We start from the raw sequence: 115,343 nt of genomic DNA, 5'->3' as shown, positions 1-115,343 counted from the left end.
CAGCCTGATACAAAGGCAAGGCTTGAATACATGCAAGCTTTAGCTACTTCAAGAGAAACTGGTGATTTGCGACCTTTTGAAGAACTGGTAGCTAGCTATGTAAAAGGAGCACTTGAAGAAAGAATTGCAATTCTCAAGTTACATGAAAAAAATATGGCTGAGGCAAAGAAACAGACTAATTTATCTGATTACTTTAAGAAAAAGAGTGAGCGAAAGTATTAGGAGATAGCGATTATGAAGTCTTACAATATAAGGTTAGATGAAAATGATAAGGACGCAGCGACAGCAATTTTTGCTGATTTAGGAATGGACTTTTCGACTGGGATTAGAATCTATTTACAACAGGTGATCCAAAATAATGGCATTCCTTTTCCTTTGGTAAAGCAAGACAATAACTACGATGTTAAAAATGGTTAAAAGAGGATATTCGTGTTTCTCTTGTTACGCTTTAAGTAAAATTTGAGTAAGGAGTAATGATCATGGCAGAAACACGAGATACAGTTGTTAATCCGTTAGCAACTTTGATGAAAGCAAAATATGGCATTGATCGTCAAGGAAGTTTAACACTTTCATCTAATGAAACAATGCCCGCTAAAATCAGAAAAATTGCCAATTATATCTATAAGAATGGTGATTGGACACAAGAAGATTTTGAAGCAGCAGTTAAAACGTATGGTGAGATCGCATTACAATTATATGAACCCGGAATAATGGTTACAGGTGGATCCTTTAACCTTAAATTAGAGGGACGAGGTTCATTTTCGGGTGAAGTGTACGATTTACAGGCCCGAAAAGAAAACAATAAAAAAGAGTATCTTGTTAATGTGATTTTAGACCCAAATAATAAGATGTGGTCAAAACATGGTTCGATGTATAGTTTACGCAGCCATGAAGAAACAGATTTGGGTTACATTATTGGAAACAAAAGTACTGTTTTAGGATACGGAAAATTGTTTGATGACATACTTAAATCTTGGGAAGAACAGAAAGATAATTTTCCAGGCGTTTCAACCCAAGCGTTGATTCGAAAATTGTCGATGCTAGGAAATCATTCATATAGCCAAAAGAAAAAACGGCATATTTTTAACGTTTCTCCAAAGATTTTAAAGATTAGCAAAGAGGATTGGCAGAGATATACGATTGCTGATAGTAGATGGACTACTTCTGCAACCGATGATGCGCCAGATAGCATAAAAGAATTTTTGAGTAAAAGTATGATTGCCAAAGGTGGCTTCTCAGATCTACTTGATAACGCCTTGGTTAATAACTTCATATTTTAACCATTTAAAAAATATTGTCTTGGACTTTAGAAATGGACGTTATAGTTCATTTGGACATGAATACGGTCATTATCTGGACGAATTATAGGGTAAGCCCCTAATGGTAGATCAAAAAGAAGTTCCAATGGAATATTCTTTAAATAAAGCCTTTCGTCCTATTCTGGATAAATATGTCCAAAATTTGCATAAATTAGGGGTAGAAAGAAAGTATTATTCAATTCCTTCAGAAGTGTTTGCTCGTGGATTTGAGCTATGGTTGAGTGAACACCTACATGTCCGTTCAAATGGATTGGCTCCTGCTGTTGACTATAATTTAGAAACTGGTAAGGCAGAATATCGTGCATTTGATGTCGAATTAAGAAAGGAACTTTATCAACAATTTGATAATATTCCTGAATTGTCATTAGCCAAAGAAAGGCTGCAAAATCAGGATTTTTCTTTAGTGCCTGAGAAACAACTTTTACAGCCTACCAATATCGAAGAACCTGAGTTACGAGAAAATGCTGACAAATTGTCAAAATTTGCAACAAGTATCCTAAATAAATGGCTGAGCGATGTTGATCGGTTTGAAGCATTAATTTCAGGGACTGGGTATCAGTTGGATCAACCTAATCCTAACCGAGTCATTGCTTTTGATCAGCTTCAAACTAAAGCATTACCACAGATTATTAGCGAGCCTAAGCTGTGGAGTGTTGGAATTGATCCACGTAATTTCCGTAAGGGATCGCTACCAATTTTTGAAAAAGATAGAGAAAATTCACGTTGGATCGCTACAAATGCCTACAGTGTTGATAGTCTAAGACAGGAATTGCAACTCAATGGACGATCCGAGGACTTGGGTCGTTTAGAAAAAGTAATTAACAAACCTGAACGAGTGACTAATTTGAAAAAGGTTTTAGAACCATATCTCGAGAAGGGAATAGCAACTGAAGCTCCGAGCGAATATCGAAAACTTGTCGAAAAGATGGAAAAGCGTTATTTAATAGATGCCCTTGCTAACAGAGATGTTGTAACCCAAACACAAATGGAAGCATTCAAGTTTTCAGACGCTGAACGAGGAACCATTAAAGCTATGGATACAAAGACACTAAGAGAGTTGTATTCATATTCGATGAAAGATGCGAAGAAAATTTATCAGCAGATTCAAAAAGATTTGGTAAAACAAAAGGCAAGAAATAGGCAAACGATAGTACAAGGGAGGACTACACATGACAGATAAGAGTTGGATAGATGAATCAGATGAGCTAGCAAGAATTGAAGAAGTATTTGAACAATGGGGAGTGGCAAAGGTAACGTTGATTCCTTCTGGAGTAGAACGTAATGTAACTTTGCCAGATCACGAACCAGGCAAGTTTTATAAAGGTATGATCTGTTCGTTTTCACTGGATCAAGAAAGTATCTTGCCCTGAGAAAGCTTCTGCAAAATAGTAAGTTTCCACCTCAGTTGTTCCAATCCTATATACGGAATTATTATACCGTTAGTGGCATAATATAAATAAAGAAGATAACGAGGGGTACTATGACAATGATTAGTGCGGTAGAAAAATATATGTCCAATAAAGGAATTTCAATAACCGATGTTTCAAAGGCGTCTGGCATTAGTATGTTAACTTTAAGCAATGCTTTTAGTAAACCGATAACGACTTGGAGCATTCGAATTTTGAATGGTTTAGCAGCAACAACGTTTGATGATCCTGCTAAAGTTCTATCGGAACTGCAACCTAGACCATTTAAATATGTTGTAGATAATGAAAATCAAACCATTCAAGGTTTTCATATTGAGAACACTGATATATTCTGGGCAGTAGAATCGGCAGTGCATAGCTCGGTAATGGAAGGCTGGCAACCAACTAAAGCTGATGTAAGCGATGCTTACCGAGTTGCCACTAAGTACCAACCAGAGATGGAAAGCAACTTTAGACGGATTTTTGGTGAAAAAGATGAATAAAGATGAGGAAGTAAGTCTACAATTCAAATATGCGAACGGAACACTCAAGAATAAACTTAATGAAACGGATCCAGAGCGCTTGAAAACGTTTGAGTACCAGTTAGTTGATAAACGTCTTGTGTGGTTATTGACACATAACAAAAATACAGTTATTAATCCAGTTGATGAGTTAATTAAAATCCATCGTTTTTTATTCAAGCTTTGAAAGAAGAATTACCAAGTAATTCAGATAGTCAACTAGGTAAGCAACTAATGGCAGAGTTCAAAGAACTTAAAGGCAATACAGAAAGGCGGGCAGAATTTATGATTTTTACCGAAGAAGAGCAAAAGGCAATCAGACAAAAAGAAAAAATTGAGATTGCTACTAAGTTTTTGAAGAATTTAGGCGAAGAACAAGCGTTCACTTCGTTAAAGATTATTCTAGGTGATGAAAATAAAGCAAGAGCGTTTATTGCTCAGCATGGCAAAGAAGCAGTTCACTAAAAACAATTTCAGGCGTTGCACGAAAGTGTAGCGCCTTTTTTCGTGTCTAAAATTAACCACCAACCGTGATAGCGTCCAGGCTTGCACTTGTTTGGCCAAGCCGAAACTTTGGTCGCAATGCTTCTTGTATCCCCTTTTGCCGATGGAACAGGTAAAGAAGCGAGCAGGTAAGCAAGAGGGTAAAGAAAACAACTCATAAAAAATTTGAATTTATTGTATGTATTTAGGTAGGTAATAAGTTAAAAAGGAGGATTTCTGGACAGGTTTATTTTATTGACGATGATACAGCTACTTTAAAAGGTGGAATTAGCTCATTTGTTCATGAATACGCTCATTACTTGGATTATAGATATAAGAATGAGGGACTACCTCTCAGCATGAGTGATAACTTCAAACCAATTGTTGCTGAATATCGTAATAAAGTGATTGCTTTAGAAGAAAAACCAAAGAATTTACCTAATGAAAAAAATTTGGTTAAAGCAATAGATTATTACGGCGTATCAACAGAGATTTTTGCACGAGCATTTGAACTTTACGTAAAAAATCAAGGGTTCGATACTTCGTTATTAGCGCCTGACGAGAGATTTAAGGGCGCAGAGTACGCAATTTTTGACGAGGATTTACAAGACAAAATCAATACGTTTTTCCAGGGAGAGTTCCCTGAGTTAGCGGGAAAAATTCGAGAATTCCAGAAAGAACAAGCTGAAAATCAGCAAGAAGTTCAAGCAAGCGAAAAACAAATTGAAAGCAAAGAACAAGAGAAAGAAGAAGGGATTGCTGTTCAAGAGGAATTGTCGTTAGATAACGAAACTGAGCAACAGGATAGTAGTCCAAAAGAAGCAAATAGAGAGAACGAAAAACAAAATGAAATGTCTGCAGAAGATGAGGGCACACAAAAAGAGGAATCCAAGTATGCGCCCTCTTCGCAGTCCGAAACTGCAGGCAACAGGCTACCCGACCAGGAGAACCTAGCCCATGAATTTGCGGATCCCTCTTTACTACATTTTACCGTAACCAACGAGAGAACGCAAAGAATACCGACTAACCATCATTCAATTACCGAGCATGAGTTGGATAATCTTAATAAGTTAGCTAGCGAGCTGGCCGAAACAGCGAAATTTTATAATGATGAGTTGAGTTCAGGAATCATTAATTACATTTATGTCGAGGATCAACAGGTAAAGACACTCCGTGTAAGGTTTGGCAAATAGAACTTTGCTCATTTGACAGTACTTATTTTTGAGGATAAATCGCCAAGAGACTTGTTTGATCTGGCTTCTCGGCGAGCAGGTGAGATGAGGAAGCAATACCAAAAGTTAGCTAAGTTACAAGAAAAAGCTCTCCAAAGAAATGTCCCTCGTAGCGTAATTTTTATATTGCAATTGAGGAATGCTTGCCATATAATAGACGATGTTATGGGTTAAGTTCCAAATGTAGATGAGGTGCTTACTATGGATAAAGTTAAACTTTCACCTAAAGCTATTGTTAGCAAACGGTTTAAGTCAAAAGTGCGCGGGTATGATCCTGCCGAAGTTGACGAATTTTTAGACATTGTGATTCAGGATTATGGATTGTATGCTAAGAATACTCAGCAATTAGAGATGGAAAATGATCGTTTGCGGAGCAAGGTTGATGAGTTAACCAAGCAAGTTGCTGTTGGAAAGTCAGGACAAGCATCTAGACCTGCTAATAACATGACCAATATGGATATTTTAAAGCGTTTATCTAATTTGGAGCGACATGTGTTTGGTACGCAACTCAACAATGATGACGATCAAAGTAATCGTTTTTAATTTAAGTTAATATTATGTGTAATTTTCTGGTAATCGCGGGCTATTTTTATAGTCTGAGGAAAGTCCAAGCTTGCACAGGCTGCGATGCCTGTAGTGATCGTACTTGCTGAAAAAATAAGGCAAGGCACCATTATGGTGACGGCAGACAAAAGAGCTAAGGTTTTTACTATGCTTAAGTAGTCTTGAAAAGTGCCACAGAGACGAGGAGGAGTGGAAACATTCCTAAGTGGAACGAGGTAAACCCTGCGAGCAGGTAACCCAAACTTTGGTAGGGGCGCTTCATGACGGAAATGAACTAATCATGGGGGCGAATATCCTAGTGGTATTCGGAGATAGATGATTACCACCGATTCTAGCTTCCTGGGCTGGATGACGTACGGAACGTGGCTTATAGAGGATTACATAACAGGGAACTAGGATTGTAGGTTACTCTCATCCTAGTTTTTTTATTTTTAAGAAACAATTCAAGGAGAATAAGATGAAAACATATAATTTGATTGCAACCGCAGCTGCGGGAATCGAATCAATCGTTGGCAATGAGTTACGCCACTTAGGCTATGATGTTCAGGTTGAGAATAGTCGTGTTCGTTACCACGGCACAATTGAAGACATTATCTGGACTAACCTGTGGCTTCGGACAGCTGACCGGGTCAAAATAGTGATAGCAGAGTTTGAAGCCCGCTCGTTTGAGGAATTATTCAATAAAACCGAACAGGTAGCATGGGAAGACTATTTGCCAATGAATGCTGCTTTTCCAGTTGAAGGGAAGTCACAAAAATCTATTTTGCACCATGTGCCATCAGTTCAATCAATTGTAAAAAAGGCAATTGTAGCGAAATTAAGTGCAGTTTACCATCGTCGGACCCGTTTTCCAGAAACAGGGGCTAAATACCCGCTTGAAATCAGCATCAATAAAAACCACGTGATGTTGACTTTAGATACTTCTGGAACCAGCTTATTTAAGCGGGGCTATCGGGTAGCGAAGGGGGAAGCTCCCCTGAAAGAAAACATGGCGGCAGCTCTGATTTTATTGGCACACTGGTACCCAGAACGGCCATTTGTTGATCCGGTATGTGGTTCAGGAACATTGCCAATTGAAGCAGCGATGATTGGACGTAACATTGCCCCAGGCTTTAACCGGGACTTTATCTGTGAAACATGGGATTGGATTCCAGCAAATATTAGCGAAAAAATGCGGGCTAAGGCCGATGAATTGGCCGACTATGACCGGACGTTGGATATAACTGGTTATGATATTGATGGGCGCATGATTGAAATTGCCCGACAAAACGCAGCTGAAGTGGGTTTAGCTGATGATATCGCCTTCAAACAGATGGCAGCTAAGGATTTTAAGACTGACAAGACTTATGGAACAATTGTCGCCAACCCACCATATGGGGAACGGTTAAGCGACCAAGAGCAAGTTCGCCAGCTCTACCACCAAATGGGGACAACGTATAGACCATTGAAGACCTGGGGCAAATACATTTTGACTAGTGACCTGGAATTTGAGAAGTTCTATGGCCAAAAAGCTGACAAGCGCCGCAAGCTCTATAATGGTTCACTACGGACTGACTTGTTCCAGTACTGGGCACCTCGAAAGCAAAAATAGTTTTACCAAGCGAAATGGGACTGCGAGCGGAGTTTAATTTGTTAAATTATTGATTAATACTCTTGTTTGATTACAGAATTCCGTTAAAATTAATACATGAAAACTTTGGATAGAGGAATTGAGTAATGCAAAGACAAAAAAGAAATAGGATATACCGTCTTACCGGGACAATCACCCTGGTTGTAGTGATTGCTTTGGTAGTTGTAGGGTGGATATTTTATATGCGGGCGCAGGCGCCAGTACGGGAAGCCCGCAGTGAAGCGGTTGCCTTGGCTAAGAAGAAAACGGCTCTGGTACACCCCCAAGATTTTTATTGGTTCAACCGCAAGGCAACGTACTACACTGTCGCAGGAACTGATAAAAAAGGCCGCCACATGTATGTCATCATCTCTCCTAAAGGGCAGATTTTAGTTACTAATGCCAAGGATGGAATCAGTGCGAGTCGGGCTCAAGCCATCGTGAAAAAAGACCGCCAAGCGCGGGCTATCAAGCATGTCGCTCTGGGAGTATACGACAAAAAGATCGCCTGGGAAGTAACATATACCAACAAAAATGGTCGCCTGGCATACGACTTGCTAACGTTTAAAAATGGTAGTTTAATTAAATCAATTCAAAATATTTAAAAAGAGGTAATTGGTATGGGAATTAACATTACTGACAAGATCAACGCTATCGCACCATCAGCCACCCTGGCTTTGTCAACCAAAGCTAAGGAGATGCAGGCGCAAGGAATTGACGTGATCAATTTATCAATCGGTGAACCTGATTTCAATACACCTGAGCACATTAAGCAAACAGCTATTGCGGCTATCACTGCTGGTAAGTCGGACTTTTACACACCGGCTTTGGGAATCAAAGAACTCCGGTCAGCAATCGCCACTAAGGTGACCAAGATGTTAGGAGTTCCAACTTCAGCTGACCAAGTAGCCGTCACAGCAGGGGGGAAGTTTTCCCTTTATGCCGTAACTCAAGCGGTAATTAGCGCTGGTGATGAAGTGCTAATTCCTTTGCCATACTGGGTGAGCTATGGCGAACAAGTAAAATTAGCTGCAGGAAAGCCTGTGTTCGTTCGTCCAACTGCTGCCACCGGTCGGGTTAGTGTGGCGGACTTAGAGGCTAACCGGACTGACCGGACCAAGCTACTGATCATCAATAGTCCCCAAAACCCAGCTGGGTTAGTTTATACTCGGGAAGAGTTGCAAGCGATTGGTGACTGGGCCGTTGAACATGATATTGTGATTATTGCTGACGATATGTACAGTGAGTTGATTTACAATGGCAACCAATTCACATCCATTTGGCAACTTTCAGCGGCTATTCGTGAACAAACTATTTTAGTCAGTGGTTTTTCCAAGACTTATGCGATGACTGGCTGGCGGGTGGGTTACACCGTTGCGCCCCAGTGGTTCATCAAGAAACTAGGAAGCTTTATCGGGCATACTACCAGCAATATTGCAGCAGTTAGTCAATATGCAGCCTTAGCAGCCGCTACTGGACCACAAACCTGCGTGGAAGAAATGCGCCTTCAGTACGAGCAACGGCTCAATACTATTTATCCGTTGTTAAGTGCGATCCCTGGGGTAGATCTCCAAAAGCCCGCCGGTGCATTTTATATGTTCCCTAATGTCAAAAAGACCGCCACAATGTGTGGTTATTCGACCGTGAGTGATTTCTGTACGGCATTGCTCGAACAAGCCCACGTAGCAGTTGTTCCTGGGGTTGCCTTCGGGATGGATGAACATATTCGCTTGAGCTATGCAACTAGCATGGAAAACCTCATGGAAGCAGTTAAACGTTTAGATAAATTTGTTCAGCAACACCTACAATAGAAAGTAATAAACACGTTCAGTGACGATGCTGGGCGTGTTTATTTATTTTATCCAAAAACAACAATAGAATGTTACCTTAACTATAATGTAAAAAAACATGTTTACAGCAGGGTTTAGGTTGACGTAATTTCTCTAAGAGTCGATACTTAATTAAGAGAGAGTAGTAAAGGAATGAAGCAAATGGATGCGCAATTAAGACAATATTTAGCAGCAGGGACAGTCACAGTTTCCCGCTTACTAGTCAATAATTATCGCAAAATAGGGTTAAGTGAGACGGAGTTAGTCCTCTTTTTGCAGCTCCAAGAACAATTTCAATTTGGACAACAAGAAGTTGATATCGATAAGATCGCGCAAAATATGGAAATCCCCTCAGAAAAAGTCTTTACGTTGTTATACGGAATGGTGGAAAAAAAGTTGTTAACTATTGCACCAGTTGAAGATGCAGAGGGAAAAAAGCATGATCAATATGATTTTAGTCAGCTATATACAGAACTGTTTAAGGTGCTTACGGCAGCTGAACGTCCGGAACTAACGACTGTCAAAGATGACCGCCGTTTATCAAAAGTCGATGTCTTTAACCGGTTTGAAGTTGAATTTGGCCGTGATTTTAGCCCAATGGAGATTCAAACTATTGATGGGTGGTTGACAGAAGACCACTATCAACCCGACTTGATTTTGGCGGCTTTGAAGGAAGCGGTCATTAATAGTGCCTTGAGCTTACGCTATATTGACCAAATTTTAATGAATTGGGAAAAGAAAAATATCAAAACTGCTAAAGCGGCGGCTGACTATCTTAAAAAGAGGCACCAAGCGCAGAGCTTTGTGCAGCCAGCATCGCCACAAAGCAGTGCAGAAAAACTGCCACCAATTCCACTAATCCACTGGTCAGATGATCAAGGTGATAAAAATGCTAAGTAAAGATCAAATTGAATTAGCTATTGCGACCATGCGGGAGAAGTATCCCCAAGCTCGGACATCGTTGGTTGCCGATACAGATTTTCACTTTCTTCTCGCTGTGATTTTGAGTGCCCAGGCAACAGATAAGTCGGTAAACTTAGTTACTCCGGCCTTATTTGCCCGTTTTCCTACGCCCAATGACTTAGCCCAGGTCACAGCGACTGATGTCGAACCATACATCAAGACAATCGGTTTATACCGAAACAAGGCCCGGTACCTAGTGGCTTGTGCGCAAAAACTGGTTACTGACTACGGAGGAGTAGTACCGGCACAGCGAGAGGAGCTAGTAAAGTTGCCCGGTGTAGGGCGGAAAACCGCAAATGTAGTCTTATCTGAACGGTTTGGTGTCCCGGCATTTGCGGTTGATACTCACGTTAGTCGGATTGCCAAACGCCTGCAGATCGTTGCAGCAGACGCTTCAGTGACCCAGATAGAAAGAAAATTTATGGATAGCCTGCCCCCAGAAAAGTGGCTTGATGCGCACCATGCGTTGATCTTTTGGGGACGGTACTGGTGTACTGCACGACAGCCACATTGTGCAACTTGTCCCTTGCTCAATATTTGCGCGTATGGGCAAGAACAAGCGAAATAATACAGTTAGCAGGCTTAAAATTCCTAGTTCAGCAAAATTAATGTAGCCAAAGAAAACCCCCATAATTGGAATTGATCCAACTATGGGGGTTTATTTTATGCTAGTTTAACAATTTGCTGATGAGCATCATGAGTGGCCGTTATTCCCATTGTTGCTTGGGGTTGTCGGCGGGGTTGAATTTGATGCCGGGGCAGAACTACTGCTGGACTGGGTACTTGAAGCAGTAGTAGCTGCTGAAGATGATGACGAACTCGAACTATCTGATGAACTTGAACTGCTGTCATCAGATGAACTAGAGGACTTGTCAGAGCTTGATGAACTCGATGAACTGGAGGATTCTTTCTTCTTATCATCGTTATCAATAGATAAGACAGGTCCTGATCCAGCCAAGTACAATTCGCGGTTACCGCGAACGTATTTAACATAAACATCACTCGGCTTAGTCCAGTCCGTGCTTTCTTTGTCTTGCATCATATAAGCCATCATCTGCTGGTAGAATTGACTAGCAAGTCGCGACGCAGAAGGGCTGAGATAATTTCCTGGTTCATATGGATGATCATACCCAGTCCAAATGGACATTGAGTACTGTTTAGTATAGCCATTAAACCATGAATCCATATCAGCACTAGCAGGAAATTGGCTTGCGACATCATCTGGGTAAGCGTTAGTCCCCGTTTTACCGGCTTGGTAGATTCCGGCAATCCGGGCACCAGTCCCGGTCCCTTTGGTGATAACTTGCTTAAGCATGTCTGTGATCATGTAAGCTGTGGAACTCTTCATTGCCCGTGTTCCGGAACTAGAATAATTCTTAACATCACCATCAGCAGTAACAATTGTTCTAATGTAAGAAGGCTTGTAGTATGTTCCTCCATTAGCAAAAGCAGCGTAGGCAGCAGCATTTTGCAATGTAGAAGAAGGCATCCCAATCCCGTTTTGGAATTCCAGATCTTTTTTATAAGAAAAACCAAGTTTCTGGATAAAATCTTGAGATCGGGTGATCCCGACTGATTGCAAAGCTCTAATAGCCGGGATATTACGGGATTCGATCAATGCTTGGCGCATAGTCATCTTCCCTTTATAAGAGTGATCAAAGTCGTTCAGTTGGATATTAGTCCCTGGGTAAACGTACTTACTATCGTCCAAAACATGGTATGTTGCCCAGTCAAGGTATTCGATAGCTGGTCCATAATCCATCAGCGGTTTTGCAGTCGAACCATTAGTTCGATCCGTCTGGACAGCCCGGTTCAAACCATAAGTTACATTACCGGTCTTTCGTCCCCCCAACATAGCAATAACTGCACCGTTACGTGGGTTGACAACCGTTGCTGCAATTTGGAACTTGTTATCCGGGAAAATGAAGCTCGTATCATCATTAGCTAAATTATAAAGCTTCTTTTGGTAGTCCATATTGAGGTTAGTATAAATCCGTAAACTTCCTGAGTATGGATCATATCCCTTAGCCTTAGCATCAGCAATAACTTGTTTGAGGTAAGGATCGGCGATCTTTGCCTTTTTAGAAACCTGCGATGCAGGGCGTTGTTTCTTCAAGCCATAGGTAATACTTTCCTGCTTGGCTTGGGCAGCTTGCGCGGCAGTGATTTTGCCATTATTTGCCATTGCATCTAGAACTTCATTCCGCCGTTGGGTAGCCAGCTGCTTGTTGGAGTATGGGTTATAGTCAGTTGGTGCATTAGGGATACCAGCGATCAGGGCTGTTTGAGCTAAATCGAGATTCTTCAAGCTCTTACCATAGTAATAGCGCGAAGCTGTCTGCATCCCGTAACATCCGTTTCCCATAAAGACCTTGTTGACATAGAATGTCAAGATTTGATCTTTGTCATACATACGGTCAAGTTGCAAAGCTAGCCAAGCTTCTTGAGATTTACGTTTTAATGTTTGATCAGACCGCTTAGTTGAGAAATATGATAGCTTGATTAGCTGTTGTTCTAACGTACTACCACCTTGGAGACCATCGGAGCCCCCAGTGAGGTTGGCCCAGGCAGCTCCAGCAATTCGGAAAGGATCAACCCCGTGGCTCTTGTAGAAACGTTTGTCTTCGATAGAAACCACAGCGTTTTTAAGTTGTTGTGGGATCTCATTACTATGAGCATAATCCCGGTTTTCCGTACCTAGTGAAGTGATCTTGTGATTGCTAGCGTCATAAATAATAGTTGAACCCGAACTTTCAAGACGGGTTGCAGTTAACCGGGGGGCTTGTGATGCGTAAACAAAAAACAATGTCGCTCCTCCGACTACCATTAAGAGTATGAAAGCTAAAACACCTAGGATTATCTTTTTGGCGAGGCTCTTATTTGCCGGTTTTTTTGCGCCTCGTCGGCTTTTTTCCTCTTCGTGTCGCCGTGCAACACGCGAATACTTAGGATCGTTATCTGCCATATTGATTAAATCTCCTTATTATTATTGGATCGTTGCCATAAATTTATCCACTGCATCCAGGTAGGGCACCGTAGGGTTGATATGATATTGAATCGCATAGCCTGCCTGGATAATGGCTTGCTTAGGGATAGATTTTCTACCTGTGGCTTGTTGTTGCCAATAGTCAAATAAAACCCGCGCTGGAAGTAAGAAAATCTCTTGAGTTTGCGTGAATTTAATTATAGTGAAACAAATTCCCCCCTGGGCCACACATGCCCGCATGTGCTGCACTTGGTGTTCGTGAAAGTTTTTTAGCGGAAATGAAGTTTTGTTTTTGGTCTCTTTAGCTTCAAAGTCAATATACTTTCCTTTATATACACCATTGTAATCGGTCGTCGATGGCGTCTTAAAATATGCCTCTTTGATTACTGCCGCGCTTCGCTTGGGGTAATTAACATCAACTATTTGGACGGGTATTGGTTTTTTATGGACAACAGCAATACCGTGAGTCAGGTAGTATTGATTACTAGCGTTGATCTCTTGTTCCAGTGACATCCCCCGGTTACCATAAATAACCTGTGATGAAACTGATTTTTTCTTTGCGGAATGATCAAACTCATGAAAGAGCCTTCCGCCAGGATATCGGATTGCCACTCGCATCCCTCCCTATCGATTGGAATTATACCACAATTAACCGTGAGAACGCCTAAATTGTTTTAGTTGCGCGCACTGTGCTAATGTTTGCAAAATTCTTTTGCTTAGAAAGTCTTTTATAAAAGTTGATTTTTGTTATGATGAGAACAATGCTTTTGAAATGTATATAATTAATAGTATTCAAAGGAGGAACCTTGATGCGGTTATGGATTACTGGTTATCGAAGTTATGAGCTGGGAGTCTTTCAGGAAAAAGACGAAAAAATTGCAGTGATTAAACATGTTTTGTGCAACGCTCTGGTTGATCAGTTAGATGAGGGCTTGGAATGGGTTCTTACAGGAGGACAGTTAGGAGTTGAACAGTGGGCTGTTGAAACTGCCTTAGCAATGAAAAAAGAGTATTCGGAGTTAAAGGTGGCCCTAATGGAACCATTTTTAGATTTTGGGAATAGGTGGCAGGAGAATAAGCAACTCCACCTGGCAGATTTACGGCGTCAAGTAGACTTCAATGAAGTGGTAGTTCAGGCTCCCTATAATAACCCCCAGCAACTACGGCAGTACCAGCAATTTATGGTGGAGCATACTGATCGGTGTCTGCTGATTTATGATCCCCAGTATCCGGGCAAATCGCAGTATGATTTTAAGTATGTCAAACGTTACATTGAACAGGAAAAGACGGACTATCAACTGACTCTCATAAGTATGGACGAGCTGCAAGATCAGGCCAACGAGTATCTGGAATTTGGGCGCCAGCGCGAAGAAAACTAACATATAATTGAGAGGGCATGCTTGACAAAAGACGGGTAAATCCATACGATATATATCGATTTGAACATTGATTAAAATTATTAAAGAAAGAAAAGGAGTTGGGTTAATGCCAACGACCCAAAAGAAACGTAAAAAACCTCGGAAGAATCTAGTTATTGTTGAATCACCTTCTAAAGCTAAGACAATCGGCAAGTATCTAGGTTCACGCTACAAAGTAATGGCTAGTTTAGGCCATATTCGCGACCTTCCTAAGAGCAAGATGGGGGTCGATATTGAAAATAATTACGAACCACATTATATTTCTATTCGTGGCAAGGGTGACGTAATTAAAGAGCTACGCAAGGAAGCCAAAAAAGCAGCCCATGTATACTTGGCATCTGACCCGGACCGTGAAGGGGAAGCTATCGCATGGCACTTGTCTTACCTTTTAGGCTTGGATCCAAACGGAAAAAACCGGGTTGTCTTTAACGAAATCACGAAAGACACCGTTAAAAATGCCTTTAAGAATCCCCGCTCAATCGATATGAACTTGGTTGATGCCCAACAAGCACGGCGGGTTTTGGACCGCTTGGTGGGTTATTCTATCTCGCCATTATTATGGGCTAAAATCAAAAAAGGCTTGTCAGCTGGGCGAGTGCAATCTATCGCTTTAAACTTGATTATCAAGCGGGAACGCGAAATCAAAGAATTTAAACCAGAAGAATACTGGAAGATTGATAGTGAATTTAAGAAGGGAAAAACTAAGTTTGCGGCCGATTATCATGATCTGGATGGTGCCCTGAAGAAACTTCACACCAATGAGGATGTTCAAACAGTTTTACAACGGATTGATAAGCAACAGCCATTTACCGTTGCCACCGTCAAGCGCAAGGAACGCAAACGGCAAGCTCCCTTACCGTTTACTACTTCCACCATGCAACAAGCGGCTAACAATATCTTGAAGTTTAGAACAGCCAAGACGATGATGGTTGCCCAACAGCTGTATGAAGGTATCAATATCGGGTCTGGAACAGTAGGGTTGATTACTTATATGCGGACGGATTCAACACGGATTGCCTCTGTGGCTAAGCATGAGGCGGCCACCTATATTCATGAAAACTTAGGGGCAGAGTATGCAGCTAATAGTCCACGCAAAGGGAAGTTACCTGAAGGGGCTCAGGATGCCCACGAAGCTATTCGGCCTTCTTCAGTGATGCGGACACCACAGGAACTTGAAAAGTACCTAAGCAAAGACCAGATGAAGCTTTATTCATTGATATGGTCGCGTTTTGTTGCTTCACAGATGACGCCAGCGGTCTACGATACGATGACGGTTGATATTACTCAAAATGGCGTTACTTTCCGGGCTAATGGGTCAAAACTCAAGTTTTCGGGCTTTAGTAAGGTATACACTGTTTCAAAGCACAAAGATAATATTCTCCCTGAACTCAATGAAGGCGACGAAGTAGAGTTGGTTAAAACTAGTCCCAACCAATTGTTCACAACGCCGCCAGCCCGCTATACTGAAGCAACTTTGATTAAGACTCTGGAAAGCAATGGGGTTGGGCGCCCTTCGACTTATGCGCCGACCTTGAGCACTATTCAAAAACGTTATTATGTGCGGTTAGTTACCCGTAAGTTTGAACCAACTGAATTAGGGGAAATTGTCAACAAAATGATCGAAGATTGTTTCCCTGATATCTTGAATGTTGCGTTTACAGCTGACTTGGAAAGTAAGTTAGATGAAATTGAAGATGGTAAACAAGAATGGGTTAAAGTCATTGATAGCTTCTACCAACCGTTTGCTAAGGAAGTCGCAACAGCAGAGAAAAAGCTCGAAAAAGTTAAGATTAAAGATGAGCCAGCCCACATTGATTGCGACATCTGTGGTGCACCGATGGTAATTAAATTAGGACGTTTTGGAAAGTTCTATGCTTGCAGTCGGTTCCCAGACTGTCGGAATACTAAACCAATTATTAAAAAGATTGGAATTACTTGTCCAAAATGTCAAAAAGGTGATGTCGTTGAACGCAAGTCCAAGAAGAATCGAACTTTCTATGGTTGTTCGCGCTATCCTGACTGTGACTTTGTTTCATGGGATAAGCCAGTTGGACGCGACTGTCCACGGTGTCAGCATTTCTTGATCTACAAAAAGACCAAGAAAGGAATGCAAGTTAAATGTCCTAATGGTGACTACGAAGAAGCATTGCAGGAAAATTAAATAATGGCTAAAAACATGGAAGTGAAGCCACTCCATGTTTTTTAATTTGTAATCTGGATATGTTATAATTGTTTGCGAACAAACGTTTGTTAAGTGGTGTTTAAAAAAGTTAAAAGGGCTTATTATTTTCTTGACTAACCTTGACCAAAGTTAGAAAATGACTAGAAAGTGGGTGAATTCATGGAAAAAGAGTGGCTTAATGAGTTTAAACGTTATCTATTGGTTGAGCGCCAATACTCAGACAATACTGCTACGGCTTATCTGAAGGATATTAAACACTTCAGTGATTTTTTGCAGGCTAATGGTGGTAGTAGTTCTTTTGCTGATGTTGGTAAGTTTGATGTCCATGTTTATATGAGTTATTTATATGACCAGAATTATCGAATAACGACCGTTTCACGAATGGTATCAAGTTTACGATCCTTTTACCATTTTCTGGATAAAAATGGCTACTGCCAGGATAATCCGTTTGCCTATGTCCAATTAAAGCGCCAACCACGGAGTCTGCCACGTTTCTTTTATATGCAAGAGATGCAGGCACTTTTCGATGCTACTACTGGGGATGATCCAATATTGACTCGCGACCGTGCTTTGTTAGAAACCTTGTATGGGACTGGGATGCGGGTTAGTGAGTGTACTGGTCTGACCCTAGCAGCAATTGACTTTAATACTCATTCTATGCTGTTGCACGGGAAAGGAAATAAAGAGCGGTACGTTCCGTTTGGTAGCTATTGTGCGGAAGCATTGCAGAAGTATTTTCAAACTTACCGTACACCAGTGATGCAGAAGTATCACAAGGAACATGACTATGTTTTCATCAACCACTATGGGGATCCAATAACAGCTGCAGGAGTAACATATGTTTTGCAGAAGATTATTGAACGTAGTTCGTTGACAACAAGTATTCACCCCCATGAACTACGCCACACTTTTGCAACCCATATGATGAACAACGGGGCTGATCTGCGTAGTGTACAGGAGCTACTGGGTCACAGTAGCTTATCGACTACTCAGATATACACTCACATCACAACCGAACACTTGCAACGTGATTATCAGAAATACTTTAAACGAAAGTAACCAGAAAGGGGAATATATATGAGCGTATCATTTCATGCAACCACTATTTGTGCGGTAAAGCATGCCGGACACACGGCTATGGCTGGAGACGGTCAAGTAACGATGGGTGAAAAAGTAATTATGAAGGGGACCGCCAAAAAGGTTAGACGAATTTACAATGGCAATGTAGTAGTAGGCTTTGCTGGTAGTGTTGCTGACGCTTTTAATTTAGAAGAACGTTTTGAAAAAAAGCTCAGTGAGTATAGTGGTAACCTTCAACGGGCAGCGGTCGAGTTAGCTCAAGAATGGCGAAGTGACCAAACATTACAGAAGCTAGAGGCGTTACTAATTGTGATGGATAAAGATAACTTACTATTGGTTTCTGGATCAGGGGAGGTTATCGAACCAGACGATGGCATTCTGGCCATTGGGTCAGGAGGTAATTATGCTTTAGCGGCCGCTAAAGCCATGGTCCGCCATGCTGCTACTATGTCCGCCGAAGACATTGCTCGAGAAGCTATTGGGATAGCAGGCGATATTGATATCTTCACTAACCACAACATTATTAGTGAGACGCTATAAACAGACAAAGGATGGGATACGATGAATCCAATTGATAAAACGCCAAAGCAAATTGTTGCTGAATTAGATCAGTTTATTGTTGGACAAACGGCAGCTAAAAAAGCCATTGCTGTGGCCTTACGCAACCGGTATCGGCGGTTACAGTTAGCTAAAGACTTGCAAGATGAGATCACGCCTAAGAACCTTTTGATGATTGGACCTACTGGGGTAGGGAAGACAGAAATTGCACGTCGCTTAGCTAAAATTGTTAACGCACCGTTTGTTAAGGTAGAAGCAACTAAGTTTACTGAAGTAGGCTATGTGGGCCGGGATGTTGAATCAATGGTTAGGGACTTGGTTGAAGTTGCATACGGTTTGGTTGAGAAGTCTATGTACAAGGAAGTTCGGGGGCAAGCTCTCAAGAAAGCCAATAACCGCCTAGTCAAGCTTTTGGTTCCGGCACAAAAGCAAAATACAAATAGTAATTCAACCAATGATTTCTTCAAGATGATGCAAGAAATGCAGCAAAGTATCCAGAATGGACAAAATCCCTGGATGGGAGCAAAAAATCAAGAAGATGAAGGAACTGTAACGGATGAAATCAAGAATCAACGAATGTCCGTGGCTGAGCAGTTACGAAATGGCTTACTAGAACAGCAAGAAGTGACATTATTGGTTGATGATCCTAGTCAAAAGTTTAAAAATGAGGCTGGAATGCTAGGACAGATGGGGATAGATTTATCCGATACTTTGGGCGCTATGATGCCCCAAAAGAAAGTCGAACGGACTATGACAGTAGCTGAAGCCCGCGAATATTTAATTCGAGAAGAATCAGCTAAATTAGTCAACAGTGCCGATTTGGCGGATGCAGCTATCAAGAAAGCTGAAAATACAGGCATTATTTTTATCGATGAAATTGATAAGATCACTTCTAAGAACAGTAATAATAACGGAAGTGTCTCCCGCGAAGGGGTTCAACGAGACATTTTGCCGATTGTGGAAGGATCACAGATCAAGACAAAGTATGGCCTAGTTAATACCGACCATATCTTATTTATTGCTTCAGGGGCTTTCCATGAGTCTAAGCCAAGTGATTTGATCGCAGAATTGCAAGGGCGGTTCCCAATTCGAGTTGAATTAGATGATTTAACCGAAGAAGATTTCGTAAAGATTCTTACAGAACCAAATAATGCATTGATTAAGCAATATATAGCTATGATTGGTACAGATAACATCAAAGTGACGTTTACTATCGAGTCAATCCACAAGATGGCACAAATTGCCTACCAAGTAAATCACGAAACTGAAAATATCGGTGCCCGGCGTTTGCATACGATTCTTGAAAAGTTATTAGAAGATATTCTGTATGAGGGACCAGATATGGAAATGGGCGAGATCACGGTAACTGAAGCATATGTTACTGAGAAGATCGGCAATATTGTTAAAGATAAGGATCTTAGCCGTTATATTTTATAAACATTACAGAGTCAGCCGGAGGGGTTGACTCTTTTTGTATACACAGGTTAGCCTTATTTTGAACTAAATTCATAATAAAAAGTTACTTTAACCTATAACAAAATATATTAAGAAACAGGGAATTCCCTGCGGTCCTACTAATATTGCTGGTAACCTCGTTCATTTTAGTTTATAGTAGATTCGAATAGGCAAATAGCTATCACTATTGTAAGGAGAGATTTCCGTGTTTGATAAAATTGATGAATTAAGCGTTAATGCTATTAGAACACTTAGTATCGATGCAATTCAAAAGGCTAACTCTGGTCACCCAGGGTTACCATTAGGGGCTGCCCCTATGGCTTATGTCCTCTGGGCTAAGCAAATGAATATTAATCCTGCAACCCATCTGAATTGGGTTAACCGCGACCGTTTTATCCTGTCTGCTGGTCACGGTTCATCTATGCTTTATAGTTTGTTACACCTGGCTGGCTATGAAGTTTCAATTGATGATCTCAAGAATTTCAGACAATGGCAAAGCAAGACCCCTGGTCACCCAGAATATGGTCACACTGATGGGGTCGAAGCTACTACTGGTCCTTTAGGTCAAGGGATTTCCATGGCAGTTGGGATGGCAATGGCTGAAGCTCATTTAGCTGCTAAGTTTAATAAGCCAAACTTCCCTGTAATGGACCACTATACTTTCACTTTATGCGGTGATGGCGACTTAATGGAAGGTGTTTCTCATGAAGCAGCTTCATTGGCAGGGCACCTTAAATTAGGGAAGTTGATCGCTCTTTACGACTCAAATGATATCTCTCTTGATGGCCCAACATCTGCTGCTTTCACTGAAAACGTGGGGCAACGCTTTGAAGCTTATGGTTGGCAACACATTGTGGTTAAGGATGGCAATGATCTCGCTGCAATTAATGCTGCTATTGAAGAAGCTAAGCAAGAAACAAGCAAGCCTACTTTAATTGAAGTTAAGACTGTTATTGGCTTTGGGGCTCCTAAAGCGGGGACTAATGCTGTCCACGGTGCACCATTGGGCGCTGAAGGTGTCAAGGAAACTAAAGCCGCTTTAAACTGGGATTATCCAGAATTTACAGTTCCTGATGAAGTATATGCACGTTTCAAACGTGATATTGCTGAAGCCGGCGCTCAACAAGAAGCTGCTTGGAACGAAATGTTTGCTAAATATGCTGCTGAGTATCCAGAATTGGCCCAAGCATTCAAGGCATCCTTTACAAACGAATTACCAGCTAACTTAGCTAGCGCTGTGCCAACCTATACTACTGAAAGTATTGCTTCACGGGCTGCAAGTGCAAATGCAATCAATGCTATTGCTCAAGAGATGGATAATCTTTGGGGTGGGGCAGCTGATCTTTCAAGTTCTAACAAGACTATGATCTCTGGTAGTGCTGACTTCCAACCAGATTCATATGCTGGCCGAAACATCTGGTTCGGGGTACGTGAATTTGGAATGGCTTGCGCTATGAACGGGATCTTACTTCATGGTGGAACACGGGTCTTTGGCGGAACTTTCTTCGTATTTACGGATTACTTGCGGGCAGCAATTCGCTTATCAGCCCTGCAACACATCCCAGCTATCTATGTTTTGACTCACGATTCTGTTGCTGTCGGTGAAGACGGACCAACTCATGAACCAATTGAACAATTAGCAAGCTTGCGGGCAATGCCAAATGTGCAAGTCCTTCGCCCAGCTGACGGAAATGAAACATCAGCAGCTTGGTTAACTGCACTTGAAACAACTGACAAGCCAACTGTTCTTGTTTTAAGTCGGCAAAACTTAGCAACATTACCACAAAACTTTGCTAATGCTTTGGCGGGAATGCGCATGGGTGGTTATATTGTTTCGCCTGCTCAAGGTACCCAAGAAGGGATCTTGTTGGCAACTGGATCAGAAGTTAACTTGGCTTTAGCTGCTCAAAAGGAATTAGCTGCTCAAGGTCACGCGGTTTCCGTTGTGTCACTGCCAAGTTTCGATCGCTTCAAAGCCCAAAGTGCAGAATATCGTAATAGTGTATTGCCAGCTACTATTACTAAACGTTTGAGCATCGAAGCAGGCTCCACATTTGGTTGGGGTGAATTTGTTGGCACTGCCGGCAAATCCCTAGGAATTGACGAATTTGGCGCATCCGCACCAGGTGAAAAGGTCTTAGCTGAATATGGCTTCACAGTTGAAAACGTTGTGGCTGCATATTTATCAATGGATTAAAACCCAGCTCCTAGGCTGATAGTTAAATTTTTACAGGAAACTAGCATTGGTTAGTTTCCTGTTTTTTTATTCTATGAAAAAATCCCTCTAATAATTAGCAGGTTTTTCTGAGCGTCTTATTAGAATCATTGTTATGTGGGCAAGTTTTTGATAGATTAAAATGGAAAAGCATATATTCGGAGGACTAGAAATGGCGCAAATTAAGTTAGTAGCTAGTGATATTGACGGTACTTTGTTGAATAGTGATAAAAAAATCTCATACCGGACAATCGAAACAGTTGAAAAGCTCAAACAAATGGGTGTGCATGTGGTTTTATGTTCAGGCCGTCCTGTTAGTGGGGTGATGCCTCACCTGAAGAAATTAGGCTTAACAGACCACGACAACTACGTGATCACGTTCAATGGGGCTAAATCATCCAACGTCACTAACACTAAAGTGATCAAGACGCATCCGTTGGGCTATGATGATTTTGTTAAGTTTCATGACTTAGCTCAAAAACTCGGTTTTGGGATGCAAGTTGTAACGTTAAAATCTGAAATTTTCACAACTTCAGCTAATATCAGCAAGTATACAGTGCGTGATGCTTTTAATACCAACATGCAAATTAAGTATCGTCCCGCAGATCTGATTAGTCCTGATATTGAAATTGCTAAGATCATGTTTGTTGACGATCCTACTCGCATTAGTAAGTTAGGCGGTCAACTTCCTAAAGAAATCTTAACCGACTACTATGCTGTGCGAACAGGATCATGGTCATTTGAATTCATGAATAAAGATGCTTCCAAGGGGAATGCCCTAATGGATTTATGTGAGTATTTAGGCATTGACCCCGCTGAAACCATGGCCATTGGCGACCAGAACAATGATTTAACTATGCTAGAAAAAGCCGGTATCGGCGTGGCAATGGCTAACGGGAATGACCTGGTCAAAAAGACTGCTGATGTTTTGACACCATCCAACGATGATGATGGTGTTGCTCAGGCTATGGAGCGCTATATTTTGAAGTAGAATTAAGCGAATAAAAAAGATCATTCAGTGATACAAATTCACTAAATGATCTTTTTTTTAGTTATGCCTTTTTTTGTAACCTAACCCAAACGGTACCATGTTTTCGGTCCCATTCTTTATTCGCTCGATGTTGCTCCAATGACGAATAAAAACAAAAATAGTTAATACCACTGCAACTGTTGTTAGCAGACCGTCTTGGAAGAAAAAGGATACGATACTTAGTAATGTGAAACCTACCATGCTAGCTACACTAACCATGCTTGTCAAATAAAGGGTAGTTAAAAAGAATGCCCATGCAATGACAAAGAAGAGGGGATTATAGACGAGTAAAACCCCAACACTAGTTGCTACGGCTTTACCCCCTTTAAACCCTGCAAAAATTGGGAAAGCATGACCTAAGATCGCAGATAAACCGATTAACAGAGCATTGACATGAACGCCGAAGAAAAAGGGAAGTAAGGCGGTCAAACTACCCTTTAACATATCCAAAAGCAAAACAGTAATACCAGCTTTTTTGCCTAAGACACGAAAAGTGTTGGTTGTTCCCATATTCCCACTACCGTAGTTACGGATATCTTTATTAAAAAAATACTTTCCGATCCATACTCCTGAAGGGATTGATCCCAGTAGATATCCAATAATAATCATAATGATTATTTTTAGATCGATACTCATAAAGTGAGTAGCCTCCTTTAATAAGTTACGTACAGAGCCAGTAACTTTTACTAATTAAATAGAATGTTAACAGTGCTATTAATTTCTCCTTTGAAAAAACACCACGAGCCCGGCTTTTTCTGACATCAGGCAATCAGTCACTATCAGTGTTCTTATTGATAAAAACACCAATAGTACAATTCTATCACAAGATGACCTAAGCGGTTGGCAAATATCGATTTCAGAACATATATTCGCTATGTTATAATAAACATTAAGACTTTACGAATTAATCTTTTTTATATACTATTGATTAGTTCTCAAAATTAATAATAAAGGGGCTTCAATTTATGACTACACCAAATTATGATGATAATTCAATTCAAGTTCTAAAGGGACTTGAAGCTGTTCGTAAGCGCCCCGGAATGTACATAGGTTCCACTGACTCTAAGGGGCTTCATCATTTGGTCTATGAAATAGTTGATAACGCAATTGATGAGGCATTATCAGGATATGGTAAAGAAATCAATGTTGTAATTCACAAAGATGATGCGATTACCGTAGTTGATAACGGTCGGGGAATGCCTGTTGGGATGCACGAAACAGGGATTCCTACTGTTGAAGTGATTTTTACTGTTCTCCATGCAGGGGGAAAGTTTGGTCAAGGAGACTATAAAACTTCTGGTGGCCTCCACGGTGTAGGGGCATCGGTAGTAAATGCTTTGTCGACTAAACTAACTGTTAATACTGTCCGTGACGGTGTGGAATACGAAGAAGATTTCGTCAATGGTGGGCAACCAGTTGGTACATTACGGCGGATCGGAAAGACGAAAAAAAAGAGCGGCACAACCGTAACCTTCAAACCTGACCCAGCAATCTTCTCGACTACCCATTACAAATTCTCTGTTCTAGCTGAACGCTTGCGGGAATCAGCTTTTCTACTTAAAGGGATAAAAATCACCCTTACTGATGAGCGAACAGGGCAAGCAGAGATCTTCCAATTTGATGAAGGCATCAAAGAATTCATTACCTACTTAAATGAAGATAAGGATACTATCGGCAGTATCATGTATTTCGAAGGCAAAAAAGACGGAATCGAAGTTGAAGTTGCTGCCCAATATAATGACCGTTACACCGAGACCATACTCTCCTTTGTCAACAATGTCCGAACTAAGGATGGCGGTACGCATGAAGTGGGTATGAAAACTGCGTGGACTAAAGCTTTCAACGAATACGCACGGAAGGTAAAACTGCTTAAAGAAAGTGACAAGAATCTCGAAGGTTCTGATGTCCGTGAAGGACTGTCAGCAGTAGTTTCGGTCCGTGTTCCTGAAAAACTCCTTCAATTTGAAGGCCAAATAAAGGGAAAACTAGGTACAGCCGAGGCGCGCCAAGTGGTTGACAATATCGTCAACAAGCAGTTAACTTACTACCTGATGGAAAATGGCGAATTTGCTCAAGACTTAGTCCGCAAAGCTATAAAAGCCCGCGAGGCGCGGGAAGCAGCTCGGAAAGCTCGCGATGCCAGCCGAAGTGGTAAGAAACACAAAAAGAAAGAACGTCTTCTTTCCGGTAAGTTAACTCCCGCACAATCTAAAAATGCTAAGAAAAATGAACTTTTCCTTGTCGAAGGCGATTCAGCGGGTGGTTCTGCAAAGCAGGGACGTGACCGAAAGTTCCAAGCAATCTTACCATTGCGGGGCAAGGTGTTAAACACTGAAAAGGCAAGTCTTGAAGACATCAGCAAGAATGAAGAAATTAATACCATGATTTATACCATTGGTGCTGGTGTTGGACCCGACTTTAATATTGCGGACGCTAACTATGACAAGATTATTATCATGACGGATGCTGATAATGACGGGGCACATATTCAAACTCTTTTGCTAACCTTTTTCTACAAATATATGCGACCAATGCTGACGAGCGGTAAGGTTTATATTGCATTGCCGCCTTTGTATAAATTGCAAAAAAATACCCGCGGGAAACAGTCTGTACGCTATGCTTGGACCGATGGTGAACTCGAACAAACAATTAATAAGTTAGGTACAGGCTATCAACTCCAACGCTTCAAGGGATTAGGTGAAATGAATGCCGATCAACTTTGGGAAACAACGATGAATCCTGCCACTCGGACCTTAGTACGGGTGACCATCGATGATGCTGCCTTAGCTGAAAAGCGGGTAACCACTTTGATGGGAGACAAGGTTGAACCCCGGCGTAAATGGATCGAACAAAACGTTAAGTTTACTTTAGAAGAAGAAGGTAGCCTTTTGGATAATGCTATCGCTGAAGAAGCACATGGCTTGACGGATAGTGCTGCCATTGATGAAAAATTACGTCAAAATAAAAATTATTAATTTTATAGAAAGAGTGAGCATAGATGACTAACAACCAAGAGAAGATTCAAGAACTCTCTTTGGAAATGGTTATGGGCGAACGCTTTAGCCGTTATTCTAAATACATCATCCAAGAGCGGGCTTTACCCGACATCCGTGATGGTTTAAAGCCTGTGCAACGCCGGATCTTATTTGCGATGAACGAGGACCGCAATACGTTTGATAAGCCATTTCGTAAATCCGCTAAGTCAGTAGGGAATGTCATGGGGAACTACCATCCGCATGGTGATAGTTCCATCTACGAAGCAATGGTTCGTCTGAGTCAACATTGGAAACTGCGCGAACCGCTGATTGAAATGCATGGTAACAATGGGTCTATGGATGGTGATCCACCGGCTGCTATGCGGTATACAGAAGCCCGCTTGTCTAAGATTGCTACCGAAATGCTCCGCGATATCGACAAAAAAACCGTCGATATGGTGCTAAATTTCGATGATACTGAGTATGAACCTACCGTTTTGCCGGCAGGTTTCCCCAACTTATTGGTCAACGGGGCCACGGGGATCTCGGCTGGTTATGCGACTGCGATCCCAACCCATAATCTGAGTGAAACAATTGATGCCGCTATCCACTTATTGAAACATCCAGCAGCATCTTTAGATGAGCTGATGACTTTTGTTAAGGGACCTGATTTTCCAACCGGGGGCATCATGCAGGGACTTGACGGAATCAAGAAAGCTTACCAGACAGGACGGGGACGTGCTGTTCTCCGATCGAAAACAACCATCGAGCCTATTAAGGGTGGTAAGCAACAAATCGTGATTACTGAAATCCCCTATGAAGTCAATAAAGCTGGCTTAGTCAAAAAGATCGATGAAATTCGTCTCCTCAAAAAGGTCGAAGGTTTGGCTGAAGTCCGTGATGAATCTGACCGTGAAGGCTTGCGAATTGTTGTTGAACTCAAGCGGAATGCCGACGCACAGGGGATTTTAAACTACTTATACAAAAATACAGACTTACAAGTTTCTTATAACTTCAACATGGTGGCAATCAACAATAAGCGACCTGAACATGTTGGCTTAAAACAAATTTTGCAGGCTTATATTGACCATCGCCGGATTGTAACTACCAAGCGAATTCAGTTTGATTTAAAACGAGCGCAGGAACGGGAACATATTGTTAGTGGGTTGATTAAAGCTTTGTCGATCCTTGATGATGTAATTCGTGTTATTCGGGCTTCTGAAAATAAAAAAGATGCTCAAAATAACTTAGTAGCGGAATTTGGCTTTACCAATAAGCAGGCTGAAGCCATCGTTTCGCTCCAACTCTATCGTTTAACCAACACTGACATTACTGCTTTACAACAGGAAGCAGCTGACTTGCAGGCTAAAATTCAACGCTTCCAAAGCATCCTGGGTGATGCTAACAAGTTGGATCAGGTCATCCAAACGGAACTCCTGGCTGTCAAAAAACAGTACGGGACGCCCCGAAAAACTGAGATTCAAGCAGAAGTACAGTCACTCAAGATCGCAACGAGCGTTACGGTGGCTGACGAAGAGGTCAAAGTGTTAATTTCACATGATGGCTATATCAAACGTTCCTCTCTTCGTTCTTATAAGGCCTCGGACCCGGCTGAAAATGGCTTAAAAGAAGTTGACTACCCAATTTTTGAGGAAACCGTTAATACACTCCAACACTTACTGATCTTTACTAACAAAGGTAATATGATTTATCGCCCTGTCCATGAATTAGTTGAAACTAAGTGGAAGGATACTGGAGAACACCTTTCACAAACAGTTGGACTAGATAGTGACGAAAGCATTCTGACAGCCTTTTGCTTTGCTGACTTACAACAAAAAGGACGGTTTGTTTTTGCAAGTAAACAAGGCAACATTAAGCAAACCGACTTTACTGATATGAAACCAGGAAAAACCTACCGTTCTCGCGCTAGCAAGTACATTAACTTGAAAGGTAAAGACAATGAAGTTATCTTGGCAACATATGTTCCTGAAGCAGATTTAGCTACAAAGCAGGTCTTTGTTGTGACGCATGCAGGTTATGGTTTACGGTATCAGTTGATGGATGTTCCTGTTAGTGGTGCCAAAGCCACCGGGGTCAAGGCAGTAAATCTTAAAGATGATGATTTTGTTGCTGGGGCAGCTCTCGTCCAAGAGGATGATCAAGTTGCTATGGTGACCCAACGCGGTGCCTTCAAACGAATGAAAGTTAGCGAGGTTGAGCTAAAGAACCGCGCCATTCGTGGCATTAAAGTACTCCGTCCACTCAAGACGCGCCCGCACAAGGTGATCTTTATGGACAGTATCACTAGTCATGATCAAGTGCTCATTCAGACTGTCGATGGAGCCCATGTAAACGTAATTGTTGCTGATTATTCTATTTCTGATAAACATTCCAATGGTTCATTCGTGTTGGATGAAGAAACACAGGGAGCTATTGCTACTGTTCGCAAATTGGTAATGACCCCTTAACAGTAGAAAAACGTGCTAAGTAACTGGATTAAATCCAATACTTAGCACGTTTTTTTAATTTTGTAGCGCTAAAACTTCTTTTTCTTCTGGAGTAACAAATAAAGTCTTTTGTCCCGTATAGATTACAAAGCCTGGTTTGGCACCATTAGGTTTGTGAATATTTTTAACTCTTACATAATCAACCGGTACATTCGCTGATAGGCGAGCCTTGGAATAATAAGCAGCAATGGTAGCTGCTTCCACTAACGTTGCTTCACTTGGCTCTGCACTCTCTACAATCACATGAGACCCTGGCAAATCCTTCACGTGGAGCCAGTAGTGGTTTTTCCGTGCAGTTTTGAGAGTTAATCGATCATTTTGAAGATTATTTTTTCCGACCAAGATTGGCGTCCCATCACTAGCATGGAAACGTTCCGGTTTACTGAGTTTGTGGGGACGTTTGCGTTTGGCTTGCTTATCCTTTTGAATATAGCCTTGCTCTTGCAACTCAACCTTAATATCTGGCAAATCCCCAGGAGTTGCTAGTTCGATTTGAGCCAGGATACGGTCCAGATACGCGATTTCTTCCTGAGTAAGTCTGATCTGTTCCGTAAGATGCTGAACAGCATTTTTGAGTTTCTGATATTTTTTAAAATAGCGTTGCGCATTTTGGGAGGGGGAGAGTCGCTTGGAGAGGGCGATTTGTAGTGGCGCGTTATTTGCATAGTAATTAGGGAGCGTGATTGTATCGCTACCAGCTTTCACTTGATACAAATACGTGGTTAGTACTTCGCCTTTGATCTTGAAATTCTCTGCATTCTCGGTTGCTTGAAACTCCTTTTGAAGCTTCTTGAGTTTACGCTTATTTTTCTTGAGCTCATTTTTTACCGTGTGAATCAGGTAAGCTCCTTGCTGTTGGACCCGATCTAACGTGGCTTTATGCCGATAATATTCATCCAATAAGGCGCTTAAACTAGCAAATTTTTGCCAATAATGCTCTTGTTTAAACAAGGTGAAATTGATTTTGCTGCCTTCCTTACAGAGCAGCGGGGTGGGATGATTGACTTGGTTGATAAACTCAGCAACTGCTTGTTGTGGATCAGCCACAGAGTGAAAAAGATCTGCCAAATACAAGGCTGTATCTTTACCCAACCCTTGATATGTCTGGCTTAATGCTTGGCCAAGCATTTCTCGATTGGGATACATCTGAACTAATTGGCGGTATGTTTCTGCCGTCGTTGTAAATAAATTTTCTTTACCTTGGGCAGGAGGTTGCTTGTATGCAGCCCCTGGTAAAAGAGTCCGGTACCGGTTTTGGTCCATCCCGATTCGCTTGATAACGTCAATAACACGTTGGCGATTAACATCAATTAGGATTACATTACTATGTCGTCCCATAATTTCGATGCTTAAGCACAAAGGCATCTGGTCCCCCAGGTCATTTCGAGTACTAAAAGTCAAGTTAACAACACGGTCATTGGCTAGTTGCGCAACCTCTACTAATTTTGCTCCTTCCAAATACTTGCGGAGCGTCATTGTAAAGTTGGTTGGTACAGGAGGGTTGGTAAATGGGATCTGGGTGACCTGGATCCGTGCATAACTAGGGTTAGCAGATAAAAGTAAAGGATAGTTTTGACGGTTAGATCGAATCGTCAAAATCACTTCGTTCGGATAGGGTTGTGAGATCTTAGTTACCCGGCCTCCAGTTAATTGTTCGGCCAATTCATTGACCATTGCATGGGTAAAAACACCATCAAATATCATGCTTAACCTCCTTAAATTATAATGTCATGAATATATTCTACCAAAAAACAGTTCTTTCAGGTGGTTAGACCACTTAATCATGGTAAAAATTGGGTTGAATCGTAGAATAATCGCATAAATTAGTAGCTTCTCAAGTTATCCTAATATTCATTGTTCATTATAAAAATGCCACATCTTTGTTCGAATTATGCTAGCAATGTCAGCCTGTGTATTTCACAAGCATAGTATAATAAAATGGTAAAGAGGTGTGACTTTTACATCTTACCTCAACTAATTATTTATGCTTTAGAAGAATTACGGTAATACCATGTACCAGTATATGAATTGCGAAAAGTTCTAAGCGAGCACTTATAGTTAATCTAGCGCACCTGCCAGAGTTAAATGGCGAATTAAAAGATTAAATGGACAGAGTGAACAACTTGTTAAACAAAGTAGGAATGTTATTTTTGGTGTTGTTGGAGTAATCATAATTGCATATTTCGCTGTGCAGTGTTTTATGGGGTGAAGCAATGAATAGCAAAGTAAAAGAAACGCAGATAAATTCCTTAGAAGCATTAGAAGAATTATTTGCTGGATTTGATACCGATAGATATTTTGAAGAAAATAAAAACGAGTACGATTGGGGCAAGCCACAAGGACGAGAAATTTGGTAACTAAAGACCGTGTATTTGGGGTTATTTGCATGGTGAAAGAAACCCTTGTTGCCAAATCAAAAAAGTGGTAATGATTGACTTCGTCAATTAAGGTATGGGAAGATATGAAGTAAGGAATGTAGCTTAGGAGGAAAGCACAGCTTTTAGCTGATGGACTCGGGTGCAACTCCCGTCATTTCTGTAGAAGACATCCATTATGGGTGTCTTTTTTATGCTTAAATATTAGTTTGGGTAAGAAAAAACTTGTTTTGATAGTTTATTGCCTATTGCAAATACCAACAAGCCAGAGCATAATGAATAATGTAAATTGTATTATACATATAACTCCATAGGAGGGTAGATTACAATGCTAGAGCCTTTGGATAGTTTAGTTGAAGTGGAGCGATTCCTTCACCGTAAATTACAGAGCCTTTCACGGGCTAATAATTTAACCATTTCTGAATGGCAATTGTTGAAAAGAATTGTTGGGGGCGAAAACACCCAAAGTGTGTTATCCTCCAATACAAGTTTGGATGTTTCGACGTTAAGCCGGCAATTGGCGCGTCTAACTGCTAAAAACTTTCTTAAAAAAGAAAAGATTCCGTCAGCTAATGCCCAAACCCGTAAGACGATTAGTTATTCAATCAGCGAAACAGGTAAACGTGCTTTTGAACAGATGAATCATGATTACCAAGTTTTAACTCAAAAGATTTTTTCACCCTGGACAGAAGAAGAATACAATCTATTAAAAATTCTCCTGAACAGGCTTGATACCAGCCTCCAACGGACCCTTTAAGTTTTAACGAGGTTATTAGTTTACTATGTAGGGCTCCAGTGAGTATGGTATAGTATTTTATATAATTTTTAGAAGTGGGTGTAACCAATGAAAATTGCTGTTGTAACAGACAGTACTTCCTATTTACCAGAAGAACTTATTCAAAAATATGATATTCGGGTCGTTCCGATTCCTTTTATCTTGAACGAAAAAACTTATGAAGAAGGCGTCGACATCACTACTGAGGAATTTTATTCCTTATTAGCCCAATCACCTGAGTTACCGTCAACATCACAACCACCTTTGGGTGAAATGATTTCATTGTATGAAGATTTACGGGATGAAGGTTATGAAGCCGTCATTAGCATTCATTTAGCTGCAACCATCTCTGGATTAGTGGGTAATTTGCAAAACATTGCTAGCCAGATTGAAGGAATTAAGGTGATTCCATATGATTCAGGTATTACTGTTCGCCTGATGGGTGAATTAGCCGTGGCAGCAGCACAAGATGCAGCCAAGGGCATGGATATTGATAGTATTGTTGCCCATCTTGATGAACTTCGGAGTACTGTTGACGAATACTTCTTAGTGGATGACTTGCAAAATTTAGTTAAGGGTGGCCGTCTTTCCAACGCCTCTGCCTTTATCGGAACTATGCTCAAAATCAAGCCGATTTTGACATTTGATGATGATACCAATAAAATTGTCGCTTTTGATAAAGTTAGATCGATGAAACGGGCTAAAAAACGGGTAGAAAGTTTATTCATTGAACAGTTAGAAAAGACTGACTATCCCGTGCATTTGTTTGTAATTCATGCCAATAACGAAAAAGCTGCCAATGAGTGGCGGGATAGCTTGCAAGAGCAATTCCCTAATTTGCGGATCTCAGTAACATATTTTGGTCCTGTTATTGGTTGTCACTTAGGAGAAAAAGCCATGGCCTTAGGTTGGATGCGCGATATCGAAGAATAAGCATTCTCGCATCGATAAAGAGGTGGAAAGTTCAATGAACAAAACAAAAGAAATCTTAAGTTGGGTGATTCCCATCCTAATAGGTTTTGCGATCGCAATGGTCATCAAAACTTTTTGGATTACTACGGTACGTGTTGATGGTAGTTCAATGTATCCTAACTTACAAAATAACGAACGCATTGTTGAACTCAAAACAGCATCAATTAAGCGTAATTCAGTAGTTATTTTCAACGCTTATGGTGTTGATAAACGCCCTGGAGTAGCTAAGTCGACCCAGTACGTAAAGCGGGTGATTGGGATGCCGGGAGACCAGATCGAGTACAAGAGTAATGGTCAACTTTACGTTAACGGGCACCGCCAATCACAAAGCTATATTTCTAAAAAGGAACAAACCAGTGGCACCCTCGACTTGCAACTACCAGCTGCTAAAGATGTTACTTTGGGTACAGGGCACATTTTTACCGTTCCTAAGGGTGAGTACTTTGTTTTGGGGGATCACCGGAGTGTTTCTAACGACAGTCGCTACTATGGTTTTGTCAAAAGGTCCAAGATCACTGGAGTAGCAAAAGTCTTTTTCTGGAATAAGAAGAAGTCTGTGATCAACTCATATCCACAATAAGATTAAAACTAGGAGCGCTGTTGAGGGCTCCTGTTTTTGTATATTTATTAATTATGCAAGGATGCTTTAAATACTGTAATAAAAAAGACATCCCTGAAAACTATCAGTGACGTCACCGTTAATTACAAATGTTTGATAAATCTTGCAGGATTCCCAGCATATAGAGTTTGCGGTGGAACATCAGTGGTAACCACACTCCCCGCTGCAATAATAGCATTCTTTCCTAAGGTTACTCCCGCAGTAATTGTTGTATTTGCTCCAATCCAGACACCATCTTCAACCGTAATAGGTTTGGCAGTAACTAGACCTTGGTTACGTTCAGCTACTGCTTGTGGATAGACCAGTGTTTCAAAAATTGTTCGCGGAGCAATATTTATTTGATTACCAAATGTAACTGGAGCATAATCGTTGACGATTACATCGTGATTGAAGAAGACTTCATCGCCAAAAGTAATATTGAAGCCACACGCACACCAAAAATTGGATTCTACAAATGGATCCGTCCCTACGGTGGCTAATAACTGACGGAGTAAAGCATAATCATACTTACGGTTTAAGTTGATTTGTTGGTTATACTGTGCGCAAGCCTGATCAACTACCGCTTGCCACTGTAAGAGCTCTGGCGCCTGGCGCTTAAATTCTTTTTGATGTAAGATTTTTTGGGCAGCGTTCATTAATTTATTATCGAACTTCATGTGAAAACACCTCATTCATTATTTTACGCTTTTAGTGGAGGGATTTAAATGCAGAGATTAACAACAGCAGAAATTGAACATGTTAAAGCTATTACTAATACTGGGGAACTGTACTACGATTACGATCCGTTGATTGAACAGGCACGAAACTATGCATATGCTGCCTGTCGGCAATTCAACCAAGCCTACTTGACCCAAGAACCCCATTATGAATGGTTACAGGCTTTATTTGCTACATGTGGCACTAATTTTACAGTTGGTTATGGGTTTATCACTGAATTTGGTTTTAATCTTCATATTGGCAACAATTTCCACGCCGGGAAAAATTTGAAGATTATTGATTGTAACCGCGTAGTAATCGGCGATAATGTTACTTTAGGTGATAATGTAGGGATTTATACTTCTAATCATGCTTTTGATGCGGAAAAGCGTGCCCAACATTGGTGCAGTGAGTTGCCTATTACTATTGGTGACAACACCATCGTTGAAACGGGATGTACCATTGTTCCAGGAACAGCGATTGGGTCAAACTGTTTAATAAAAGCTGGAAGTGTTGTGCGCGCTACTATTGCGGATAATACAATCGTTAGTGGAGTGCCGGCTCATTAATCTAATAAACTTTGTGAAATCCCTCCGTAATTAAGAACAAAACAGGAGACGACATTGTAATCGTCTCCTGTTTTTATATCAAATATTTAATTAACCTATGCTTCCTTTTTCATTTCTAATTTTCGTAAATATGGTAACAGGAAGCCTAGTATAATTAAGAAGCCAACAGTTAAGAAATTCATCAATAATTGGTGGTTAAAGGCATGGGTTCCCACGGCTGCGTCTTGGGGGATGAAGCCCATCGTTGCACAGATGAATGTAAAGATGAAGCACCACCAGCCAACAGCCAATGCTCCGCGCCGATTGCTGATATATACATAATCTGAATTGAACTCACCTTCATGCCAACGAATAGCTAAAAAGGCAACGAAAACTAACGCAGTTTTATACGGCGAAACAATCCCGTTTAAGTTGAGTAACCAGTTATAAATAGCGTTGATATTTGGCAGTGTCCCACTCAAAAGTAACAATAACAAACTAATGCCTGCAGTTAAAGTATAACTATGCACTGGACGACCATCTTTGTTTTTCTTGGTCAACCATGTCGGCATATATTTAGTTGCGGTATCGGATGCAAAAACACGCGAAGCAGCATCAATTAAGATCGCTAACTGTGCCAGCATGAAGAAAAGTTGCACAAACGCAAACAGATACATCAAAGACTTACCTAGGCCAACTTGTTCGCCTAAAAGGTGGAACGCACGGTATGGTCCGTTCATCTTAAAGTCACTAGGGATATGGTTAGCATCAAAGAAAACTGACAAAGCCAAAGTCCCAAAGATAGTAATAAAACCTGTCATAATGGCCAAAAGCCACATTGCTTTAGGAAATTCTCGTTTAGGATTGCGCATCTTACTGATGTATGGTGCGGCCAATTCAGCACCAGACATAGCAAAGATTAGCAGGCCTGTGGTTGAAAAGTAGTGAAGGCTAAAGCTGGGCTTGAGGGCATGCAGGCTGAGATGTGTAGCTGGATGTGCTCCATGTGTCAATGCCCAAACGGTCATGAATACAAACAAGACCGAAATCAAGAACATAGCCCCGCCCCCGATAATCGAGAGAACTTCAAGTGAGTCTCGAAACAGATTTTCAAAAATAATAAAGAATAAAATGATCGCAAAAGTTAGCATCCCGAAGGTGAAAGTCGACATCCGCTGTCCCAAGCTATCATTACCCAAAATGATCCAGGATAGAGAAACAATTACCGAGTTGGATACATCAACAAGGTAGGGGATGGTTTGCGTCCAGTACATCCATGAAGTAATGTAACCAAAAAGATCACTATGTGTTCCCCGTCTAATCCAGGATGCTAACCCACCATCTTGATTTTGAAAGGTTAATCCTAATTGCGTTGCGATCAGGGCGTAGGGGATGACATAAGTAAACAGTAAGAAAATCCACGAAATAACTACTGATAATCCCTGATTTTGGAACGGATAAAAAATGTTTTCGAAACTAATAATCGTCACAAAATCAAGTAATGCAATAACAATCCAGTTCATGTAATGAGTATTTTGTTTTTCGTCTAACATAAACAATCTCCCTTAAGTTTTTTATTTAATTGGCATAGTAACTGCCAATCGGAGATTTGTTATGAAGTTTCCGACAAATTGGAAACACAGTACCACCTGCCTTTAATTACAGAATAACTTATTTATTTTACCGTAAGACTGGCGTCCACGCCACATGTGGTAACGTTTTAAAAAATTAGTTATTGTCATCCAAGAAAGCGTTTGCATATATTTCTATGAAAATATATAATAATATCGTTAACAAAAAGGGGGGATGAAAATGAAATACCTAGTAGCAACACACGGAAAGCTAGCATCTGGTTTTCGTAGTTCCATCGACATCCTGACGGGGAAGGGTGCAAACTTGGCCACGATTGATGCTTATGTCGATGACTCAGACTATACGGAAAAGATCCAAGCTTTCATCGCCAATGTTGCTGACGATGAACAAGCTTTGATTTTCACTGATTTATTTGGGGGCAGTGTTAATCAAAAAGTCGTTACGCAACTTGTGCCATTGGAGAAAGATAATATCTTTGTTATCTCTAACTCCAACCTAGCAATTATTTTGTCATTGATGATGCTTCCTGAAGGAATGAAGCTGACACCGACAGTAATCAATAATACGATTGCAGAGTGTCAAGTTCAGCTTGTTGAAACAAGCCTTCCTGAAGACGAGCAAGATGATGACTTTTTTGCTTAATATATAGTAGTTATAGGGGGACTAAATATGTTAGCACAATTAAGAGTTGATGATCGTTTAATTCACGGTCAAGTCGCTGTTGTATGGACAAAAGAGTTAAATACACCATTACTGGTTGTTGCCAATGACAACGCCGCTAAAAATAAAGTTATGCAAATGACTTTAAAGATGGCTGTTCCAACAGGAACGAAACTGTTAATTCGTTCTGTTGATGATGCAATCAAGATCTTTAATGATCCGCGGGGAAAGGACAAACGGATCTTTGGTATCGTAAACAGTGTTTCTGACGCCAACAAGATTGCTCAAAATGTTCAAGACATCGAAGCAGTCAATGTTGCTAATGCTGGTCGTTTTGATAAATCTGATCCTAAGACTAAGACGATGGTCTTTTCTAGCGTTCAGCTAAATCCGGACGAACTGCAAGCAGCTAAGGAACTAGCTGCTCTGACTCGGGTAGAAACATATAACCAAGTTCTACCTAGCAACCAAAAGCAGAGTTTGGCATCAGCTTTAAAGAACAAATAAATCGCTATTAACTTTTAGGGGAGGTTAAAGTGTATGTTAACTAACGCACTATTGGCTGCCTTGGCAGTCTTTATTTGTTTTGCCGGAAATTATCTGACAGGACAAAGTATGATGGAACGTCCATTAGTAGTTGGACTTGTAACCGGACTTTTAATGGGGGACATGCGTACCGGGATATTAATGGGGGCTTCTCTAGAAGCCATCTTCCTGGGTAATGTCAACATTGGTGGTGTCATTGCGGCTGAACCAGTTACCGCATCCGTTATCTCAACAACGTTTGCAATTACATCTGGGGTCAGCACTAGCGCTGCCTTGACATTGGCTATTCCTGTTGGGATGTTAGCCGCATTCGTGGTTATGTTCTTGAAAAACGTCTTCATGAACATCTTCGCACCAGTTTTAGATAAAATTGCTCGTGAAGGGAAAGAAAAGCAAATTGTTGCTCTTCACTATGGCACATGGATTATCTACTACGTAATCATTTCTTCAATTTCATTTATTGGTATTTATGCTGGAAGTGGTCCTGTTAACGAATTCGTTAAGACAATTCCACAAAACGTAATGAATGGTTTAAATGCCGCTGGGGGCTTATTGCCAGCCGTTGGGTTTGCAATGCTGATGAAGCTCTTGTGGGATAACAAACTTGCTGTTTATTATCTTTTAGGTTTTATCTTAACTGCATATGTGAAATTACCAGCTGTTGCAGTAGCTGCCTTAGGGATTATTATTTGTGTAGCTGTTGCACAAAGCGAAATTCGTTTCAACAAAATGGCTTCTGAAGGGGTAGCGGGTTCTGCTAATAAGACTGCTATGACTGCAGAAGAGGAAGAGGAGGACTTTTTCTCATGAAATACACACAGAATTTAAGCCCAGATGAAAGAAAAATGATGCGGTCTGTCTTTTGGCGCTCATGGACAATGAATGCCAGCAGAACTGGGGCCACACAATACCACGCATTGGGAGTTATTTATACCTTACTTCCAGTAATTAACAAATTCTATAAGACAAAAGAAGATCGTGCTGAAGCAATCGTACGGCACACTACCTGGTTTAACGCCACCATGCACATTAACAACTTCATTATGGGGTTAGTGGCATCGATGGAAAAAAAGAACAGTGAAGATCCAGATTTTGATACTAGTTCTATTACTGCTGTTAAGGCTTCACTGATGGGACCATTGTCTGGGATTGGTGACTCATTCTTCTGGGGAATTCTTAGAGTTGTTGCTGCCGGAATTGGGATTTCATTAGCAAGCACTGGTTCACCGTTAGGTGCCATTGTATTCTTACTGTTATACAATATTCCAGCCTTTATTATTCATTATTATGCTTTATATGGTGGTTATTCAGTTGGTGCCAACTTCATTGAACGGATGTATGAATCTGGTGGGATGAAGATCTTGACCAAAGTTTCTAGTATCCTTGGTTTGATGATGATGGGAAGTATGACAGCTTCTAATGTTAAGTTCCAAACTATCTTACAAGTATCCGTCAAAGGTAGCAAAGAAGCTATGAAGATTCAAACATACTTGGATCAGTTATTTATTGGCATTGTGCCTCTGGCAGTAACCTTAGTATCTTTCTGGTTAATTAGAAACAAGAAAGTCAACGTTAACTGGGTAATGCTAGGTATCATGGTACTGGGGATTATCCTTGGGATGTGCGGAATCTGCTAATTGTATATACTTAATGTAGCAAGTGTTAATGCACTTGCTATTTTTGTTTTTTAATTCTACTTTGGATAATACATATTATGTAAACTAGAGTGAAGAAAAATCACGTTCTCATTTTTTCTTGCTCTTCCCTGATACCTATTCCTGATAAAAGCAATTCTTTTTTATCGCTCCATATAAAAAGAACTTTACTTAGATCTGCACAAGCTAAGTAAAGTTCTTTGATTATTTTTTCAACTGCGCCCGATATTTGTGAACATCATCTAAATATCCACGCTCATGGTTGATCTTGCGGAGCAAGTCATGATCATGGGTATGAACCACACCATTGTCCATCAAGTCCTGGTACAAATCCAGATATGGCAGATCAATCAACTGAGCTTGGTGCAATTCTGCTTGACGATCGTACCCAATCTTTCTAAAGGAAATATCATGCAGTCCCATTTCGTCAACTTCAATAAGTAAATATTGAGCTCTTAAGTCGCGCTTTAATGCACGCCAACTGTTAAATGGTTCTCCAACAGAACCCGGATTCAATACTAGCTGTTCGCCCATCCCATAACGCATAATTGGGTGATGAACATGCGCATAAATTGCAACATCAATCATTCGCTCTTTAAATAAGCTGTCAAAGCCCTTCTGATCAGCTGTGGGATATAGCGTCTGGTCGAAGTTCTTCCAGGGCAAATTGTGACTTAAACCGAACCGTAGCGATTCAATCGCAACATCCCGAGTCAAAGGCCAGTTTGCTATCGCAGCAAGTGCTCGCTTGGGAAGCCGTGGCGCAATAAATTGCGCCAGACGAGCCATGTAAACGTGTGATTCCCGGTCGATAGAAAGCTCGCCTTGGAACCCGCGCAATAACAAATCATCCCAATTGCCACGAACGCAAACCTGCGGATCGAGGTCTTCAAAAAGCTCCCATAGGTCCTTGGTTCCAGGTCCAGGCATAAAAATATCCCCCAGAGACCAGCATTCATCAACATTTTGCTGCAAAATATCGTGATGGATGGCTTTGAATGCCGTCAGATTCCCATGCACATCTGCAAAAACGGCAATTCGTTTCATTAGTAGCCAACCCCCTTAGCTAAATTAGTCTTGATAGCCGTTTGGGTGCTTGGAATGCCATGTCCATGCAGTTTGAATAATATCATGAACATTGTCATATTTTGGCTTCCAGCCTAATACTTCCCGTGCTTTACTACTATCAGCCACTAAGATATCCGGATCGCCTGCCCGCCGTGCCGAAACATCAGCAGGAATTTCTTTTCCAGTAACCTTTCGCGCTTCCTCAAGAATTTGCTTGACAGAAAAACCGGTACTAGATCCTAAATTGAAAACATCGCTTGGATTACCAGCATCCAGATACTTCATTGCTAAAATATGGGCATCCGCCAGATCCAAGATATGAACATAATCACGAACGTTAGTTCCGTCAGGAGTGTTATAATCATCACCAAAGATATGGAAAGTATCACTTTGACCCAGAGCTACCCGTAAGATATTAGGGATCAAGTGTGTTTCATGAGTATGAGCTTCACCAATCAACCCTTCTGGATGAGCACCACAGGCATTAAAATACCGGAGAGCAACAAATTTAATCCCATAAGCTTGGTCAACCCACCGCATAATTTTTTCCATCATTAGCTTGCTTTCGCCATATGGATTGATAGGATCCTTACGATCTGCTTCTTCGATTGGTGTCTTTTCTGGATTACCATATGTAGCGGCCGTTGATGAAAAGACGATCTTGTTGACGTTAAATTCCTTCATCACTTCCAGTAAAGCAATCACACCAATCACGTTGTTGTCAAAATACTTGAGTGGATCAGCCACTGATTCTGGCACGATTGAAAAAGCATCCATATGGATTACTGTATCGACATTTGGTTCTTGGGTAAATACTTGTCGCATAAATTCACGGTCACGAGTATCACCTTCATAGAACCGGGCTGGTTCCATTACGGCTTGTCTGTGGCCCGTTGAAAGGTTATCGACAACTACAACATCATAACCCTGTTGAATCAAATCATATACCATGTGGGAACCGATATAGCCGGCTCCACCAGCAACCATAATTGTTTTCTTTGTCATAGAGACAATCCTCCCCAACTAAGTGGTTAATTTTAATTAATTCTATTTAAGTATAGCATGGAATGTAGCTATGATTACGCTTTATTTAGTCCTGATGGCGTAACTTACCTCTAAAATCAGCTAAAGTAGTGTAGCCTTTAGCTGCCATGATATCCTGCAACTCTCTAGTTAACCGTTCAAAGACCTGTGGGCCCTCCTTAGCCAATTCTGTTCCCACTTGAACCAGCGAAGCACCACATAAAATGTGTTCAAAAATATCCCGTCCAGAAGTGATCCCACCGGTACCGATAATTTGAATTTCAGGCTTGAGTCGTTGATAAAAGGCATGGACGTTTGCCAAGGCTGTTGGCTTGACGTATTCGCCCCCAATTCCACCGAACCCATTTTTAGGTTTAATAACAACTTCTTCTTTTTCATCATCGATATACAAACCGTTACCAATACTATTGATACTATTGATATAAGCTAGCGGATACTTGTTTAAGATAGCTGCCATTTGGTCAAAGTGCACCAAGTCAAAGTATGGTGGCAACTTAACTCCTAATGGACCATCATATTCAGCAAATACAGCCGCTAAGATTTGGTCGACAGTTTCGAAATCATATCCAATTTGTGGCTTCCCTGGAACGTTAGGGCAAGACAAGTTAAGTTCAACAATTCCGTTAAACTCAGAGTCTTTAATCTTACGTAATAACGTTTGATCTTGTTCAATGCTAAACCCAGTACACGATAAGAAATATGTTTTGCCAGGGTTTTTCTTTTGAAAAGCCGCTACTACATCTAGGTAATAATCAATCCCATGGTTGGGTAACCCCATAGAGTTGATACTTCCCAGAGCCGTCTCATAATAGCGCGGTTCAGGGTTGCCGGGACGGGGTACCAGTGTCCCCGACTTAGTGACAAAAGTCCCAGCAGCAGAGTCATCAATCGCTGTCAGTTCTGCTTCATCCATACACCAGACACCAGCAGCATTCATCATACAATTAGAAAAGGAACGGTTAGCTAATTTAGTTGCAGTAGAAATCATCACAAACTCTCCTTTGAAATGGTCTTTCATCATTATAGCAGAAGACTTCGACAATACCATGGAATATAGCAGATAACATTAGATAAATGGTCCGCGATCAAACATAGCCACTCCAAGGTCATCGACAAAGATGTATCCTGGCCAGCCGATGATCATACCATAATTTTCCGGATTTTCTGCATGCCAACGGTAAGCGTTGTCGTGTTTACCTCTACCAGCATAACTTCCCAACTCAAGCCCATTCTCACGAGCAAATTTTTTAGCAATCTTTCTCGCTTGCTTGTAGTCAATGTCCATATATAAAGGCTCTTTTTCCATATGTCTCCCTACCTTTTAAAACAATGCTATCTAAAACGTTTTCACTCAAATATTATCACACCCCAAAAGGCACTTAGGACTATTATTTGCCCTCAATACAAAAAGAGTAACTCGGCATGAAACCAAGTTACTCTTAGAATAATGATAATTATGATTTAAACAAGCGTTTACTAAGTTCAATTTCCCGTGGATCAGGGTTGCTATTAGCAAAAGTAACCTGCCCTTTGCGCCACGGATTGACTTGCTGCAGACCTTTTCGATGCAAGCGCCGTTGTAGCTGGTGGGCTGCTCCCGGACCGCCATCAATAATGAAAGTGTCTTGCCCAACAACATCCCTAATAGCTGGGGCAACAAAAGGAAAATGCGTACATCCCAACACCACTGCGTCAACTTCCTGATATGGAAGTAAGATCTTTTCCAAATAGTGATAAAGTGCAGGTGAATCCAGCTCACCTCGTTCTACAAATTCTACTAAATTTGGAGCAGGAACTTTGATAATCTGTTTAGCTTCTAAACGATATTTATCAGCCATCTGGTTAAACATTGGTTCACGCAGAGTTAATGGCGTTGCCATTACCACTATTCGCCCGTTCCGCTTGTGAGCAACGGCCGGCTTAACAGCAGGTTCAAGTCCTACAACGATCAAGTCCGGATACTTAGCCCGAATTCTCGTAATGGCCGCACTAGTTGCAGTATTACAAGCAACCACAACAGCCTTAACTCCCTGATCAACAAAGCGATCAACAATATCCATACTTAGTTGTTGCACTTGGGCAACTGATTTAGTTCCATAAGGAGCATTTTTAGAATCACCAAAGAAAAGATAATCTTCATTGGGCATCAACTCAACCAGTGAGCGCAAAACGCTAATTCCGCCAACTCCCGAGTCAAATACCCCAATCGGAAGACTGCTTTTTTCCTTAATCATCAAAATACTTCCCTTCCATATAATCTTTGATCCGGCTAGCAGCCAGTTTAATGTTTTCCATGCTTGCAGCATAGCTTAAGCGAATATACCCTTCGCCTCCAGGGCCGAATGATAAACCAGGAATAACTGCTACCCGGGCCTTTTGAGCTAAGTCACGTACAAAGTCCCAATCCTGTAACTTTCCATCTGGAATCTTAGCAAAAAGATAGAAAGCCCCCCGAGGATCAGCTAAAGTAAAGCCAGCATCTTCTAAAGCAGTTTTTAGGTATTCTCGCCGCCGTGCATACTCTGCTTTCATAACAGCAGCATCATTCTGTCCGTGTGAAACTGCCTCTAAAGCCGCATACTGTGCATTAGTTGTTGGAGCTGTCACCATGTATTGGTGCGACTTGATAGCTTGATCAATGAAAGCCTGTGGTCCCAAAATGAACCCAATCCGCCAGCCTGTCATTGCATGTGACTTGGATAAGCCTGATAAAAGCACTGTCTTCTCTGGTAAAATCTCAGCCATCGAAATATGGTCCCCAGAATAAGTTAATTCTGCATAGATCTCATCACTAAGGATCCATAAGTCATGCTTCCGAGCAACCGCAGCAATTGCTTCAAGCTGTTCCCGTGAATATGTCACTCCAGTTGGGTTGCAAGGATAGTTGAACACGACAACTTTAGTCGTTGGATGGGCCGCGATTGCTTCTTCCAAACGGTTAGGCGTTAAAATAAAGTCGTCGGCACTAGTATCCAGCGTTACAAACTGACCACCATTGATCTCAGTATCAACCATATAAATTGGGAAAACAGGCGTTGGCACTAACACTGTATCCCCGGGATTTAGCAAGGCTTGTAATGAAGCATTAATCCCCTCAGTGGCGCCAATTGTTGTGATCACTTGGCTGGCTTGATAATTTAAGTTGTACTTTTCATTAAAATACTTAGCCGTAGCTGCGCGCAATTCAGGAATCCCTGCGTTAGGGGTGTAGTGTGACTTATTATCTTGAATCGCTTTGATGGCCGCTTCTTTAATATGCTCTGGCGTATTAAAGTCAGGCTCACCCAAAGTTAATTTGATAATTCCAGGCAACTGGCTTGCTTCACTATCAAACTGCCGAATGTCTGAAACAGCTATTTTTTCGATCGTTTTGTTATAGTTTTTACTTCCTGCCATACATAACCAACTCCTATGACATTTCTTTTCAGTATACAGCTTTTATTCTTATTTGTCCTTGTTTGAAGCTACAACAATTTGCGTATCTGGTGAGAACATCGCTCGTTGCTCCTTAGTCAATTCCTGATCTGTGATAAAAATAGAAATCTTGTCCAAGCTACAAATTCGATAATATGAATTGTTAACAAATTTTTGATGTTCAGCCACTAAAATCACTTTACGTGCCCGTTTAGCAGCTAACCCTACGATTTCGGCATCTCCTTGATCAAGAAGATAAATTCCGTTCTCGTCAATTCCAGAAGCCGCAACAAAAGCCGTGTCAAACACTACGTTATTTAGCTCTTGGATAGCTAGGTTAGAATAGAAGAAACGATTTTCATGGTCCAATGTCCCGCTCAAAACCTTAACCTTAACCTTATTATGCTCAGATAAAGCAATACAGTTATCCAAAGAGTGGGTCACTACGGTCAACGGTAAGCTGAGATTTTGACATGTTTTCAGTAAGATTGTAGATGAATCAACAAAATAAACGTGGTGAGGTTTAAAATATTCCACTGCTTTTAAAGCAATTTGGGTCTTTTCTTTGGTGAAACTAGCCAAACGGCTCTGAAAATTAGGGACACTTCGTCCAAAATCCAATGGAAGAATACCCCCGTGTGTCCGCTTCACTTCTCCCCGCTTAGTTAGCAGAACAATATCGCGGCGAGCTGTATCTTGTGAGATCCCGAATTCTCTCATGATGTCTTTGGTTGACAACTCTTGCCGCTCTTCTAGCAGCTGTTTGATCAACTCGATTCTTTTTTCTTGACTCACTGTGTGCATCTCCCATTTCTTTAAAGAATATATACACTTAATTATACACCATTTAAAGTATAGTTGGGCTTAAAATCGGTATTATTAAGTGTATAACGGATTTTTATCGCTAAATCTGCATACTTTTGCATACTTAAAAAGTTTTTATTAAAAGACGAGCAAAATAAAAAGACCGGTAAAAACCGATCTTTTACTACTAATCTTAGTTGAAAGCTTCTTGCATTGGTGGAACAACTTGCTTCTTACGGGAAACAACACCTGGCAAGTCCATCTTACCAGCAACTAATTCCTTACCAAAGGCCTTTTCAACAACATCAGTTGGTTCACCAACTACTAACAAGCGTGTGTTAGAGTTCAAAATGTCTGTAACCATCAATAAGAACAGGTCGTAGCCTTCACTAGCATTTTGTTGCTTGATAGCTGCTACTAGCTTATCTTCACGAGCAAAGACATCATCTAAGTCAACAGTATTAACTTGGTCAACACGTACAGACTTGCCACCCATTTCGAAGGTCTTAGCATCGCTAGTGATTAGTTCTTCTTCTGTCTTATCATCTAACTTCGTCCCAGCCTTGAGCATCTTCATACCGTAGTCTTCACAGTCAACATGGGCTAAAGCAGCTAATTCCTTAACTGCAGCAACGTCCTGGTCAGTTGTAGTTGGGGACTTGAGCAGTAAAGTATCAGAAATGATCGCTGATAACATCAAGCCGGCCAGCTTTTCAGGAACAGCTACTCCCCGTTGTTTGAATTCGTTAAAAATAATGGTACTAGTGCAGCCAACTGGTTCTGCATGGTAGTACAATGGTGCAGCTGTGTTGAAGTTAGCAATCCGGTGGTGGTCGATCACATTAGTTACCGCTACATCAGCAATATCATCCGCACTTTGTTGTGGTTCGTTGTGGTCAACCAACATTACAGCTTCAACTTCATTTTTAACGGTTGACACAACCCGTGGTTGGTCTTCGTTAAAGTAGTCCAATACGAAAGCAGTTTCGTCATTTGGTGTCCCCAAGGCAACTGCTTCAGTATCTGCCCCTAATTGATTTTGTAAATATGAATATGCCTTCGCAGCAACGATGGCATCAGTATCAGGATTCTTATGTCCGAAAACTAATTCCTTCATGAAAAAATCTCCCATCTAAGTAAAATACAACTTCCCAACTAATCATTTTTTAATTTAAGAAGTTCTTTCTAATAATTAATAATACGCAAAGTACCCATTTTTAGCAAGTGTTCTTACCATAGTAATCCGCTATTCGTTGTCCGCTTGGTTAATGCCTTTCAAACGACTGACATAGTCTTTTTCTGTCAGGTAATTGTCAAAAGCCTTTAAGAAATTAGCGATTCTTGGAATTTGGTCCTTACCCTTACGGAAGACAAAGGCCAAGTCAAACTTAATCTCAGGATCTAGTTCAGCAGTATGGATGTGTTCATCTTGCTTATGCGCCAAGATGAAAGACTGTGGTAGAACAGCATAGGCACCAGTCCGTTTAGCAAAGCGGTAGATCTGAGTCGGTGTGGCAAAATGAGCTACACTCTGCGGTTCATCGATCATCGCATTCTTGTAGGCTTCTTTGCCCAGTTCACTCAAGTAATAATTCGGTGGGTAAGTTACCCATTCATGGTCAAGGGTATCCTTGAGCCGAATCTTCTTACGTTTTTCCAGTTTAGGATTTTGATGAACAAAGAGCAGCTCTTCAGTAATGATCTTTCTGGTCTTATATGGTTTCCAATTTTTAATAGAATCGTCTGGAAGGTACATAATCGCCATATCAATGGTGTTATTTTTGAGACCCTCCCACACTTCTTTACGGGTCAACATGTACGTGGTTAACTTGATACCTGAGTTTTTCTGGAAGTATTGCACCCCAAAATCTGTCAAGACGCTGTCTTCAATGGAAGCCAAAATCCCTACTTTGATGTCACCGTGCGTCGCACTAGTTGATTGTTGGATCTCATCAGAGGCCTCATTGAGAATTTCGTAAATTCTATGGGTAGCATCCAGCATCGTATATCCAGCATCAGATAAATGTAACTTTTTGCCGACAGAATAGAACAACGGCGCACCAACAGTTCGCTCCAATTTTTTGATTTGTTGTGTTAATGCCGGCTGAGTGATTCCCAGAATCTGCGCTGCTTGCGTATAGTTCATCGTTTCGGCTAATTGGAGAAAATAGCTCAATGTTTTTGAAGAAAAAATCTTCTCTTGTTTAGTTTTCATAACTACATCCTTCTTCACAAAAATTAGTCAAACAGGTATAAATAATCCCTTATGCTTCTTAAAATATTTTACAACATCTCAAAAATATTTTAAAGTTAATTCACTTCTTGAGGGCATAATTGCTCCTTTGTTATGAAACCGTGCTCATTAAGATCTAAGTAAATACTTTAGGAAAAATACTTATTGGTATTCATAGCAGTAGTCTCAGTTTTCCCTCCCCTTTTATCCTTCCCTAACCGTTTATTATTGTAGCTATCAAGTCTTAGGCGGTATAATTAAAAATAGATATTTACCAGGAGGACGCAAATGAACGATCAAAATATCATCAATGTAATCTACAGCAAACTAGCTGGGATGCGTCCAACAGACCAAAAGATTGCGCAGGTTTTATTGGAAGACCCCGCTCGGGCTGTGGACTTTACTATTTCTCAATTAGCCCGGCTAGCGGCGGTTAGTGACGCCTCGGTAACCCGCTTTTGTAAAAGTCTGGCCTTGACGGGGTTCCACCAGTTAAAAATCGAACTTGCCAAAGCTGCCAATGATCAAACTAATTATTACCAGCAGGTCAACGCAGATAATATCCAAAAAGCATTGGCTAGTATTTCTGCTAATAAGGTTGCCGAAGTGAAAAACACTCTGGCACCTATCGCAACCGCTACGATTGAACAAGTATTGTCCTGGATCAAAGAAGCTCGGCTCATCCAAATTATTGCGGAAGGCGATACTGTTCCTGTTGCCATTGACGCAGCATATAAGCTCAACCAGCTAGGCTTCTTAGCAATTACTGCTGATTCATGGGAAACTAGCATTGCCCAGACTCTAAATATGTCACCGCATGACTTGATCATTGTCATTTCGAATTCAGGTGAGGCTCTCCGCTTACTGAAGCAAATTAAAGAAGCCCAGAAAAAGCATATCCGGGTGTTAGCCATCACTAATCGCGATGATTCGCCTATCGCACTAGAAGCAAACCTTCATTTACAGACCGCTGTACGTCAAAAAGTATTCCAGTCGGAATATTATTTTTCTAGGATTGCCGCTGCCACTGTTATTGAAGCAATCTTCCTACTTTTGATCGCAGATGATGAAACTCGGCGTGAACACATAAAAACACATGAAGCTTTAATTTCTGATGCCAAAATATAAGGTAAGCGGAAAATAATCTTCGCAGTATCTGAAGGTATTAAAGAACAAAAAACAAGACTGGTAAGAAAACATAATTTTCTTCCAGTCGTCATTTTATTCTCTATCTGTAAAATACAACGCTACTATCTGAGGACTGGATCTGCCCAGTCTTTTTATTTTTCCCTACTTATTATCAAACGGATACCGCATTCCCCACGCCGTCCGTACACTATCTAGCAGGTGTGCAACATCATGCGATAAGGCTAATTCCCCATCATCATGCCCCTGCTCAATATACCGTTGCATATCTTGAACTTCATATGCCAGAGCGTCTGCACTCACACCAGCAGTCAAAGTAGTATGCGTTTCTCCATGGGCACTAGATGTATAAGTGATCTGAGCCTCTGTTGCCCGCGGATACTGGTCGATTTCAACATAACCTTTTGTTCCTGAAACCACACCCCGCTTTGGCTGCTTAGCCCGCATCGACAAAGCCATTACCGCCATTTGCTCACGGGTGTTTTTCATGATGATTCCTGATTGCTCATCCACCCCTGTTTCAAAGAACTTTACCATCGTTTGCACCGCATTAGGCTGCTCGTCCATAAAATACCGTGCAAACGCTGTTGCATAGCCCCCGATGTCCAAAAGAGCTCCTCCTGCAAGCTCCTTACTGAAAAAGCGGTTGTTGACGTCATAGTCCTTTAAGCTTCCAAAATTAACTTGAATCATATGAATTTCGCCTAATTTACCAGCATTGATCAGATCTTTTACCTGCTTATAGATTGGCATATGGTAAAGAGTGAAGCCTTCGCTAAGGATCAGATTTTTCTTTCGGGCTAATGCTGCTACCTCGTCAAACTGATGGGCATTAACTGTTATGGCTTTTTCACAAAAAACATGTTTGCCCGCCAAAAGCGCCTTTTTAATATATTCATAGTGAAACGTGTGGGGCGTAGCAATATAAACTACGTCCACATTCGGGTCATTAAGCATCGTGTCTGCATTAGTATAGGTATGCAACACATGTTTTTCTGCGGCAAATTTTGCTAAATGAGCAGCAGTTGGTGCTGTCGCCGCATAAATTTCCCCATTAACCTGATTTAAGGCATCAGCCATTTCGTGAGCAATCCAACCAACACCAATAATTCCCCAATTTAATTTTTTCATATTTTAAGCCTCTTTCGTAATTTCTACTGCATTGCCCTGCTGATCCAACGTAATTACTGCTGTTACCACATCTTTAAAATACGAACTACTGATCACACCATTAAAATTCACTAGTTGCATGTTAATGGTATCAATTGCTTGCCAATCAGAAGCATAAACGTCCACTAAACTATTACCCCGTGGTGTCCGTGCAAAAGCAGCCACCACCTCGTCCCGTCGGTGGAACGCTTGTAACCCCAACTGCCGACACCGGTCTAATACTTGGGGAACAGCGGCTGGAATGACTTCCAAGCAGAGTTGGACGGTGTTTGGTAAAGTAAGACCTACTTTCTCTGGCGTTGCCAGCAAAATGTATTGGTCTGCTGCCTGGGCATAAATTTTCTCGTCCGTATGAATTCTACCGTTACTCTTGAGTGCATTCAAAGATTGGTCTACTGCGTCACACCCATCAAACGCAACGGCAACATGCTCAGTTGCGTTGAGTGGTCGCACTGCTAAGCCTAATTCTTGGCATGCTATTCGTGTATACTCAGAAGGTGAAACAAGGGTCAACTTCAATTCTGGGTGTTGTTTGAGAACCTGTGCAAGTTTATAAACATTACTGCCGCCCCCCAAACTTACAGTTGTCTGGGGGTAAATTTTAGTTAGTGCTAATTCGGCAATGGTTGCCATCGGATACACCTACCTTGTAATTATTTTCACCTTTGATGATAAGCACTACTAAAATTTTTGTCAAATTATTTTCATTATTAAACTGAATAAAGAAAAATATTTTCAAAAAACAATTAAAAATAAGAGATGCTCACATCGCGAAACGTTAGTGAACATCTCTTATTTGTGTTATAAAATCCTATGCCCAGTTTTCTGGATCTTGGCGCCATTCTTGTAACACTTGCTTTTGTTCAGTTGTGATGTAGTTTTCTTCATTAGCAACATCAATCAATTCACTATAATTAGTCAGTGTATGGTAGGTCAAGCCTGCTTCCTGGAAGTTAGTATCCAGCGTTGCTAATTGATAGCTAAAGATCCCACAAGTTCCGATCACATCGGCCCCCTCTTTGCGCGCTGCAGCAACTGCCTTTAAGATACTGCCACCTGTCGAGAACAAATCATCAATAACAACTGTCTTGGCTCCCTGGGGTAATACCCCTTCAACCTGCCGGCCACGCCCGTGGTCCTTAGGCTTCGACCGAACATAAACCAGCGGAAGATTGAGTTCAGCGGCAATCCAAGCTGCATGCGGGATACCTGCCGTAGCAGTTCCGGCAATTACCTCTGCCTTTGGGTAATTTGTCCGAATCAGATCAGCAATGCCCTGGGCAATCTGTGTTCTAACTTGCGGATAGCTGATAGTCAGCCGGTTGTCACAATAAATAGGACTTTTGATCCCGCTTGCCCACGTAAATGGTTCATCGGGAGATAATTTAACTGCTTGAATTTTTAGTAAATCTTTAGCTACTTCTTTCATTCTCTTTCTCCTCTCCATAGGCGCATTACTTGCCGGTAAGCTGCTACTGGATCTGCTGCTTGCGTGATCGCACGTCCAACTACGATTCCGGAAGAATGTTGGGCTGCTGCCTGGTCTGGGGTCATCACTCGTTTTTGATCCCCATGATCATTACCCACCATCCGGATTCCAGGCGTAATCCGCATAAATTCTGGTGCAGTTGCTTCCATAATCATGGCCGCTTCTTGGGCAGAACAGACTACCCCGTCCATCCCGGAACTTTGGGCTAAACGTGCATAATTACGAACACTTTCCTGTAAATTAACCCGCACCAATTGTTCATTGGCTACCATATTCTCATCAGTTGAGGTCAACTGGGTGATCGCCAGTAACTGCGGAACATTATTTCCTCCTGCTCCATCCAGCAACCCTTCCTTGGCCGCCAGCATCATTTCCCGGCCACCACTAGCATGAAGGGTGGTTAAGGATACACCCATTTGTCCGATCACCCGCATCGCACTAGCTACTGTATGAGGGATGTCATGGCATTTCAGGTCCAAGAAAACATCGTGTCCACGTCCAATTACCCGCTCTACTACTGCTCGGCCTTCGCTATAAAAAAGCTCCATCCCGATTTTCACGAATAAGTGTTCATCTTTTGGAAAACGATCTAAGAACCGGTATGCCGTCTCTGCATTGGGAAAATCCAAGGCAATAATTGGTCGTTCAATTTTCATGATAGTTTTTATCCTTTCTCACCCCGAAGCATCTGTCCGGTTTGACTACATAATTCTTGCAGGGTTGACACCTGGTATTGGTCCATTGTTTTCGGCAAAGCGTCAATAATATGCGGACAAACTAATGGATCGTGAAAATGTGCCGTTCCGACCGCAACTGCACTAGCACCTGCCATCATCATTTCTAAGGCGTCCGCAGCTGTTTCAACTCCGCCCATCCCAATAATTGGAATGTTAATTGCCGCTGCAACTTCCCGAATCATGCGAACTGCAATGGGCTTAATTGCCGGGCCAGAAAGCCCCCCTGTCTGGTTAGCCAAGACTGGCTTACGGGTCTTGAGATCAAGTCGCATTCCTAATAGGGTATTGATCATACTTAATCCATCTGCCCCAGCATCGGCAACTGCTTGGGCAATCTCTTTAACATCCGTCACATTGGGAGAGAGCTTGACATAAACAGGAACTGAGCTGGCTTTTTTAACCGCTGCGGTCAGCTCTGCTGCCACATCAGGGTTAGTCCCAAACATCATCCCTCCGTGCTTAACATTAGGACATGAGATGTTAAGTTCCAAAGCTGAGCACATTTTCGACTCAGATAATGCCTGCGCAACAGCAACGTATTCTTCTTCCGTACTGCCAGCAACGTTAGCAATAATCGGCAGGTCAGGATACTTGGCTTGTAATGCTGGCAATTTTTCTTCCAGGACTACTTTTAAACCTGGATTTTGTAGGCCAATTGCATTTAAGACGCCGGACTTAGTCTCCGCAATTCGGGGCGTAGCATTTCCTGCCCGTGGTTCCAATGTTACCGCTTTGGTAATTAATGCCCCTAACTGGTTAAGATCATACATTTGCGCATACTTGCTATCACCAAAAGCAAAAGTTCCACTAGCAGGCATAATTGGATTTTTAAGTTTTAAACCGGGTAATTCAACCGCTAATCTTGTATCAGACACTTAATTGAACCTCCTGACTATTGAAAACTGGACCTTCAACACAGACCCGTAGACTCAGTTTCCCCTGCTTATCGGGAACAACGCAACCTTCACATGCACCTACACCACAGGCCATGCGACTTTCCAAAGACAAGTAGACGTTATCAGCATCAGGATAACGATTTTGTACACTCATCAATAAGCCCAATGGTCCACAAGCATAAATCCGGTCATAATGGTTGTCATGCCATTTATTGTCTAACACTGCACTAACGAACCCTTTAATACCAACCGAACCATCATTAGTCGTGATTGCTAGGTTTCCGTATTGTTGTAATTCATCAGTCGCAAACATTGATTCTTGATTTAAAAAACCAACCGCAATATCCGCTTGAATTCCCCGTGCATGCAATACCTTACTCAAATATAGCAAAGGGGGAATACCTGTGCCCCCGCCAACGAGAAGGGTTCTTTGTCCAGGAACCAAATCAGCAAACGGAAAACCATTACCCAGACTCCCTAAGAGCTTGAGGGTTGCACCTTCGTGTAACTGACTCATCAGCTCTGTTCCGGCACCAACAACCCGGTAAATCAAAGCCAATGTTTGTCGCTCACTATCACAGTCTGCAATCGCAAACGGACGCCGCAACTGATAAGCTTCATCTGGCATCTCCACTTCAACGAAAGTCCCTGGTAAGGCCCCTGCATAATCAAAGTCACCTTGTAATTCTAAGCGCCAGATTCCTGGTGCCAATTCGCGGTGTGCGCTGATTGTCATCTCATAATCATTAACCATCATGTACCTCCTGGCTTATAGTGACTGGGTGGTGAAAGAACGACCCTCCAAGGCGGTCAACAGTGCTTCAGCAGTATTTAAGGAAGTAATCAGTGGAATATTGTGCTCGATTGCTGTTTGCCGGATGACAAAGCCATCGGATGTCACTTCATGGTCATGCCCCATCGTGTTGATTACTAACTGCACTTGGTTTGCTTCTAATAAGCGTAGGATATTGGTCTGATCAGCATTATTTTCATGGATCTTAGTAACTGGAGTAACATGCACACCGTTATCCCGTAAAAATTCACTTGTCCCCGCCGTAGCAAAGATTTGATAACCAATATTTCTAAACCGCCGTGCTAATGGAAGGATTTGCTCTTTGTCCTTGCCATCAATTGTCAACAGAACGCTTCCCACATCAGGCACTGCCATCTTAGCACCAGCAAAGGCTTTGTATAGGGCCTTGGCAAAGGTTTGGTCCGTCCCCATTACTTCACCTGTCGACTTCATTTCTGGTCCTAGGTAACTATCAACATCATCTAACTTGCTAAAGGAGAATACCGGTGCCTTAACATGGATCAATGATGATTCAGGGGCTAAGCCTGGCTTGAACCCTTGTTCTTTTAAGGATTGTCCTAGAATGGCGCGAGTGGCCACTTGTGCCATTTCGATCCCTGTGATCTTGCTCAAGAATGGCACTGTACGACTAGCCCGTGGGTTAACTTCAAGAACATAAGCTTCGCCATCGTGGATGATGAATTGGATGTTCATGATCCCCTTGCACTTGAGAGCAACCGCTAATTTCTCAGTTGCAGCGACAATTTGGTCAATTACGTCCTGATTGAAACTCTGGGGTGGGTAAACTGCCATCGAGTCCCCAGAGTGGACCCCAGCGTGTTCGATATGTTCCATGATCCCTGGTAAGAGCACATCAGTTCCGTCACAGATCGCATCGACTTCACATTCGCGTCCTTCGAGATAAGCGTCAATTAAGATTGGGTGAGCTAAACCAACTTCAGTATTTTCTTTGAGATAGTTAGCCAATTCTTGTTGGTTATTGACAATTTCCATGGCCCGTCCGCCTAAAACGTAACTTGGCCGAACTAATACTGGATAGCCGATTTCTTCAGCGGCTGCTATTACTCCCGCTTCAGTGGTTGCCGTCTTCCCAATTGGTTGCTTCAATCCTAACTCAGTGATCACTTCATCGAACAGTTGCCGGTCTTCTGCCCGGTCCAAGTCAGCAACGGTTGTACCGATGATTTTTACCCCATTTTCTTCCAGGCCTGCAGCTAAGTTAATCGCAGTTTGCCCCCCGAACTGAACGATTACTCCTTCTGGTTGTTCAAGCTCAACCACATTGAGAACATCCTCTAACGTCAGTGGTTCAAAGTATAGCTTGTCAGAGATGGAGAAGTCTGTTGAAACAGTTTCTGGGTTAGAATTCATGACAATTGCTTCATAGCCCATTTGTTGGATAGCTTTAACACTGTGGACGGTCGCATAGTCGAATTCAACCCCTTGTCCAATCCGAATTGGACCTGAACCGATGACCAAGATTGATGGTTTATCACTCTTGATGCTTTCGTTTTCTTGGTCATAACTACTGTAAAAGTATGGTGTAGCAGATTCAAACTCTGCTGCACAAGTATCAACCATCTTATATACTGGTCGAATAGCTGCTTCTTTCCGCATTGCCCGGACTGCTGCTGGTGTGCTTTCCCATAAGCGAGCGATAGAATCATCGCTAAAGCCGTACCGCTTTGCTTTCAGCAAAATATCCTGATCTTGTGGATGATGTGCAATTTCTTCTTCAAGTTCGACAATGTGCTTGATAATGTCCAAGAAATAGGTCGTAATCTTGGTGATTTCATGTACACCTTCTAAAGAATAGTTGCGCCGGAAGGCTTCTGCCAAGTAGAACAAACGGTCATCCCGTGCATAAACCAGCCGCTTTTCCAAGACTTCATCGCTAACTTGGGCTGCTTCTTTGGAGTACAGGTCTTTTTGGTCAATTTCAAGTGACCGCACTGCTTTTTGCAATGCTTCTTCGGCATTTCGTCCAATTGCCATTACTTCCCCTGTGGCCTTCATTTGGGTTCCCAAAGTTCTGTCGGCCCGAGAGAACTTGTCGAATGGCCACCGTGGAATCTTAGCAACCACATAATCCAAAGCTGGTTCAAATTCAGCATAGGTCGTCTTAGTAACAGGGTTGATGATTTCATCTAATGTCAAACCAACAGCGATTTTCGCTGCCATTTTAGCAATTGGATACCCCGTTGCTTTAGATGCTAAGGCCGAGGACCGGGACACCCGCGGATTAACTTCGATAACATTGTAAGTATAACTATTAGGATCTAATGCCAGCTGAACATTACAGCCCCCTTCAATCTTCAAAGCCCGAATCAGCTTCAAAGAACAATCCCGCAGCATTTGATATTCGCGATCAGTCAAAGTTTGCGTGGGCGCAAAAACGATTGAATCCCCAGTGTGAATTCCCACCGGATCAAAGTTTTCCATCGAACAGACAACCATTGCATTATCGGCTGAGTCCCGCATTACTTCGAACTCAATTTCTTTATAGCCCTTGATACTCTTTTCGATCAAACATTGGGTTGCGGGAGAAAGGTCTAACCCATTAGCCGCAATTTCTTCTAGTTCTTCACGGTTATTACACATACCACCGCCAGTACCGCCCATTGTAAAGGCTGGCCGGACAATCACTGGATAACCAATTTGTTCCGCAAAAGCGACCGCTTCAGCAACCGTGTTAACAGTTTTGGAAGCTGGGACTGGTTCGTGTAGTTCATTCATTAATTCCTTGAACTTTTCACGGTCTTCAGCCTGGTCAATGGAAGCTAACTTAGTCCCTAACAATTGAATGTTTAGTTCATCAAGAATGCCACTCTTGCCTAAGGCCACAGCTAAGTTTAAGGCAATTTGCCCCCCTAAAGTTGGCAATATTGCGTCCGGTAATTCTTGGCGGATGATCCGCGCTACTGATTCAACAGTCAATGGTTCAATATAAACTTTGTCAGCAATCTCAGTATCCGTCATGATTGTTGCTGGGTTGGAGTTAACCAAAACCACTTGGTAGCCCTCTTCTTTAAGCGCCAAGCAAGCTTGGGTCCCAGAATAGTCGAATTCCGCAGCTTGCCCAATGATGATGGGACCTGAGCCGATAACTAAAATTTTGTGTACATCTGTTCTCTTAGGCATTTTGCTCTTCCTTTCGCTTATCCATTGCATCCATGAAATCATCAAAGAGGTCCACCGCATCATGTGGTCCTGGAGCTGCGTCGGGGTGGAATTGAACGGAGAAGGCCGGATAATACTTGTGTCTTACTCCTTCAATCGTCCCGTCATTGATTTCCTGATGGGTGACAATCAGATCAGTATCTTTTAATGAATCTGGTTCAACCGCATACCCGTGATTTTGAGAGGTAAAGGCGATTCTTCCTGTTGCAATTTCCCGTACGGGGTGGTTAAAGCCCCGGTGACCAAACTTCATATGGTAAGTATCCGCACCGTTAGCTAGGCAGAAAATTTGGTGTCCCAGACAGATCCCAAAAAGAGGCAACTTTTCTTGGATCTGACGACACATCTCGATCGCATGGGGAACATCCTTAGGATCGCCAGGGCCATTAGAGAGGAGCACCCCATCTGGATGAAGTTGGAGGATCTCTTCTGCAGTGGCCGAAGATGGCAACACAATAGTGTTGCAGTTACGCTCTGCCAATTCCCGCAAAATACTATGCTTAACCCCAAAGTCAACCAAAACAACATTGCGCTTAGAGCCTGGGTTAGGATATGGTTTGCTAGTTGATACCTGACTCACAATGTCTTTATTGATAACAGTTGCTTTTAACTGATCAAAAGCATGTTCGTAATCATCCATGCTGTTGATCAAGCTTCCCTTCATCGTTCCGTGTACCCGTAACTTCTTGGTTAAAGCCCGGGTATCGATTCCTTTCAAACCGGGAATACCCATTTGTTCTAGAAACTTAGGCAACGTTTCCTGTTGGCGCCAATTACTTGAAACCCGCGCTACTTCGCGACAGATTACCCCTTTACAGTGCGGTTGGAGGGATTCACAATCATCAAGATTAACCCCATAGTTACCGATCAACGGGTTAGTAAAAGTCAAAATTTGATTAGCATAGGATTGGTCCGTGATGGCTTCTTGGTAACCGGTCATCCCTGTTGTAAAGACAACCTCGCCAGTGGTTACTTCCTGGGCACCAAAAGCCTCCCCTTCATAAACGGACCCATCTTCTAAAATTAAGTAACGTTTCATGCTATTTTTCCTCCCGCGAGTAAGCAATGTTTCCTGCAACCAATGTCATAGCAGTCATGCCATAGACTTTCATACCTGTAAATGGAGTATTAACCCCCTTGGAGAAGTATTCTTCTTCCGTTAAAACATGTTCATTTTCAAGGTCAAAAATGGCAATATCGGCTACTGTCCCTGGCAATAACGAACCGCTATCGTTTAACTTGAAGATTTCAGCTGGTTTGCTAGTCATCCAAGTCAACAGTTGTTCTAAGGTAAAGATACCTTTCTTAACAAACACTGTATACAGAGTTGCAAATGCTGTTTCACTACCAGTGATCCCGAAAGCAGCCGTTTGCATATCCCCTTGTTTTTCTTCGCGACTGTGTGGTGCATGGTCAGTAGCGATCATGTCAATTGTTCCGTCCAAAAGTCCGGCGATTAATGCTTGGCGATCTGCCTCACTCCGCAATGGCGGGTTCATCTTGTAATATGGATCTGCCTTAGTGATTTGTTCATCACTCAAGAGGAGGTGATGTGGGGCTACTTCACAAGTAACATTGATCCCTTGCTGCTTAGCCCACCGAATCAAAGCTACACTTTCTTTAGTTGAAACATGGCAGACGTGGTAGTGAACCCCAGTTGCTTGGGCTAACATTAAGTCCCGTGCTAACTGTGAGGATTCACATACGCTTGGAATCCCTGGGACCCCCAACGCTTCGGCTTGCGGGCCAGCATTCATTACCCCGTTATTTTTCAGAGAATCATCTTCAACGTGCGCAACGATTGGTAATCCTACTTGGGCGGCAGCTTGCATAGCTTGGAACATCACTCCAGCTGTTTGGACACCATTACCATCATTGGAAAAGCCAAAGGCACCTGCTGCTTTCAAAGCTTTGAAATCGACTAACTCATCGGTTGTCCGGTCAACTGTAATCGGAGCATATTGTTTAATGTGAACTACCCCATCTTTATGGTTGATAGTAGTCATAGCTTGGAATAACTCCGGTGTATTGGGTACAGGCGTTACATTTGGCATTGCCCCTACCGTTGTAAACCCACCGTGAGCTGCTGCTTGCGACCCAGTCGCAACTGTTTCTTTGTAAGTTTGTCCTGGTTCCCGATAGTGAACGTGCACATCGATCAAACCGGGGCTGACTAATTTGCCCTTAGCATCAATCACCCGGTCAGTTGAACGCAAATGTTCGAGGTGTGATCCGATTGCTTGGATTCGATCATCTTTGATAAGGATATCCTGTTGGGTTAGCTTACCTGCCAAGAATACTTGACCATTTTTAATTAAAGTTTTCATTAGTTTAGTCCTCCTAATTTGCGTCCTCTTAATACAGCTTCAATCATTGCCATCCGGGCAAAGACTCCATTTTGCATTTGTTGGAAAAACATTGACTTAGGTGCTTCGACCAGGTTTGATGCCAGTTCGACTCCCCGGTTGATTGGACCTGGGTGCATGATGATCGCATCATCTTGCAGGCGGTCATACCGTGCTTGGTTAATTCCGTATTGAGCATGGTATTGCGCAGCATCAAATTGTGCTTCATTGGCATCATCTTGGTGCCGTTCATGTTGTACCCGCAAGAGCATTACGACATCCATCTGGTCAACCAAGTCATCAACAGGTAAATATTGTCCGTAATGTTCAAACTCTTCTGTAAACCAGTACTTAGGACCTGAGAAGTAAACTTCAGCTCCCAGCTGGGTGAGCATTTCCATGTTACTGCGTGCCACCCGTGAATTGGTTAAGTCCCCGATGATAGCAACCTTCAACCCTTGAAAATGTCCAAAGTGTTCATAAATGGTCATCAGGTCAAGGAGACATTGTGATGGGTGTTGACCACTACCATCGCCTGCGTTAACCACCCCAATATTGAGATGACTATTTGCAGGCAAGTTGAGCAATTCCTGATAATATTCGTTTTGTGGGTGGCGGATTACTGCAAGATCAACTCCGACTGCGTTCAGAGTTAGTAAAGTATCATACAACGTTTCGCCTTTTTTCACCGAACTTGATTGGGGATCAAAGACGATCTGCTTCATACCCAGCTTGCTTTCAGCCATTTGAAAACTTGATTTAGTCCGAGTGGAGTTTTCAAAGAAAAGATTGGCTACATACACATCAGTTGCTAATTCCAAATGGGCTTTACCCTGCTTGAATGCTTCTGCCCGTGTGATCAGTGCCATTACTTCATCGTTGGTCAACCCTTCGACGCTCACAAAATTTGTTAATTTTACCTGCTTCATTATGCTCATCCCTTATTCCTTATTAAAAAATAACGCCCTGAATATTACTATCCAGGGCAAGTTAAAGAGACTACTGACCATATGCCAGCATCAGTGTCAACTTTTCGCTCTCTCTGGAGTCAATTAAAACGTTGCTTTTATTCGGTTTTTAAAGCTTTTAGGAAAATTCCATCTTGACCATCAAGTTCTTCGACCTTAACGGAAATTTGTTCTTTAAGTGATGTTGGAACGTTCTTCCCTACGAAGTCAGCCCGAATTGGTAATTCACGGTGCCCCCGATCTACCAAGACCGCCAAGTTGATGCTCTTAGGACGCCCTTGATCCATGATGGCGTCCAAAGCAGCCCGCACGGTCCGGCCAGTAAAGAGAACATCATCAACTAAGATGACGTGTTTGTCAGTAATATCAAAACCAAATTGTGACTCTTTAACAACTGGGTCTTTCTTAGTTGTGAGATCATGGCGGTCATCACGATATAGCGAGATGTCTAAGACACCTACGGGCACCTTTTTATCTTCTAATTGTTCCAACCGTTGGGCAATCCGTTCAGCCAAGTAGATCCCCCGCGTTTTGATTCCGACTAAGGCAATGTCCTCAATCCCCTTGTTTTTTTCGATGATTTCATAGGTCATCCGTGTTAATGCTCGTTTCATCGCCATTGCGTCGATAATTTCTTTTGCCATTACTGTGTCCTCCTTAAAACAAAAAACCACTTAGTTAGGTCAAGCTTAACTAAGTGGTTTAATCTTAATACATTTACTTAGATCTAGCTCAGGCTAGTCTAAGTCTACCGTTACTAAAGATTCTACCTTCTTAGCCTCACAGGACTAACTTAAAAGCATATCTATCATACATAATCTACTGTAACTTGTCCGTTTTGTCAAGAAATTCCAAGGTTTGCTGGAAATTAGTTGGTAGTGGTGCTTCAAACGTTAATAACTCCCCAGTCCGCGGATGCTTAAAACCTAACTTTTGTGCATGTAGAAACTGACCTGCACCCGGAAGTGTTTTTCGCGGTCCATACAAGGGATCACCAGCCAAAGGATGGTCGATATACTTCATATGGACCCGAATTTGGTGGGTACGCCCGGTCTCTAGAATGCACTTAACTAATGTATAGTGCTGGTACCGTTTCAAAACCTCAAAATGGGTAACTGCTGGTCGCCCTTCAGCAATAACTGCTTGTTTTTTGCGGTCTTTCTTGCTACGGCCAATCGGCGCGTTGATCGTTCCTTTGTCAGGTTTAATCCGGCCGTGAACAAGGGCGATATATTCGCGAATATTAGTTTTTTCTTTCAACTGATGCGCTAGACTGCGGTGAGCCCGGTCGTTTTTGGCCACCATCAATAAACCTGAAGTATCCTTGTCGATCCGATGGACAATTCCCGGCCGATAAGTGCCATTGATCGTGGAGAGAGGCGAATGGTATAGCAGGGCATTGACCAATGTATGGTCTGGGTGGCCCGGAGCTGGGTGGACAACCATTCCCTGTGGCTTGTTGACAACGATAACATCTTCATCTTCGTAGTAAATATCGAGGGGGATGTTTTCTGGTTCAACCTCCAATGTTTGAATCTCTGGTTCATCAAAGGTCACCACATCCCCAGGTTCGACTTTATATTTAGGCTTAGTCACCTGCCCGTTCACTTTGATATTTTCTGCTGCAATCAGTTTTTGCAGTTGCGATCGGGAATACTCAGGTAGCAAACCCGGCAGTACCTTGTCTAACCGTCCAGTTTGATCGGTTATCTTAATCTCTTTCATGCTAGTGAATCATCCTTTAACAATGCAAATAGTATTACGACCACGCCCAGGGTTAAGGCAATGTCAGCAATATTGAAAATGGGGAAGGAAATGAAACGTAAGGCAAACATATCAACAACATATCCCCGCCCTAAACGGTCAATAAAGTTCCCCAGCGTCCCCCCACATAGAAGACTGAGCCCGATAACATACCACCAGTTCTGGTATTTCTTCATAAAAACATATGCCATTACCCCCAGTGCGAGCACTGAAATTATTACAAAAAAGAGGTGCTGACCGGAAAAACTGCTCCATGCAGCCCCAAAGTTCCAAATGTGGGTCAAATCAACCACTCCTGGAATAAGTGGTTGTTCATGATTGAAAGCAATATTGCTTTGCACCCAGGTTTTGACCCATTGATCCAAGGCAACGATCATGCCCACTATGAGGACAGCAACAGGAAGGCTTTTTTTCATCATTATCACCTACTTTATTACAGTTGTTAAGTACTGCTGGAGTTGGATACGGTCGGCTTTGCGTAATAAGACCCCATATTCCCGAAACTGCGTTTTGAGAATTAATTGCCCCCGCCGAACTGTCACTGCCTGAATTTTGGCAAACTTAATCCGTTTAGTGTTTTGGGGGATCAAGGTATGCAAAACAACGGTATCATCTTCAAGCGTAATGAAACGACGCCATAGTTGAATAACTACTAGAATGACAAAGAGGCCTAAAAACAGGGCCGTCCAAATCTGAAAAACAGTAATTTCCAACCATAATAACATACTGATAAAAAAGACGATTAGGGTAAATGACCAACAGATAATGCTGGTTGGAATATCGGGTTGATAGAAAAGACGTTTGTTCATAACGTACAACCTCACCTTTGAATAATTGATATTACTCATTATACCCTGGTTCCCCTGGTGCGGGCGAGATATTGGAAAAAATTTACGATTATTCAAGGTTTCTTTTTCTGTTCATCACTTACTTTTGCCAGCATTACTGAGCAGAAGCCAAGGCTGTCAGTAATTCCTGGGCGACCGCTTGGGCTGAAAATGGGTTTTGTCCAGTAATTAAATGTCCGTCACGCAGAGCAAAGGAAGCATACGGACGCTTCTTAACGAAATATCCGCCCCGAATTTTTACTGCCTCTTGGTTAAGAAACGGTACGATCCGCCGTTTTCCGGCTAAAATTTCTTCGCCAGTAGTAAAACCAGTTACTTGCTTGCCTCGCAATAAATTTTCTCCATCCGGACGGTGTAAATTCAATAGTCCCGCAATTCCGTGACACACTGAGCTAATATAACCACCGTGTCGGTAGATATCTTCTGCGATCTGGCGTAAGCCTTGATTATCAGGGAAGTCCCACATCACTCCGTGACCACCAGCATAGTAAATTGCAACATATGCTGCTGGGTCAACATCTGCTGGAGCTAAAGTATGCGCCAAAGCCATTTGCTGGAAGGAAGTTTGTTGATAAAGTTTTATACTTGCTTGGTCAGCATACTTCATACTCCGTGGATCTAGTGGTACATAGCCGCCCTTGGGACTAACATAATCCACTTGATACCCGGCAGCTTGAACCGCTAAAACAAATTCCGTCGTTTCGCCCAACCATAAACCAGTGGCCTCTGATCGGCGTCCGTAAGTAGCTTGATTAGTTTCGACAACTAAAATTTTCTTCATTAAAAATTCCTCCCTCTTCTTAATAATCGTTACTTTAATATCCGTAAGCTTCAACATATTTGTCGCGCACGTTTTTTCTTAAGTTTAAACTTTTAAACATAAAGTGGTAAAAAATAACAGCTTAGCTTTCTAGGGCAGCTGTTAACTCCTTGAGTTGGGCGATGACCGGGACTAAGTTGGGTGAGTAACGACGTTCAACTCCAACTTGGCGAACCTTGATCACACCCGCATCGAGCATTAATTTCAAGTGATGGGAAACAGCCGGACGGGACAAGGATGTCGTCGCGGTTAACTCATTAACTGTCAACTCTTCTTTACAGCAAATCTCCGTCATGAGTTGCTGGCGCCGGGCATCTTGAAAAATTGCAAATGCTGGCATCACTGCCGCAAAAGCGGCTAACGTTCTTTCTTTTTCCATAAGAGCCCTCCTTAGGTTTAAGTGTTTAAACATATTAAAATATTATTGCTAATGTTTGCCAAGGGAGATTGGTTAATTTTTTTGAGCAAAAAATTCGTACTTACGAGCAGCAATTGTTACACTGGTTTTAAATAAAATTATTAAATATTTTGAATATAGTTCATACAAAAAAAGGATTGGTTGCTAATTAACCAATCCTTGTACAAGATGTGTTTAAATTATTATTTCAACAAAGTTTTATCCAGATGAGCTATATAGATAATGGCGCATTTCATCAAAGGAAAAATCAAGTGAAAGGTCAAACCATTGATACTTAGCATGATCAGCACGATAAGTTGTAGCGTCTTTATACGAAACTTGAAACAACAACTGGTCTTTAAAGCGCTCATCAACGTCAAGATACCCGGCTAAGTTCCCACCGGAAATATGCTCATCTAGGTCATCATTGTTAACATAGCCAGCTGTTCCTAAGACGTATGAACCAACGAACCAGCTACACCCTGAATAAAATTCACTCGATATGGAATCATCAAAATTTACTTCTGGAAAAACCAGGTCACTTTGGAGCTGCAATTCTGCATAGTAAAATTTATTTGGCAATATGGGCACTAAAACATACGAACGCTCAACTTGATATGAATGGCCCGTGGCTTGTTTAATGTGTCGATTTGCCTGGTCCGTCACATTGATGACTCTAAACGGAATCCTAACCCCGTCGGCTTCAAGCCAGAAATTAGCCATGGGGAGGTGAATCTTCATATTAATTAAAATAGTTCCCTCCAAACTCTTTCTGAATAACATCTTGCAAGGTACCCTCTTTAGCATACTTAGCAGCATCAATTTGCTTGAAGTGCTTACCAAGCACTGAATGTCTGAGATCGTCATCAAACCCAAAAATATAATTAGTTGCAATTAAATAAATAATACGCGTTGGCGCTAATCCGTACACCTGGTGACACATGATATGGGTAATCCGATCACGGTCATTTGGATACAACTTCTTCATTGTTTCATTTCTGAATAAACGTTTGACTATTTCAGTAATGTAAAGACCAGATTTCATATAAAGATCAGCGAATGTCTTATTCGGATCAACAAATATTCCCGGATTATTGGCTTCTAAATCATCTACCATACGCTTTACCACTGCCCTTGGTGTATAAATCTGATTAGTCTTTTGTGGGGGGATGTAGTCAAAAATGTCTTCATTACTACTTTCATCAAAGTAGTTACTCAACTTATCTCGCAACTCCAAGAACTGTTGAATTGAATCATTGAAAATAACCTCATCAAAGAGATGGCCTTCAAAATGCTTCTTGGTATTAGTCTTTTCATCAAAATAATCACCACCATCCCGTAAGAAACGGAATTGTTCTTCACTTATTCCCGTTACTTCGGCAAAAACATCGTCTTCAGTATAATCATCAAAGTTTTGTAAAGTTAGGTTTTCATCCCCATAAGCCATTATAAAGCTCGGAATAGTGCGCGAAAAGCCCCGTAGATGAGCCCGAACGTCATCTTCAACTTCTTTGACCTTACTTTCTTCACGGTGGTGTTCAACCCTTTTAATCACATCGGTTGGGGTATCTTTAATCGTCTTTTGAACTTCTTCATTAACCTGAGTATTGAAATCATCAAGAATGTTTTCAATCTTAGCTTGGTATTCTTGATGAACTTTAGCCAGCTCTTCATCTGTACGCACAGCTTGTTCCTGGGTCTTGAGTTCTGTTTGAGCAAGCTTTTTCTGATTATTCATTTCATCAGCAATACGGTTGAATTTTTTCTCATTTTCCTTATTAATTTGTTTTTGATAGCGCTCGGCTTCTTTCTTTTTAAGCCGATATTCCTGCCTAACCCGGTTAATCACCTCAGTATTAACTTGATCATTCAGCTGTTTAACTATTTTCTTACTGGCAGCCGCAAAGTCTGACTTATCCATCATTTTAACATCATTGGCTACTTGTTGCCCCGTCTCAGCATAAATCTTATCGCCAAACAAATCCTTAAACTTTCCAATTACTCGTTCATTTGGAACGTCAACTTTACCCTGGTCATTGACAGCTATATCGTCAACATTTTCCAGAGTAGCATTACCTTTCTTAGGGTTAGCTTCCTTAGTTGGTACCAATTCTTTCAGGATCTCCCGCACAGCAGCAGGTGCACCAAAGACACGATCAATATTAGTGAAGAGGAAATTACTCATAAAGCCCCGTTTAACCACTTCTTGTGACTTTAGTCGCCGTGGAATGGACATTACCTGTTTGGCATCCAGTTCAACCATACGGCCTTCTTCATCTTCTCCAATTACTGGGAAAAAGTTTAATAGTTTGCGAATATTTTCTTCATGATCAGCTGCAGTTCCCTTGCCGTTGGCAGTTTCTGCCAATAAATTATTAGCAAACTCATCAAAAATAATTAATGTCCGCGTTGGATCAAAGTCAAAAACATAAGCGTTTTGTTTGCGCATCAAAACACCATTGTGATTGTAAGAGTATGGGTTTTGCGCACGAAAAGCCGCCTGCATATATTCAGATGGGCTCTTCATACTTGATAACATTAATACCCCAGACCATGGTTTAATTGTTACCCCGGTAGTCAATTGTCCCACACTCAAGGTGATTGTTTTGTCATAGTTCTTAATCGCTTTTTGAACTTTATCAAAGGACTTTTCATTAGCCTTAGCGAGTTGTTTATCGTTTAACTGGTCATCCTTAAGTTGACCGTCACCAGCTGCTAGTACAATTTGATACTCACTAAATACTGGGTGGTGCTTTAACTTTTTGGCAAGGGCTTTAGCGCTATTAACCCGGTTTAAAAGCCAGAAAGTATGGGCTAGTTCTTGCCGTAACTCAGGAGTTGAAAAAGGATATTTTTCTTGGGTGGTCAAGGCATCCAGGAAACGATCAACTGCATCATCATATACAAACTTTCCGTTTCTAGTCCGGAAAAATTCATTTAAGTCAAAAGCTGGGTTAACCTTATCTCCATCATCCAATTCGATACCTGCTTTCAATTGGTCTACCATCATGGCTGATATCTGATAAGTATACATGTTAAGCTGAGGCATAACTGCGTATGGGTTGCTACCATCTTCATGGGTTTCATCCCAACTTGCTTTGGCTTTTTGTTCATCTGCATAGGACCAGTTATAGATTTGATCAGCTGCGAACTTTCCTTTAGCTAAAGCTTTAAACGGCGTTCCAGTCAAATGAAGGGTATACTTTCGCTTAATTTTTTCAAAAGCTTTATCCGTCCTGTATGTATCGACACCTTCGTGGGCCTCATCAATGACTAACAGGTCCCATTCTAAGTCCCTAATCCATTTAAGCTTTTCATGGCTCCCACCAAAATGAACAGATCCTTTAAGCCCTTGCAAACTCTCAAAAGTAATCTGCCCATAGTTGCCACCATCTGCAATTGTATTTAAAAATTCATTTCGCGATAGAACTGGTCTATCCTTTAAAGCGTCTGTTTCACTAACAAACTTGTAGTTGGTTTGCCAAGCAATGAATTTGTCAAAATCATCAAACCATGAGTTAGCAATACTAGGACGATTGGTCACCACTAAAACGTTTTGTAACTTCATTCGCCGTATCAGATCATAAGTCGATAAAGTCTTACCAAAGCGAGGTTTAGCATTCCACAAAAATTCGCTTTTTGCTCCGTTTTTCAAAAAGTAGTTCATCGTCTGCTCAACTGCTTGTTGCTGTTCTTGGCGGAGTTCATACTGAGTGCCACTATTTCCCTGAACATCATTAAGATTACGCTCAGTAAATTTATAAAAATATTGGTGAGATGTATCGCCATCGACATGGAACCATTCTGTTTTAGGCTTCCGTTCGACTTTTTTCTTATTAGTTAAATACTCATGAAATTCATGGTCAGTAAAGACTTCATCCGTCCCATCTTGATAGCGTGCATTTCCCTTCCAAAGAATTTTGACCTTTACATCTGCCGTATGCGTTTGTTGTTTAACCCGGTCTTCTACTGATTGACTTTCTGTGTACCCAATTTTGGTCCATCCCTGATGAGAACTATCATTTGGAGTAGTGTAAGCATAAATCATGGGGATGATTTGTTTGAATGATTTAATTTTTGGTGTATTCATTATTTATCACCCCTTATACTACTTACTCTAGCATTGATATATTTAAATTCTTCTTGGCTAAAACCTATGAGATTGCAAAGTTGTTTATCAATTTCTTGAGTAAAATCAATCAAATTATTGTTATTTGTGTAATCTAGTACATCGGGTACCCATTTTGCGAGAGACGATAATGCCTCGTCTGTTAATAAAAAAGTATATTTAATTACTTTAGATTCAGCATACTTCATAAAGTTCTCGGCCTCATCCAACGTATCAAATGACCTCAATGCTACTCTTGACCTGCCAAAAGCTGAGTAATTATCCATAATAGATATTTGGTTATCACGCTTCTGACCACCGGCATTTGCACTCGAAACTACCACTTGAAATTTACTAATATATTCCTTATTTTTTTTGATAGAGTTTAAATCAGCTAAAAACCATGTAGCTCTTCCAGCTTTACCAGCTTTATCATTAGAAAATAACTTTACGTACTTTTTAGTATCGAAATTCCGTTTAAAAGAGTGAATTTTATCGGGATTATCCTCTACAAAACTGCTTTCAATTCCAAATAACGATCTTGGAAGTATCGCATCATGTAAATAATTTAAAGAATACTTTTTTACAAACGTTGATATTTTTGTAATCATAGATAAATCGGCGGGATTCAACGGGAGTATTTGTTCTCCAGGATTATCTAAATTTAATTTTTTAGTTTTACCTGACTTAGAGTAAATGTACTTAAACCCTGAGGTAGTTTTATTCATATCTTTTACAACTATAGAAATTCCATCAGCAATTCCGACCTTATCGAAAATTTCATTTGCATCAGGATAAAACGTTACTTCTTTTAAATGAGGATCATTTATTTGCCTCAATCCAAACTTTTTCATTCCCTTTCCAGATTGCTGAATCCATCTACCACCTGGATAAATTAGAGAAACACACTTTCTTGTTACTTTATCAGCCTGTTCCTGAAACAATTGAAAAACATTCTTTACGCTTTTCTGACCATTTTTCTTACTTAACTCAGAAGTTTCTTCCTGATACGGCGGATTTCCAATCACTACGTCAAACTTAAATTGTTCATTTTCTTGCTTACTCATCACTTTAACTCCCCTTTGTATACCTTTGTTACGTCGCAAATCTGGTATTCTCTAGTCGGTTCTGGCACCAGCAATTCATCAAATAGGTCAAGTTGTCCAACCGTTTCGTCCATATTCTCGTCAGCAAACAACGACTTATAAGTGAACACTTCCCGTTGTACTTTTTTGTCGTCCACCGGCCACCAATGGCTAAACTCAATCAGTTGTCCTTGATTGTTGGTATATTCCAGTGTATTTCCTTGTACGATATTCGTAGCTATCACATAATGTGCTGCTTTATAAAAATCAGTATTGCTACTCAACTGCTTTTGCATCACTGTTTGATAATGATTAATTACTACATCCATCATGGCTGCACGTGCCTTGATCAAGTTATCTGGTAATAGTTCAATCCCATAGATACTCATCAACGCCCATAGTGCTTTTGGGATCCAAGTGCTTTTTGTTGAGCTTTGGTCCACATATGTCAGGCGTTGATGAACGATTTCCCTTAAAAAAGCGCCTTCCCCCGCACTTGGTTCCAAGAATGTTGCATGCAGATCGCAAATTTTCTCCTGAATTGTTGGTTCTGCCAGCATTTTCTGAACCATCCATTTCGGAGTAAAAACTTCACCATGACTTTGAACGCGTGCTTTGGACTTGATTAGTTCTTTGGCTTCGACTGTTTCCTGGAGTTCATAATGTGTTCTCTCAGTTACGTATTCTTTATCATTGAATAAAGAAATTTCCTCTTGCGTTATGCTGGATTGTTCGATTCCCTTTTTCCCTGTCATAATATCCAGATCCCTTCGCACTTCACTGAAGAAAATAAATGTACACAAAAAGAGCCCACTGATTCTTTAAAAATCAGTAGACTCTTAAAAAAGGGCTTGACAAATAAACCTTGACCTAAATAATCAAGGTGTTCTGTTCTGTTCTGTTCTGTTCTGTTCTGTTCTGTTCTGTTCTGTTCTGTTCTGTTCTGTTCTGTTCTGTTCTGTTCTGTTCTGTTCTGTTCTGGTACTAAACATTTTCTCACCTATACAATTATCTAATTCTTTTGACGTAATAATTATAGCAGTTCCCCGTTAATTCTCGTATCTTTTTCAGCGCATTGCTAATCAAAGAGCGTTTTTTAGGACTGATTCTATTTCTTCCTGCCAACTTTTCTTAAGCAGTTGCCCTGAAAATTTTTTATTTTTTACATTCTCCACCTTTTTGCGCACTAGACACGACCTATAAAAATATAGGTGCCAAGCTAAAAGCCCGTCAATCCAACTTTTGTTACTTTTATAGTTGCACATATTTCACTATATATCCTGTGGTTACAAACAAAAGTGCTTATCCGCATGCAATCGCTGCTACAATTTCAAAGATATTTTTTCACGCGCCCACAAAAAATCCAGCTCGTAACAACCTAGAGCTGGATTTTTTGTAAATTTAATTATCTTCAGCCAAAAACTTAGTCACCATATTTCCAATCTGACTAGTTGGATAACGTTTAAACTGCACCTCATTAGGGAAAGCCGCCCGCATTGTATGTCCATAACTTTTCTTATAGATCCGGTTATCCAAAATAACAAACGCGCCTTGGTCATGGGGCGTTCGGATCAACCGACCCCAACCTTGTTTCAAACGCAAAATAGCCTCTGGCAGGAGAACTTCACTAAAGGGATCCAACCCGTTGTGCTGGGCGTCTTCCCGGCGAATTTGGTTAAGCTCTGTATCTGGTGATTGGAACGGCAAGCGCGCCACGATCAATAATTGTAGCTGATCATGAGGTAAGTCAATTCCTTCCCAAAAAGTTCCCGTTCCCAAGAGAACATTAGCATTGTCCTTACCCAGGATGAACCGTTTGCGTAATTTCTCTGCTCCCCCGTTAATTCCCTGGGCGAGAACCGTTCGGCGTTGGGTGAACCCCCGCTCACTCAAGCGCTCGTATACCTCCTTGATGTCATCCAGAGCATTAAAGAGGACCAAGGTTTGAACCGGTATTTGACAAATTTGCTCAATCGCATCCGCTAAGTAAGCGATATATTCTTCCCGTGGTACCTCGGTCACTAACGGGGCATCCGTTGCGACCATCGTGATCGTTTGCTTCTGATAGTCAAACGGTCCTTGATATGTTTCCACCAGCGCATCCCGATCCAAATCAAGTTGGCGGTACATATAATCATCAATCTCCGGCAGAACCAAATCAGCTCCCATAAACAAGACCCGTTGGAACTGCTGGTAGACTTGTTGTTGCAAGTAGTCTTGCCCACTAAGGTAGCCAGTAGTTAACCGCAAGTGGGCAGTTGGATGTGCTGCAAGCGTCAACCAAGTTTGGCTCTTGGTTGGCGCTGCTTGAAGCGCCCCACGGCACAACCTACTCCACGGAGCAAGTTCCTGGTTAATTTCATCCAACAAGGAACATACACTTCGTAATAACTCATTTCCTTCGCGACCAATTTGCCCAGATGCTTGGGCTTGCTGACGCTTATTTTCTAACCATTGGCCAAAGGCTTTTAAATGGGGCAGTGCCCGGTTGATCTGTCCAACCAAAGCACTGTGGCTTTTAATAAAGTCATTGAGGTCTGGTGCAGGAAGTAGTTTTTCCGTATATTCCGTCAACTTTCCCCCACCAACGAAATGGCTCAACAACCGGTGACGGAGGCTAGGAACAGCGTGGTCAATCACTTGAACCTGGCGGAGATAGGTTGTATATTGTTTAGCCGATAACACCCCTATCTTGACTAAATTCTCAAACGAATACGACTGGTGCGACTCCATCTTGACCAAAGCCGTATCGGCTAGGATCTTAACCTGATCAAAATCTACCACCTGCCGGTTAACCCGTGTCATTGTTGTCACCAAGTCTTGCCCTTCATCAATGATCAAATTAGCCCCAAAGTCAGCCAACTCCGTTGCATGCTGCAACAAATACGCATGATTAGTCACTACGATATCGGCACTCTTGAGGGCTAGGGCTTGGCGGCGGACAAAGTCATATTCATAAAACGGACTTGTTTGCTCGAGGGCTGCTAGTCCGTGGTGCTCGATCGTTGTAAATAAGTTGTCCTGAAGTGTGGTCAGGTGAAGTTCTGCAAAATCCCCGGTTTCTGTCATACTCAACCACACGAGAATCTTCATTTGCAAAACACAGGTATTATCATTTTGAGGAAACTTTAGTGACTGAGCAAACCGTGCTAAGTCGATATAGTTACTATTTCCCTTTAACGACAATGCCCGCACCGGAATCTGGGTTAACTCTGTCAAGACTGGTAAGGATGTTTTAAGTAGTTGTTCTTGTAAGGCCATCGTTGCCGTACTGATAACAAATTTTTGCCCCTGACTCACTGCATATAAGGTAGGTAGCAAAAAACCATAGGTCTTTCCCATCCCGGTTGGTGCTTGTACTAACTGTTGCTTTTGTTGGGACGAATGCCAAAAACGATCGATACTGTCCATCATCCGTGCTTGCTCATTTCGCAGGTGCAAGCGTTCACCAAAAAGCTTACGTTTTTGGGCAACTTTACGCGGATATACTTGTGGCTGGATGGTTGTCACTTGCCGTTCTGGGCGCCGTAGCAAAATCCCGCCTACTTCAACAAAACTATTGCTCAAAACTTGGTGGCGGTGCTTGCGATTACGGTAAGCATTAATAAAAAGAGTCCCAGTATCATACAAAAGGTGACTAGCCAGGGGGCGTAATGAAGCAAGTAACGGAAATGGTAGACTGCTCAAACGGTTACGGAGTTTAATAAAAATCCGCGCCGTTGTTTCTGCATCACTATCAGCCCGGTGGGGCCGCTTGTTTTCGATTCCAAGCAGGCTCCCAAGTTCAGCCAACCGATATGAAGATAAGGTTGGAAACAAGACCTGGGCTAACTGGACGGTATCGATACAGGCCAGGTCTAGCATTGGATACCCCACTCTTTCCAATTCACTATTTAAAAAACGATAATCAAACTGAATGTTATGCGCTACAAAATTTGTATCTTGTAATAATGAATAAATGGTTCCCGCCACGTCTTCAAAATATGGGGCGTTGCGGACATCTTTATTAGTAATCCCCGTTAGGTTTTGTGTTTCGCGGGGAATCTTCATCTCAGGGTTAATTAAAGTATTAAATGTATTGATGATTTTATTATTTTTCACGAATACGCAGCTAAACTGGATAATGCGGTCCCCCGTTTCGAAACTAGTTCCCGTCGACTCCAGATCGACTACTGCAAATGTATCTGTCAACTTCATAAATAAATGTCTCACTCCCTGATAATCTCGCTGTAATTTTAACACAAGTCGGTGTTACCACGCGAACTGCAATACCATCCCCTGACATTCGTTTACTCATTTCAGCCCCGTTTCATCCCCAATAATAATCATTTCTTTCATTATTAACCCCAATAAATTTTAACTTTTAGCTATTTTTACAACTAGTTTTTTATTCCCTTGGTTACATAGTGTATAATCATTATGTTTGAAAATTATTTTGAGGAGCATTTTGATAGAATGCGAGAAGATAAATTAACTGCAGTAGGAACTAGTCACGCCAAGATCATTTTGATCGGAGAACACTCAGTAGTATACGGACAGCCAGCAATTGCCTTTCCGTTATCTGCTGTTAGCGTCCGCGTTACAGTTACAGCTAACAATCACCACGGCGTGCGGGTAAAAAGTAGCTTGTACACCGGGCCACTGGCCACTGCTCCGGTAGCACTTGCTGGGACTAAACACTTAGTTGCGGAATTGTTACGGGGATTACCTGCATACCAACGCAACATCACTTTAAACATTAGTAGCAACATTCCGGCCGAGCGCGGAATGGGATCATCAGCTGCGGTTGCCGTGGCGATTATTCGTGCTATTTTCCGTTTTTATGGCTGGACCCTCAACCAGGATGTGCTCTTACATCTGGCCAATATCTCTGAGATTGATACCCATAAAAACCCCAGTGGTCTGGACGCAACTACGGCTGCCAACGCTTCCCCGATTTGGATGATTCGTGACCATGAGATCAAACAGATCCCTATCACTAGTCGTGGCTACCTTGTTATTTGTGATAGTGGCATCCTCGGTCAAACCAAAGAAGCGATTGCGATTGTCCGCCAAAAGATGGAACGTGATCCGCAGGGCACTACCCAGCACCTATACAATCTCGGTCAACTAACAGCACAGGTCCGAACCCTTTTAGCCCAAGATGATGTCATAACGCTGGGACAAGCATTAGGCCAAGCCCACCAGGAACTCAAGGAATTGGGGGTAAGTTTGCCTGCCATTGATGACCTGATCACTGCCAGCTATGCGCATGGTTCATTGGGCAGTAAACTTACTGGCGGCGGACGCGGGGGATGCTTCATCTGCCTAACTGCTGATCGACTTACTGCAGAAAAATTAGCTGATTATATGAAGACCCAGGGGGTAGTTCAGACTTGGATTGAACCTCTGGCAACGTCAAAGGAGTAATTATGTCAAAAACTGTCACTGCGCGGGCGCATACCAATATTGCGCTTGTCAAATATTGGGGGAAAAAAGATGACGAACTGATCATCCCGATGAACAGCTCGCTTTCCCTTACTTTAGATCATTTCTATACTGACACAACTGTCACATTTGATTCCCAACTAACGGCTGACCATTTTACTTTAGACGGGCAAATAATGCCTGTAAGTGCTAAAATTACCAGGGTTATTGACCAGGTGCGGACCTTAGCTGGAATCACTACTCCTGCGCGCATTGATTCAATCAATCATGTGCCTAATATGGCAGGTTTAGCATCCTCTGCCAGTGCTTTTGCTGCCCTTGCTTTGGCCGCTAGTCAGGCTGCAGGCTTGGATCTTTCCTTGCGGGATGTCTCTCGCCTAGCTCGTCGCGGGTCAGGTTCTGCTACTCGGTCAGTTTACGGGGGCTTTGTCGAATGGCAAATGGGACATGATGATACCGATTCTTATGCCGTTCCTTATTTGGAACACCCTGACTGGGATATCCATGTTCTAGCAGTGGTAGTCAACAGCGCGCCCAAGGCTATCTCCTCTACGGCAGGAATGAAGCGGGTAGTTTCAACTTCCCCATTCTATCCCGCATGGGTTGAGCAGACAGCTAAAGATATGGTCACGATCAAACAGGCTATTACTGCCCACGATTTCACCCAATTAGGTGAAACTGCTGAAGCTAATGCGATGAAGATGCATGCACTTAATATGGCTGCCCTACCACCTTTTAGCTACTTTAGTCCGGATACTATTCGGATTCTCGATGCAATTGCGGAACTTCGCCAGCAAGGATATGAGTGCTATGCTACGATTGATGCGGGACCAAACGTAAAAATTCTCTGCCAAGCGGCTACTAAAGACCATATTATTAACTATATCCAGGGACTTCTCCCTGCTAGTCAGATTTATAGTGCTACTGTGGGTCCAGGAGCAACAATCTGCGAATAACTGTTAACTTTGAAAGGACTTGATTTTTTGATTGAGGCACAAGCACCAGGAAAACTATATATTGCAGGCGAATATGCCGTAGTGGAAACAGGCTACCCTGCCATCCTCGTTGCTCTCGACCAATTCATCCGGGTGCGGGTTTCCCCTAGCCACGGATACGGAACGATCTATTCACAACAATACAAAGAAAATTCAATTCATTGGCGCCGTAAAGGCAACCAGATTGTGCTCGATAATCGGGACAATCCTTTTCACTATATTCTTTCCGCCATTAGAATCACGGAAGAATATGTGCAGTTGCAAACACAGCGCCCTTTGACAACTTACGATCTCACGATTGATAGTGACCTCGATAGTGTTGACGGTAAGAAATACGGCCTTGGTTCTTCGGCAGCAGTCACTGTGGCTACGATTAAAGCTCTCTGTCAGTTTTACAATTTAGCCATTACTAAGAACACACTCTTTAAATTGGCAGCTATTGCGCATTTTGAAGTGCAAGGTAATGGTTCCTTGGGCGATATCGCCGCAAGTGTTTATGGCGGTTGGATTGCTTATCATTCTTTTGATCGTGAATGGCTCTTGGTTGCACGCCAACAACTCAGCTTAGAACAACTCCTAGCTACTGATTGGCCCCAATTAGCTATTGAACAACTCACCCCACCCCCAGCGCTAAAACTGGTAATCGGATGGACTGGATCGCCGGCATCAACATCCCGCCTGGTCGATGCTGTCAGTTTGATCAAGGCCCAAAAACATCAAGGATACCAAGCCTTCCTAACTGCTAGCAAAGATTGCATCCACCAGTTAATCACAGGTTTTAAAAACCATGACTTAGCGCAAATTAAAGCAGGTATCCGTGCTAACCGCCAGATTTTAAGCAACTTGGCCCAGATCAGCCAGGTTGACATCGAAACACCATTACTTACTCGGCTCATCGATATTGCTGAGGAGATGGAAGCTGCCGCTAAGACTTCTGGTGCTGGTGGTGGCGATTGCGGGATCGCAATTACCGATAGTGATACAGCAGCCACCACCATCCGTAACCAGTGGCAAGCTCATGGAATCGAACCACTTGCCCTCCAGGTCCATACAATTACTGAATAAAGGATAGAATTATGGAAGATAATATTCATGCGCAACGCAAAAATGAACATTATTTTATCGCTGAAAAGTTATATCAGGCAGACGCCCACAATGGTTTGGACCAAGTCCAACTTCACCCTGACAACTTGCCCGAACTTGCTTTAGCTGATATCGACTTGCGGACAACCCTGGTTGGTCAACCAGTCAACGTCCCCTTCTTTATCAATGCGATCACTGGTGGTAGTCAACAAACCACCAAAATTAACCAACAATTGGCGACTGTTGCTGCTCAAACCGGAATCCCTATGGCTGTTGGCTCGGAAAGTATTGCCCTCAAATTGGGAACAACTGCAGGTTTTGAGGTCATTCGCCAAGCCAATCCAGATGGTTTTGTACTAGGCAATTTGGGGGCTGGACATAATTTGCATAATGCAAGAAAGGCTGTCCGCCTGATTAATGCGGATGCTTTGGAAATTCACCTGAACGTTGCCCAAGAATTGACCATGCCGGAAGGCGACCGGTCTTTTAAATGGAGTGCCAACTTACGAGAAATCATTACCCACCTCGAACAACCCGTCCTAGTCAAGGAGGTGGGGACCGGGATGAGCACCACTACGTTAGAAAAATTACGCCGGCTAGGGGTTAAATACGTCGATCTTTCCGGAGCTGGTGGGACTAACTTCGTTGCAATTGAAAATGAACGGCGCCATCATCAGGATTTTGGTTTTCTCCATGAAATTAGTCTGTCCACTGCTCAAAGTTTGTTATTAGCCCAGGACTTCTCCCATGATTTCGAATTTACGGCTTCGGGCGGAATCCGGTCTGCGCTTGACATTGCTAAATGCTTAGTTCTTGGCGCCAGCAACGTTGGTATCTCGGGCCAGTTCTTGCATATTTTAATCAAGCACGGACCCGACGCCTTGGTTACATACATTGAAACTTTAAAAGATGAGCTTCGGAATATTATGGTCCTCTTAGGTTGCCAACGGGTTTCTGACCTGCACCAGGTAGCATATACCCTCAGCCCTGAACTGTGGTTATTCAAACAGCAACATCAAAGTAATAATTAATAAATAAAACGGCTTGGAAGCACGTATTTAACACTAACTCCAAGCCGTTTTATTTTCTCAAGCATTAAAACCGTAATCCCTTAGGGAAAAAGTTTTTGATTACCCCATTAACCAGTTTCCCCATTGCAAATGGTTTGCCAGCACAAACTAGCAGATACCATCCATTAGGCTGGCTAGGGCCCGTATATTGGACCGTATTTCCGCCGACATATTGCCGCCACTCACTTTCATCTAAATCCAGTTTAGCTTGAATTTCAGCTGGTTGCACAGCTAAAGCCAAGGCATAACTTGGTTCAAAGCGGTGTTTCTTAAATTCGCCTAATAAAATACCCGGACGCACATACTTCATCTGGTCAATATCTGGCCAACTTGCATCATAGTAATACAAGTAATTACCATTGAGACGCAAATTATTAGTGCTGAATTTTTGTCTTCCTCGATCCATAAAGAAGGACTGTTTAAATTCTTCCCACAATGCTAGTTGTTCTTTGCTTAAACTGTTACCCTTCCTGCGGGCTTGTTTTCCGTGGCGCTTCTTTTTCTTAGTTGTAGGGGCAGGAGCAAGTTCTGGAGCTGTTTGTGCTAATTGAAACTTAGCCACAAATTGGCCTTCACCTTGAAAATGGTGGGGCATCATCCGTACTGCCTTAGTCATTTCCGGATCATTATCAGCAAATGCCGGTTGTCCAGGCGTCATCCCGGCTACTTTAGGTACCGCCACCATTTCTAATTCAGGATAAGTCGCCAATAACCACGCAGCAATCTGCTCATCTTCTTCGGGAGCAAAAGTACACGTTGAATATACCAGTTGTCCCCCAGGACGCAACATCTTTAAAGCTGAATTCAAAATATTTTTCTGTCGTACAGCACATTCAGCTGGATAGTGTTCATGCCAATAAGTGACTGCATTGTGATCTTTTCGAAACATCCCTTCGCCTGAACATGGGGCATCCACTACAATCTTATCAAAGTATGCGGGGAAATACTGTTCCATATTGGCAGGATCTTCATTCAGCACGATCACATTTGTAGCTCCAATCCGCTCCATGTTTTCGGCCAAAACACGTGCACGCTTGGTATTAATCTCGTTGCTAACCAACAATCCTTGATTTTGCAATTGCGCTGCTAATTGGGTTGATTTTCCGCCGGGAGCAGCACATAAATCTAACACTCGTTCCCCTGGTTGAGCAGCAGCCACTTCCGCAACATACATTGCACTGATATCTTGACTATAAACATAACCGGCCTGGTGGGCTAGACTTTTCCCAGATACCGTCCCATAATAAGCATCCTGTACAAATGGGACTGGATGGTGCAAATCTAAAGCGACGTCTTGGTACTTCGCTTTGAGGGGGTTGAGTCGAAAACCATGCTCTACATCCTGATCAAGGCTCGCAAAAAAAGCTGGCGCCTCATCGCCCAACAGGTTTGTATATTTATCTATAAAAGCTTGTGGCAGTTGCACACGCTACTCCTCCTTTTTCTTTTTGTCTAATATTATCGCAAATATAATCCTAAATGCTGTCAGTAAAACTATATATAATCCCCCTAAGAACATTAACAAGCTAGTATAAGTAGTGAAACTAAACTTGAATATTCCCAGCATTGTCCCCAAGACCAAACCTAAGCCATTCAAAAAGCTAAAGAGAGCCAGCTGGTGGAAAAGGATTCGGTCACGGTTGAGCGTGATGAATTTTTTGGTAAAAACATCCTTACGGGATACCATTATCCAGAACAAGATCTCAAGTAATGCCATAACTACTATCCCTACCAATTGTAAGGATTGCTGACTATGCAGGGCGACCCATGAGTCTTTCTTGGTAATTAACTTGGTATTAAACAACTTCTTAACTTTTTGTGCACCCAAGATTTTTTGCAAAGTTGCTGACTTTACCGGTTGCTTCGTTGCCGTATCAATGATGATGCGGTATGCACTAGCAGCAGTATTCTGCGCCCGTTGGCTTGACATCGAAATAAAGACCTGCTTGTCCAATTGCGATTTATACTTACTCCCCATAACACCAACTACTGGAATATATTGCCCGTCTTGCTTCAAGTAGGCTTGATCCTTAGGTTGATAGAGTTTTTTCTCCCAATCTTTACCTACAACTGCCGTTTCTACAGCTGAAGTAAAGTCACTAGTGGAGAAAAACGAGCCTGAAATCATCGGGGGGATACTGAACTTACCTTGCCCATAAAAATAAATGCGTTGTGAGTTATGTTTATCTTGAAAATGAATCTGTGCATCCTCTAGTTCTTCACTTTTAGTTACACGTTCTAAAAGCTCACTAACCTTAGTCCCCTTTTTCATTTGTATCTGGTAAGACTGGTTTGACAAGTTAGATTTGTTGAGGCGCATAACGTAGTCTGCTTCCTGAATGCGGTAAAAAATTACGACACTTAGAAAAGCTACTATTCCTGCATACAAAACAATCAGTAGTTTTTGGTTGAAAAAGTTTCGCATCGTTGCCTCCTATATTCCCAGTGCCACTCGTGCATAGCGTGACATCCGGTCAATTGTCCAGACAGGTTCAAACGTAAACTTGACTTGTGTCTGTTCAATCTCAGGAACCTGTTTGAGGGCTTCTACTACCATTTCAGCCAAAACATTGGTTAATGGACACCCCATAGTTGTTAAAGTCATCGTTACGGTACAAATACCATCTTTAGCCAAATCTACCCCATATACTAATCCCAGGTTAACAATATCTATCCCTAACTCAGGATCAATGACTTGCTCTAATCGGGTTACAATATCGTCCCGAATCTCCTTATTAGTTCGTGCCATCTTCATCGCCTCTTTCATCACGTTTTGCTTCAACTCATTTTAGCAAGATAACGATCCCATGCCTCATCAAAAATTGTCATGGTCGGAAGATAGGCCGCGTTGAGTTCTAAATATTGCGAAAGTTCCTCATAGTCTTGTGACTGCTTAGGAAATGATTGGTCATAAAAGGCTCCTTCAGCAAATTCAGCAATCTCATCATGACTATCGCGATTTCGTTCTGTCATTAAGTATTGATAAAAACTTTGTCGATACATCTGTTATCACCTATTCTAATGGGATTTGCACTTTAAAGCGGATGTCATTATGTTGCAAATCTAGTTTTTCGCCCTTGATCTTAATTTTATTCTTATTCGTCAACGAGTTCATATTCAAGGTAATAAGTTCTTTTTTGTCATCAATTGTTGCCCGTTTACCTAGATCATAATTATTTTTAACGTACTTTAAAATAAAGGCTGGTGGAGCATTCAACGAACCAATCGCCACTGATTGAGCCTTGAGCGCAATATTCCCCCGTTTATCTAGATAAGGTTTGGTATACAAAGTGAAAGAAACTTTTTCTCCCAAAACCTTTGTTGTTCCGATAAGAATCGCAGCTTTTTTGTGCAAAGCAAAATGGTACTGAACACCTGTCTTTTGACTATTTTTTCGCAAATAGTAATTGATAGCCGCCACGAGTTGTGATTTATTAGCCGAAACATCAATCTCAGAATATTTTTTCTGTGTGGTTTGCTGCTTAGGAAGTTCGGTCTGTTCTACTGTTGGTGTCATAATTTTGCTGGTAATAAAGATCCCCCCAGCAATGTTGAGTGCCAATAGTACGGCAAATGCCCATTTCCAATAATTCTTCTTGTGTGTTTCCTTTTGCACCACTAGCTATCCCCTTTCTTTTGACGCCAAGTTGCACTGTGGGCTTGCATCACTTGGTAAAGTTGCTCAGTCATATATTTGTATCCCTTTAAGTTCGGATGGAAATGATCCTGACTGGACAAGAAATCATTTTTTTCCTTAGCATCAGTTAACAGATCTTCAGCTTTTTGTTGGGAAACTTTACCTAAATCAATCGTTGTACTGTTTTTTAAAGATTTTTTGGAGCGGTGGAGGTATTGCCCTTCTGACAATTGGTGATTAATATCTACGAAATAAACTTTTTCAAAGCCCTGACCTGTTTTTTTTGCAACTTCATTCCATTCGTCAGTATACTTCTGTAACGCAGTCAATGTTGGAAAATATACATAGAACGGATTATAAACGCTAAATAAGAAAATCGGCGCATGTCCGTTGTAGGTCCGAATGGTCTGTAACAATTGTTTTAACTTAGCTTGGTATTGCTGCTCTTGTCCATCCATAACGCTAGCCAAGTCGTTATTCAATAATTTGCCTGCATTCTTTTGCAGGACTTGCATCAAGTCATTGCCCCCCACAGTTAACGTAATAACGTCAGCTTGGTGCAAATCTTGTTGTAGTTGTTTTTGGGTCTTGATTCGAGTTTCAATCTGATCACTCCGATCGCCTGTTTTACCGTAGTTACTCGTCGTTACCTGGAGATCAGATTGTTTATTTAATTTTTGTTTAATCAGATAGACATAGCCACCCTTGTTAGTAGTATCACCTACACCATGAGTCAGTGAGTCACCCACTGCACATAATTTCACCTTTTGGGGTGGGGTCGGCTGGTGTTTCTTCGTCGTCGGGATGGCAACTGGTGCAGGCGAAGCAAACATTACCTTCATAACTCCCAAAAATATCCCCACTAAAAGTAAAACAATTCCACTAAAAACAAGGCCTTCCTTAAATTTTTTCATATTAATACTTTAGCTCCATCTCATACATTACTGAATATCTATTTTAACCTAAGAATACTATTATTCCTAGGTTTGCCCGCCATCTTCCCTTAGTTTTACACCAATTCTTAACTTTTGTAACTTTCGTTCATTTCAAAAGGAAGACACCAGTAAGCAACAAAGTAATTGTTGCCTACCAGTGTCTTTATAAGTTAAATTGAATCTTTTGGTTTGCGTTGATATACGCGAAACTCATATGGATACTGATTTTTCTCATCAACTTGTCCCGACTGTACCGAAATCAAATCAAAGTTTCGATAATCTATTGTTGGCATCGTCACGTCACCATCAAAATGAGCTTTGATCACAGTCTGATACAAGGTATCTACTTCATCTTTTAGCAAAGTGAACAGACTGGCGCCCCCTAAGACAAAAATATCTTCATCAGGATGTGCAGTTATCCATGCTTTCATCTCTGCAGGTGTTATGAAGACTTCTAAGTTGTCTGTCACCCGGGCTTTTTCTTTCAAAGCTGCATTTCTAGTCAAAACTAGATGTAATCGGTGGGGCAACATTCCCGGAAAACTAGCAAAAGTTTTGCGTCCCATAAGGATTGGATGTCCCAATGTCCGCTGCTTGAAATACGCTAAGTCAGCTGGTAAATGCCACGGAAGATGTCCATCCTTACCGATATGTCCGTCAAGGTCTTCTGCCCAAATATATGCTAACATCAGATACCTCCTAGACAGCTACTGGAGCCTTGATAGCCGGCCCACTTTGATAGTCTAAAACTTTGATATCTTCCATATCAAAGTCCATGATATTGGTCTTATCAGGGTTGAGCCAGAGCGTAGGTGCAGCAAAAGGTTGACGCTGGAGTTGCTCTTGAACTTGGTCAAAGTGATTGTTGTAAATATGCGCATCACCAAGGGTATGAACAAACTCACCGACCTCTAGTCCTGTTTGTCGGGCAATCATATGGGTTAGTAAGGCATAGCTTGCAATGTTAAACGGCACCCCTAAGAAAACATCTCCGCTCCGCTGGTACAATTGACAGCTGAGTTTATTATCATTTACATAAAACTGAAAAAGTGTGTGACATGGTGGCAAAGCACTGTTTGGCACATCTTCTGGATTCCACGCTGATACAATGAGCCGGCGGGAATCAGGATTGGTCTTAATAGTTTCGATAACATTTTGAATTTGGTCGATCGTTTCGCCTTGACGAGTTTGCCAGTGCCGCCATTGGGCTCCATAAACATCTCCCAAGTTACCATACTTAGCAGCAAACGCATCATCATTGACAATACGTTCACAAAAAGCCTTTTTTTCAGCCTGATAAAGTTCATTAAACGCAGGGTCTGCCTGTGCCCGCAACCCAAAGTCCGTCATATCGGGACCATGGTACTCATCACTTTCAACCCAGTTTTTAAATGCCCATTCATCCCAAATATGGTTTTTGTGCTTCAGCAAATACTGAATATTAGTATCCCCCCGCAAGAACCATAGCAGCTCGCTTTTGATTAAACCAAACGGAACTTTTTTAGTTGTTAACAAAGGAAAGCCTTGACTCAAATCAAACCGCATTTGGTAACCAAACAAGCTTTTGGTCCCCGTCCCAGTACGGTCAGCTTTAGCATGCCCATGCGCCAGTATATCTCTAATTAATTGCAAATAAGGTTCATCAAGATTTGCCATTTTGTCCTCCTAAAGATCAACGTATTCGCTAAGTTCTAGCCAACGTTCTTCTCTTTCATCAATTGCTTGGGTTAATTCATCTACTTGGGCTTGTAAGTCTCCCAACTTGGCATAATCTGAGCCATCAACTTGACTCATTTCGGCGAGCAAAGCATCTTTTTTCTGACCAAGTTGTTCCATCTCTTTTTCGATCCGTTCATATTCCAAACGTTCCGCATAGGTCAGCTTAGTTTTGACTTTCTTAGCTGCTGGTTTGGCAGTTGCAGCTGTTTGCTCATGGGATTGGGGCTTGTTTTCAGCCTGAAAGGTAGCCTGCTTTTGTGCCTTAGCTAGATAATCCGTAAATGAGCCTGCATAGCGCTTGATTTGCCCATCACCGGCAAAGATGAGCAATTTATCGGCAACCTTATCCAGGAAATACCGATCATGAGAAACAGTGATAACAGTCCCATTAAATTCATCTAAATAGTCTTCTAAGACTGTCATGGTCGCAATATCCAAGTCATTAGTGGGCTCGTCTAACAGCAAGACATTTGGTTGTTCCATCAACAACCGTAACAGATACAGACGACGTTGTTCTCCACCGGATAATTTTCGAATCAGTGTTCCATGCATAAAACGTGGGAACAAGAACTGTTCCAAAAGCTGAGTGGTGCTAATCCGCTCCCCATCCCGGTTAATAATGTTTTCGCCAATCTCGTTGAGATAGTTGATCATTCGCTTATCACCTGGAATAGGTGGCATCTGTTGCCGATAATAACCAATGCGTACAGTTTCGCCAACTATCAATTGACCATCCGCTAATTCTTGGTCACCTGCCAAGATGTTGAGCAAGGTACTCTTACCAGCACCATTAGCACCGGTGATCCCAATCCGGTCACCAGCTTGAATTAAATAATTGAAGTCACGGATGATTTGGTGCCCTCCGATGGCTAAGCTAGCATCTTGTAGCTCCAACACCTTTTTACCCAGACGTTTTTGCCCAATATTAATATTGACATTATCTGTTGCTTGCACTTTACTATCAGCTAGGTCTGCTTTAATTCGTTCAAAGTTGTTGATTCGGGCTTGTTGCTTGGTTGTCCGTGCCTTAGCTCCGGTTCGCATCCAGGCTAATTCTTTTTTATATAGTTGCTTTTGCTTGTGTTCAGCTACGGCCTCACGTTCAACCCGTTCAGCCTTTTGACGGATAAAGTCCTGGTAATTACCCGGATAGGCATATAATTTTCCAAAGGAAAGTTCCATAATTTGCGTTGCAACATGATCAAGAAAATACCGGTCGTGGGTAACAACTAGTAGAGCTCCCTTGTAGTTAGCAAGGTAATCTTCCAACCATTCGATCGAGTCAAAATCCAAGTGGTTTGTCGGTTCATCCAGAATCAGCAAATCCGGTCGTTGAACTAACACCTGTGCTAACCCCACTCGTTTCTGCTGTCCTCCGGATAGTTCACCCACTTTGACATCTAAATCATCGATATGCAACTGGCTCAGGATAGTTTTCACATCACTGTCGGCAGTCCACGCATCTTCCTGGTTCATCAAGTCTTCAGCCCGATTATACTGTTCCTGCAATTTAGGATCTTCTGGGTTCTGACTGTACCGTGCCAAAACTTCTTCATAGTGGCGGATCGTTTGAAAAACTGGGGCTGCCCCCTCAAAGATTGCTTCCATAATGGTGGCATTTTGGTCCAGGGGCGGTCGCTGTTGGAGATAACTGATTCGATAATCATTGGGGCTGATCAAATCACCACTATCAGCAGGATCAATTCCGCTCAATGCATTTAATAATGTTGTCTTGCCGGATCCGTTGGTACCAATCAAACCAATCCGATCATTTTCATTGATCAAAAAGTTAACATCCTGAAAAAGGGTCTTTTCACCATATGTTTTGGTTAAGTTCTCAATTCTTAGTGTCTTCATCGCTTCTCGTCCTAAACTAAAAATGAATTTCTAAGATAACATTATAGCAAAAACTACTCTTAGCTTCATCCATGGAAATCGCCCTAATTTGTTAATTTAAGGAATTTAGCGACCAAGCCATTGGGCTAGGTTTTATAGGAATTTTATCAAATATTGTATATTACAATTATGATAAGGGATAGTTATTGTGATTTCAAACGATCTAAGTGCATTATTAAGGTTTATTGCATAACACAATTTTATAATTGCAACTCATCAAGAATATCAGTCGCTGCTAACACTGGCTTGGCTCCAGCCTGAATTAATTGATTGCAACCGACATATTTTTCTTCGTCAATGGGTCCGGGAACAGCAAGTACATCCTGATTTTCTCGGAGGGCCATTTTTGCCATAACAAGACTTCCACAACGAAAAGAACCCGCCAAATCAACGTTTGACGGGCTTATTTTTATACATTTGTCACATTTTCGCCTCACCTGTCATTTTCGGTCATCTTACGACAACAACAAACAGGCTTGGCCTTTCATTACATTATAACACTTGACTGACAATATAACAGGCTCTCAGATGAATCAAACAATGTAACTGTCCACAAAATTGTTTTAATTTAATTATCTCTTTTTGATGACAACTAGACGACGGGCAAAACCCGTCTTAATGAATTCATGTTGAAGAACAACAATAAAGGAGTGATTGATTTGAAGACTTATAGCTATCCTGAGAACGTCAAAAATGACATCAAAGAATATATTAATGATGAATTGGATACAGGAACCTTTGGACTACTTGTCCAAGGGGATGAAGATACAATTGAAGACATCAGAGACACTCTATTTAATGAAGATTCTGTGACAGGAAATGCAAGTGGCAGTTACACTATGAATACGTTAAAGGCTGAAGAAAATCTAGTAGGAAACTGGGACCTACTGGAAGAAGCGATGAGTGAATTTGACCTACACGTAAACCCTATTGAAAAAGGTGCTGAGTGGTGTGATTCGCTGATCCGGTGCTACCTGGTTGACTGGTGCTTCACTGAAGCACTTAAAGAAATTACGAAGCATGAAACTAAGAACTAATAAAAAAGGAGATCATATCATGACTAATAATAAGGAAGAAAAAAATTTAAAAGGTATCCAACGTTACTACACCCGTACTCGTCAAGGTGCACATGGCAATAACTATTACCTTGAACCAAAGCAAACATGCCCTGTTGATGTTTTGAATGACAAAGAAAGATTTGTGATTTTAACGTTTGATAAGGATGATGACTACATCGTAATTAACAATCAGCGTTACTACCTCAATAAATACAACTCCATTAAAGCTACAGATAAAATCCAGCAACGTGTTGCTATCGTTGACTTAAAAGAACTAAAGAAGTCAAAGCCTTACAAATATGATAAGAAGTTTGATCGCGAACACACGTCCAAGTTTGCTAGTTTTGACGAACTCGAAAAGCTTGCTAAGCAACAATGGCTAATTAACGGTGCTCCATACGTCAAGCAAGTTGCTTTATATAACGAGAAAGAGCAACGTTGCCGTTACTACTATGAACCAAGTTGTGACCGTCGCCTTGCGATTGCATAACAAAAAAGACCCGGCAATGCCGGGTTTGTTTTTACTTAGTTAGATGTTAACTTTTGATACATTTCAAAAAGTCGTTGTGCTATTTCTTGTTCAGTAGCTGATGGCCTTAATCCATAAGCTTTCATAACAGCTTTATCGTTTGCTTCATGTGCCTTATAAAGAGGTTTTGTCATCCCAGCTGGATTATAGAGATCAGCAAGAGAACTGTTTGGTGATTCTTTACGTGCGTCAATTATTGATTGTGCAGATTTAGAAATACGTTCTGTTTGCTTGTCATCAACATCCGGCCATGGAAAATTATTATAAACTATTTTGGCAGAATATCTAAAGTCACTCTTCAAGCGTCCTGCTACACATTTTATCCACACAGTATGCACTTTGCTTTCAATTATTCCGAATTCATATAATGAAGAATCAGGGATGATAAGCAATGCGTCTGTTGCTATTGTGTCTGGACTTTCCAGAGTTGCAGGAACGTAGTCTCTGTTTTGAGATGAAACACGTGGAACTGCCAAGTAAGTGTGATGTGGCTGCCGTATTTCTCCAAACAATGAAGGAGTGGATGCTAACTTTTGTGTGGCTTTACGCTTGCTTGACTCTCTGTATTCCTTAACATGATCAACTGCATCTTTAACTTTATTTATTTTCATCCATTGCGATGGCTCAACGTTATCTAGCCATATACAATATCTCTTTTCATTATGAAGTAGTTCCCTGCTACCAAGAATTGGATGTATGAAAGTTTTAGATTCAGGATAGCCTTTTATCAACTCGTTAACATCCTGTTGCGACCAGTTACTTAGCCATCCTTTATCGTTTGGCATACTTCCAAAATTCATCGGTGATACATTCTGAATTGGCTTAGACCGCGACGTGATCAAAATGTTAGGACCAGCTAGTAAATATGGATTGATGTTTGATGGTTGGGTTACCTCATTTCCATCGTATAGCTCCTTTTGTTGTCTTGGAACCTCTGTAAATCCTATGATCACCACATGCACGTGAGCTTTGTTTTTCGCTTCGTTATCCCACACAAAGGTTCTATAAGCAAAATCTATTGAAACATCCTGACCAATTGTATTCCATAGTATGGCTGGCTGCTGACCTTGACTTATACTATTAGTAGAAACAAAAGCACATTTCACAGTAGTTCCGTGGATGTAATCGCAGGCTTTCTTATACCATGCCGTAACATAATCGAGATTGTTAATGCCTTTAGCTCCTTCAAACGTATCTTTCATATCTTGCTTCTGGCTCTCCGTCATCAAGCGAGCACCGATAAACGGTGGATTACCCATTATGTAATTCAACTCATAAGGTTTAATAATATCTGTCCAGTTCATTCTGAGAGCGTTGCCTTCATAAATAGAGTCGTTACTGTCTAAAGGCAAGAAGTCTTTGTTTGCAAATGTAATGTCTTTAGTTTGCTCCCACATTTGTGACTCAGCAATCCACATAGCAGTCCTTGCAACTGATACAGCAAAGTCGTTAATCTCAATACCGTAAAAATTTTGAATTTTAACTTTCTGATCACTTTCATCAGTTAATGCCAATGCACCTTGGTCGCCAACGATTATTCTCAAACATTCATTTTCCATCTTACGCAATGATAAATATGTTTCAGTTAAAAAGTTTCCAGAACCACAAGCAGGATCAAAGAACTTTAATTTACCCAACTTGTCTCTAAATTCTTTTGCACGAGTCACTCGTTGCTTACGATTACCCATGTTTTGGATTTTGTCGAATTCCTCGTACAAATCGTTTAGAAATAACGGGTCAATCACTTTATGAATGTTTTCAATACTGGTGTAATGCATTCCACCTGAACGTCTGGTTTCAGGGTTCAAGGTTGATTCAAAGACAGCACCAAAAATGGTTGGACTGATTCCTGACCAATCAAATCCTTGTCCAGCATCTTCCACAATCAATCTTTTCAGTTCATCAGTGAACTGGGGGATAATTAAATTCTCATCAGAAAACATACCACCGTTAACGTAACTAAACTGTTGTAATTCCTCTGACAAGAATGGGTCACGCTCATCTTCTTTTTGATCTAAAACTCTGAACAAATCAGCTAAAGCGCTTCTAATGTCTTGTGGTTCTTTTCGCTCAATGAAATGCTGAAAGATATCCTCTTTACCAAACAAGTTGCTATCGTCGGCATACATTAAGAAAACTAAACGGACAATCAACATGTTAAGACTCTTTTGTATCTTCGGGTCGTTAACGTCAACACCTCTACCTTTTGAGTAAGCCGTTGTCAGTTCGTTGTAGATTTTACCTACCAGATTACCTGCATCAACTGACAACTGCTTTTCATTAATGACTTGCTGTTGGCTTGCATCAACCATAAACTCTAAAGATTTGACGTTCTTTGGCAAGTCTTCCAGCATTATCACTTTTGGCTTATCGAGTGGACGCTCCATATCATGGATATCAATTTCATTAAAGTTTGACACGATGATCCATCGTGGTTGTTCACTGCTTGGTAGAAAGTTAGCGTATCGTTTAGCTTGCTCAAATGGTGTTAAGTCATCCCCACCGGATTGATGGATTGGCTTTGACAAATCTTTAACGTTTTTTCCTTTCATTTCTACAATTGTTTTAGTAGAAGGAATGTATCCATCAATTCGTCTAGTTGACACCTTTCCGTCTGCTTTCACTTGCACATCTTTTTCATATTCAATGTAGTTCAAGTAGTCATCAACACCATACACCCGCTGAAGCAAATCATTCCAGAAACTTTGCCGGTCGGCGTCTTCCCTACCCTTCTTGTCACTGCTCCATGTCTTAACAAATTCACGTGCGTTTTGCTGTCTTGTCGCCATCTATAACTCGTCCTTTTCTGTATGATCTTTTTTATTCTATCATATTGGTTACAGTCTCTGCGGGAAGAGCATAAGGATCACCGCCTAATTGCCCTGATTGTCTAACGAGTCCATCACAGTTTGACAATGTATAGACAATACAACTAAATAACCGACAGAGGGATGTTTAGTCACTGATTAGGCTAAATTTGTGCAAAATCGCAACAAACGCAAAAAGCCCGTCTAGCGACTAAATGTCCGTCAGGCGGGTATCTTTTCATGATTTAATAAATACGGTTTGACAGTGAAAAAGACGGCCTGAAACAGGTCGTCTTTTGCATGGCTGTTTATATCTTTTCAATGTTCTTTTGTCCAATTTTAGCACGCTTCAACTCACTAATTCCCCGAAGTCCTGCGTGAATTAATACTAGAATGACTATCCACACAATAGCAATGAGTGATGTGTATTTTATAATCTCAGGCAATGTTAAAGTTCCATCTTGACTTGATAAAATTCCAGAATCCCAAATAGTGTGTAAAATAACAGCCACAGCAAAGAAACGTAAGAACTTGATATTCAGCAAATCACCAAATGTTAACTTTTTACCCGCACATGCAATGATCAGCCCAACAGTTGAAATCGCACACCATTCGGTATGAGTTCCCATAGACGTAACTGTCCTAAATATGTCAGAGCTTAACGGCAACAAAGTACCCGTTTCATCATTAACTGAGTAAATAATGTTTTCAATAGCAGCAAAACCGGCACCGACTGCTGAGCCTATTAGAAGGCCATTCAAAATGCCTCTGGCTCGTACCTGGTTAACAAAATATGCTGCTATTAAAACTTTAGACAGTTCTTCAGTGAAACCAGTTCCGAAAGATGCAAGTATGTTTCCAGTCCCACTAGGTATGACAGCATCAAGTGACATAACTAATAACATAGACAGTACCCCACCAAAAAAAGACATTTGCACCGTCTTATAAAAACTGATGTTTTGAAGTACATTGATTTCAAAGAAAAGGATCAACGATGAAACAGGGATCACTACTGCAGCGACACTTGTCAAAGCTATAAACATTCCTGGACGACCGTTTACAGTGGTTAAAACATACATCAAAATCACTAAAAGTATCGCAAAAGCAAATATTCTTGAAAATAGCCACGGATGAACTTCCTGCACACTTACATCTTCAATCGACGGAGTCGTTTTTGGAGTACCAACAATGAATATTTCCTCTGCTTCGGTTTGAGTGTGCTTCTTAAATACTTCAGAGAAAAAGTTACGTAAACTTATTTTTACTTCTCCGTGTCCACCGGTCCACGAATTAAGTTTAGCTGTTGCCGATCCCATAATTGACGATCGATTTTCTTCATGCGATTCTCTTTCCGAATGCGTAGTTGCTTGTGATTGATTTGATGCAAATGGCGTACCACATTGCTTACAAAATTTAGCACTTTTTGCGTTTTTCGCACCACAGTCAGTACAATATTTAAATTGTTTTTCTTCACTTGTCATAATCGAACCTCTTAGTCTTCATTACTGTAATCATAACGAGGCCATCTTGTGGAATTCCAATTTGTTCGTTCAAACAGTAAAACGATGTCCATTATCGGAACAAAAATCCACCAACCGCTATGACCTGTATCATGATACCGCTGGATAATACCGATGACTAACCATATTTCAAAGACTGCTGCTATCACCATTTCGATTAAATAAAGGACGTGACTTTGAGTGAATAACATAGCTTTACCTAGCATCCACATTCCTGCAATTAAAGTACCAGCACCGTACCAAAAATCTGCTCGACCCATACACTGATTTATTGACGAACTGTTAGCCCATGTGCGACTCCAAGCTTTTTTTCTTGGGTTTCCGGAACCATTGTACGGCCCTCTTTGATTGCTAGTTTGAAATTGTTGATTGTTGTCATGTTGTTGTAAACGTGATTCAATCACCGGATCATCGTTATTAACGCTTTGCTCAGTGTTGCTATGGTAAGTGTTATCACTATTCACTTGCTGTTTTGCTCCACAATTAGGACAGAACTTCGCTCCCGGTTTTAACTCAGTTCCACAATTTTCACAAAATTTATTCATAATAATTCACTCCTTATTCACGGTTATATCCATCGTCAAACGCTCGACCCAGTTCACCCGCAGTTCCAGCGATTTCATCTGCACTTTCCTTATTCTGCACAGCGTTTATATAATCTTGACCCTCATCTGTATCTTGGAACCTTAATGTCTCTCTCCCATTTCTAAAGCAGATAAGCATATCGTTTGGCTGCCGGGTGCTTACCGAAACCGTCCAATCTGAACCCAATATGTCCTTTTGCTTGATTATTTCACTAACAACTTCACCAGTTGCATTCTCCATAGGAAGATGTTCATCGGGGTCATCTGCAGAAATAGCCTTATTTAATTCTTTTACGTACTCTTTTTCACCTTCGTCAGTTAGCACAAAGTAGGCCGTTTTCTTTTTGAGGTTTATATCAACATCTGTCACATCTCCTAGTGTTGTATCTCCCAGCTTACTTGTGTTTGCCGACTGTTTAATATATTGTTCTTGGACAAATCCACTTTTAAATGCAATGAAAAGACCAACGACGATCAAAGCGATCACACCTAGGATCATTTTTAAAGTCTTTTTTGATTTTTCACCCCGCTTAGTTCCTCTATCAAGATTATCCACAATATGCTTTACAGACTGTCTTGATGCCGTAACTTCATCACCTATTTTGTGGCCACAGTTATCACAAAATGTATCTCCTGGCGATAGTTCTGATCCGCAATTCTCACACACTACCGGCTTGTCGTCATTTTTTGATACTTGTTTTGGTTTTGCTTTCGGCGCTCCAACCTCATCTTTAATTTTGTGTCCACAATTATCACAAAACGTAGAACCCGGTGATAGCTTGGCGCCACAATTGTCACAAAATTTTTGAGTCATTAGACGTCTCCTCCCTAAATAATGTTCACACCTTGATATTTTATCATAATCTTAAACTATTGAATTAACATTTTAAGTCCTGAAATGTCAATTTAAGTTAGAAAGAAAATAGTTGCTCATCAGTGACGTAAGACATGAATACCTCATATGGAGTTCGATAGTCTAATGCTTTGCGAGGCAGGTTATTTCGCTTACTCATCAGTTGGGTCACCAATTCATCGGGAAGATTGCGGAAATCTAGCTGTTTTGTTAAGCCGTCCCAGCGTAAAAGACCGTTGTTGTTTTCGTTCAGCCCTCGTTGATTGGGAGCACCAACCTCGGCAAAGTAAGTGCGAAGGTCAAATTGATTGGCAATCTCGCGCCAGCCGGCGAATTCTTTTCCGTTGTCAAACGGTAATCGATTTGAAGAAGTGCCGCGGGAATTTCCGAAGCCACTGACTTAAGTGTTGGTTAATCGCATCAGCCGTCTTTTCGTGTACATTGAGTACAATTTCGACCTTCGATTGGTGTTCGGTCAGGGTCATTACCGCCCCTTGGTGTTTTTTTCCTTGGACGGTATCAGCTTCAAGGTGCCCAAATTCAGTGGCATAGTGCGGAAAGTCCTTGGCACGCTCGTGAATACTTCGCCCCAATTGGCCAGCCTTCCCGCGGCGCTCAATATAGCCATTAGGGTGCCGCTTACCTTGCATGGGCAAAGCACGGACATTCAGACCGAACTGCCCCCGTTCAAACATCCGGTAAAGAGTTCGCCGGTTACAACTAATTGGGCGCTCAGCGTACCCAATAATGGTGTCAGGTGTCCACCCCTGGGCAATTTTGTCGTTGATATAAGTGAGTTCAGCCAGTGACAACTGAGTACGTTTTCGGCCACAACGTTGCTTATTGCGCATATAGTGATCTTGATAATCAGCAATTGGGGCACCGGTTTCCAAATAACGATAAACGCGATAAACGGTTTCGGCACTACGGTTGATCATTTGGTCCACTCGGTACGCTTTAAGCTTTTTCACGAAAGAATGGGCGATGATTGTCAGCTCGTTTGTGGTAAGATGGGTGTAAGTCATTTGTGGTTTCCATTCTTTTGTTTAGGAGTATTCAAAAGTCTACCACAAATGGCTTTTCTATTTTTCTAACTTAATTTTACAAACGGCGAACTGAAACGAAATTTTGATTTTCAAAATAGACAATATTTTTCATTTTAAAATCCTATTTATTTCGTCTTATCTCTCCATCTATATATTTTACTTTAATTTTTTTAAAAAACGATACCATTCAAAAAATATAAAACATTCAGTTTTACCGAATGTTTTTCGCTATTTTCTACTGTTATATATAATTTTATCTCCTTTAGTCTGAGGGGTACATTATGATCTATCTTCGCTTCCGTCACCATCGCCGGTAAAGAGCGTTTGACCATTTAGAAGTGGAATAATCAACGCCATAGCACTGTCATTTACTTCTTGGGCACGGAGATCTTTTACAAGCTCAAACAATTCAGGAGAAAGTAAAGCAAGCGGTAGCTGCTTTTCCTGCACCCAGTATTTCAGTTTTGTAAGGGCACGAGTTCGGTTACGTGTGATTGGGCTCCGCAGACCAGCAGCCATAAAATCTATTCCCACAAGTGGATAAGCAGTAAGTTCCTGCAAAATAAACTGGAGCTTATCATAAGCTTCGTATTCTTCACCGATTCCAATATTGTCTTCCGGTTCACCTGCTATTTCAGAAAAAGGTAACTTTTTTCGAAAGATCTGCAATGTGGGCTCTATATAATCCCTGCAATTCATCAGATATCTACAGTTATAGAAATTTTCATCAAAATCTTTCCGTATACATTTGAGCAGATCTTTGCGGAAAGGAATTTCAAGTTCATTCGCCAACCGAAGAGCCTTTCCTTCTTTGACTGCAGCTTCTACGGCTTCCGTACAGTCTTTTGAATGAAGGATTTGATCACAGGTGGCGGAAACAGACAGTACATCTCTATCATCTGCCCAGTGTCTGATAGAAAGAATCACATCGTATTCATCTGTGCTGAGTGTGTAGCTCGATGAAAGCTTCAGATAACGAAGCATGACAGATTCTGCATCTTCAATTTCAGAGATACCAGGCACGGGGCCTTCATCCATCAGTCCATCGATCAGCATCGTAATGGATGCATATTCCTCTGATGTTGGATTTCCAAACAGGAGTCCTTCAGCACCTGACTTTTGCCAGCAGGTCAGAGCAGAGTATGCATTTATAACTCCATTGATCGTTCCTTCAGTCAGAAACCATTGACGAATCTCCTCCGTATTTGGATTCAGATATTCTACGGCATGAATCCGCCCCCAACTGTGTACCTTTTTTGCAATAGCAAAAATTTCATCGTTGCCATTTTCCCACTGCTGCATATTCCAGACAGCAAAGATTGTAAATTCATCATACAAGCCAATCCTTCGAATGATCTCTTTCAGACTTTCTTGTGGATCTCCGAAAAGTTCCAAGAGTTCAAGCACGATCTTAACGCATTCTACATGTGTGGAATACAGAACCAGGGACAAGGCGGTGTGAAAGATATTTCTGACCTCCAGTGTCTGGGAATGATCGATAATATAATTCTGCAATTCATCAATACAGTTGATGGCACGGACATCCTTTGTCCATTCGAAAAATATAGCGTCTGCTTTGGAAAAATCCCCGCAGATGGCAACTTTAAGTGCTCTGACCATTCCTTTTAACTGTGCAGCATCCATACCTGTATGAGACATATGATAAATTCTGACGCCATCTAATGCGCCGGGAGCCCATTTAACGGAATCATCGGAATCTTGCTCGTGAAGGATAAAATCACAATCAAGAATTCCGTCAGTTATATTATCGCAAATTTGTTGATAAATTGATTTCTCCATTGCACACCTCCGCAGACTAATTATTTTTCCTGCTTACAAGTATAGGTTGTCAAACGTACTGTACAAAAAAACAGACTTTGAATTGTTTCTGAAAAAATTTACGAAATTTCTATTATAAAAACATAAAGAGAAGCGTAAAAATAATTGCGTCCTAAGACCAACACACAAAACTATTTTCACTGCCTATCGTTTGGTAGCAAAATGCTTCTCTTTTCGCGCACCATAATCTCTCTTCCTTATAAAACAAACGGTTGCCATGCACATTCACATAGCAACCGTTTTTATGTAGGAAGATTTGGACGACAAAATGTCACTTAATAGTCCATGTACTTATCAGAAAAAGTCATTTATCGCCCTGGCTCCACTCAATACGGAATAAGCGGGCAGATAGGTTTTTGTCTCCTTTTATCGGAGAAGTTCATTCATCTTCTTGGTTCAACTAAAACTTAGGGGCTTAGGCCCCGGTTTTCGTCTCCTTTTATCGGAGAGGTTCATTCATCTGAGCTTAGGGAAAACACTATTATATCAAGCTTTATTAAATATATTGCTTGCCCAAATTTTAACCACTTAACTACTTACACCATGGATCGGTGGTTAAATTTCAGGCTAGGTTTTTACCTAAACTTTACTCTATAACTGTACAAGAAATAATACATAAATTCAACTCGCACATAAAAATTAGTGGAAGTTTTATTTAGATCAAAGATATTATTTGCTGATAAAGCCACTCCACGTAGACTAATTTGCTCAAAAATTAAAGTACCCCACAACATTAGACCAACACGTCCAATGCATAGGATACTTCTGTTATTGACTATGCAAGTTTAACCACTATATTTACCCGTGGCTAAACCTGTTTTAATTGGTTCAAAGGTTCTGCGATGAATCGGTGAAACTCCATAATTAGCTAAACCTTGGAGGTGTGCTTTCGTTCCATAGCCCGCATTATGACTGAATTCATAACCCGGATAAATTTCATCATAAAAAGCCATCAAGTGATCACGGTTAACCTTAGCTACAATGCTTGCAGCTGCAATAGACGCCGACTTAGCATCACCCTTAATGAGTTTCTGTTGTGGAACATCACTAGCAATCGTCATAGCATCGATCAAAAGTTGGTCTGGCCGAACAGTTAAATCAGCCACTGCTTGTTCCATGGCAGTAATTGTAGCCTGATAAATGTTGACTTCATCAATCAACCGGTTGTCCGCCCAGCCGACTGCAACAGCCACTGCTTCTGTCAAAATTTGTTGGTACAACGTTTCTCTCTTAGTCGCCGATAATTGTTTAGAATCATTAACATCATAGAGGGCAAAATCGTGCGGTAAAATAACTGCCGCAGCCACTACTGGACCAGCCAAAGGACCGCGTCCCACTTCATCAATTCCGGCAACATACTGGACTCCCTTTTCCCAATAAGACCGTTCGATTACCAGGCGCTGTTGAAAAGCTTCCCGCCGAGCTTGCTCTCGTTCTTGCCGGCGGTAGTAGGTTCGCAGTGCCTGTTGCACTCCTGCCCGCTTATCATCTTGGAGCTGAGTTAGTAACTGTTTGTCAACTGGGGTTTCATTCAACAGCTGCTTGACTTTTTTAATGGTAAGCTTTTTTTCCGCCATTATTCTTGCTCCTCGACTGGTTGGGGAATGTCATCAAGGGTATACCGCCCCAACTTACCTTTGCGAATATCAAAAATAAGCCGCTCACTAGCCCGTTCGTAGTCATCCTTGAATCCCATATTAGCCGTGATTGCTAATAAGAGCTCAACAGTCGTGTCGTTAATCTGATCATTGGTAACCCGGTAACGATCCATTAAGGCCTGCGGATTATGTGCTACGAAGTGTTCTAATGCGTAAAGGGCAACATCGTCCTTAGCGTAGAGTGTATCCTTAATCGCTCCTGTCAAGGCTAACTTCTTCCCTACTAACGGATCTTCAAACTTGGGCCACAAGATTCCTGGTGTGTCCAACAATTGCAAGGTGTTCCCTACTTTAATCCATTGCTGTGCTTTCGTCACTCCGGGCCGGTTCCCTACTTGGGCAATTCTGCGCTTAGCCAGGTGGTTTAGGAGAGTTGACTTCCCAACATTAGGAATCCCCACACACATCACCCGACTACGCTTGGTCTTAATGCCTTTTTCTGCTTTCTTTTTATTATTATCTCCCAAAACAGCAATAATCTTTTTTTCAATTACCTTCAAGCTGTTAGCGTTACTGTTAACTGCTAGTGCCGGAATGCCATTTTGTTCATAATAATTAATCCATTTTTGGGTCATTGCTGGATCAGCCAGATCCATCTTGGTCAAAACTACAATCCGTGGTTTCTGCTCAATCACCTCTGTCAATTGCGGATTCCATGAAGAATCAGGAATACGTGCATCAACCAATTCTAGAACAATATCAACTGCCTTTAAATTCTCTTTCACCTGGCGCAAAGCCTTAGCCATATGCCCTGGGTACCATTGAATAACTGCCATTTTTACCTCCTTAAAAGAATCGGAACTGGTCAAACGGGGCGATGTTGCACACTACCCGTCCTTTGATTTGCTTTTTTGGTATTACCCCAAATGTCCGTGAATCGCGACTTATAGGGCGATTATCGCCAACTAAAAAATACGTTCCCTGCGGAACATGGACGCCTTTGCTAGTATAATCAGCAGGAAAATCAGCTGTATAGCGCTGGTGCTTGTTCAGATCAAGTTGTTTATATAAAAAGTCTTCTGCTACCACGCGTCCGTTGACGTATAGTTTTTCGTTATGATAGCGGATGTTATCACCTGGCAAGCCGATTACACGTTTCACATATACCAAGCCGGCTTGGTCAGTTGCCAATACCACATCAAAGCGGTGGATTTTTTTAGTGCGCAATACCATGACTTCCTCGCCATTATGTAACGTCGGCTTCATCGAAGTCCCCTCAACTATTGCCACAAAAAAGAGAAGGCGCACAAGTAGTGCTACTAGCGCACCTCCCATCAAAAATCCTATAATTATCTTTTTCCTACGCTTCACAAGCAAATACCATTCCTTAATATATCAATCACTTTTCATTATACCATTAAATTCACTCTTCTTTTTTGCCGTTTCTCCCCTTAAAAGTCGCTAAATTCTCCCTTCATTTGCCAGGAGATGGTATAATTTAAATCAAACGGATGTTTGAATAACTCGAAAGGTACTGCTCATGAGTAAGTGGATATTTAAACTTATTAAAAATATTTTTTATCGCTTACGCCCGCTCATTCTCTTTATTCTGTGCGGGTTAGCTTTTATTGTTCTCATGCAGATGCAGTATGCTCATCTAGCCTTAACTCCCCGCAACTTTTTTGATACCGCTAACCGCTGTTTTCAGGCAGCTCAACATCATGAGCAACCTGTCGACCATTATCAGCCGGCCTCGATTCACCGTACCGTCTATTTTTACGTCAATACCCACGGTCATGACCAGTCAACTTTACCTTATTGGCATGAAGCTGTACAAGGTTGGAACAAAACCAATGTCGTCACTCTCCAACCGACTAATGATATTGCGGCAGCTACAATTACATTGGTTCCTCAGAGCATTTCTCTCAGCCAAAACACAGTGGGGCTGACTAATACTCAATCTAGCCTTACTACTCAACAAATTAATGGTCGCTATCAATATCGCAACCACAACATCAGTCAATGCGAACTTGATTTAAAGAAAATGAAGACCTACGGTTATACCAAACAGGAAATAGTAAACGTAGCTGAACATGAGTTAGGTCACGCTTTGGGTTTGAAACATAGTCAAGCAGTACGCTCCGTCATGAGTGCTGATAATCGCTTTTTTAATATTCAGCAAACTGATGCCGATCATTTAGCCGATATTTTTTCAAAAACCACTCCTAACCACCCCGTTAACCAATCGATTAGTTGCCATATTGCGGGTTCATAAAAAGACCAGCCTTATTTCAAAGCTGGTCTTTTTATATGCTGTATTATTCGTCACTCTTGAGTGTACCGCCAACAGCGTAACGGTTCTTTTGCATTTCATTCAGAACCACGTGCACATGTTCAGCAGGAGCACCAGTGTTTTTAACCACCGCTGCAGTTACATCCGCTACTAAGTTCTTCAATTGTTCTTGGGAACGTCCCTCGATTAGTTCAATATGAATTAAAGGCATGTCCTCATCCTCCTTATATCTTTACACATAGTTTACCAAAATTCACTTTTAAAGGATATCTTTTACAACTTAGGCTTTCCCCAACGCTTCTGAAGTTAGATATCCTTGCATATATGGTATCATAGTAGACAGTTAAAAATGGGAGGTTTTAAAATGGCTTCAAATCGCTATGAATTTTCTGCCTGTACCAGTGTTCTGGTCGGCAAAAAGGCCACTGTCGATGGTTCTACCCTTATTGCACGAAACGAGGACTTCAAGTCGGCTTGGCCAAAGCACCTAGTGATTCATCCACACGAAGAATTCGCTAATGAACAAAAATTCGTTGCTCAAGACAACGGTTTCACTACTACTTTGCCTAAGGTTAAGGGAAAATACACTGCTACACCTGAATGGACTGCTGAAAACGGATTGATCGAAGAAGATGGGATCAATGAATACGGAGTTGCAATGAGTGCAACTGAAAGTACGTATGCTAATGACCAAGTCTTAGCAGTTGACCCCCTGGTTGAAACAGGGATTAACGAAGGTTCAGTAGTCACTGTGGTTCTTCCATACGCACATTCCGCTCGCGAAGGTGTTGCAATCCTGGGTAAGATTGTTGAAACTAACGGGGCTGCTGAAACCAACGGCATGCTTTTCTCCGACCAAGATGAAGTTTGGTATATGGAAATTGGGTCAGGTCACCATTGGGTTGCTCAACGCATTCCTGATGATTGCTATGCTGTTGCTGCTAACCAGATGGCTATCCAAGAGATTGATTTTGATGATCCCGATAATTTCATGTTCTCACCAACTATCAGAGAATTCGTAGCACAAAATCATCTTAATACCGCTCGTGAAGGGTTTAATTTCCGCAAGATTTTCGGTACTCAAACTCTTTCAGATGAAGTTTATAGTACACCACGTGTTTGGTTTGCCCAACAATATCTCAACGCTGATACCCCTAACACTCCAATGAGTGAAGACTTACCTTTTATTCGCAAGGCTGACCGTCTCATTCAGGTAGCTGACGTTGAATATATTCTAGGATCCCACTTCCAACGGACGCCATACGATTTACTGGGCAAGGGGACTGAAAGTGGGAAGTTCCGCCCAATCAGTCTAGCCAAGACCCAGGAATCACACATCCTCCAAATCCGGCCTGATATGCCGATTGAAGTTGGGGGCCTCCACTGGTTATCCCTCGGTGTTACCGCACAAAGTGTCTACGTTCCACTTTATGCTGGTGCAACCGATGTTCACCCTGCTTACAAGGTTGGAACCAAGGATTATAGCCCAGATTCGGCTTACTGGACATACAAATTGGCCGGAATCTTGGTTGATCCTCACTATCACGAATTTGGAGAAGACCTTCAAGAAACTCAACACAAGTTGCGGATTAAATTTGGCCAGATGGTACGCGAAGCTGATCAAAAGGCTCTACAAATGGAACCAGCCGAACGGACTAAGTTCCTAACCGACCAAAGCATCAAGATGCAACAAACAGGATTAGACGCAATGAACAAGCTAATCAGCGTCTTGGTAACTAAGTCTACTGACTTATCACCGCTAAACTATAACACTGATTTAAATCTTTAATTATAATTGGCCAGCAAGCATTAGCTTGCTGTTTTTTTCATTTTAAATGATATTCTAGGAAAAATTCCCCCTGTTTCTTTTTTATTTTTACTTTAGTTAAAGTAACTATTTATTTGTGAGAATATGCAAAGCACATGAAGTATGTTATTGTTTGAAGTGTAGTAGTTACTTTTTCAGCTCACTTGGAGGTCAATGGTAATGAAGAAAAAACAATTCCACTATACTTTAGTCGCCTACTTATTAGGGACGCTCGCTTATATCGTATATTTTTCTTTACGTCATAGTATCCTTATGCTGGGCTTTGGAATCGCTACAATCTTTATGCTCGCTTACACTTTCCTATTTTTTAAAAACCACGAATAAATCCACCGAAAAAAACCGAACCCTACTTTTGCCAAAGCAAAAATTATGGTTCGGTTCTAAACTATTTTGCTATTTTACTTTTTAATCGCTTTGTTTAGCTAACTCACAGGCACGGCCCATTAGCGCAGCCGTTTGATTGGCAACTTTCCCTTGCACCACTTCAACTTCAAGCGTATTCAGTATTTGCCCCATCCGTGGGCCTGGCGTTATGATTTTTGCTTTAAGTAAATCATTCCCGGTTAAAACTAACTCGCGCTTGGATTTAATCGGTAACTTTTCATACTGGGTCCGAAGGGCTGTTTCATCAACCTGATTTTTGAAAAAAGCGGCTACCTGATTAGCTACTAGCAATAGTGGCAACCCTGTTTGGTATAGCATGAGCGCATCTAATTGCTGTTGCCGCAAAGCCCGTAAAGCAACACGGGCTTTAAGCGTATTGTGAATAATCTCCCGGGAAGACTTCCACTGCCGTAATAAACGACTAACCTGACTATCGTCTAGCTCACAAAGTGTAGTGATCAATGTCCAAACCGCTTCTTCTGAAGTTAACTTGATCGCTGGCAAAGTCAACAATTGTGCTAGTTCGGCACGGTAGTCCTTTAAACCAGGACAATATTGATACAAGCCAGTATCAATAAAAGCTTGCACACCCCGTTTGATGTTACGTCCTTGAAGCAACTTTACCCATTCTTCATGGATCCGTTCGACCGCAATCTTGGCTAGTAAGGGTGCATTCTCTGCAATAGCCTTTTCTGTTGTAGGATCAATTGCAAAATCAAGTTTACTTGCAAATCGTACTGTTCGCATCATCCGCAAGGCATCTTCATGATAACGTTCGGCAGGAACACCAACCGCCCGGATTAAGTGATTTTTTAAATCATCTAAACCTCCGAACAAGTCAACGATTTCCCCATTCATATCCATTGCTAACGCATTAATAGTTAAATCACGTCGCTTCAGATCATCTGCAAGCGAACGCACAAACGTTACCTTATCAGGGCGACGGTAGTCTTGGTATCCTGATTCAGTCCGAAAGGTCGTTACTTCATAGCCTTTGCCATGATCAATTACCATTACTGTCCCGTGTTCGATTCCTGTATCAACCGTTTTCTTGAAGAGCGCCTTCACTTCTGCCGGGTACGCACTGGTGGCAATGTCCACATCATGAATCGGCAAGCCCAGGATCGTATCCCGAACACTACCACCAACAAAATAAGCTTCAAAGCCATTATCCTGAATGGTCTTGAGCACTGGTAATGCTTGTTGAAATTCACTGGGAATCTGTTCAACAATCATAGGAGATTTTCCAATCCAACTAAGAGTTCTTGCGCTGTGCCGACTTTGGCAACCGCCACTGCTACTCCTGACATGAAGGAAGACCGATCAAATGAATCTTGCCGAATTGTCAAAGCTTCCCCAGGTGCACCGAAGAGTACTTGTTCGTGAGCCACGTATCCTGGTAATCGAACTGAATGGATCTTCATCCCTTCATAGTCTGCCCCCCGTGCACCAGCTAAAGTTTCTTTTTCATCAGGGTTGCCTTGGTGGTGGGCTTCCCGTACTTCTGCAATCTTCTTAGCAGTTGCCACAGCCGTTCCGCTTGGAGCATCCAGCTTATTATCGTGGTGCATCTCAATAATTTCCACATTAGGGAAGTACTTAGCAGCTTGTTGTGCAAATTGCATCAACAATACTGCTGATAATCCAAAGTTTGGTGCAATCAATCCACCAATCTTTCGTTCTTTGGCAATCTGTTGTAATTCAACCACCTGATCATCTGTCAACCCAGTTGTTCCAATTACTGGCCGCACCCCATGTTCAAGGGCAAACTTGGTATTAGTATATACAGCTTGTGGAACAGTAAAGTCGATCCACACATCTGCCTGGTCAGTGTTGATTTGTTCATAATCTTGGTAAACCGGAACATCATAAGCTGCAAATTCTGCAATTTCACTTAAATTTTTTTCAGTAGCGGTAGGATCAAAGACCCCGACCAACTCAAAATCATCATGATCAATCACCATATGTGTTGCCTTATTACCCATGCTGCCTTTAAAACCAGCAACGATTACTTTGACCATCAATATCATCCCTTTGTCTAAATCTTTGTTTTAATATGATTAGTATAACATACTCACTGTTAGAGCATACTTGCTAATGAGCTTAATTACGCCATTAAAAATGTGATTGCCACTTGATATTTCTGGACTCTTTTTAGGTCATCTTCACTAACCTTACTCAACCTGGTTAAATCGGAGTTGTGTTGTAAGTCGGCTAACTTCACTTTCCGAGCTATACTATTAGCTTTAACTTTTTTAAGATAATCTTCATAAGACACATTTTTGGGTTTAGTCAACGTGGCAACTGCTGTAACAATTTCTTCTGTAAAGCCCTTAGCCTTCAAATCAGCAAGTGTATACGCGGAATCTTCAATCACGTCATGTAGTAATGCCACCACTTTAGCTTTTTCATCAGTCACTAAACTGGCAACATAAATTGGGTGCTGGATATAATCAACTCCGGCTTTATCGACCTGCCCCTTATGTGCATCGCTTGCGATCTTCAGCGCAACATCATATAAACTCATTTTATTCACTCCAGTACATGTTTCTCAAAGGTAACCATCAAAACAGAGGCTGCTGTCATTCTTTATTTAAAGCTCCATTCATTTTTCCTCAAAAAATAATTTCCGCTACAAAATTATAACCTCCTCGTCGACAGATTGTCCTGTATTATATATACTTTAATTAAAGTAACATTTTAATTATCGAATTAAGGAGCGAATAGGCATGCGTTTCCCATACGAAAAGCAATTTCGTTTTCATCTCTACCACCGTAATCTTGAAGAAATTACTATTAACGATATCTGTCACGACGTAGCTGATCTCTTCAACTATTTACGTCATTTTAATCTTTCTTACCAAGACCAGCCCCAACTAGATAATATTCACGAGGCTGACATTCGTGACTATTTCAATATGCTTCAAAGCAAGCGTAATATTAAAAACACTACCTACAACAAGGTGCTGACTCATTTGAATACTTATTTTTCCTTTTTGTTTAGTCAAAGATATACAACCACTTTGCCTACGCTGCAACTCAAAGGGTTACACCGTCAAGCACTCTCACAGATTCCATTAAATTGGTGTGATAATTTAGCAAATCTACTCCAAAACAAACAGCTGTCGTTCTACACTCGGATGGTTCTCTTGTGCTCGGCTCACTTTTTTACGGTGCAGGAATTTATGGCACCTAACTTCTATAAAGTTCTGAACAAAATCACTTTGCAACCCATGGAACAAGCATTTCTAGCAGAATATACTGCTGCCTACGCTGAGCTCCGGCAACTTCAGGAATGCGAAGACCTTTTCTTGAAAAAACGTATCAATCTTGCTGCCCCCCGCTTGAGCCTACCGGGGTTGCACAAGTACCTCAAAGCCGATCAAAAGCACGCCCCGTTCCCCCTTATTCCCCGTGAACTTTACCGTAATGCGGTATGTGCTTACATTCTGCACCACCAGTCCCTTTCTGACGCAGAACTTTGTCATCATTTACGTTTAACCCCCACTTCGCTTAACTATTACCGTCAGCAAGCCTATCTCTTAACTACTACGCATTAACAAATAATCCCTGCCTGGTGTTTCACCAAGCAGGGATTATTATTTTATTCATACATTAATTGATCTTGCAAATCTAACATTGTACTGTCATTAGGATGTCTTTGGAGGTAAGCGTTGATACACTCGAGTGCATCATCACGCCGTCCGACGTTGCGATAAAAGAACGCCACATCGTAAATGAAATCATCCTGTTGTCCTAAATATGTCCGAGCTGCATCATAATTTTCTTCAGCTAATGCCAATTGGTCTTGCCGTGCATATACCCGTCCCAAGTTCCAGTATAGTTGGGGATCAACTTCATCATCACCCAAATACTGTTTGAGCAATTGAATATTATCTGTATCCTTTTTCAATTCCACTAAAAGATTGCTCAACTGGACAACCAACGTCATGTTTTGAGGATCTTGTTCTAAAGCTTGCCGCAATAACTTCTCAGCTAATGCTGTTTTCCCTAATTTAAGCGCAATCTCAACTGTCTTACGGTATAAGTTAGTATTATACTCATCCACAGCTAAACCTTCTTCATAGGTACGCAAAGCTTGGGCGAGATCCCCTTTATCTTCTTGAATTTGTGCCAGATAAGGATAGGCAGTCCCATAGGAGCTGTCTTCGTCAATTAATTTCTTGAAGTTTCGTTCAGCATCATCGACACGATCTAATTGTAACTGGGTGAAGGCTAGTTGGAATAAAGTATCATTATCCAGTTGGTCGTCATGGATTTGCTCCAAATAACCTAATGCTTGTTCAAATCGGCCTGCTCCAGCATAAGATAGTCCTAGTCGTTGAACTAAGTTGACCTGCGACAAGTTCAGAATTCCCTGTTTAATTAGGTCTAAGTAGCACCCAATCGCTTTTGTATATTGCTTAGTATTGAAATATAACTCCCCCAAGGCAAATTGGATGACAGACTCATCTGGGGCTAAACTAGCAGCTGTGAGTAGTTTTTGTTCACTAACGTCAAACATACCCTGCGTTTGGTAAAGATCAGCTGCTACTAGTAAAGCTTCCAAATACGCTGGAGAAGTAGGCTGGATACTTGCCAGGTAGTTCAGTGCTTCGTCATCATTACCCTCCCCAATCGCAATATCCGCCAGGGCTGTACGCAGACTATCTTCATCCGGATAACGTTCCAACAGCTTGGTATATGTTCTTTTGGCCCAGGTTGACAGTCCATACGAATACAGTTCTTCGGCTAAACTATACAAAGTGTCATCATCATCTTTGCGCAACGCCCAGGCAAACTTTTTGTGGGCTTCATCGATTTTCCCTTGTGCGATTAAATCGAGTGTTTCTTCTGAAAAAGACATTATCTCTAACCCCTCACTTTTTAGTAGCTCCTTCAAGGATATATTAAAAAAAGCCAGAACACAATGGTTCTGACTTTCTTGAAAAATTATCTTTTTCTTATTTAACAGCGTCCTTCAAACCTTTACCTGGTTTAAATGCTGGTACCTTGCTTGCAGGAATTTCGATTTCTGCACCAGTTTGTGGGTTACGACCCTTACGAGCAGCACGGTCACGTACTTCAAAGTTACCGAAGCCGATAAGTTGTACCTTTTCGCCTTTCTTAAGGAAATCTTGAATTGAACCGAATACTGCATCAACTGCAACAGTTGCGTCCTTCTTAGTCAAACCAGTCCGTTCTGCAACTGTGTCGATTAATTGAGCTTTGTTTGCCATGTGTTTCACCTCCTCAATTAAAACTAGACATATTGCTATGTCATATAATCGTTTTGAGTATGACTCAAAATCGATGAAACAATGACCAACAAATCATTGTTCATTGCTAGAATAGCATAGAAAGCCTATCATAACAAGGCTTTTAGCCTTTTTTTATTACTGAAAAAAGGCATTATTTTCTCTTTCTTTCAATCAGATGCACAGGCGTCCCTTCAAAGTCAAACGCTTCGCGAATCCGATTTTCCAAGAAACGTTCGTATGAGAAATGCATCAATTCAGGGTCATTAACAAAGATTACGAATGTTGGTGGCTTAGTAGCAACTTGCGTTGTGTAGTATACCCGTAAGCGGCGCCCATTATCTGTTGGCGTCGGGTTATAGGCCAATGCATCCATAATAACATCGTTGAGTACTGCTGATTGAATCCGCCGTCCATGATTTTCATTAATTCGCTTAATCAAAGCCGGTAATTCACCTAACCGCTGGTGAGTTTTAGCAGACACAAAAATAATTGGCGCATAGCTCAAATACTGAAATTCTTGGCGAATTGCAGCCGTGAAATCATTCAGCGAATGGGTATTCTTCTTGATCGCATCCCACTTATTGACAGCAATAATAATGCCCTTGCCCGCTTCGTGCGCATATCCTGCCACATGCTTATCTTGTTCACGAATGCCTTCTTCTGCGTTCAATACCATAACTACAACATCTGAACGATCAATTGCACGCAGGGCCCGCATTACAGAATACTTTTCCGTATTTTCGTAAACTTTCCCTTTTTTCCGAATTCCAGCAGTATCAATCATTGTGAATTCAGAACCATCAGCAGTGGTAAACTTAGTATCAACTGCATCACGTGTTGTTCCCTCAATTCCAGAAACAATTACCCGTTCTTCACCCAGGATAGCATTGACTAATGAGGACTTACCCACATTAGGTCGGCCGATAAAGCTGAACTTGATGCTGTCGTCCTCTTCATCTCCAGCATTTTCAGGGAAATTCTTAACAATCGCATCTAATAAGTCCCCCGTACCAATTCCGTGTGTTCCAGCTACCGGGATTGGGTCACCAAAACCTAGTGAATAGAAGTCATAGATCTGAGCACGTTGTTCAGGATTATCAACCTTATTCACTGCCAAAATAACCGGCTTATTAGTCCGATACAGAATCTTAGCTACTTTTTCATCCGCATCAGTAACCCCTTCTCGAACACTAACAACAAAGACAATTACATCTGCTTCATCAATTGCAATTTCTGCTTGTTCACTGATCTGCTGAACTAATGGTTCGTCACCAACGGCAATCCCACCAGTATCAATCATACTAAAAGGATGGCCAAGCCATTCAGAATTGGTATAAATTCTGTCCCGGGTTACACCAGGAGTGTCTTCTACAATTGAGATACGTTCTCCGGCAATCCGGTTAAAAATAGTTGATTTACCGACGTTAGGCCGCCCAACTATTGCAACAATTGGTTTTGCCATGTTTTTTCCTCCTTGTACTGATTAAATAAAAAAACTGACCCAAGAAAACTTAGGCCAGAATTTTTTAAACTTAATTAGTTCTTAAGTTCGTCACCAACAATATCACCTAATGTGAAACCTGTATTTTCTTCAGGTAATTCAACACGTTCACTATTGTTGTGTGCCTTTCCTTCGCTCTTCTTTTCGCCTTCTGGCTTAGCTTGTAAAGCCTTGATTGAGAGGGCCAAACGGTGATCTGGAGCATCAACGTTTAAGACCTTAACCTTAACCTTGTCACCAGAAGTCAAGACTTCGTTAGGAGTAGCAATGTGCTTGTGAGAGATTTGGGAAATGTGAACCAAACCTTCAACACCAGGTAACACTTCTACGAAAGCACCAAAGCTAGTCAAACGCTTAACAGTACCTTCAACAACGTCACCTTCAGCAATCTTTTCTGCTACTTCTTCCCATGGTTCTGGTAAAGTTTGCTTGATAGAAAGTGAAATCCGATCACGTTCTTCATCAACAGCCAATACCTTAACCTTAACATCTTGGCCCACCTTAAGCACGTCAGCTGGCTTACCAACACGTTCATAAGAAATTTCGGAAACGTGAACTAAACCATCAACACCACCAAGGTCAATGAAAGCACCGAAGTTAGTTAAGCGAGCAACCTTGCCTTCAACAACGTCACCAACAACTAACTTATCCATAACTGCCTTCTTCTTTGCTTCGCGTTCTTCGCGAGCAATTTCTTTGTGAGAAAGGATCAAGCGGTTGTCACTTGGTTCGATTTCAACAATCTTAAGTTCCAAAGTTTGGCCCTTGAATTGGTTCAAATCAGCAACGTATTGGTCAGAAATCATAGATGCAGGAATAAAACCACGAACACCAGCATCAACAACCAAACCACCCTTAACTACTTGTGTAACAGGAGCAGTGATGTGTTCGCCAGCTTCAAACTTAGCTTCGATATCATCCCATACTTTACGAGCCTCTAAACGACGTTGGGAAAGTAAGTAACTGCCACCTTCCTTGTCAGAACCGATCCGAGAGATAATAACTAAGTCCAGTACATCGCCTTTCTTAATCTTATCTTCGATTTCGTCTTCCTTAACGCTCAATTCACGGACAGGAACGACACCTTCGATACCAGTATCACCAATACCAACGATGACTTGGTTAGAATCGTCAGTTGCTAAAACTTCACCTTTAACAACATCACCGACTTTAACCTCTGTCACTTTATCTAGAGCTTCTAATAAATCCTTGTTTGCTTCTGTTTCACTCATGGACAATGTCCTCCTTAACGACTAACTCTGCTCTCTATTTTAGCTTATATTCAATTTAAATGCTAGGAAAAATTTTAACGAATAACAATATTATTCCGCTACTCTTTAAAAATGCTTCTCTTTTTTCATCAATATGAAGCATGCTAAATGCAACAAACTCTAAAAACTATTCCTTGTGCGTTATATTTCTATTTACTTTAAACCCGTTTATCGAAATCATTGCAATAAAAAAGAGTGAACCATTTTGTTCACTCTTAATGATGTACTATCAATTATTCTTGTTCCTTTTCTTTGACGATAGCCATCACTTTCGCTACAACTTCCTCAATCCCCATTGAAGTTGTGTCGACTTCAATTGCATCTTTAGCTTTTGTTAATGGGGAAATCTTGCGGGTCGAATCTTTTTGATCACGCGCAGCAATTTCTTGTTCCAGTGTGGCCAATGGTGTGTTAATTCCCTTAGCTACGTTCTCTTTATACCGTCTAACGGCTCGTTCGTGAACACTTGCAATTAAGAAAATTTTCACTTGCGCATGCGGAAGAACAGCTGTCCCAATATCTCGACCATCCATCACAATTCCCCCTTGGGCCGCGATCTTGCGCTGTTGTGCTGTCAAGATTTCCCGCACACTTGGCTGTGCAGCTACAACTGAGACATTGTTAGCAATCTCTGGTGTCCGAATAACGTCAGTTACCTCTTCGTCATTGACAAACACCCGTTGTTCAGTTTTCCCTGGTTGGAAACGAATTGTCATTTGACCTAACATCTGTGCCAACGCAGCATCATCATCCAACCGTACCTTATTTTTCAGTGCAACATAAGTAGCTGACCGATACATAGCTCCCGTATCACAATAAATATATTGCAGCTTTTTGGCAATCAGCTTGGCAATGGTACTCTTACCTGCCGATGCCGGCCCATCAATTGCAATTTGCATATTTTCTTTCATAACTCTATTCACCCTTTACCACATTAAAAATATTATGCTCACGCGCCAAACGCATTAAATAATGGTCCTCTTGTCCACCGTATTAATGTATGCTCCTTAGCAAAGGAAAGAGGCTGGTCATTCCCAGCCTCTATCCAAATTTATTATTTAATCCGTACCTGTTGTCCAGGACTAAGTTGGGAAGAAGTTGACAACCCTGGGTTGAGTTGAATCAACTGGTCTACTGTCAATCCATTATTTGTTGCTACCCGATAAATTCCTTGTCCTTGACCAACTGTCGCATACTGCTTGGCTTCCTGGCTAGAAGAACTAGCAGCACTCGAAGATGACGCCACGGAACTACTGGAACTTACTTCAGAGCTGCTTGCTTCATTCTTACTACTGGTTGTTTCAGCAGACGTACTAGTAGCTTTTTTCTTTTCTTTTTTACTAGTTGCCTTTTTAGCCTTATGCGTCGAACTACTTTTGCGCTTACCTTCACTAGATGTCACTACTTCGACACTATCAGCATCATTTTCAACTGGTTTTGTTGCAGTCTTTTGCGATAGGAAATATAAACCAATAGTTCCCAAAATAATCACAATAAAAATGATCAACAGTGATGTCGTTAATACTGTATTATTTCTATTCTTACGCTTATTTGCTGTCCGTGAGTAATTGCCCCTGTCATCACGTTCATCTTCGAATTGATTTTCCCAAGGCTTGTTATCTTCCACTTGGCCCCGTGAATCCCTGTCGTCACGATTCATTGAACGATTCCTCCTCATTGGTTATACATTGACATTTTACCATAGTTAAATAGCCCATGTACTCTTAATCTTAAAAGAAAACGACCTTACTTCTATAAATTTAAAAAAAGCTTATCCAAAATAGCATTATACGATTGAATCGTATATGAAGGAGTCACACTTTTGGTGCGCAATAATCCTAATCTGGCTAGTGGTAATTGTGTGACGTCATAATTACAACAATTTTCATCATGCTGATGAGCGTCTTTTTCAGCAAAGTAAGTATCAATAAAGCGTCGCAGACAAGTTGTCCCTTGAGCATACGTGGTCATCACTTGCAACGCTTTTTCTTTATCCTGAAAGCGTGTAGTAAAAAAGCGCGTGGTTGCTTCTTCCGAGAACCCCCGTTCAATAAACGCCTTAATCACCTTAAATTTATCATCATCTATCCCCGTAAAAGATGTCTTTTCATTCAATCTATAAACAAAGTGAATCTCGTTGTTAGTTGGAACAGTTGCAGCGATTAACTGCTGTTGAATCATTTCATCGCCCTGGCTATACAGAAGAATTGCAATGCTAGGCTGGCCGTCACGACCTGCCCGCCCGATCTCTTGGACATAACTTTCCATGTCTCCTGGCATGTGAAAATGAATTACAAACCGAATATTTCCCTTATTGATCCCCATCCCAAAAGCACTGGTAGCACAGATAACATCTAATTTGTTGTGTAAAAATTGCTGTTGGATAACAAACCTGTCCTCTTTACTCAAGTCAGCATGATATGTAGCTACCCGTAAGTTCGTTTCTTTCTGTAATTGGACCTGCATTTGATCGGCCAACTTTTTACTAGAGAAATAAATTAATCCTGGTCCTTGCAGACGCTTTACCAACGCAAACAATTCTTGTTTCTTTTCTTCTTGACTTGAGGTTCTAACAACACTCAAATATATATTTTTACGGTTAACGGGCCGGCGGATAACTGGATCGTCTCCTTGTAAATGCAGTTGCGCTATGATATCGCGTTGTACTTTTGGTGTTGCTGTCGCAGTTAAAGCCAAAGTTAAGGGATCTTGTAACTCTGACCGCAGTCCACCTAACTGCAGGTAATCAGGGCGAAAATCCGGTCCCCATTGAGATATACAGTGAGCTTCATCTATTACCAGCAACCCCCATTCCATCTGCTGAATAGTTGCTTTGATTTGTGGAGTCGCTAGGATCTCAGGGGAAGCAAAGATAAAATCGTATTCTTCCAAGTGGTTAATAACAAAGCTTCGTTCCCAATAAGTTAAAGCCGAAGTCAAGGCTATTGATCGTTTAAAACCTAACAACCGCAATTGTTCAACTTGATCTTGCATCAAGGATAATAACGGTGAAATTATTAAAACTTTTTTCTTTAAATAAGCACCCATAAACTGGTAACACAATGATTTGCCGTTACCAGTTGGCATAATTGCTACTGTATCTTTAGGAGTTAATAATTGTTGTATTACCGCTAGCTGTCCGGGCTTAAATGTTGCATAACCAAAATGATGTTTTAAAAAATGTTGCAGTTCCTCCTTAGTGGCTACCATCTTTTTCACCCTTTACATACATTATTTGAAATAAACGAAAAGTAATAAAATCAAGTTCTGGCATCAACTGCTGAGCTTCCCGAAACCTCCAATTGGCAATTGTAGTTTCGCCAGTAAACGCTAATCCCTTGAGTTGCTCATATAATTCAGAGCTTACCCAGTGGCAGTACGGAAAATCGTCCAAAACAATAGCATTATCCAGCATATGTTCTTCCACTGTACTTTGGCGTAAATGATAAATCTGTCTGATCTTAGCCAGCGGTACCCCCTGCATAAACTCCTGATATGTTCGTTGGGCTGCTATGGGAACCGCCCCTCCAGCACTGACTGCAGTAATCAATGGTTGAACCACCGATCCTTGCCATTCCTGTAAACAGCGGTTAGTGATATTAATTACAATGTTGGTTATATCATCTTCGTCTATATTTTCTGCTTGACTAATTTGAGCATTGGTCAACCCATTAACTTGGTGTCCAATTAGCGTATTGGCAAACACATCTGCTTCTTGGGGATTACAATTGGCTAAGCATACGCGGAGTAACTGGGTAAATTGGCGAACAGCTTGTTGCTTATTACTTTGGCCACTAAACCAACGGCGAACTTGGTTTTGAGCATAGATGTCATTAGTCACCACAATATAGTTCTTATTTGCATAGCTAAATTCAGAACAAACCTGAACTAACAAGCGCAATATTACTCGCCATCGTTCAATATTATAGTCAGCAAAAAGTTTCGTGCGTTGCAATGGCCAGTGAATATGTCGCCATTCTTGGTAATACTTCCTACCCTGCCCAGTCAAGTATACAGTGTGATCATCATTTGCAGCTAAATAACCAGCTTGCACAAGATCAGCAATATCCTGCTTAAATTGTTCATTCCCAAGATCAGGATCCATTTTAATCACATCCAGCCACCCGTAAACTAATCCCCAATATAATGATGAACTAGTTGTCTTTCCTTTTAAAAGCTGGCGTAAAACACTTGGACGTTTAGGCTGTTCACTATCAAAATAACCCAATAATTCTTCTTTTCGCATTGTTTTCCTCATCGTTATAGTGTTTCTATATTATATTATAACAACTCTACATTCGTTGTCGTTTTTACTTCTTGTTAAAAATGCTGTATCTTATTCTAATTTAAAACCCTTTCATGATAGTATCTCCACCCTAAAAATAAGGTAAGCCTAAAAAATTGTTTTATTCTATAAAAAAATGTTGTACAATACCGTTGAACATGGAAAGAAAGGGTGGTATTTACTTTGGCAAATACTAACAAGAAGCATAAGCTTATTGAATATGCTAATGGACCATCATTGGAGGAAATCAACGGAACGGTCAAGGTTCCTAAGGGAAAGGGTTTCTGGAAAACCCTCTTGGCCTACTCCGGACCAGGAGCTTTAGTCGCTGTTGGTTATATGGATCCAGGTAACTGGTCAACTTCAATTACTGGGGGACAAAACTTCCAATACTTACTGATGTCCGTGATCTTAATTTCGAGTTTAATTGCGATGTTACTTCAATATATGGCAGCTAAACTGGGAATTGTGACACAAATGGACTTAGCTCAAGCAATTCGAGCTCGAACTAGCAAGGCTTTAGGGATTATTTTATGGATTATGACAGAGCTTGCCATCATGGCGACTGATATCGCTGAAGTTATTGGGGCTGCTATTGCTTTGTACTTACTTTTTGGTATCCCATTAACTTACGCTGTCTTTATCACTGTCCTTGACGTTTTAGTCTTATTGCTGCTGACGAAAATTGGCTTCCGAAAAATTGAAGCAATCGTTGTTGCCTTAATTTTTGTTATTTTATTTGTTTTCGTCTATCAAGTAGCATTATCTGATCCTGATTGGGGTGGCGTTTTTGCTGGTTTAGTACCAACTGCTAAAACTTTTG

At 41.5% G+C, this 115,343-nt stretch carries 110 protein-coding genes, 1 other RNA gene and 1 pseudogene (2 of these 112 running past the window's edge); 45 read left to right on the top strand and 67 right to left on the bottom strand.

Annotated elements, in window-relative coordinates; all coding sequences use genetic code 11:
- From V3C97_RS03985 to nth, 15 genes are all read left to right on the top strand, one after another.
- Positions 1–222 carry the 3' end of a Fic family protein gene (locus V3C97_RS03985; RefSeq protein WP_338433806.1) on the top strand. 621 nt of this gene lie to the left of the window's left edge, so only the last 222 of its 843 coding nucleotides appear in the window; its start codon lies off the left edge, out of view; its stop codon occupies positions 220–222.
- 12 nt (positions 223–234) lie between these two features.
- Positions 235–417 (top strand): type II toxin-antitoxin system RelB/DinJ family antitoxin, encoded by a 183-nt coding sequence (locus V3C97_RS03980; RefSeq protein WP_338433805.1) that lies wholly within the window; start codon positions 235–237, stop codon positions 415–417.
- A 62-nt stretch (positions 418–479) separates the two neighbouring features.
- Positions 480–1,280, top strand: coding sequence for a hypothetical protein (locus V3C97_RS03975; RefSeq protein ID WP_338433804.1), 801 nt, complete (start codon positions 480–482; stop codon positions 1,278–1,280).
- Between the two features lie 100 nt (positions 1,281–1,380).
- Positions 1,381–2,499, top strand: a complete 1,119-nt coding sequence (locus V3C97_RS03970; RefSeq protein WP_338433803.1) for a hypothetical protein — start codon at positions 1,381–1,383, stop codon at positions 2,497–2,499.
- Positions 2,489–2,689, top strand: coding sequence for a hypothetical protein (locus V3C97_RS03965; RefSeq protein ID WP_338433802.1), 201 nt, complete (start codon positions 2,489–2,491; stop codon positions 2,687–2,689). The genes V3C97_RS03970 and V3C97_RS03965 overlap by 11 nt, the downstream gene beginning before the upstream one ends.
- Before the next feature lie 110 nt (positions 2,690–2,799).
- A complete protein-coding gene (locus V3C97_RS03960) occupies positions 2,800–3,228 on the top strand; it encodes a helix-turn-helix domain-containing protein (RefSeq protein ID WP_338433801.1) in 429 nt (142 codons plus the stop codon).
- A gap of 252 nt (positions 3,229–3,480) precedes the next feature.
- Entirely contained in the window at positions 3,481–3,711 is a 231-nt protein-coding gene (locus V3C97_RS03955) for a hypothetical protein (protein WP_338433800.1), read from the top strand.
- 377 nt (positions 3,712–4,088) lie between these two features.
- Positions 4,089–4,922, top strand: a complete 834-nt coding sequence (locus tag V3C97_RS03950; RefSeq protein WP_338433799.1) for an LPD1 domain-containing protein — start codon at positions 4,089–4,091, stop codon at positions 4,920–4,922.
- Positions 4,923–5,162: 240 nt separating this feature from the next.
- A complete protein-coding gene (gene gpsB / locus V3C97_RS03945) occupies positions 5,163–5,504 on the top strand; it encodes a cell division regulator GpsB (protein WP_009554349.1) in 342 nt (113 codons plus the stop codon).
- A gap of 21 nt (positions 5,505–5,525) precedes the next feature.
- Positions 5,526–5,900: RNase P RNA component class B (rnpB, locus tag V3C97_RS03940), an RNA gene on the top strand.
- An 82-nt stretch (positions 5,901–5,982) separates the two neighbouring features.
- A complete protein-coding gene (locus V3C97_RS03935; RefSeq protein ID WP_338433798.1) occupies positions 5,983–7,116 on the top strand; it encodes a class I SAM-dependent RNA methyltransferase in 1,134 nt (377 codons plus the stop codon).
- Positions 7,117–7,241: 125 nt separating this feature from the next.
- Positions 7,242–7,739, top strand: a complete 498-nt coding sequence (locus V3C97_RS03930; protein WP_027826527.1) for a DUF5590 domain-containing protein — start codon at positions 7,242–7,244, stop codon at positions 7,737–7,739.
- A 21-nt stretch (positions 7,740–7,760) separates the two neighbouring features.
- The gene (locus V3C97_RS03925; protein ID WP_422392859.1) at positions 7,761–8,945 is read left to right on the top strand and encodes a pyridoxal phosphate-dependent aminotransferase; all 1,185 of its coding nucleotides are present in this window, start codon (positions 7,761–7,763) and stop codon (positions 8,943–8,945) included.
- 171 nt (positions 8,946–9,116) lie between these two features.
- Positions 9,117–9,863, top strand: a complete 747-nt coding sequence (locus tag V3C97_RS03920; protein ID WP_338433796.1) for a DnaD domain-containing protein — start codon at positions 9,117–9,119, stop codon at positions 9,861–9,863.
- On the top strand, positions 9,853–10,494 hold the full coding sequence (nth, locus tag V3C97_RS03915; RefSeq protein WP_027826529.1) for an endonuclease III: 642 nt from the start codon (positions 9,853–9,855) through the stop codon (positions 10,492–10,494). The genes V3C97_RS03920 and nth overlap by 11 nt, the downstream gene beginning before the upstream one ends.
- Positions 10,495–10,620: 126 nt before the next feature.
- Here the strand turns inward: nth and V3C97_RS03910 are convergent, their stop codons facing one another.
- Positions 10,621–12,891, bottom strand: coding sequence for a PBP1A family penicillin-binding protein (locus tag V3C97_RS03910; RefSeq protein WP_338433795.1), 2,271 nt, complete (start codon positions 12,889–12,891; stop codon positions 10,621–10,623).
- A gap of 21 nt (positions 12,892–12,912) precedes the next feature.
- Positions 12,913–13,524, bottom strand: a complete 612-nt coding sequence (recU, locus tag V3C97_RS03905) for a Holliday junction resolvase RecU (protein ID WP_338433794.1) — start codon at positions 13,522–13,524, stop codon at positions 12,913–12,915.
- 194 nt (positions 13,525–13,718) lie between these two features.
- Between recU and V3C97_RS03900 the strand changes: the two genes are divergently transcribed.
- The 7 genes from V3C97_RS03900 to V3C97_RS03870 all read left to right on the top strand — a co-directional run bounded on the left by V3C97_RS03900 (position 13,719) and on the right by V3C97_RS03870 (position 22,811).
- Positions 13,719–14,291 carry a DUF1273 domain-containing protein gene (locus tag V3C97_RS03900; RefSeq protein ID WP_338433793.1) on the top strand — a complete coding sequence of 191 codons (573 nt, stop codon included), beginning with the start codon at positions 13,719–13,721 and terminating at the stop codon, positions 14,289–14,291.
- A gap of 106 nt (positions 14,292–14,397) precedes the next feature.
- Positions 14,398–16,491 carry a type I DNA topoisomerase gene (gene topA, locus V3C97_RS03895; protein ID WP_338433792.1) on the top strand — a complete coding sequence of 698 codons (2,094 nt, stop codon included), beginning with the start codon at positions 14,398–14,400 and terminating at the stop codon, positions 16,489–16,491.
- A gap of 180 nt (positions 16,492–16,671) precedes the next feature.
- On the top strand, positions 16,672–17,571 hold the full coding sequence (gene xerC / locus V3C97_RS03890) for a tyrosine recombinase XerC (RefSeq protein WP_338434524.1): 900 nt from the start codon (positions 16,672–16,674) through the stop codon (positions 17,569–17,571).
- An 18-nt stretch (positions 17,572–17,589) separates the two neighbouring features.
- Positions 17,590–18,132, top strand: a complete 543-nt coding sequence (gene hslV / locus V3C97_RS03885) for an ATP-dependent protease subunit HslV (RefSeq protein WP_338434523.1) — start codon at positions 17,590–17,592, stop codon at positions 18,130–18,132.
- A gap of 21 nt (positions 18,133–18,153) precedes the next feature.
- Positions 18,154–19,587 (top strand): ATP-dependent protease ATPase subunit HslU, encoded by a 1,434-nt coding sequence (gene hslU / locus V3C97_RS03880; protein WP_009554373.1) that lies wholly within the window; start codon positions 18,154–18,156, stop codon positions 19,585–19,587.
- A gap of 223 nt (positions 19,588–19,810) precedes the next feature.
- A complete protein-coding gene (gene tkt / locus V3C97_RS03875; protein ID WP_338434522.1) occupies positions 19,811–21,802 on the top strand; it encodes a transketolase in 1,992 nt (663 codons plus the stop codon).
- A gap of 190 nt (positions 21,803–21,992) precedes the next feature.
- The gene (locus tag V3C97_RS03870; protein WP_009554376.1) at positions 21,993–22,811 is read left to right on the top strand and encodes a Cof-type HAD-IIB family hydrolase; all 819 of its coding nucleotides are present in this window, start codon (positions 21,993–21,995) and stop codon (positions 22,809–22,811) included.
- Positions 22,812–22,868: 57 nt separating this feature from the next.
- Here the strand turns inward: V3C97_RS03870 and plsY are convergent, their stop codons facing one another.
- Positions 22,869–23,480 carry a glycerol-3-phosphate 1-O-acyltransferase PlsY gene (gene plsY / locus V3C97_RS03865; RefSeq protein WP_338434540.1) on the bottom strand — a complete coding sequence of 204 codons (612 nt, stop codon included), beginning with the start codon at positions 23,478–23,480 and terminating at the stop codon, positions 22,869–22,871.
- Positions 23,481–23,815: 335 nt separating this feature from the next.
- Here plsY and parE point away from each other — a divergent pair, with 335 nt between their 5' ends.
- Together parE and parC are read left to right on the top strand one after the other, a co-directional pair.
- A complete protein-coding gene (gene parE, locus V3C97_RS03860; protein WP_338434521.1) occupies positions 23,816–25,825 on the top strand; it encodes a DNA topoisomerase IV subunit B in 2,010 nt (669 codons plus the stop codon).
- A gap of 23 nt (positions 25,826–25,848) precedes the next feature.
- Positions 25,849–28,293: a DNA topoisomerase IV subunit A gene (gene parC / locus V3C97_RS03855; protein WP_338434520.1), complete on the top strand. Its 2,445-nt coding sequence runs from the start codon at positions 25,849–25,851 to the stop codon at positions 28,291–28,293.
- A 54-nt stretch (positions 28,294–28,347) separates the two neighbouring features.
- On the opposite strand, the gene V3C97_RS03850 is transcribed toward parC, so the two are convergent.
- The gene (locus V3C97_RS03850; RefSeq protein WP_338434519.1) at positions 28,348–30,036 is read right to left on the bottom strand and encodes an NFACT RNA binding domain-containing protein; all 1,689 of its coding nucleotides are present in this window, start codon (positions 30,034–30,036) and stop codon (positions 28,348–28,350) included.
- A 509-nt stretch (positions 30,037–30,545) separates the two neighbouring features.
- On the opposite strand from V3C97_RS03850, the gene V3C97_RS03845 reads away from it, so the two are divergent.
- The 4 genes from V3C97_RS03845 (at position 30,546) to lepB (V3C97_RS03830) (ending at position 33,034) form a co-directional block, all read left to right on the top strand.
- On the top strand, positions 30,546–30,689 hold the full coding sequence (locus V3C97_RS03845) for a hypothetical protein (RefSeq protein ID WP_338434518.1): 144 nt from the start codon (positions 30,546–30,548) through the stop codon (positions 30,687–30,689).
- A 346-nt stretch (positions 30,690–31,035) separates the two neighbouring features.
- Positions 31,036–31,464, top strand: a complete 429-nt coding sequence (locus tag V3C97_RS03840) for a MarR family winged helix-turn-helix transcriptional regulator (RefSeq protein ID WP_009554386.1) — start codon at positions 31,036–31,038, stop codon at positions 31,462–31,464.
- An 87-nt stretch (positions 31,465–31,551) separates the two neighbouring features.
- Positions 31,552–32,415 (top strand): DegV family protein, encoded by an 864-nt coding sequence (locus V3C97_RS03835; RefSeq protein ID WP_009554387.1) that lies wholly within the window; start codon positions 31,552–31,554, stop codon positions 32,413–32,415.
- Between the two features lie 34 nt (positions 32,416–32,449).
- Positions 32,450–33,034, top strand: coding sequence for a signal peptidase I (lepB, locus tag V3C97_RS03830; protein WP_338434517.1), 585 nt, complete (start codon positions 32,450–32,452; stop codon positions 33,032–33,034).
- 122 nt (positions 33,035–33,156) lie between these two features.
- Here the strand turns inward: lepB (V3C97_RS03830) and V3C97_RS03825 are convergent, their stop codons facing one another.
- Positions 33,157–33,729 (bottom strand): sugar O-acetyltransferase, encoded by a 573-nt coding sequence (locus V3C97_RS03825; protein ID WP_338434516.1) that lies wholly within the window; start codon positions 33,727–33,729, stop codon positions 33,157–33,159.
- A gap of 48 nt (positions 33,730–33,777) precedes the next feature.
- Here V3C97_RS03825 and V3C97_RS03820 point away from each other — a divergent pair, with 48 nt between their 5' ends.
- Positions 33,778–34,338 carry a DapH/DapD/GlmU-related protein gene (locus V3C97_RS03820; protein ID WP_338434515.1) on the top strand — a complete coding sequence of 187 codons (561 nt, stop codon included), beginning with the start codon at positions 33,778–33,780 and terminating at the stop codon, positions 34,336–34,338.
- Between the two features lie 95 nt (positions 34,339–34,433).
- Here V3C97_RS03820 and V3C97_RS03815 read toward each other — a convergent pair whose 3' ends face one another.
- Positions 34,434–35,870 (bottom strand): APC family permease, encoded by a 1,437-nt coding sequence (locus V3C97_RS03815; protein WP_338434514.1) that lies wholly within the window; start codon positions 35,868–35,870, stop codon positions 34,434–34,436.
- A gap of 253 nt (positions 35,871–36,123) precedes the next feature.
- Here V3C97_RS03815 and V3C97_RS03810 point away from each other — a divergent pair, with 253 nt between their 5' ends.
- Genes V3C97_RS03810 through V3C97_RS03795 form a run of 4 tightly spaced genes read left to right on the top strand, consistent with a single transcriptional unit; the run spans position 36,124 to position 38,753 of the window.
- Positions 36,124–36,552, top strand: coding sequence for a PTS mannose transporter subunit IIA (locus V3C97_RS03810; protein WP_338434513.1), 429 nt, complete (start codon positions 36,124–36,126; stop codon positions 36,550–36,552).
- A gap of 27 nt (positions 36,553–36,579) precedes the next feature.
- Positions 36,580–37,077: a PTS system mannose/fructose/N-acetylgalactosamine-transporter subunit IIB gene (locus tag V3C97_RS03805; protein WP_027826542.1), complete on the top strand. Its 498-nt coding sequence runs from the start codon at positions 36,580–36,582 to the stop codon at positions 37,075–37,077.
- A 33-nt stretch (positions 37,078–37,110) separates the two neighbouring features.
- Positions 37,111–37,926 (top strand): PTS sugar transporter subunit IIC, encoded by an 816-nt coding sequence (locus V3C97_RS03800; RefSeq protein ID WP_338434512.1) that lies wholly within the window; start codon positions 37,111–37,113, stop codon positions 37,924–37,926.
- Positions 37,923–38,753 (top strand): PTS system mannose/fructose/sorbose family transporter subunit IID, encoded by an 831-nt coding sequence (locus tag V3C97_RS03795; RefSeq protein WP_009554403.1) that lies wholly within the window; start codon positions 37,923–37,925, stop codon positions 38,751–38,753. The genes V3C97_RS03800 and V3C97_RS03795 overlap by 4 nt, the downstream gene beginning before the upstream one ends.
- 222 nt (positions 38,754–38,975) lie before the next feature.
- Here V3C97_RS03795 and V3C97_RS03790 read toward each other — a convergent pair whose 3' ends face one another.
- From V3C97_RS03790 to V3C97_RS03750, 9 genes are all read right to left on the bottom strand, one after another.
- Positions 38,976–39,818: a metallophosphoesterase family protein gene (locus tag V3C97_RS03790; protein WP_216542437.1), complete on the bottom strand. Its 843-nt coding sequence runs from the start codon at positions 39,816–39,818 to the stop codon at positions 38,976–38,978.
- A 24-nt stretch (positions 39,819–39,842) separates the two neighbouring features.
- On the bottom strand, positions 39,843–40,844 hold the full coding sequence (gene galE, locus V3C97_RS03785; protein ID WP_338434511.1) for a UDP-glucose 4-epimerase GalE: 1,002 nt from the start codon (positions 40,842–40,844) through the stop codon (positions 39,843–39,845).
- 85 nt (positions 40,845–40,929) lie between these two features.
- Positions 40,930–41,871 (bottom strand): dihydroorotate oxidase, encoded by a 942-nt coding sequence (locus tag V3C97_RS03780; protein WP_268889448.1) that lies wholly within the window; start codon positions 41,869–41,871, stop codon positions 40,930–40,932.
- Between the two features lie 78 nt (positions 41,872–41,949).
- Positions 41,950–42,189, bottom strand: a complete 240-nt coding sequence (locus V3C97_RS03775) for a hypothetical protein (protein ID WP_009554411.1) — start codon at positions 42,187–42,189, stop codon at positions 41,950–41,952.
- Between the two features lie 148 nt (positions 42,190–42,337).
- Entirely contained in the window at positions 42,338–43,117 is a 780-nt protein-coding gene (gene murI, locus V3C97_RS03770) for a glutamate racemase (RefSeq protein ID WP_268889447.1), read from the bottom strand.
- Positions 43,110–44,279: an aminotransferase class I/II-fold pyridoxal phosphate-dependent enzyme gene (locus tag V3C97_RS03765; protein WP_338434510.1), complete on the bottom strand. Its 1,170-nt coding sequence runs from the start codon at positions 44,277–44,279 to the stop codon at positions 43,110–43,112. Before V3C97_RS03765 ends, murI begins: the two co-directional genes overlap by 8 nt.
- A 48-nt stretch (positions 44,280–44,327) precedes the next feature.
- The gene (locus V3C97_RS03760) at positions 44,328–45,092 is read right to left on the bottom strand and encodes a DeoR/GlpR family DNA-binding transcription regulator (RefSeq protein WP_009554417.1); all 765 of its coding nucleotides are present in this window, start codon (positions 45,090–45,092) and stop codon (positions 44,328–44,330) included.
- Positions 45,093–45,294: 202 nt separating this feature from the next.
- Complete coding sequence (locus V3C97_RS03755; protein ID WP_338434509.1) at positions 45,295–46,218, bottom strand: manganese-dependent inorganic pyrophosphatase; 924 nt, start codon at positions 46,216–46,218, stop codon at positions 45,295–45,297.
- A 129-nt stretch (positions 46,219–46,347) separates the two neighbouring features.
- Positions 46,348–47,316: a LysR family transcriptional regulator gene (locus V3C97_RS03750; protein WP_338434508.1), complete on the bottom strand. Its 969-nt coding sequence runs from the start codon at positions 47,314–47,316 to the stop codon at positions 46,348–46,350.
- A 306-nt stretch (positions 47,317–47,622) separates the two neighbouring features.
- Between V3C97_RS03750 and V3C97_RS03745 the strand changes: the two genes are divergently transcribed.
- Positions 47,623–48,462, top strand: a complete 840-nt coding sequence (locus V3C97_RS03745; protein WP_027826577.1) for a MurR/RpiR family transcriptional regulator — start codon at positions 47,623–47,625, stop codon at positions 48,460–48,462.
- A 162-nt stretch (positions 48,463–48,624) separates the two neighbouring features.
- Here V3C97_RS03745 and V3C97_RS03740 read toward each other — a convergent pair whose 3' ends face one another.
- From V3C97_RS03740 to V3C97_RS03640, 21 genes are all read right to left on the bottom strand, one after another.
- Positions 48,625–49,611, bottom strand: coding sequence for a Gfo/Idh/MocA family oxidoreductase (locus tag V3C97_RS03740; RefSeq protein WP_338434507.1), 987 nt, complete (start codon positions 49,609–49,611; stop codon positions 48,625–48,627).
- Positions 49,612–49,614: 3 nt separating this feature from the next.
- Entirely contained in the window at positions 49,615–50,283 is a 669-nt protein-coding gene (locus tag V3C97_RS03735; protein ID WP_338434506.1) for a ribose-5-phosphate isomerase A, read from the bottom strand.
- Between the two features lie 178 nt (positions 50,284–50,461).
- Positions 50,462–51,079, bottom strand: coding sequence for an orotate phosphoribosyltransferase (gene pyrE / locus V3C97_RS03730; protein ID WP_338434505.1), 618 nt, complete (start codon positions 51,077–51,079; stop codon positions 50,462–50,464).
- Positions 51,076–51,795: an orotidine-5'-phosphate decarboxylase gene (gene pyrF, locus V3C97_RS03725; protein ID WP_338434504.1), complete on the bottom strand. Its 720-nt coding sequence runs from the start codon at positions 51,793–51,795 to the stop codon at positions 51,076–51,078. Before pyrF ends, pyrE begins: the two co-directional genes overlap by 4 nt.
- 8 nt (positions 51,796–51,803) lie before the next feature.
- Entirely contained in the window at positions 51,804–52,751 is a 948-nt protein-coding gene (locus tag V3C97_RS03720; RefSeq protein WP_338434503.1) for a dihydroorotate dehydrogenase, read from the bottom strand.
- The gene (locus tag V3C97_RS03715; protein ID WP_338434502.1) at positions 52,744–53,529 is read right to left on the bottom strand and encodes a dihydroorotate dehydrogenase electron transfer subunit; all 786 of its coding nucleotides are present in this window, start codon (positions 53,527–53,529) and stop codon (positions 52,744–52,746) included. The genes V3C97_RS03720 and V3C97_RS03715 overlap by 8 nt, the downstream gene beginning before the upstream one ends.
- A 12-nt stretch (positions 53,530–53,541) precedes the next feature.
- Entirely contained in the window at positions 53,542–56,727 is a 3,186-nt protein-coding gene (gene carB / locus V3C97_RS03710) for a carbamoyl-phosphate synthase large subunit (RefSeq protein WP_180849652.1), read from the bottom strand.
- A complete protein-coding gene (locus V3C97_RS03705) occupies positions 56,720–57,805 on the bottom strand; it encodes a carbamoyl phosphate synthase small subunit (protein WP_027826585.1) in 1,086 nt (361 codons plus the stop codon). Before V3C97_RS03705 ends, carB begins: the two co-directional genes overlap by 8 nt.
- 1 nt (position 57,806) lies before the next feature.
- The gene (locus tag V3C97_RS03700; protein ID WP_338434501.1) at positions 57,807–59,093 is read right to left on the bottom strand and encodes a dihydroorotase; all 1,287 of its coding nucleotides are present in this window, start codon (positions 59,091–59,093) and stop codon (positions 57,807–57,809) included.
- Positions 59,093–60,049 (bottom strand): aspartate carbamoyltransferase catalytic subunit, encoded by a 957-nt coding sequence (locus V3C97_RS03695; protein ID WP_268889436.1) that lies wholly within the window; start codon positions 60,047–60,049, stop codon positions 59,093–59,095. Before V3C97_RS03695 ends, V3C97_RS03700 begins: the two co-directional genes overlap by 1 nt.
- 128 nt (positions 60,050–60,177) lie before the next feature.
- Positions 60,178–60,723, bottom strand: coding sequence for a bifunctional pyr operon transcriptional regulator/uracil phosphoribosyltransferase PyrR (pyrR, locus tag V3C97_RS03690; protein ID WP_027826588.1), 546 nt, complete (start codon positions 60,721–60,723; stop codon positions 60,178–60,180).
- Between the two features lie 175 nt (positions 60,724–60,898).
- Positions 60,899–61,804 carry an RluA family pseudouridine synthase gene (locus V3C97_RS03685; RefSeq protein ID WP_338434500.1) on the bottom strand — a complete coding sequence of 302 codons (906 nt, stop codon included), beginning with the start codon at positions 61,802–61,804 and terminating at the stop codon, positions 60,899–60,901.
- Positions 61,801–62,262 (bottom strand): signal peptidase II, encoded by a 462-nt coding sequence (gene lspA / locus V3C97_RS03680; RefSeq protein WP_338434499.1) that lies wholly within the window; start codon positions 62,260–62,262, stop codon positions 61,801–61,803. The genes V3C97_RS03685 and lspA overlap by 4 nt, the downstream gene beginning before the upstream one ends.
- Positions 62,263–62,268: 6 nt before the next feature.
- Positions 62,269–62,652 (bottom strand): EbsA family protein, encoded by a 384-nt coding sequence (locus V3C97_RS03675; protein ID WP_338434498.1) that lies wholly within the window; start codon positions 62,650–62,652, stop codon positions 62,269–62,271.
- 133 nt (positions 62,653–62,785) lie between these two features.
- Entirely contained in the window at positions 62,786–63,472 is a 687-nt protein-coding gene (locus tag V3C97_RS03670) for a type 1 glutamine amidotransferase domain-containing protein (protein ID WP_338434497.1), read from the bottom strand.
- 121 nt (positions 63,473–63,593) lie between these two features.
- Positions 63,594–63,890 (bottom strand): metalloregulator ArsR/SmtB family transcription factor, encoded by a 297-nt coding sequence (locus tag V3C97_RS03665; protein ID WP_338434496.1) that lies wholly within the window; start codon positions 63,888–63,890, stop codon positions 63,594–63,596.
- 237 nt (positions 63,891–64,127) lie between these two features.
- Positions 64,128–64,691 carry a hypothetical protein gene (locus V3C97_RS03660; RefSeq protein WP_338434495.1) on the bottom strand — a complete coding sequence of 188 codons (564 nt, stop codon included), beginning with the start codon at positions 64,689–64,691 and terminating at the stop codon, positions 64,128–64,130.
- Positions 64,651–67,998 carry a DEAD/DEAH box helicase family protein gene (locus V3C97_RS03655; protein ID WP_338434494.1) on the bottom strand — a complete coding sequence of 1,116 codons (3,348 nt, stop codon included), beginning with the start codon at positions 67,996–67,998 and terminating at the stop codon, positions 64,651–64,653. Before V3C97_RS03655 ends, V3C97_RS03660 begins: the two co-directional genes overlap by 41 nt.
- Positions 67,998–69,083 carry an Eco57I restriction-modification methylase domain-containing protein gene (locus tag V3C97_RS03650; RefSeq protein WP_338434493.1) on the bottom strand — a complete coding sequence of 362 codons (1,086 nt, stop codon included), beginning with the start codon at positions 69,081–69,083 and terminating at the stop codon, positions 67,998–68,000. Before V3C97_RS03650 ends, V3C97_RS03655 begins: the two co-directional genes overlap by 1 nt.
- Entirely contained in the window at positions 69,083–69,856 is a 774-nt protein-coding gene (locus V3C97_RS03645; RefSeq protein WP_338434492.1) for a methylase, read from the bottom strand. The genes V3C97_RS03650 and V3C97_RS03645 overlap by 1 nt, the downstream gene beginning before the upstream one ends.
- A 646-nt stretch (positions 69,857–70,502) precedes the next feature.
- Entirely contained in the window at positions 70,503–73,298 is a 2,796-nt protein-coding gene (locus V3C97_RS03640) for a helicase C-terminal domain-containing protein (RefSeq protein ID WP_338434491.1), read from the bottom strand.
- A gap of 258 nt (positions 73,299–73,556) precedes the next feature.
- Here V3C97_RS03640 and mvk point away from each other — a divergent pair, with 258 nt between their 5' ends.
- The 4 genes from mvk to fni are packed head-to-tail and all read left to right on the top strand — an operon-like array spanning position 73,557 to position 77,637.
- Positions 73,557–74,510, top strand: a complete 954-nt coding sequence (mvk, locus tag V3C97_RS03635) for a mevalonate kinase (RefSeq protein WP_338434490.1) — start codon at positions 73,557–73,559, stop codon at positions 74,508–74,510.
- 2 nt (positions 74,511–74,512) lie between these two features.
- Positions 74,513–75,484: a diphosphomevalonate decarboxylase gene (gene mvaD, locus V3C97_RS03630; RefSeq protein ID WP_338434489.1), complete on the top strand. Its 972-nt coding sequence runs from the start codon at positions 74,513–74,515 to the stop codon at positions 75,482–75,484.
- 27 nt (positions 75,485–75,511) lie between these two features.
- A complete protein-coding gene (locus tag V3C97_RS03625) occupies positions 75,512–76,588 on the top strand; it encodes a phosphomevalonate kinase (RefSeq protein ID WP_027826599.1) in 1,077 nt (358 codons plus the stop codon).
- A gap of 11 nt (positions 76,589–76,599) precedes the next feature.
- Positions 76,600–77,637, top strand: coding sequence for a type 2 isopentenyl-diphosphate Delta-isomerase (fni, locus tag V3C97_RS03620; protein ID WP_338434488.1), 1,038 nt, complete (start codon positions 76,600–76,602; stop codon positions 77,635–77,637).
- A gap of 64 nt (positions 77,638–77,701) precedes the next feature.
- Here the strand turns inward: fni and V3C97_RS03615 are convergent, their stop codons facing one another.
- The 10 genes from V3C97_RS03615 to V3C97_RS03570 form a co-directional block, all read right to left on the bottom strand.
- Entirely contained in the window at positions 77,702–79,102 is a 1,401-nt protein-coding gene (locus V3C97_RS03615) for an RsmB/NOP family class I SAM-dependent RNA methyltransferase (RefSeq protein ID WP_338434487.1), read from the bottom strand.
- Between the two features lie 3 nt (positions 79,103–79,105).
- On the bottom strand, positions 79,106–80,101 hold the full coding sequence (locus V3C97_RS03610; protein ID WP_338434486.1) for a hypothetical protein: 996 nt from the start codon (positions 80,099–80,101) through the stop codon (positions 79,106–79,108).
- A 9-nt stretch (positions 80,102–80,110) separates the two neighbouring features.
- Entirely contained in the window at positions 80,111–80,425 is a 315-nt protein-coding gene (locus tag V3C97_RS03605; protein WP_338434485.1) for a metal-sulfur cluster assembly factor, read from the bottom strand.
- A 29-nt stretch (positions 80,426–80,454) separates the two neighbouring features.
- Entirely contained in the window at positions 80,455–80,679 is a 225-nt protein-coding gene (locus V3C97_RS03600) for a YozE family protein (RefSeq protein ID WP_009554471.1), read from the bottom strand.
- Between the two features lie 10 nt (positions 80,680–80,689).
- On the bottom strand, positions 80,690–81,295 hold the full coding sequence (locus tag V3C97_RS03595) for a YpmS family protein (RefSeq protein WP_338434484.1): 606 nt from the start codon (positions 81,293–81,295) through the stop codon (positions 80,690–80,692).
- The gene (locus V3C97_RS03590) at positions 81,295–82,227 is read right to left on the bottom strand and encodes an SGNH/GDSL hydrolase family protein (protein WP_338434483.1); all 933 of its coding nucleotides are present in this window, start codon (positions 82,225–82,227) and stop codon (positions 81,295–81,297) included. The genes V3C97_RS03595 and V3C97_RS03590 overlap by 1 nt, the downstream gene beginning before the upstream one ends.
- A 191-nt stretch (positions 82,228–82,418) precedes the next feature.
- Positions 82,419–82,937: a dihydrofolate reductase gene (locus V3C97_RS03585; protein ID WP_338434482.1), complete on the bottom strand. Its 519-nt coding sequence runs from the start codon at positions 82,935–82,937 to the stop codon at positions 82,419–82,421.
- A gap of 10 nt (positions 82,938–82,947) precedes the next feature.
- Entirely contained in the window at positions 82,948–83,904 is a 957-nt protein-coding gene (locus V3C97_RS03580) for a thymidylate synthase (RefSeq protein ID WP_009554480.1), read from the bottom strand.
- A gap of 9 nt (positions 83,905–83,913) precedes the next feature.
- The gene (locus V3C97_RS03575) at positions 83,914–85,824 is read right to left on the bottom strand and encodes an ABC-F family ATP-binding cassette domain-containing protein (RefSeq protein WP_338434481.1); all 1,911 of its coding nucleotides are present in this window, start codon (positions 85,822–85,824) and stop codon (positions 83,914–83,916) included.
- 239 nt (positions 85,825–86,063) lie between these two features.
- Positions 86,064–86,300, bottom strand: a complete 237-nt coding sequence (locus tag V3C97_RS03570; RefSeq protein WP_338434480.1) for a DNA-processing protein DprA — start codon at positions 86,298–86,300, stop codon at positions 86,064–86,066.
- Positions 86,301–86,522: 222 nt separating this feature from the next.
- Here V3C97_RS03570 and V3C97_RS03565 point away from each other — a divergent pair, with 222 nt between their 5' ends.
- Both V3C97_RS03565 and V3C97_RS03560 read left to right on the top strand, forming a co-directional pair.
- A complete protein-coding gene (locus V3C97_RS03565) occupies positions 86,523–86,900 on the top strand; it encodes a hypothetical protein (RefSeq protein WP_338434479.1) in 378 nt (125 codons plus the stop codon).
- A 19-nt stretch (positions 86,901–86,919) separates the two neighbouring features.
- The gene (locus V3C97_RS03560) at positions 86,920–87,411 is read left to right on the top strand and encodes a hypothetical protein (protein ID WP_338434478.1); all 492 of its coding nucleotides are present in this window, start codon (positions 86,920–86,922) and stop codon (positions 87,409–87,411) included.
- Positions 87,412–87,446: 35 nt separating this feature from the next.
- Here the strand turns inward: V3C97_RS03560 and V3C97_RS03555 are convergent, their stop codons facing one another.
- From V3C97_RS03555 to lepB (V3C97_RS03515), 9 genes and pseudogenes are all read right to left on the bottom strand, one after another.
- Positions 87,447–90,239, bottom strand: a complete 2,793-nt coding sequence (locus V3C97_RS03555; protein WP_338434477.1) for a DNA methyltransferase — start codon at positions 90,237–90,239, stop codon at positions 87,447–87,449.
- A 326-nt stretch (positions 90,240–90,565) separates the two neighbouring features.
- Entirely contained in the window at positions 90,566–91,738 is a 1,173-nt protein-coding gene (locus tag V3C97_RS03550; protein WP_338434476.1) for a PrsW family glutamic-type intramembrane protease, read from the bottom strand.
- A gap of 11 nt (positions 91,739–91,749) precedes the next feature.
- Positions 91,750–92,322, bottom strand: a complete 573-nt coding sequence (locus V3C97_RS03545; RefSeq protein WP_338434475.1) for a zinc-ribbon domain-containing protein — start codon at positions 92,320–92,322, stop codon at positions 91,750–91,752.
- 13 nt (positions 92,323–92,335) lie between these two features.
- A complete protein-coding gene (locus tag V3C97_RS03540) occupies positions 92,336–93,175 on the bottom strand; it encodes a zinc ribbon domain-containing protein (RefSeq protein WP_338434474.1) in 840 nt (279 codons plus the stop codon).
- 97 nt (positions 93,176–93,272) lie between these two features.
- A pseudogene (locus V3C97_RS03535) lies at positions 93,273–94,239 on the bottom strand (IS30 family transposase).
- A 300-nt stretch (positions 94,240–94,539) separates the two neighbouring features.
- The gene (locus V3C97_RS03530) at positions 94,540–96,060 is read right to left on the bottom strand and encodes a hypothetical protein (RefSeq protein ID WP_338434473.1); all 1,521 of its coding nucleotides are present in this window, start codon (positions 96,058–96,060) and stop codon (positions 94,540–94,542) included.
- An 824-nt stretch (positions 96,061–96,884) separates the two neighbouring features.
- On the bottom strand, positions 96,885–97,676 hold the full coding sequence (locus tag V3C97_RS03525; protein WP_338434472.1) for a ribonuclease HII: 792 nt from the start codon (positions 97,674–97,676) through the stop codon (positions 96,885–96,887).
- Positions 97,676–98,533, bottom strand: a complete 858-nt coding sequence (ylqF, locus tag V3C97_RS03520) for a ribosome biogenesis GTPase YlqF (protein WP_338434471.1) — start codon at positions 98,531–98,533, stop codon at positions 97,676–97,678. The genes V3C97_RS03525 and ylqF overlap by 1 nt, the downstream gene beginning before the upstream one ends.
- A 10-nt stretch (positions 98,534–98,543) precedes the next feature.
- The gene (gene lepB / locus V3C97_RS03515; RefSeq protein ID WP_081581145.1) at positions 98,544–99,032 is read right to left on the bottom strand and encodes a signal peptidase I; all 489 of its coding nucleotides are present in this window, start codon (positions 99,030–99,032) and stop codon (positions 98,544–98,546) included.
- Between the two features lie 205 nt (positions 99,033–99,237).
- Between lepB (V3C97_RS03515) and V3C97_RS03510 the strand changes: the two genes are divergently transcribed.
- On the top strand, positions 99,238–99,972 hold the full coding sequence (locus V3C97_RS03510) for a matrixin family metalloprotease (protein ID WP_180849629.1): 735 nt from the start codon (positions 99,238–99,240) through the stop codon (positions 99,970–99,972).
- 43 nt (positions 99,973–100,015) lie between these two features.
- Here V3C97_RS03510 and V3C97_RS03505 read toward each other — a convergent pair whose 3' ends face one another.
- On the bottom strand, positions 100,016–100,201 hold the full coding sequence (locus V3C97_RS03505; protein WP_009554512.1) for a 2-hydroxymuconate tautomerase: 186 nt from the start codon (positions 100,199–100,201) through the stop codon (positions 100,016–100,018).
- A gap of 153 nt (positions 100,202–100,354) precedes the next feature.
- On the opposite strand from V3C97_RS03505, the gene V3C97_RS03500 reads away from it, so the two are divergent.
- Both V3C97_RS03500 and V3C97_RS03495 read left to right on the top strand, forming a co-directional pair.
- Positions 100,355–101,779: a C69 family dipeptidase gene (locus V3C97_RS03500; protein WP_338434470.1), complete on the top strand. Its 1,425-nt coding sequence runs from the start codon at positions 100,355–100,357 to the stop codon at positions 101,777–101,779.
- 198 nt (positions 101,780–101,977) lie between these two features.
- On the top strand, positions 101,978–102,142 hold the full coding sequence (locus V3C97_RS03495; protein WP_338434469.1) for a hypothetical protein: 165 nt from the start codon (positions 101,978–101,980) through the stop codon (positions 102,140–102,142).
- 81 nt (positions 102,143–102,223) lie between these two features.
- Here V3C97_RS03495 and V3C97_RS03490 read toward each other — a convergent pair whose 3' ends face one another.
- From V3C97_RS03490 to V3C97_RS03480, 3 genes are all read right to left on the bottom strand, one after another.
- Entirely contained in the window at positions 102,224–103,438 is a 1,215-nt protein-coding gene (locus tag V3C97_RS03490) for a CCA tRNA nucleotidyltransferase (protein WP_338434468.1), read from the bottom strand.
- Positions 103,435–104,223 carry a 4-hydroxy-tetrahydrodipicolinate reductase gene (dapB, locus tag V3C97_RS03485; RefSeq protein ID WP_027827050.1) on the bottom strand — a complete coding sequence of 263 codons (789 nt, stop codon included), beginning with the start codon at positions 104,221–104,223 and terminating at the stop codon, positions 103,435–103,437. The genes V3C97_RS03490 and dapB overlap by 4 nt, the downstream gene beginning before the upstream one ends.
- 86 nt (positions 104,224–104,309) lie before the next feature.
- Positions 104,310–104,729: an HD domain-containing protein gene (locus V3C97_RS03480; RefSeq protein ID WP_338434467.1), complete on the bottom strand. Its 420-nt coding sequence runs from the start codon at positions 104,727–104,729 to the stop codon at positions 104,310–104,312.
- Positions 104,730–104,931: 202 nt separating this feature from the next.
- Between V3C97_RS03480 and V3C97_RS03475 the strand changes: the two genes are divergently transcribed.
- Positions 104,932–105,762 (top strand): integrase, encoded by an 831-nt coding sequence (locus tag V3C97_RS03475; RefSeq protein WP_338434466.1) that lies wholly within the window; start codon positions 104,932–104,934, stop codon positions 105,760–105,762.
- Positions 105,763–105,806: 44 nt separating this feature from the next.
- Here V3C97_RS03475 and V3C97_RS03470 read toward each other — a convergent pair whose 3' ends face one another.
- From V3C97_RS03470 to V3C97_RS03435, 8 genes are all read right to left on the bottom strand, one after another.
- Positions 105,807–107,069: a tetratricopeptide repeat protein gene (locus V3C97_RS03470; RefSeq protein WP_338434465.1), complete on the bottom strand. Its 1,263-nt coding sequence runs from the start codon at positions 107,067–107,069 to the stop codon at positions 105,807–105,809.
- Positions 107,070–107,166: 97 nt separating this feature from the next.
- On the bottom strand, positions 107,167–107,442 hold the full coding sequence (locus V3C97_RS03465) for an HU family DNA-binding protein (RefSeq protein WP_009554524.1): 276 nt from the start codon (positions 107,440–107,442) through the stop codon (positions 107,167–107,169).
- Between the two features lie 172 nt (positions 107,443–107,614).
- Entirely contained in the window at positions 107,615–108,925 is a 1,311-nt protein-coding gene (gene der / locus V3C97_RS03460; RefSeq protein WP_009554526.1) for a ribosome biogenesis GTPase Der, read from the bottom strand.
- Between the two features lie 74 nt (positions 108,926–108,999).
- Entirely contained in the window at positions 109,000–110,196 is a 1,197-nt protein-coding gene (gene rpsA, locus V3C97_RS03455; RefSeq protein ID WP_338434464.1) for a 30S ribosomal protein S1, read from the bottom strand.
- Between the two features lie 272 nt (positions 110,197–110,468).
- The gene (cmk, locus tag V3C97_RS03450) at positions 110,469–111,146 is read right to left on the bottom strand and encodes a (d)CMP kinase (protein ID WP_338434463.1); all 678 of its coding nucleotides are present in this window, start codon (positions 111,144–111,146) and stop codon (positions 110,469–110,471) included.
- Between the two features lie 143 nt (positions 111,147–111,289).
- Complete coding sequence (locus V3C97_RS03445; protein ID WP_338434462.1) at positions 111,290–111,895, bottom strand: LysM peptidoglycan-binding domain-containing protein; 606 nt, start codon at positions 111,893–111,895, stop codon at positions 111,290–111,292.
- Positions 111,896–111,987: 92 nt separating this feature from the next.
- Positions 111,988–113,445, bottom strand: coding sequence for a RecQ family ATP-dependent DNA helicase (locus V3C97_RS03440; RefSeq protein WP_338434461.1), 1,458 nt, complete (start codon positions 113,443–113,445; stop codon positions 111,988–111,990).
- Positions 113,432–114,481, bottom strand: coding sequence for a helix-turn-helix domain-containing protein (locus V3C97_RS03435; protein ID WP_338434460.1), 1,050 nt, complete (start codon positions 114,479–114,481; stop codon positions 113,432–113,434). The genes V3C97_RS03440 and V3C97_RS03435 overlap by 14 nt, the downstream gene beginning before the upstream one ends.
- Positions 114,482–114,703: 222 nt before the next feature.
- Between V3C97_RS03435 and V3C97_RS03430 the strand changes: the two genes are divergently transcribed.
- Positions 114,704–115,343, top strand: partial view of an Nramp family divalent metal transporter gene (locus V3C97_RS03430; RefSeq protein ID WP_338434459.1) — the start only. Its footprint extends 944 nt past the window's final position; 640 of the gene's 1,584 nt are visible here — the first part of the coding sequence; the start codon lies at positions 114,704–114,706; its stop codon lies off the right edge, out of view.

This window comes from Ligilactobacillus saerimneri (assembly GCF_036689625.1).
GTDB classification, from domain to species: domain Bacteria; phylum Bacillota; class Bacilli; order Lactobacillales; family Lactobacillaceae; genus Ligilactobacillus; species Ligilactobacillus saerimneri.
Note: the sequence above shows the minus strand (reverse complement) of the source record. Positions and strands in the feature narration are given on the sequence as shown.

What these genes read in the sequence shown, in the direction of transcription:
- V3C97_RS03980 (WP_338433805.1), top strand. Translation starts at nt 235, where the DNA reads ATGAAGTCTTACAATATAAGGTTAGATGAAAATGATAAGGACGCAGCG.
- V3C97_RS03975 (WP_338433804.1), top strand. Translation starts at nt 480, where the DNA reads ATGGCAGAAACACGAGATACAGTTGTTAATCCGTTAGCAACTTTGATG.
- V3C97_RS03970 (WP_338433803.1), top strand. Translation starts at nt 1,381, where the DNA reads ATGGTAGATCAAAAAGAAGTTCCAATGGAATATTCTTTAAATAAAGCC.
- V3C97_RS03965 (WP_338433802.1), top strand. Translation starts at nt 2,489, where the DNA reads ATGACAGATAAGAGTTGGATAGATGAATCAGATGAGCTAGCAAGAATT.
- V3C97_RS03960 (WP_338433801.1), top strand. Translation starts at nt 2,800, where the DNA reads ATGACAATGATTAGTGCGGTAGAAAAATATATGTCCAATAAAGGAATT.
- V3C97_RS03955 (WP_338433800.1), top strand. Translation starts at nt 3,481, where the DNA reads ATGGCAGAGTTCAAAGAACTTAAAGGCAATACAGAAAGGCGGGCAGAA.
- V3C97_RS03950 (WP_338433799.1), top strand. Translation starts at nt 4,089, where the DNA reads ATGAGTGATAACTTCAAACCAATTGTTGCTGAATATCGTAATAAAGTG.
- gpsB (WP_009554349.1), top strand. Translation starts at nt 5,163, where the DNA reads ATGGATAAAGTTAAACTTTCACCTAAAGCTATTGTTAGCAAACGGTTT.
- V3C97_RS03935 (WP_338433798.1), top strand. Translation starts at nt 5,983, where the DNA reads ATGAAAACATATAATTTGATTGCAACCGCAGCTGCGGGAATCGAATCA.
- V3C97_RS03930 (WP_027826527.1), top strand. Translation starts at nt 7,242, where the DNA reads ATGCAAAGACAAAAAAGAAATAGGATATACCGTCTTACCGGGACAATC.
- V3C97_RS03920 (WP_338433796.1), top strand. Translation starts at nt 9,117, where the DNA reads ATGAAGCAAATGGATGCGCAATTAAGACAATATTTAGCAGCAGGGACA.
- nth (WP_027826529.1), top strand. Translation starts at nt 9,853, where the DNA reads ATGCTAAGTAAAGATCAAATTGAATTAGCTATTGCGACCATGCGGGAG.
- V3C97_RS03910 (WP_338433795.1), bottom strand. Translation starts at nt 12,891, where the DNA reads ATGGCAGATAACGATCCTAAGTATTCGCGTGTTGCACGGCGACACGAA.
- topA (WP_338433792.1), top strand. Translation starts at nt 14,398, where the DNA reads ATGCCAACGACCCAAAAGAAACGTAAAAAACCTCGGAAGAATCTAGTT.
- xerC (WP_338434524.1), top strand. Translation starts at nt 16,672, where the DNA reads ATGGAAAAAGAGTGGCTTAATGAGTTTAAACGTTATCTATTGGTTGAG.
- hslV (WP_338434523.1), top strand. Translation starts at nt 17,590, where the DNA reads ATGAGCGTATCATTTCATGCAACCACTATTTGTGCGGTAAAGCATGCC.
- hslU (WP_009554373.1), top strand. Translation starts at nt 18,154, where the DNA reads ATGAATCCAATTGATAAAACGCCAAAGCAAATTGTTGCTGAATTAGAT.
- V3C97_RS03870 (WP_009554376.1), top strand. Translation starts at nt 21,993, where the DNA reads ATGGCGCAAATTAAGTTAGTAGCTAGTGATATTGACGGTACTTTGTTG.
- parE (WP_338434521.1), top strand. Translation starts at nt 23,816, where the DNA reads ATGACTACACCAAATTATGATGATAATTCAATTCAAGTTCTAAAGGGA.
- parC (WP_338434520.1), top strand. Translation starts at nt 25,849, where the DNA reads ATGACTAACAACCAAGAGAAGATTCAAGAACTCTCTTTGGAAATGGTT.
- V3C97_RS03850 (WP_338434519.1), bottom strand. Translation starts at nt 30,036, where the DNA reads ATGATATTTGATGGTGTTTTTACCCATGCAATGGTCAATGAATTGGCC.
- V3C97_RS03845 (WP_338434518.1), top strand. Translation starts at nt 30,546, where the DNA reads ATGAATAGCAAAGTAAAAGAAACGCAGATAAATTCCTTAGAAGCATTA.
- V3C97_RS03840 (WP_009554386.1), top strand. Translation starts at nt 31,036, where the DNA reads ATGCTAGAGCCTTTGGATAGTTTAGTTGAAGTGGAGCGATTCCTTCAC.
- V3C97_RS03835 (WP_009554387.1), top strand. Translation starts at nt 31,552, where the DNA reads ATGAAAATTGCTGTTGTAACAGACAGTACTTCCTATTTACCAGAAGAA.
- lepB (WP_338434517.1), top strand. Translation starts at nt 32,450, where the DNA reads ATGAACAAAACAAAAGAAATCTTAAGTTGGGTGATTCCCATCCTAATA.
- V3C97_RS03825 (WP_338434516.1), bottom strand. Translation starts at nt 33,729, where the DNA reads ATGAAGTTCGATAATAAATTAATGAACGCTGCCCAAAAAATCTTACAT.
- V3C97_RS03820 (WP_338434515.1), top strand. Translation starts at nt 33,778, where the DNA reads ATGCAGAGATTAACAACAGCAGAAATTGAACATGTTAAAGCTATTACT.
- V3C97_RS03815 (WP_338434514.1), bottom strand. Translation starts at nt 35,870, where the DNA reads ATGTTAGACGAAAAACAAAATACTCATTACATGAACTGGATTGTTATT.
- V3C97_RS03810 (WP_338434513.1), top strand. Translation starts at nt 36,124, where the DNA reads ATGAAAATGAAATACCTAGTAGCAACACACGGAAAGCTAGCATCTGGT.
- V3C97_RS03805 (WP_027826542.1), top strand. Translation starts at nt 36,580, where the DNA reads ATGTTAGCACAATTAAGAGTTGATGATCGTTTAATTCACGGTCAAGTC.
- V3C97_RS03800 (WP_338434512.1), top strand. Translation starts at nt 37,111, where the DNA reads ATGTTAACTAACGCACTATTGGCTGCCTTGGCAGTCTTTATTTGTTTT.
- V3C97_RS03795 (WP_009554403.1), top strand. Translation starts at nt 37,923, where the DNA reads ATGAAATACACACAGAATTTAAGCCCAGATGAAAGAAAAATGATGCGG.
- V3C97_RS03790 (WP_216542437.1), bottom strand. Translation starts at nt 39,818, where the DNA reads ATGAAACGAATTGCCGTTTTTGCAGATGTGCATGGGAATCTGACGGCA.
- galE (WP_338434511.1), bottom strand. Translation starts at nt 40,844, where the DNA reads ATGACAAAGAAAACAATTATGGTTGCTGGTGGAGCCGGCTATATCGGT.
- V3C97_RS03780 (WP_268889448.1), bottom strand. Translation starts at nt 41,871, where the DNA reads ATGATTTCTACTGCAACTAAATTAGCTAACCGTTCCTTTTCTAATTGT.
- V3C97_RS03775 (WP_009554411.1), bottom strand. Translation starts at nt 42,189, where the DNA reads ATGGAAAAAGAGCCTTTATATATGGACATTGACTACAAGCAAGCGAGA.
- murI (WP_268889447.1), bottom strand. Translation starts at nt 43,117, where the DNA reads ATGATTAAGGAAAAAAGCAGTCTTCCGATTGGGGTATTTGACTCGGGA.
- V3C97_RS03765 (WP_338434510.1), bottom strand. Translation starts at nt 44,279, where the DNA reads ATGGCAGGAAGTAAAAACTATAACAAAACGATCGAAAAAATAGCTGTT.
- V3C97_RS03755 (WP_338434509.1), bottom strand. Translation starts at nt 46,218, where the DNA reads ATGAAGGAATTAGTTTTCGGACATAAGAATCCTGATACTGATGCCATC.
- V3C97_RS03750 (WP_338434508.1), bottom strand. Translation starts at nt 47,316, where the DNA reads ATGAAAACTAAACAAGAGAAGATTTTTTCTTCAAAAACATTGAGCTAT.
- V3C97_RS03745 (WP_027826577.1), top strand. Translation starts at nt 47,623, where the DNA reads ATGAACGATCAAAATATCATCAATGTAATCTACAGCAAACTAGCTGGG.
- V3C97_RS03740 (WP_338434507.1), bottom strand. Translation starts at nt 49,611, where the DNA reads ATGAAAAAATTAAATTGGGGAATTATTGGTGTTGGTTGGATTGCTCAC.
- V3C97_RS03735 (WP_338434506.1), bottom strand. Translation starts at nt 50,283, where the DNA reads ATGGCAACCATTGCCGAATTAGCACTAACTAAAATTTACCCCCAGACA.
- pyrE (WP_338434505.1), bottom strand. Translation starts at nt 51,079, where the DNA reads ATGAAAGAAGTAGCTAAAGATTTACTAAAAATTCAAGCAGTTAAATTA.
- pyrF (WP_338434504.1), bottom strand. Translation starts at nt 51,795, where the DNA reads ATGAAAATTGAACGACCAATTATTGCCTTGGATTTTCCCAATGCAGAG.
- V3C97_RS03715 (WP_338434502.1), bottom strand. Translation starts at nt 53,529, where the DNA reads ATGATGGTTAATGATTATGAGATGACAATCAGCGCACACCGCGAATTG.
- carB (WP_180849652.1), bottom strand. Translation starts at nt 56,727, where the DNA reads ATGCCTAAGAGAACAGATGTACACAAAATTTTAGTTATCGGCTCAGGT.
- V3C97_RS03705 (WP_027826585.1), bottom strand. Translation starts at nt 57,805, where the DNA reads ATGAAACGTTACTTAATTTTAGAAGATGGGTCCGTTTATGAAGGGGAG.
- V3C97_RS03700 (WP_338434501.1), bottom strand. Translation starts at nt 59,093, where the DNA reads ATGAAAACTTTAATTAAAAATGGTCAAGTATTCTTGGCAGGTAAGCTA.
- V3C97_RS03695 (WP_268889436.1), bottom strand. Translation starts at nt 60,049, where the DNA reads ATGAGCATAATGAAGCAGGTAAAATTAACAAATTTTGTGAGCGTCGAA.
- pyrR (WP_027826588.1), bottom strand. Translation starts at nt 60,723, where the DNA reads ATGGCAAAAGAAATTATCGACGCAATGGCGATGAAACGAGCATTAACA.
- V3C97_RS03685 (WP_338434500.1), bottom strand. Translation starts at nt 61,804, where the DNA reads ATGAAAGAGATTAAGATAACCGATCAAACTGGACGGTTAGACAAGGTA.
- lspA (WP_338434499.1), bottom strand. Translation starts at nt 62,262, where the DNA reads ATGATGAAAAAAAGCCTTCCTGTTGCTGTCCTCATAGTGGGCATGATC.
- V3C97_RS03675 (WP_338434498.1), bottom strand. Translation starts at nt 62,652, where the DNA reads ATGAACAAACGTCTTTTCTATCAACCCGATATTCCAACCAGCATTATC.
- V3C97_RS03670 (WP_338434497.1), bottom strand. Translation starts at nt 63,472, where the DNA reads ATGAAGAAAATTTTAGTTGTCGAAACTAATCAAGCTACTTACGGACGC.
- V3C97_RS03665 (WP_338434496.1), bottom strand. Translation starts at nt 63,890, where the DNA reads ATGGAAAAAGAAAGAACGTTAGCCGCTTTTGCGGCAGTGATGCCAGCA.
- V3C97_RS03660 (WP_338434495.1), bottom strand. Translation starts at nt 64,691, where the DNA reads ATGTTATTCAGAAAGAGTTTGGAGGGAACTATTTTAATTAATATGAAG.
- V3C97_RS03655 (WP_338434494.1), bottom strand. Translation starts at nt 67,998, where the DNA reads ATGAATACACCAAAAATTAAATCATTCAAACAAATCATCCCCATGATT.
- V3C97_RS03650 (WP_338434493.1), bottom strand. Translation starts at nt 69,083, where the DNA reads ATGAGTAAGCAAGAAAATGAACAATTTAAGTTTGACGTAGTGATTGGA.
- V3C97_RS03645 (WP_338434492.1), bottom strand. Translation starts at nt 69,856, where the DNA reads ATGACAGGGAAAAAGGGAATCGAACAATCCAGCATAACGCAAGAGGAA.
- V3C97_RS03640 (WP_338434491.1), bottom strand. Translation starts at nt 73,298, where the DNA reads ATGAAGTTGACAGATACATTTGCAGTAGTCGATCTGGAGTCGACGGGA.
- mvk (WP_338434490.1), top strand. Translation starts at nt 73,557, where the DNA reads ATGCGAGAAGATAAATTAACTGCAGTAGGAACTAGTCACGCCAAGATC.
- mvaD (WP_338434489.1), top strand. Translation starts at nt 74,513, where the DNA reads ATGTCAAAAACTGTCACTGCGCGGGCGCATACCAATATTGCGCTTGTC.
- fni (WP_338434488.1), top strand. Translation starts at nt 76,600, where the DNA reads ATGGAAGATAATATTCATGCGCAACGCAAAAATGAACATTATTTTATC.
- V3C97_RS03610 (WP_338434486.1), bottom strand. Translation starts at nt 80,101, where the DNA reads ATGCGAAACTTTTTCAACCAAAAACTACTGATTGTTTTGTATGCAGGA.
- V3C97_RS03605 (WP_338434485.1), bottom strand. Translation starts at nt 80,425, where the DNA reads ATGGCACGAACTAATAAGGAGATTCGGGACGATATTGTAACCCGATTA.
- V3C97_RS03600 (WP_009554471.1), bottom strand. Translation starts at nt 80,679, where the DNA reads ATGTATCGACAAAGTTTTTATCAATACTTAATGACAGAACGAAATCGC.
- V3C97_RS03590 (WP_338434483.1), bottom strand. Translation starts at nt 82,227, where the DNA reads ATGAAAAAATTTAAGGAAGGCCTTGTTTTTAGTGGAATTGTTTTACTT.
- V3C97_RS03585 (WP_338434482.1), bottom strand. Translation starts at nt 82,937, where the DNA reads ATGTTAGCATATATTTGGGCAGAAGACCTTGACGGACATATCGGTAAG.
- V3C97_RS03580 (WP_009554480.1), bottom strand. Translation starts at nt 83,904, where the DNA reads ATGGCAAATCTTGATGAACCTTATTTGCAATTAATTAGAGATATACTG.
- V3C97_RS03575 (WP_338434481.1), bottom strand. Translation starts at nt 85,824, where the DNA reads ATGAAGACACTAAGAATTGAGAACTTAACCAAAACATATGGTGAAAAG.
- V3C97_RS03560 (WP_338434478.1), top strand. Translation starts at nt 86,920, where the DNA reads ATGACTAATAATAAGGAAGAAAAAAATTTAAAAGGTATCCAACGTTAC.
- V3C97_RS03555 (WP_338434477.1), bottom strand. Translation starts at nt 90,239, where the DNA reads ATGGCGACAAGACAGCAAAACGCACGTGAATTTGTTAAGACATGGAGC.
- V3C97_RS03550 (WP_338434476.1), bottom strand. Translation starts at nt 91,738, where the DNA reads ATGACAAGTGAAGAAAAACAATTTAAATATTGTACTGACTGTGGTGCG.
- V3C97_RS03545 (WP_338434475.1), bottom strand. Translation starts at nt 92,322, where the DNA reads ATGAATAAATTTTGTGAAAATTGTGGAACTGAGTTAAAACCGGGAGCG.
- V3C97_RS03540 (WP_338434474.1), bottom strand. Translation starts at nt 93,175, where the DNA reads ATGACTCAAAAATTTTGTGACAATTGTGGCGCCAAGCTATCACCGGGT.
- V3C97_RS03530 (WP_338434473.1), bottom strand. Translation starts at nt 96,060, where the DNA reads ATGGAGAAATCAATTTATCAACAAATTTGCGATAATATAACTGACGGA.
- V3C97_RS03525 (WP_338434472.1), bottom strand. Translation starts at nt 97,676, where the DNA reads ATGGCGGAAAAAAAGCTTACCATTAAAAAAGTCAAGCAGCTGTTGAAT.
- ylqF (WP_338434471.1), bottom strand. Translation starts at nt 98,533, where the DNA reads ATGGCAGTTATTCAATGGTACCCAGGGCATATGGCTAAGGCTTTGCGC.
- lepB (WP_081581145.1), bottom strand. Translation starts at nt 99,032, where the DNA reads ATGGGAGGTGCGCTAGTAGCACTACTTGTGCGCCTTCTCTTTTTTGTG.
- V3C97_RS03510 (WP_180849629.1), top strand. Translation starts at nt 99,238, where the DNA reads ATGAGTAAGTGGATATTTAAACTTATTAAAAATATTTTTTATCGCTTA.
- V3C97_RS03505 (WP_009554512.1), bottom strand. Translation starts at nt 100,201, where the DNA reads ATGCCTTTAATTCATATTGAACTAATCGAGGGACGTTCCCAAGAACAA.
- V3C97_RS03500 (WP_338434470.1), top strand. Translation starts at nt 100,355, where the DNA reads ATGGCTTCAAATCGCTATGAATTTTCTGCCTGTACCAGTGTTCTGGTC.
- V3C97_RS03495 (WP_338434469.1), top strand. Translation starts at nt 101,978, where the DNA reads ATGAAGAAAAAACAATTCCACTATACTTTAGTCGCCTACTTATTAGGG.
- V3C97_RS03490 (WP_338434468.1), bottom strand. Translation starts at nt 103,438, where the DNA reads ATGATTGTTGAACAGATTCCCAGTGAATTTCAACAAGCATTACCAGTG.
- dapB (WP_027827050.1), bottom strand. Translation starts at nt 104,223, where the DNA reads ATGGTCAAAGTAATCGTTGCTGGTTTTAAAGGCAGCATGGGTAATAAG.
- V3C97_RS03480 (WP_338434467.1), bottom strand. Translation starts at nt 104,729, where the DNA reads ATGAGTTTATATGATGTTGCGCTGAAGATCGCAAGCGATGCACATAAG.
- V3C97_RS03475 (WP_338434466.1), top strand. Translation starts at nt 104,932, where the DNA reads ATGCGTTTCCCATACGAAAAGCAATTTCGTTTTCATCTCTACCACCGT.
- V3C97_RS03470 (WP_338434465.1), bottom strand. Translation starts at nt 107,069, where the DNA reads ATGTCTTTTTCAGAAGAAACACTCGATTTAATCGCACAAGGGAAAATC.
- V3C97_RS03465 (WP_009554524.1), bottom strand. Translation starts at nt 107,442, where the DNA reads ATGGCAAACAAAGCTCAATTAATCGACACAGTTGCAGAACGGACTGGT.
- der (WP_009554526.1), bottom strand. Translation starts at nt 108,925, where the DNA reads ATGGCAAAACCAATTGTTGCAATAGTTGGGCGGCCTAACGTCGGTAAA.
- rpsA (WP_338434464.1), bottom strand. Translation starts at nt 110,196, where the DNA reads ATGAGTGAAACAGAAGCAAACAAGGATTTATTAGAAGCTCTAGATAAA.
- cmk (WP_338434463.1), bottom strand. Translation starts at nt 111,146, where the DNA reads ATGAAAGAAAATATGCAAATTGCAATTGATGGGCCGGCATCGGCAGGT.
- V3C97_RS03445 (WP_338434462.1), bottom strand. Translation starts at nt 111,895, where the DNA reads ATGAATCGTGACGACAGGGATTCACGGGGCCAAGTGGAAGATAACAAG.
- V3C97_RS03440 (WP_338434461.1), bottom strand. Translation starts at nt 113,445, where the DNA reads ATGGTAGCCACTAAGGAGGAACTGCAACATTTTTTAAAACATCATTTT.
- V3C97_RS03435 (WP_338434460.1), bottom strand. Translation starts at nt 114,481, where the DNA reads ATGCGAAAAGAAGAATTATTGGGTTATTTTGATAGTGAACAGCCTAAA.